Source organism: Nostoc sp. (assembly GCF_036919555.1).
Classification (GTDB): Bacteria; Cyanobacteriota; Cyanobacteriia; order Cyanobacteriales; family Nostocaceae; genus Nostoc.
The window spans coordinates 1-115343 of record NZ_JBALCS010000051.1 but is presented as its reverse complement, the minus strand read 5'-3'; the positions used below and the strand labels follow the sequence as shown (position 1 = coordinate 115343).

General features: G+C 41.7%; 88 protein-coding genes, 4 pseudogenes and 1 CRISPR repeat array (1 of these 93 running past the window's edge). Of the genes and pseudogenes, 50 read left to right on the top strand and 42 right to left on the bottom strand.

The window, feature by feature from the left end:
• The 3 genes from V7K36_RS15190 to V7K36_RS15180 form a co-directional block, all read left to right on the top strand.
• A protein-coding gene (locus tag V7K36_RS15190) for a PDGLE domain-containing protein (RefSeq protein WP_335117016.1) crosses the window boundary here: on the top strand, nt 1–143 show its 3' end. It extends 232 nt beyond the left edge of the window; 143 of the gene's 375 nt are visible here — the last part of the coding sequence; its start codon lies beyond the left edge, outside the window; its stop codon occupies nt 141–143.
• Nucleotides 144–463: 320 nt separating this feature from the next.
• Complete coding sequence (cbiQ, locus tag V7K36_RS15185; protein ID WP_335117014.1) at nt 464–1243, top strand: cobalt ECF transporter T component CbiQ; 780 nt, start codon at nt 464–466, stop codon at nt 1241–1243.
• Between the two features lie 20 nt (nt 1244–1263).
• Nucleotides 1264–2049, top strand: coding sequence for an energy-coupling factor ABC transporter ATP-binding protein (locus V7K36_RS15180; RefSeq protein WP_335117012.1), 786 nt, complete (start codon nt 1264–1266; stop codon nt 2047–2049).
• Nucleotides 2050–2446: 397 nt separating this feature from the next.
• Here V7K36_RS15180 and V7K36_RS15175 read toward each other — a convergent pair whose 3' ends face one another.
• Entirely contained in the window at nt 2447–3649 is a 1203-nt protein-coding gene (locus V7K36_RS15175; RefSeq protein WP_335117010.1) for a helix-turn-helix transcriptional regulator, read from the bottom strand.
• Between the two features lie 193 nt (nt 3650–3842).
• On the opposite strand from V7K36_RS15175, the gene csx18 reads away from it, so the two are divergent.
• The 10 genes from csx18 to V7K36_RS15125 all read left to right on the top strand — a co-directional run bounded on the left by csx18 (nt 3843) and on the right by V7K36_RS15125 (nt 16346).
• Nucleotides 3843–4118, top strand: a complete 276-nt coding sequence (gene csx18 / locus V7K36_RS15170; RefSeq protein ID WP_335117007.1) for a CRISPR-associated protein Csx18 — start codon at nt 3843–3845, stop codon at nt 4116–4118.
• Between the two features lie 694 nt (nt 4119–4812).
• Nucleotides 4813–5805 (top strand): CRISPR-associated endonuclease Cas1, encoded by a 993-nt coding sequence (gene cas1, locus V7K36_RS15165; protein WP_335117005.1) that lies wholly within the window; start codon nt 4813–4815, stop codon nt 5803–5805.
• A gap of 5 nt (nt 5806–5810) precedes the next feature.
• Complete coding sequence (cas2, locus tag V7K36_RS15160; protein WP_335117003.1) at nt 5811–6092, top strand: CRISPR-associated endonuclease Cas2; 282 nt, start codon at nt 5811–5813, stop codon at nt 6090–6092.
• A gap of 185 nt (nt 6093–6277) precedes the next feature.
• Nucleotides 6278–6843: direct repeats of the CRISPR family, unit length 36 nt; unit sequence GTCTCCACTCGCTGGAGAAACTAATTGAATGGAAAC.
• A 425-nt stretch (nt 6844–7268) separates the two neighbouring features.
• Nucleotides 7269–10238: a type III-B CRISPR-associated protein Cas10/Cmr2 gene (gene cas10 / locus V7K36_RS15155; RefSeq protein ID WP_335117000.1), complete on the top strand. Its 2970-nt coding sequence runs from the start codon at nt 7269–7271 to the stop codon at nt 10236–10238.
• Nucleotides 10238–11371, top strand: coding sequence for a type III-B CRISPR module-associated Cmr3 family protein (locus V7K36_RS15150; RefSeq protein WP_335116998.1), 1134 nt, complete (start codon nt 10238–10240; stop codon nt 11369–11371). Before cas10 ends, V7K36_RS15150 begins: the two co-directional genes overlap by 1 nt.
• A 12-nt stretch (nt 11372–11383) precedes the next feature.
• Nucleotides 11384–12262 (top strand): type III-B CRISPR module RAMP protein Cmr4, encoded by an 879-nt coding sequence (cmr4, locus tag V7K36_RS15145; RefSeq protein ID WP_335116996.1) that lies wholly within the window; start codon nt 11384–11386, stop codon nt 12260–12262.
• An 11-nt stretch (nt 12263–12273) separates the two neighbouring features.
• On the top strand, nt 12274–12819 hold the full coding sequence (locus tag V7K36_RS15140; protein ID WP_335116994.1) for a hypothetical protein: 546 nt from the start codon (nt 12274–12276) through the stop codon (nt 12817–12819).
• A complete protein-coding gene (locus tag V7K36_RS15135) occupies nt 12819–14534 on the top strand; it encodes an RAMP superfamily CRISPR-associated protein (protein ID WP_335116992.1) in 1716 nt (571 codons plus the stop codon). Before V7K36_RS15140 ends, V7K36_RS15135 begins: the two co-directional genes overlap by 1 nt.
• 47 nt (nt 14535–14581) lie before the next feature.
• Nucleotides 14582–16141 carry a hypothetical protein gene (locus V7K36_RS15130; protein WP_335116990.1) on the top strand — a complete coding sequence of 520 codons (1560 nt, stop codon included), beginning with the start codon at nt 14582–14584 and terminating at the stop codon, nt 16139–16141.
• 70 nt (nt 16142–16211) lie between these two features.
• On the top strand, nt 16212–16346 hold the full coding sequence (locus V7K36_RS15125) for a hypothetical protein (RefSeq protein ID WP_335116986.1): 135 nt from the start codon (nt 16212–16214) through the stop codon (nt 16344–16346).
• On the opposite strand, the gene V7K36_RS15120 is transcribed toward V7K36_RS15125, so the two are convergent.
• The 4 genes from V7K36_RS15120 to V7K36_RS15105 form a co-directional block, all read right to left on the bottom strand.
• On the bottom strand, nt 16318–17439 hold the full coding sequence (locus V7K36_RS15120) for an ABC transporter permease (protein ID WP_335116984.1): 1122 nt from the start codon (nt 17437–17439) through the stop codon (nt 16318–16320). The genes V7K36_RS15125 and V7K36_RS15120 overlap by 29 nt on opposite strands.
• A gap of 65 nt (nt 17440–17504) precedes the next feature.
• The gene (locus tag V7K36_RS15115; protein ID WP_335116982.1) at nt 17505–18611 is read right to left on the bottom strand and encodes an ABC transporter permease; all 1107 of its coding nucleotides are present in this window, start codon (nt 18609–18611) and stop codon (nt 17505–17507) included.
• Nucleotides 18612–18692: 81 nt separating this feature from the next.
• Complete coding sequence (locus V7K36_RS15110; RefSeq protein WP_335116980.1) at nt 18693–20648, bottom strand: ATP-binding cassette domain-containing protein; 1956 nt, start codon at nt 20646–20648, stop codon at nt 18693–18695.
• A gap of 200 nt (nt 20649–20848) precedes the next feature.
• A complete protein-coding gene (locus V7K36_RS15105; protein ID WP_335116978.1) occupies nt 20849–22219 on the bottom strand; it encodes an HlyD family secretion protein in 1371 nt (456 codons plus the stop codon).
• 108 nt (nt 22220–22327) lie between these two features.
• On the opposite strand from V7K36_RS15105, the gene V7K36_RS15100 reads away from it, so the two are divergent.
• Nucleotides 22328–22975: a TetR/AcrR family transcriptional regulator gene (locus tag V7K36_RS15100; RefSeq protein WP_335116976.1), complete on the top strand. Its 648-nt coding sequence runs from the start codon at nt 22328–22330 to the stop codon at nt 22973–22975.
• A gap of 57 nt (nt 22976–23032) precedes the next feature.
• Here V7K36_RS15100 and V7K36_RS15095 read toward each other — a convergent pair whose 3' ends face one another.
• Complete coding sequence (locus tag V7K36_RS15095; RefSeq protein WP_335116974.1) at nt 23033–24100, bottom strand: WD40 repeat domain-containing protein; 1068 nt, start codon at nt 24098–24100, stop codon at nt 23033–23035.
• Nucleotides 24101–24218: 118 nt separating this feature from the next.
• Here V7K36_RS15095 and V7K36_RS15090 point away from each other — a divergent pair, with 118 nt between their 5' ends.
• Together V7K36_RS15090 and V7K36_RS15085 are read left to right on the top strand one after the other, a co-directional pair.
• Complete coding sequence (locus V7K36_RS15090) at nt 24219–24683, top strand: CYTH domain-containing protein (protein ID WP_334943022.1); 465 nt, start codon at nt 24219–24221, stop codon at nt 24681–24683.
• 400 nt (nt 24684–25083) lie between these two features.
• Nucleotides 25084–26280, top strand: a complete 1197-nt coding sequence (locus V7K36_RS15085; RefSeq protein ID WP_335116972.1) for a PD-(D/E)XK nuclease family protein — start codon at nt 25084–25086, stop codon at nt 26278–26280.
• A gap of 463 nt (nt 26281–26743) precedes the next feature.
• On the opposite strand, the gene V7K36_RS15080 is transcribed toward V7K36_RS15085, so the two are convergent.
• The 4 genes from V7K36_RS15080 to V7K36_RS15065 form a co-directional block, all read right to left on the bottom strand.
• On the bottom strand, nt 26744–28492 hold the full coding sequence (locus V7K36_RS15080; RefSeq protein ID WP_335117232.1) for an NAD+ synthase: 1749 nt from the start codon (nt 28490–28492) through the stop codon (nt 26744–26746).
• 235 nt (nt 28493–28727) lie between these two features.
• Complete coding sequence (locus tag V7K36_RS15075) at nt 28728–29474, bottom strand: NUDIX hydrolase (RefSeq protein ID WP_335116970.1); 747 nt, start codon at nt 29472–29474, stop codon at nt 28728–28730.
• Complete coding sequence (locus tag V7K36_RS15070; RefSeq protein ID WP_335117230.1) at nt 29435–30034, bottom strand: nicotinate-nucleotide adenylyltransferase; 600 nt, start codon at nt 30032–30034, stop codon at nt 29435–29437. Before V7K36_RS15070 ends, V7K36_RS15075 begins: the two co-directional genes overlap by 40 nt.
• 4 nt (nt 30035–30038) lie before the next feature.
• Entirely contained in the window at nt 30039–31460 is a 1422-nt protein-coding gene (locus V7K36_RS15065; RefSeq protein WP_335116968.1) for a nicotinate phosphoribosyltransferase, read from the bottom strand.
• Between the two features lie 452 nt (nt 31461–31912).
• On the opposite strand from V7K36_RS15065, the gene V7K36_RS15060 reads away from it, so the two are divergent.
• A complete protein-coding gene (locus tag V7K36_RS15060) occupies nt 31913–32065 on the top strand; it encodes a hypothetical protein (RefSeq protein WP_334826257.1) in 153 nt (50 codons plus the stop codon).
• A gap of 459 nt (nt 32066–32524) precedes the next feature.
• Here V7K36_RS15060 and V7K36_RS15055 read toward each other — a convergent pair whose 3' ends face one another.
• The 7 genes and pseudogenes from V7K36_RS15055 to dnaK form a co-directional block, all read right to left on the bottom strand.
• A complete protein-coding gene (locus tag V7K36_RS15055) occupies nt 32525–33172 on the bottom strand; it encodes a DUF938 domain-containing protein (protein ID WP_335116967.1) in 648 nt (215 codons plus the stop codon).
• Nucleotides 33173–33180: 8 nt separating this feature from the next.
• Nucleotides 33181–33585: pseudogene (locus tag V7K36_RS15050) on the bottom strand (Uma2 family endonuclease); the annotation flags it as partial.
• A gap of 142 nt (nt 33586–33727) precedes the next feature.
• Nucleotides 33728–35263 (bottom strand): trehalase family glycosidase, encoded by a 1536-nt coding sequence (locus V7K36_RS15045; protein ID WP_335116965.1) that lies wholly within the window; start codon nt 35261–35263, stop codon nt 33728–33730.
• A 362-nt stretch (nt 35264–35625) separates the two neighbouring features.
• Nucleotides 35626–38418 carry a malto-oligosyltrehalose synthase gene (gene treY, locus V7K36_RS15040; protein ID WP_335116963.1) on the bottom strand — a complete coding sequence of 931 codons (2793 nt, stop codon included), beginning with the start codon at nt 38416–38418 and terminating at the stop codon, nt 35626–35628.
• Between the two features lie 399 nt (nt 38419–38817).
• Nucleotides 38818–40665, bottom strand: a complete 1848-nt coding sequence (gene treZ / locus V7K36_RS15035) for a malto-oligosyltrehalose trehalohydrolase (RefSeq protein WP_335117228.1) — start codon at nt 40663–40665, stop codon at nt 38818–38820.
• Between the two features lie 523 nt (nt 40666–41188).
• Entirely contained in the window at nt 41189–42181 is a 993-nt protein-coding gene (locus V7K36_RS15030; RefSeq protein ID WP_335116961.1) for a J domain-containing protein, read from the bottom strand.
• A gap of 157 nt (nt 42182–42338) precedes the next feature.
• Nucleotides 42339–44429 carry a molecular chaperone DnaK gene (dnaK, locus tag V7K36_RS15025; RefSeq protein WP_335116959.1) on the bottom strand — a complete coding sequence of 697 codons (2091 nt, stop codon included), beginning with the start codon at nt 44427–44429 and terminating at the stop codon, nt 42339–42341.
• A gap of 317 nt (nt 44430–44746) precedes the next feature.
• Between dnaK and V7K36_RS15020 the strand changes: the two genes are divergently transcribed.
• Together V7K36_RS15020 and V7K36_RS15015 are read left to right on the top strand one after the other, a co-directional pair.
• Nucleotides 44747–45595 carry a M28 family peptidase gene (locus V7K36_RS15020; protein WP_335116957.1) on the top strand — a complete coding sequence of 283 codons (849 nt, stop codon included), beginning with the start codon at nt 44747–44749 and terminating at the stop codon, nt 45593–45595.
• 108 nt (nt 45596–45703) lie between these two features.
• Nucleotides 45704–46132 carry a hypothetical protein gene (locus V7K36_RS15015; protein WP_335116955.1) on the top strand — a complete coding sequence of 143 codons (429 nt, stop codon included), beginning with the start codon at nt 45704–45706 and terminating at the stop codon, nt 46130–46132.
• 3 nt (nt 46133–46135) lie between these two features.
• Here the strand turns inward: V7K36_RS15015 and V7K36_RS15010 are convergent, their stop codons facing one another.
• Nucleotides 46136–46348, bottom strand: coding sequence for a hypothetical protein (locus V7K36_RS15010; RefSeq protein ID WP_335116953.1), 213 nt, complete (start codon nt 46346–46348; stop codon nt 46136–46138).
• A 244-nt stretch (nt 46349–46592) separates the two neighbouring features.
• Here V7K36_RS15010 and V7K36_RS15005 point away from each other — a divergent pair, with 244 nt between their 5' ends.
• Nucleotides 46593–47438: a sulfate ABC transporter substrate-binding protein gene (locus tag V7K36_RS15005; RefSeq protein WP_335116951.1), complete on the top strand. Its 846-nt coding sequence runs from the start codon at nt 46593–46595 to the stop codon at nt 47436–47438.
• 221 nt (nt 47439–47659) lie between these two features.
• Nucleotides 47660–48043, top strand: coding sequence for a hypothetical protein (locus V7K36_RS15000; RefSeq protein ID WP_335116949.1), 384 nt, complete (start codon nt 47660–47662; stop codon nt 48041–48043).
• Nucleotides 48044–48136: 93 nt separating this feature from the next.
• Here V7K36_RS15000 and V7K36_RS14995 read toward each other — a convergent pair whose 3' ends face one another.
• A complete protein-coding gene (locus tag V7K36_RS14995) occupies nt 48137–49543 on the bottom strand; it encodes a lysophospholipid acyltransferase family protein (RefSeq protein ID WP_335116947.1) in 1407 nt (468 codons plus the stop codon).
• A gap of 893 nt (nt 49544–50436) precedes the next feature.
• On the opposite strand from V7K36_RS14995, the gene ltrA reads away from it, so the two are divergent.
• On the top strand, nt 50437–52224 hold the full coding sequence (gene ltrA / locus V7K36_RS14990; protein WP_335116945.1) for a group II intron reverse transcriptase/maturase: 1788 nt from the start codon (nt 50437–50439) through the stop codon (nt 52222–52224).
• A gap of 281 nt (nt 52225–52505) precedes the next feature.
• Here the strand turns inward: ltrA and glsA are convergent, their stop codons facing one another.
• On the bottom strand, nt 52506–53447 hold the full coding sequence (gene glsA / locus V7K36_RS14985; protein ID WP_335116943.1) for a glutaminase A: 942 nt from the start codon (nt 53445–53447) through the stop codon (nt 52506–52508).
• A gap of 1213 nt (nt 53448–54660) precedes the next feature.
• Here glsA and V7K36_RS14980 point away from each other — a divergent pair.
• The 5 genes from V7K36_RS14980 (at nt 54661) to V7K36_RS14960 (ending at nt 59833) form a co-directional block, all read left to right on the top strand.
• Nucleotides 54661–55761, top strand: a complete 1101-nt coding sequence (locus tag V7K36_RS14980; protein WP_335116941.1) for a septal ring lytic transglycosylase RlpA family protein — start codon at nt 54661–54663, stop codon at nt 55759–55761.
• A gap of 269 nt (nt 55762–56030) precedes the next feature.
• Nucleotides 56031–57638: a bifunctional pantoate--beta-alanine ligase/(d)CMP kinase gene (locus V7K36_RS14975; RefSeq protein ID WP_335116939.1), complete on the top strand. Its 1608-nt coding sequence runs from the start codon at nt 56031–56033 to the stop codon at nt 57636–57638.
• 505 nt (nt 57639–58143) lie between these two features.
• Nucleotides 58144–58746: a superoxide dismutase gene (locus V7K36_RS14970; protein WP_335116936.1), complete on the top strand. Its 603-nt coding sequence runs from the start codon at nt 58144–58146 to the stop codon at nt 58744–58746.
• Between the two features lie 756 nt (nt 58747–59502).
• Nucleotides 59503–59652: a hypothetical protein gene (locus V7K36_RS14965; protein ID WP_335116934.1), complete on the top strand. Its 150-nt coding sequence runs from the start codon at nt 59503–59505 to the stop codon at nt 59650–59652.
• Nucleotides 59653–59662: 10 nt separating this feature from the next.
• A complete protein-coding gene (locus V7K36_RS14960; protein ID WP_335116932.1) occupies nt 59663–59833 on the top strand; it encodes a hypothetical protein in 171 nt (56 codons plus the stop codon).
• 40 nt (nt 59834–59873) lie between these two features.
• On the opposite strand, the gene V7K36_RS14955 is transcribed toward V7K36_RS14960, so the two are convergent.
• Nucleotides 59874–61370 carry a mechanosensitive ion channel family protein gene (locus tag V7K36_RS14955; protein WP_335116930.1) on the bottom strand — a complete coding sequence of 499 codons (1497 nt, stop codon included), beginning with the start codon at nt 61368–61370 and terminating at the stop codon, nt 59874–59876.
• Nucleotides 61367–62386 carry an adenylate/guanylate cyclase domain-containing protein gene (locus V7K36_RS14950; protein ID WP_335116928.1) on the bottom strand — a complete coding sequence of 340 codons (1020 nt, stop codon included), beginning with the start codon at nt 62384–62386 and terminating at the stop codon, nt 61367–61369. The genes V7K36_RS14955 and V7K36_RS14950 overlap by 4 nt, the downstream gene beginning before the upstream one ends.
• Before the next feature lie 73 nt (nt 62387–62459).
• Here V7K36_RS14950 and V7K36_RS14945 point away from each other — a divergent pair, with 73 nt between their 5' ends.
• From V7K36_RS14945 to V7K36_RS14910, 8 genes and pseudogenes are all read left to right on the top strand, one after another.
• Complete coding sequence (locus V7K36_RS14945) at nt 62460–62639, top strand: hypothetical protein (RefSeq protein WP_335116925.1); 180 nt, start codon at nt 62460–62462, stop codon at nt 62637–62639.
• A gap of 16 nt (nt 62640–62655) precedes the next feature.
• Nucleotides 62656–63057 (top strand): annotated as a pseudogene (locus V7K36_RS14940) (cytochrome C peroxidase); the annotation flags it as partial.
• Nucleotides 63058–63323: 266 nt separating this feature from the next.
• Nucleotides 63324–63530, top strand: a complete 207-nt coding sequence (locus tag V7K36_RS14935; protein WP_335116923.1) for a hypothetical protein — start codon at nt 63324–63326, stop codon at nt 63528–63530.
• 165 nt (nt 63531–63695) lie between these two features.
• On the top strand, nt 63696–64859 hold the full coding sequence (locus tag V7K36_RS14930; RefSeq protein WP_335116921.1) for an AIR synthase related protein: 1164 nt from the start codon (nt 63696–63698) through the stop codon (nt 64857–64859).
• Between the two features lie 497 nt (nt 64860–65356).
• Nucleotides 65357–66043 carry a PHP domain-containing protein gene (locus V7K36_RS14925; protein ID WP_335116919.1) on the top strand — a complete coding sequence of 229 codons (687 nt, stop codon included), beginning with the start codon at nt 65357–65359 and terminating at the stop codon, nt 66041–66043.
• A gap of 689 nt (nt 66044–66732) precedes the next feature.
• The gene (locus tag V7K36_RS14920) at nt 66733–67467 is read left to right on the top strand and encodes a hypothetical protein (protein WP_335116917.1); all 735 of its coding nucleotides are present in this window, start codon (nt 66733–66735) and stop codon (nt 67465–67467) included.
• A gap of 46 nt (nt 67468–67513) precedes the next feature.
• Nucleotides 67514–69154, top strand: coding sequence for a tryptophan halogenase family protein (locus tag V7K36_RS14915; protein ID WP_335116915.1), 1641 nt, complete (start codon nt 67514–67516; stop codon nt 69152–69154).
• Between the two features lie 16 nt (nt 69155–69170).
• The gene (locus V7K36_RS14910; RefSeq protein WP_335116912.1) at nt 69171–70721 is read left to right on the top strand and encodes a flavin-containing monooxygenase; all 1551 of its coding nucleotides are present in this window, start codon (nt 69171–69173) and stop codon (nt 70719–70721) included.
• A gap of 73 nt (nt 70722–70794) precedes the next feature.
• Here V7K36_RS14910 and V7K36_RS14905 read toward each other — a convergent pair whose 3' ends face one another.
• Together V7K36_RS14905 and V7K36_RS14900 are read right to left on the bottom strand one after the other, a co-directional pair.
• A complete protein-coding gene (locus V7K36_RS14905; RefSeq protein ID WP_335116910.1) occupies nt 70795–76437 on the bottom strand; it encodes an ATP-binding sensor histidine kinase in 5643 nt (1880 codons plus the stop codon).
• Nucleotides 76438–76734: 297 nt separating this feature from the next.
• Nucleotides 76735–78996: a DUF1796 family putative cysteine peptidase gene (locus V7K36_RS14900; RefSeq protein WP_335116908.1), complete on the bottom strand. Its 2262-nt coding sequence runs from the start codon at nt 78994–78996 to the stop codon at nt 76735–76737.
• Nucleotides 78997–79461: 465 nt separating this feature from the next.
• Here V7K36_RS14900 and V7K36_RS14895 point away from each other — a divergent pair.
• Nucleotides 79462–79716 (top strand): annotated as a pseudogene (locus V7K36_RS14895) (hypothetical protein); the annotation flags it as partial.
• A gap of 25 nt (nt 79717–79741) precedes the next feature.
• Here the strand turns inward: V7K36_RS14895 and V7K36_RS14890 are convergent.
• Complete coding sequence (locus V7K36_RS14890; protein WP_335116907.1) at nt 79742–80023, bottom strand: hypothetical protein; 282 nt, start codon at nt 80021–80023, stop codon at nt 79742–79744.
• 72 nt (nt 80024–80095) lie between these two features.
• Between V7K36_RS14890 and V7K36_RS14885 the strand changes: the two genes are divergently transcribed.
• Both V7K36_RS14885 and V7K36_RS14880 read left to right on the top strand, forming a co-directional pair.
• Complete coding sequence (locus tag V7K36_RS14885) at nt 80096–80365, top strand: hypothetical protein (protein ID WP_335116905.1); 270 nt, start codon at nt 80096–80098, stop codon at nt 80363–80365.
• A gap of 96 nt (nt 80366–80461) precedes the next feature.
• Nucleotides 80462–80911 (top strand): hypothetical protein, encoded by a 450-nt coding sequence (locus V7K36_RS14880; RefSeq protein WP_334830213.1) that lies wholly within the window; start codon nt 80462–80464, stop codon nt 80909–80911.
• A 139-nt stretch (nt 80912–81050) separates the two neighbouring features.
• On the opposite strand, the pseudogene V7K36_RS14875 reads toward V7K36_RS14880, so the two are convergent.
• The 4 genes and pseudogenes from V7K36_RS14875 to V7K36_RS14860 form a co-directional block, all read right to left on the bottom strand.
• A pseudogene (locus V7K36_RS14875) lies at nt 81051–81270 on the bottom strand (SAM-dependent methyltransferase); the annotation flags it as partial.
• A 28-nt stretch (nt 81271–81298) separates the two neighbouring features.
• Nucleotides 81299–82018 (bottom strand): B3/B4 domain-containing protein, encoded by a 720-nt coding sequence (locus V7K36_RS14870; RefSeq protein WP_335116903.1) that lies wholly within the window; start codon nt 82016–82018, stop codon nt 81299–81301.
• Nucleotides 82019–82097: 79 nt separating this feature from the next.
• The gene (locus tag V7K36_RS14865; RefSeq protein WP_335116901.1) at nt 82098–82688 is read right to left on the bottom strand and encodes a siderophore biosynthesis protein; all 591 of its coding nucleotides are present in this window, start codon (nt 82686–82688) and stop codon (nt 82098–82100) included.
• Between the two features lie 4 nt (nt 82689–82692).
• Nucleotides 82693–83148 carry a hypothetical protein gene (locus tag V7K36_RS14860; protein ID WP_335116900.1) on the bottom strand — a complete coding sequence of 152 codons (456 nt, stop codon included), beginning with the start codon at nt 83146–83148 and terminating at the stop codon, nt 82693–82695.
• A gap of 756 nt (nt 83149–83904) precedes the next feature.
• Here V7K36_RS14860 and dxs point away from each other — a divergent pair.
• A complete protein-coding gene (gene dxs / locus V7K36_RS14855; RefSeq protein WP_335116898.1) occupies nt 83905–85812 on the top strand; it encodes a 1-deoxy-D-xylulose-5-phosphate synthase in 1908 nt (635 codons plus the stop codon).
• 318 nt (nt 85813–86130) lie between these two features.
• Here the strand turns inward: dxs and V7K36_RS14850 are convergent, their stop codons facing one another.
• The 7 genes from V7K36_RS14850 to V7K36_RS14820 form a co-directional block, all read right to left on the bottom strand.
• Nucleotides 86131–86433, bottom strand: coding sequence for a hypothetical protein (locus V7K36_RS14850; protein ID WP_335116896.1), 303 nt, complete (start codon nt 86431–86433; stop codon nt 86131–86133).
• Between the two features lie 8 nt (nt 86434–86441).
• Nucleotides 86442–87623, bottom strand: a complete 1182-nt coding sequence (locus V7K36_RS14845) for a catalase (RefSeq protein ID WP_335116894.1) — start codon at nt 87621–87623, stop codon at nt 86442–86444.
• Between the two features lie 95 nt (nt 87624–87718).
• Entirely contained in the window at nt 87719–89359 is a 1641-nt protein-coding gene (locus V7K36_RS14840; protein WP_335116892.1) for a peroxidase family protein, read from the bottom strand.
• 150 nt (nt 89360–89509) lie between these two features.
• Nucleotides 89510–90517: a DUF2235 domain-containing protein gene (locus tag V7K36_RS14835; RefSeq protein WP_335116890.1), complete on the bottom strand. Its 1008-nt coding sequence runs from the start codon at nt 90515–90517 to the stop codon at nt 89510–89512.
• Between the two features lie 272 nt (nt 90518–90789).
• Entirely contained in the window at nt 90790–91899 is a 1110-nt protein-coding gene (locus tag V7K36_RS14830) for a nucleoside hydrolase (RefSeq protein WP_335116888.1), read from the bottom strand.
• Nucleotides 91900–92066: 167 nt separating this feature from the next.
• The gene (locus V7K36_RS14825) at nt 92067–92255 is read right to left on the bottom strand and encodes a hypothetical protein (protein WP_335116886.1); all 189 of its coding nucleotides are present in this window, start codon (nt 92253–92255) and stop codon (nt 92067–92069) included.
• A 247-nt stretch (nt 92256–92502) separates the two neighbouring features.
• Nucleotides 92503–96993, bottom strand: coding sequence for a hypothetical protein (locus V7K36_RS14820; protein WP_335116884.1), 4491 nt, complete (start codon nt 96991–96993; stop codon nt 92503–92505).
• Nucleotides 96994–97803: 810 nt separating this feature from the next.
• Between V7K36_RS14820 and mtnA the strand changes: the two genes are divergently transcribed.
• Nucleotides 97804–98865 carry an S-methyl-5-thioribose-1-phosphate isomerase gene (mtnA, locus tag V7K36_RS14815; protein WP_335116882.1) on the top strand — a complete coding sequence of 354 codons (1062 nt, stop codon included), beginning with the start codon at nt 97804–97806 and terminating at the stop codon, nt 98863–98865.
• A gap of 352 nt (nt 98866–99217) precedes the next feature.
• Here the strand turns inward: mtnA and V7K36_RS14810 are convergent, their stop codons facing one another.
• Both V7K36_RS14810 and V7K36_RS14805 read right to left on the bottom strand, forming a co-directional pair.
• Entirely contained in the window at nt 99218–100234 is a 1017-nt protein-coding gene (locus V7K36_RS14810) for an NAD(P)-dependent alcohol dehydrogenase (protein WP_335116880.1), read from the bottom strand.
• A gap of 442 nt (nt 100235–100676) precedes the next feature.
• The gene (locus V7K36_RS14805; protein ID WP_335116878.1) at nt 100677–102098 is read right to left on the bottom strand and encodes an NADP-dependent isocitrate dehydrogenase; all 1422 of its coding nucleotides are present in this window, start codon (nt 102096–102098) and stop codon (nt 100677–100679) included.
• A 277-nt stretch (nt 102099–102375) separates the two neighbouring features.
• On the opposite strand from V7K36_RS14805, the gene V7K36_RS14800 reads away from it, so the two are divergent.
• The 5 genes from V7K36_RS14800 (at nt 102376) to V7K36_RS14780 (ending at nt 105587) form a co-directional block, all read left to right on the top strand.
• Nucleotides 102376–103104 (top strand): GUN4 domain-containing protein, encoded by a 729-nt coding sequence (locus V7K36_RS14800; protein ID WP_335116876.1) that lies wholly within the window; start codon nt 102376–102378, stop codon nt 103102–103104.
• Nucleotides 103105–103129: 25 nt separating this feature from the next.
• On the top strand, nt 103130–103348 hold the full coding sequence (locus tag V7K36_RS14795; protein ID WP_334944000.1) for a type II toxin-antitoxin system HicB family antitoxin: 219 nt from the start codon (nt 103130–103132) through the stop codon (nt 103346–103348).
• A gap of 94 nt (nt 103349–103442) precedes the next feature.
• On the top strand, nt 103443–103574 hold the full coding sequence (locus V7K36_RS14790) for a type II toxin-antitoxin system HicA family toxin (protein WP_335116874.1): 132 nt from the start codon (nt 103443–103445) through the stop codon (nt 103572–103574).
• Nucleotides 103575–103626: 52 nt separating this feature from the next.
• Entirely contained in the window at nt 103627–104733 is a 1107-nt protein-coding gene (locus V7K36_RS14785) for an ABC transporter ATP-binding protein (protein ID WP_335116872.1), read from the top strand.
• A gap of 98 nt (nt 104734–104831) precedes the next feature.
• Nucleotides 104832–105587, top strand: coding sequence for a superoxide dismutase (locus tag V7K36_RS14780; RefSeq protein WP_335116870.1), 756 nt, complete (start codon nt 104832–104834; stop codon nt 105585–105587).
• Between the two features lie 270 nt (nt 105588–105857).
• Here the strand turns inward: V7K36_RS14780 and V7K36_RS14775 are convergent, their stop codons facing one another.
• The gene (locus V7K36_RS14775; RefSeq protein WP_335116868.1) at nt 105858–108518 is read right to left on the bottom strand and encodes a sensor histidine kinase; all 2661 of its coding nucleotides are present in this window, start codon (nt 108516–108518) and stop codon (nt 105858–105860) included.
• Between the two features lie 874 nt (nt 108519–109392).
• Between V7K36_RS14775 and V7K36_RS14770 the strand changes: the two genes are divergently transcribed.
• Both V7K36_RS14770 and V7K36_RS14765 read left to right on the top strand, forming a co-directional pair.
• Nucleotides 109393–109752 carry a Mo-dependent nitrogenase C-terminal domain-containing protein gene (locus V7K36_RS14770; protein ID WP_334830128.1) on the top strand — a complete coding sequence of 120 codons (360 nt, stop codon included), beginning with the start codon at nt 109393–109395 and terminating at the stop codon, nt 109750–109752.
• A 22-nt stretch (nt 109753–109774) separates the two neighbouring features.
• Nucleotides 109775–110047, top strand: a complete 273-nt coding sequence (locus V7K36_RS14765; RefSeq protein ID WP_335116866.1) for a cupin domain-containing protein — start codon at nt 109775–109777, stop codon at nt 110045–110047.
• Between the two features lie 845 nt (nt 110048–110892).
• On the opposite strand, the gene V7K36_RS14760 is transcribed toward V7K36_RS14765, so the two are convergent.
• Nucleotides 110893–111021, bottom strand: a complete 129-nt coding sequence (locus V7K36_RS14760) for a hypothetical protein (RefSeq protein ID WP_335116864.1) — start codon at nt 111019–111021, stop codon at nt 110893–110895.
• Nucleotides 111022–111302: 281 nt separating this feature from the next.
• Between V7K36_RS14760 and V7K36_RS14755 the strand changes: the two genes are divergently transcribed.
• Nucleotides 111303–111647, top strand: coding sequence for a site-specific integrase (locus V7K36_RS14755; RefSeq protein ID WP_335116862.1), 345 nt, complete (start codon nt 111303–111305; stop codon nt 111645–111647).
• A 185-nt stretch (nt 111648–111832) separates the two neighbouring features.
• On the opposite strand, the gene V7K36_RS14750 is transcribed toward V7K36_RS14755, so the two are convergent.
• The gene (locus V7K36_RS14750; RefSeq protein ID WP_335117226.1) at nt 111833–112168 is read right to left on the bottom strand and encodes a transposase; all 336 of its coding nucleotides are present in this window, start codon (nt 112166–112168) and stop codon (nt 111833–111835) included.
• A gap of 105 nt (nt 112169–112273) precedes the next feature.
• On the opposite strand from V7K36_RS14750, the gene V7K36_RS14745 reads away from it, so the two are divergent.
• Nucleotides 112274–113020: a creatininase family protein gene (locus V7K36_RS14745; RefSeq protein WP_335116860.1), complete on the top strand. Its 747-nt coding sequence runs from the start codon at nt 112274–112276 to the stop codon at nt 113018–113020.
• Nucleotides 113021–113265: 245 nt separating this feature from the next.
• On the opposite strand, the gene V7K36_RS14740 is transcribed toward V7K36_RS14745, so the two are convergent.
• Nucleotides 113266–113679, bottom strand: coding sequence for a hypothetical protein (locus tag V7K36_RS14740; protein WP_334943985.1), 414 nt, complete (start codon nt 113677–113679; stop codon nt 113266–113268).
• Between the two features lie 454 nt (nt 113680–114133).
• Between V7K36_RS14740 and V7K36_RS14735 the strand changes: the two genes are divergently transcribed.
• Nucleotides 114134–114700, top strand: coding sequence for a PadR family transcriptional regulator (locus V7K36_RS14735; RefSeq protein ID WP_335116858.1), 567 nt, complete (start codon nt 114134–114136; stop codon nt 114698–114700).
• The last annotated feature ends 643 nt before the right edge of the window (nt 114701–115343 follow it).

Genomic DNA, 115343 nt, shown 5'->3' with positions numbered 1-115343 from the left:
CGATCGCCACACCATTGGCAGGTCTAGTGGGAACATTAGTAACTTTTAGTTTAGCTTGGGGTATTGGGAAATTAGTTGTACGTGGTTCTACCTCACCTTCCACAGAGGATGATACTCATTCAGACTCAGATGTGCCAGATTAAAAAAGAATTCAGAACTGAGAATACAATCAGTCAGGGATTTAAACCCCTTGATTCAGACGCTCACGGAATTTTAGATTTTAAATTTTGGAAAATGGAATTGAAGATTCAAAATCCAAAATTTAATGCATGTTTGAGAGCAAGCGAATTTAAACGCGAGAATAATTCTATTATCTAAAATCCAAAATTAAATGACTTGCCCCTGACTTGATTGCTCTTTTCAATCTAAAATCCAAAATCCAAAATTGCTTGACCGACTCCAATTCATGCTGAATTCTGACTCCTGAATTCTGTTTGTTAAATACAGATAGGAACTTAACATCATGCTGCTGCACATTGGGGCATTTGTGCTGGATGTCGATAGTAAACAGGCTACTCCCTGGCACAAACTCGCTCCCCGTACCCGTATACTCTGTACATTGTTGTTCGTGTTTGCCATTGTCCTAACCCCAGATGGGCATTGGTGGACTTGGGCTATTTATGGATTAGCTCTCTTGAGTCTATTATTACTGAGTCAAATCACCCTATTAGTACTACTAAAACGATTGGCAGTTGAGCTAACATTTATTGGTGTCGTTCTCCTGGGTACGTTGTTCCGGGGTGGGGGCGAGGTGTTATGGTCTTGGGGGCCATTACAGATTACGACAGTCGGGCTAACTATCTTGGGTAGTGTGACGCTTAAGGCATTGCTATCACTGTTGATACTGAACTTACTGACTTTAACAACTTCGGTAACGGCACTGCTTCACGCTCTGCTGGAACTGAGAACTCCACCACTCTTAGTAGCAATTTTAGCATCTATGTATCGCTATATCAGCGTATTAATCGGCGAGTTTAACGCGATGCGTCGAGCAGCCGAGTCCCGAAACCTGATGAACAACAACCGCTCAATCCGGTTAATTTTTGGCAATATGATAGGAGCGCTGTTTATCCGCACTTATGACCGGGGAAATTTGGTTTATCAGGCAATGCTATCACGGGGTTATCAAGGAGTACCACCAATGATGGAAAAAGCTTCGTCAGGGGGACGATCTGACGTTGTGGCTTTGAGTTTAACTATAATTTTGGCACTGTTGGGTCAGGCCATTTACTGGCGGAAATAAAATTTTTTAACGTTGTATTAATGCATCATAATCCCATATCAATTCAAAACCTTAGCTATACTTACCCTGACGGAACTCAAGCTTTGAAGGACATTAATTTGTCTATCAAAGCAACTGAGCGAGTGGCTTTAATCGGAGCCAATGGTTCAGGAAAATCTACGTTACTGTTACATCTGAATGGAATTCTCATGCCTCAATCGGGACAGATGACGATTGGAAAATGGCCTTTAACTGTTGAGAATTTGCGAGACATTCGGAATTTTGTCGGGTTGGTATTCCAAAATCCAGATAATCAGTTGTTCATGCCAACCGTTTGGGAAGATATTGCTTTTGGCCCGATGAATCTGGGTTTCCGAGGCGAGAAATTAATCCAGCAAGTTGTTCAGGCAATGGCAGCAGTTGATATTGATCCCCAATGGTATGGGCAACGGTATACCGATAATTTATCTGGAGGTGAGAAAAAACGGATTGCGATCGCTGGAGTTTTGGCAATGAACCCACAGATACTAGTATTTGATGAACCCTCGGCTCAATTAGATCCGCGTTGTCGTCGTCAATTCATTGAACTGCTGCAAAGCTTACCTCTGACGCAACTGATTGCAACCCACGATTTAGATTTAGCTTTGGATTTGTGCGATCGCACAGTTGTTCTCAGTCAAGGTCAGATCGTCTATGATGGCAAAACTGAGAAGGTAATGAGCAATCCAGAGTTTTTGCTTGGGCACGCTTTAGAGTTACCACTAAGCTATAGTCGCCCCTATTGTCAGCTGGAACATGCACCTATCAGCCCATCTCGATCCAGTTAATTTACTTACAGCTGTTTTCAGGTAAATAGACCACGCGGTAGGGGCACAGAAAAAGCTCATTAGTGTCAACTTAAGTTCAAATACCTGATGCACAGGCGTTTTACCCCCCTTAATCCCCCCTTATAAAGGGGGGAAACAGGAAATTTAGTTCCCTCCCCTTTATAAGGGGAGGGTTAGGGTGGGGTAATGCGGATCGTGATCGGAAGCCAGAGAACTAAATATCACGTGTTGACAAGGGTTTCACGTTAAGTTGACACGCATGAGCATTGCTGTGCCCCTACGACAGATGTGGTTCAAATACATGAAAACTGCTGTCAGACAATCACATTTAATTGTTAGCTAAAAAGATATTGCGATCGCTAGTGATTAACCCATATTCCGCACCGGAGAGTGTCAATTAAGCATCCTGAAGAGGAGTTGCATATTGAGATAGTAAAGCATGAGCAGCTTGACGATGTTTTTCTACCAACTGGGCTGGGGAAATAACTCGTGCGCTGTGCATATAACGATAAACCCAGAGGCTAAACTCATCAACAGAGCGAGGCGGCAGAGTAATTATATAATCTATGTAGCTAGGATTACCAGTAGTTTCATTTTTTAAACCAGGGATAATTTTTTGCTTGAGGTGACGTAGTTCCCCTTCTTGAATGAAAGCTGTAACTGGAGGAAAAAAACGCACTTTTACTGTTAACAATTCTAACTGTCCTTGTAGTTCTAGCTGCTGCTCTGAAGGTTGACCTAAATACAAACCCCAGCCATTTTTTAGTAGTTGATAAGCCTTGTTAAGACTATTCTTTTGTGCTTCTAGACCTCTACCTAGTCCATCACTCAAGGGTTTGCAGTAATTTTTAAAGCGGTTTAGCCGTCCAATTGCTAAATGCCCATTTTCAGAGTTTTCATAAAGCAGATACCAAGCAATATCATGATAAATTAACTGCAAAGGAACTACCTGTAAGAGTCCAATACGACTATTGCCATAGGGGTCACTAGCACGAGAAATTTCTATTGTTTGTCCTTGGCTAATGGCTGTTTCTAGCAGTGGTAACTGGTGAAATAGTGTATTACGGTTCTCTCCCTGTGCAGCCATTTCTTCGGGATCTGTATAAACTATGGCGCGGTTCAGATGCTGTCTGACAGGGTAAAAAAACTTACCTTGTAGTTCCATATCCAATCCCCGCAGTCTTTTGCTAAGTATTTCACAAATTCGCCTTAACTGCGGATCTCCCTGGTATTTGGCTTGGGATGCCAAAGCATTAAAAGCTACTTTTAATTCTGCCTGAGACATAGCACCAGTACCCAGATAATATCCCCAACGATACATTCGGCGTTCTAGGATGCCATAGCGGCGCAAGGTTTCTAAGTCTTTTCGCAGAGTAGCGATCGCCGGATAATCTTCTGGTAATCTGATTTTACACTCGACTGCTAGTTGCTGTAGGAATGTTCGTACTTGAGTAAGTGCATCGTGTTGTTTATCATAATTAGTGTTGATTAAATCGGGACAACCTATACCTGGATTCTTCAGCAAAGTTGCAATTAGCAACATCAGGCGTTCAAAGGATAGGCGTTCCGCGTAGGGGTGAGATGTAGATTTTTTGGGCATGAGGAATTATGAATTAAAAAATATTACTACTGCAAGTAATAATATAGCGTCAATTCTTTATACACAATAGTTATAACTTGGTTATAGTGGCAGCATCAATTATTTTCTTTTACTGGTATTTTGGTGAGTTCGGGGATATCGTAGTTAGTAATGGTACGGGATATTCACCTTTAAATAAGTCATATTTATAACTATGTATATTTCTCGTCGCGGTGCTAAACTACGTAATACTTTGGTATCGTTTTTCAATGGAAGTGTGACTCTGGTGATTTTGCTGATTGCTCCTTTGGGTTTGATGGCAGTAATTATCAATACTCTCTTGGTGACTTTTGCTACTTATGTTGTTTCCAACGTGGCAGATAAAGTTATTGCTGGGCTGGAATCAGGACAGAATGCAGAGTTAACGGCTTCATCTCAGCCTAGAAATCGTAATTCACGGCAATCTTATCTCCAGCGATGGTGGCGGTAACAACCTGACTTTTCATGTGGAAAAGCCCACGAAAAATCTAAGCCTCTTGCCGACGCGGGAAGGGGGAAAATTCAAAGTTTTTCTCCTTTTAGGCTACGGTGTACACACAAGTTTTTCTCAAGGCAATTGATGGTTAAGTCTCATAACCTCACCCTGGTTCTGCTACGCAAAACCTGTCCCTCTCCTTATAAAGGCTACGGTGTACACACAAGTTTTTCTCAACGCAATTGATGGTTAAGTCTCATAACCTCACCCTGGTTCTGCTACGCAAAACCTGTCCCTCTCCTTATAAAGGAGAGGGATGTCCGATTAGGTCTTTGACGCTCACTTCCTCTGAATCATTGTCCTGTCCCTCTCCTTACTAAGGCTACGGTGTACACATAAGTCTGAAAATAGCTGAAGAAGACAGGTTTTACCCCACCCTAACCCTCCCCTTGTAAAGGGGAGGGAACCGGAAATCTCATTTCCCCCCTTTATAAGGGGGGATTAAGGGGGGTGATACGACTTGTGTGTACACCGTAGCCTTACTAAGGAGAGGGATGTCCGATAGGACAGGGTGAGGTTTTGAAGGACTTTTGGGTAATCGGATAACTTGTGTGTACGCCGTAGCCTTTTAGGAGAGAGATTTTCCAGATAACGCGAAAAGTCAGCGTAACAAAAAATTCATAATTCATAATTTATAATTCATAATTCTATGCGAACTCTCTACGTTTCTCAGCAAAATTGTTATGTGTGTTTGCAGCAGGAGACTTTGCTTGTTAAGCAAGGAGAGACTATTTGCGGTGAGGTGCAATTACCTTTATTGGAACAAGTTCTGATTTTTGGTAAGTCGCAAGTTAGCACCCAAGCAATTCGCGCTTGTCTATGGCGAGATATTCCGATTACTTATTTATCGCGTATGGGTTTCTGCTATGGCAGGATTTTACCGATCGCTAGAGGATATCGCCAATTATCCCGCTATCAGCAGCAACTGTCATCAGTGGAAAAGTTAATCTCTGCGCGTGCGATTGTACAGGCAAAGTTAAAAAATAGTCGGGTGTTGATGCGACGACAGCGAAAAAGACTAGAGTCTCAGATTCTAGAAAATGTGCTGCAAAGTCTTGATTATTTGGCTAATCAAGCGGCGGTGGCTGATTCAGTTGAGAGATTGATGGGGTTTGAAGGTGCTGCTGCTGCACAATATTTTTCTGCTTTTGCTGAGTGTTTGACTAATACAGATTTTGTGTTTACTGCGCGTAGCCGTCGTCCTCCGGGAAATCCTGTGAATGCAATGTTGAGTTTTGGCTATCAGGTTCTTTGGAACCATTTATTAGCATTGATTGAACTTCAAGGACTTGATCCTTATTATGCTTGTTTGCACCAAGCACATGATGGTCATCCAGCGCTAGCTTCTGATTTAATTGAAGAATTTCGCGCCCCAATTGTAGATTCTTTGGTGTTGTGGCTAGTTAATAGTAAGGTTGTGAATGCCCAAAAAGATTTTGATTATCGTGATGGAGGATGTTATTTAAACGATTCTGGACGGCGGAAGTATCTTCAAGCTTTTTTACAAAGGATGGAAGAAGAAATTCAAACTGATTCTGGAGAGAAACAACCGAAATGGGATTTGTTGACGCAGCAGGTTAAGGCGTATAAGCAGTTTGTCTATAAGCCTAGCTCACTTTATCAGCCTTATCAGATTCGTTAGTTTATATGTTTTTGTATGTGGTGGTTTATGATATTCCTTGTGACAAACGCCGCAAAAAAGTATCAGATTTATTAGAAGGCTATGGTCAACGAGTTCAATATTCGGTGTTTGAATGTCGGTTGTCTGCTGATAAATATAAGGAACTGCGTCGCCGACTCAATAAAATAGTTAAGTTGGCTGAAGATAGTCTGCGGTTTTACCCTCTGTCACGTCATACTTTAGAACAGGTGGAATGTTGGGGTGTGGGTCCACCTGTTACAGAACTTCCAGGTTCGCTAATTATTTAGCTTGGTTACGAGGGGGTCTGGAAATCGCTGAAATGCTGATTGTGTCGTTTACCCCCTCGCCGCCTTGTCTTGTAAGGGTTGCAAGGATTTTTTTCACCGATGTTTTTGATTTTGCTGTCTCAAATTCTGACCCCCTCGCAAACTGCCTCTGGACTCTTGGCTAGATAAGGGTTTAAAATCGAGGAGTCTCCACTCGCTGGAGAAACTAATTGAATGGAAACGTAACACCACTGATTTGTACCTTAGTCTCACGTTTGTAGAGTGTCTCCACTCGCTGGAGAAACTAATTGAATGGAAACTCGATTCACGACATAAGGATTACTATCTTGAAACTTGCGATGGTCTCCACTCGCTGGAGAAACTAATTGAATGGAAACTACAATTCTTGATTCTAATTCTCCTAATACATTAAAGGCAAGTCTCCACTCGCTGGAGAAACTAATTGAATGGAAACCTCTAGCCGATGCCATAGATATCAGTGTAGCCTTTAGTCTCCACTCGCTGGAGAAACTAATTGAATGGAAACTCCATAATGAGTTTCGTCGAAAAATATCAAATCAAGTCTCCACTCGCTGGAGAAACTAATTGAATGGAAACCAACCAAAACAGTTTGCCAGCATTTTCGCAGTCCTTCGACAGTCTCCACTCGCTGGAGAAACTAATTGAATGGAAACGCTACTTTATTTTTGGTGGAAGAACACCGATTATAGGAATTGTCTCCACTCGCTGGAGAAACTAATTGAATGGAAACCTCGCGCCGTAGTTGCGCTGGGAGGCGAAAGGCATTGTCTCCCTCCACTCGCTGAAGAAGATACAGCAGATTTCAAGGAAAGTAAAGTACACAACGATTCGCCTCAAAGCCAGATATAAAGCCTGTTTTACTTCTGTTAGCGCAGGGGGGCGTAGCCCATTCTGATTTTTGACTCCTGAATTCTGCTGTATATAAAGAACTTGCCCTCTCAGCAGGGCTTTTTTGTTATAAGAACTAAGTAGAAATAATTCAAATTGTCAATAAATAAATAAAAAATATTTAAATAACTGCAACCTAACTTGTTCAAAGCCTTACCAGGAATGGATTAAGCGAAAAAATGTTGATAATAATCCATATTAATTTTTACTGGACGATCGCTAATTTAGATTTATACAATAGCGGGCACTATCAAAGAAAGCAAACCTGTGTCGGAAGCATACTGGCAAGCAAAAATCTGGGGATTACTTCATGACCCTGTGCTAAAAGCGCTACATAATAATAGTGGACGTGGTGAAAATAGCTTCTGGCAAGAACTAGAAGTAATGCAGAACTGGCGTGAGAATAACTGGAACCCAGAGACATCTGGACGCAAAATTCTAGAACACATCCACCAAGCTGATTATATTGCCTCAGCAAGCGATCGGGGTGCTATTGGTAGCGTGACCGCAAGTATCAATTATGCTCCGAGTAATAACCGAGAACACGGTCTAGAAATATCTCACTTGCTATCTGGGGAAAAACGTCATTTTAAAATAAAGCAGCATTCCGAAATGCTAGCGACAAACCGCAAAGATTACTTAACTTCAAAAGAACAAAAGTTACTAGAAGCTATACCAGTAGAGTTGAGAACAAATCCTGAAAAAATTAAGGGTTTGTTTTGGTGGCTGTGGCGTTGTTTACCAGCAGCGACTTGTCGAGAATTTGATGATGATGAATCTTTGATGCTGATGCCAGCTGAAACCCGCTTACCAGATAGTTCTATTTGGAGTCATGGTAGTATTACAGCAGCCTTAGCTGGCGCTTTAGCAGGCTATGATCTGACAACCGCAGACATTGAACGCTGGCCAGCCAACAAAACTTTATCTCATCCTTATTTAGCCAGCTTCACTTTTACCCCCGTCCAAGAACTCATCAAAGCCAGCCGCAAAATGCGAGACTTTTGGGCAGGTTCTTGGCTATTGCACTATCTCTCGGCTAAAGTATGTTGGCAAGTTGCCCAAAAATACGGCCCTGATTGCTTTCTTTATCCCAGCCTCTACCAACAACCATTAATTGACCACTGGCTATTAAATGAATTTCCTAAGATGGGGTTTGAAAAATGGATAAAAGAACCTGAAGCTAATTCACTTTTAACGGCGGGATTTCCTAACGTATTGGTATTAGTGCTGCCAAAAGATAAAGTGCAAGCTGCCATGCAACTAGCCAAACAAACACTTTTACAAGAGTGGGCGCAAATTGGTGATTTGGTTTTTGACGAATTACAAACTCAGCGTCATTGGATGCCAGATTTACAAGCAAACAGCAGCACTTGGAAAGGTTGGTTACAATCTCAATGGCAATTTTATTGGACAGCTTTACCCATAGGCAAAGAGGGAGAACTTCTCAAAAATGCCGCTATTCCTAAAGAACGAGAGACAGAATTTTTAGATTGGTTAAACGCTCAAAATAAAGCTTATATAACTAACCAAAATAAAAACCTATTTCAAGATAATGAAATAAATTTTCTGCGGGAAGCATATCAACAACGTTGGGAAAAACAAAAACGAAAATTCAGCGTAAATGTTGGTTCTTGGTGGGCACCGATTTTTGACGCTAATCGATATGCTTTAGCAGCAGTAAAAAATGCTCGGAATTGGGAATTACCTACAGCTTTTGGCCCGCGTTCCACCATTTCTGGTATTGGCCCAGTGGTGCATCCTGGTGAGGATTGGATAACTGAAGGTGAAACTAAAAAATATTGGCAACAACGCATAGGTTTATTTGATGGCAGTGAACAACTAAATGCTACAGAGACAGTCAAACGATGTTTGCATAAAATCCTCCCGACATTACTGAATATCTCAAAAGATAAAATTGCTGTTTCTTATCCAGATTTGACATCAGGAGTCGCAGGTTATTTAAAAAATGCTGATTCTGAAAAATTAAAAATATTTAATCAAACTTGTGCAGCAGTGAAAAATTGGGTGGACGACCGAGGACAAAAACTAGATGTAATTCATGAAAAATGGGGTATACCTTGGATTGATCAACATGAAAATACTCAATTTAAACAATTTCATCCCCGATTACTAAATCTAGGGTGGCTAGTTGAAGATTTAGAAATATCAGCAAACTTAATCAATGATTATCGCCAAGATATTGCGAAAATTATTAATAAATCTTATCCCAGTAATAACCCTGCTGATTGGTATGTATTAGCGGCGGGTGATGGTGATGATATGAGTAAATGGTTGCAGGGTGAAAAACTAAAAGAATATCGAGATTATATTCCTTCAAAATTAACAGATAAGGAAGATAAATCAGTATCTTTAGAAAGCTTTCAGAAATTTTTAGAAGTCAAAAAACGCATGGGGCCATCAACACATAATGCCCTGAGTCGGGCTTTGTTAGATTTTTCTAATCAATTAGTACCTTATTTGACAGAACAGCGTTATGCTGGACGCTTGATTTATGCAGGTGGAGATGATGTTTTAGCCTACACCAATCTTTGGGAATGGGATAACTGGTTATGGGATATCCGCGAATGTTTTAAAGGAAATAAAGACCCTCAAGATGAATTTGACAGCAATGGCGATTATTGGACTGCTTTGGAGACACACCCAAAAGTAGCCAAAAGACCATTATTCACGATGGGGAAGAATGCAACTATTAGCTTTGGTATCGTTATTGTCCATCATTCAGTACCACTAGCGATCGCTTTAGAAAGTCTCTGGTCAGCAGAAGCAAAAGCCAAAGAACATTTTTATCTAAAAGAAGGTAAAAAAGACCAAAAAGACGCTGTACAAGTACGGGTATTATACGGTAACGGTAACACCTTAAAATCCACTGCTAAATTTGATGTTTTCCGTGAGTGGCAGAAATTAATTACAGACAAAGAATTAGACAGTGCGATATTTGAACAAGCCGCGAGTTTGTGGAGTCAACACCCAGCACCGAGTCGAGAGGCAATTTTACCTTGGACAAAAGCATTTTGCGATCGCCGTGACCAATTCCAAGGTGATGACACAGCCAAACAACAAGCCAAACAGCAATTTCAGAGAAATTTAGCTGATTTTCTCCAAGCCTTATTTCTCACTACCAAAGAAAAAGACCTAGACAATGAAATCCAAAACTGGTTAAAACTTGCAGCTTTTGTCAAACGCAACCGTGACATCAAACGAGGAAGTGATATTTAATGTATTGGTATAAACTCACACCATTAGATATATTAATGTTAAGAGATGCCAAACCATTTTCACCACAAGAAAGGGCTTGGGCGGGTAGTATATTTCCACCCAATGGTCATGCGATCGCAGGCGCATTGCGGGGAATATTAGAAGAGAAGAAAGACTTTAATATTGTTGGTCCGTTTCTCTGTTATGAAAACAAAGGAAATAGCTTATATCTTCCGCGTCCATTAGGGTTTGTGAAATCCATACCTCTTGTTCCTTTAGCATGGGAAAGTGAATCTCATTTACATAATGTTATTTTACGTGATCAGACTCAACCTTGTCCTTTAGTTAAACCTGTCAACCTACTAACAGAAGACGAGGAAGATGATTTTATAAAAAGCGACGGTTCAGAAGCTAAATTTAGACAATATCTTCCATACTCAGTTGTCAAGACATATCTCCAAACCGGAAAGATAGAAAAAGATCGTTGGCAAGTAATTTCTGGGAGTCATGAAGATCAACCTTGGACAATAGAAACGCGATCGCACAATACTATTGAACAAGGAACAAGACAAGTTAAAGATGCAGATGGTTACTTTGTCGAAAATGGAATTCGCCTTCATGATGGGTGGAGTTTAGCAGTTGGCATAGACGAAAATATCGATACTCCAACCACCTTACGATTAGGAGGAGAAGGACATCGGATAATTTTGCAACGTTGTGATGAATTAGACGAACAGTGGGCAAGTTTGCAACAACAATCACAAGCTAACTTTGCGCGTGGAGGTAAAGCGATCGCTTACTTGGTGACACCAGGTGCTTTTGAACGCAAAGATAAATCCCAAGGGACACAAAAGGCTATTTGCCGTGCTTATCCTTGGGAATGGAAATTAGCCCATACTGTTAACGGTAATCAAACATCAGGATATTTAGTCAGTGTAGCAACAGAGAAACTAGTACCTATTAGTTGCCGTTTTCGAGAAAAAGCAGAAGCGAGTAAAAGTATTCCGGCGCCGCAAGTTTTTGCTACACCTCCTGGTACTTTGTATTACCTTAATCAGCCGCAACTTTTATTTCAAGATAATCAACAAACCAAGGTAAACACTTGGAGAAAACTTGGTTATTCAGAATTATTGTGGATTAACTATTTAAATTAAGTGAGAACAAGAATGTCTGATTTTAGAGTTGGTTATATTTACAGTCTTGCTCCAATTCACTGCGGCGGTGAAGGTGACTTGGGCAACATCTTAGAAATTGCCCGTGAAGTGCATACAAATTTCCCTTATATTCCTGGCTCATCTTTACGAGGCACTCTCAGAGATGAAGTTAAACTAATGGATGAAACAGCAGTTAATACTTTGTTTGGTAAAGAGTTAGATAAAGAAGGTCAAATGGGAGTGCATCAGGTATGGTTTGGAGATGCACGATTGCTGTGGGTGCCAATGCGAACTATGTCGAACAATGGTAAAGATGTATTTAGCTGGGTTAGCTGTCATTCGTTGATTCGTGACCATGCAATAATTGCACAACAGAATGCTGTGATTTTCCCTAACGAAGCTGTTGGTAATTCTGCGGGTACATATCTTATCGCTGATGCTCAAATTCAGGTTGATCAGATGTCTGATGAGCAAAAAAAAGCAACAGCATTAGCTGGAACTTGGCCAAATTCTCTCATAACTGCTGTTAAACCCACTTGGGAAAAGAATCGCATTGTATTACCCGATGCTGATTTTCAGGTGTTGATGGAACATTCGTTATGGACTCAAATCCGTAACAAAATTCAAGATGAAACAAAGGGAGCTAATCAAGCAGGTTCGGCTGAAGTTTTTTGGACGGATGTGTGCATTCCTAGAGATACGATTTTCTATTTCTCTTGGGGTTACAGTCTCCTCAAAGAAAAACCTGTAACATTAGAACAACATCAGTTATTAATGAAGGTTTTACAAGGACTTTTTCAAGTTGGTGGTCAAGCGAATGTGGGGCGCGGTTGGGTTCAAGGTTGGACAAATAATGCCGTATCACCTTCTCAAATAAAAGTTGGAGTATAGAAGAGAAAATAATGTCTAAAAATAATAAACAATCCAATCCCCCAAAATCGGTAACAACAGTAAAGTCAATTACGCCAGCTACTCAACCAACCACGGTAACAACGGTAAATTTAATTACGCCACCTACTCGACCAGCTAATATTGATAGTGGTTTTAGCTCCACCCAAATATTACCAGAACAAATGAGTTTAGCTGCTCATAAACATATTCAGACTTACTTGAAAAATAAACACCAACAAAAGTTGGATAAAAACGACCTGACTGCCGTCTTGCGTTTGTCGCAACATCTCCGAGTATTTGGGTTGTTGTCTGCGGTTGGCTATGTCAACCAATTCAACGCTCAAGGTGGTGAAGTGCGAGAGCGTACTGTTCCAGTTTGGGAATCACTACTAGGTCAGATGGTAAATCAAGCCGAGCCTCCACAACGGCAACAACTGATGGAACAAGTAGTACAAATGACCAGAAACCAGCCACAACTATATATGGCTACTTGGCGGAGGTCTTTGATATTAGCCAATCACTGGAATTTCTGGGCAAGAGCCTATCAGGAGGATTAATGTATACTGGTACTCAATTGATTGAATTGTTGGAGTTACAACATCAACAGCGATCGCAATCTGGCTTATTTAAAAAAGGTAATTTTACCATTCAGTGGCGTGCTAAAGTTGGTTCTTTTCCTCATCCAGATGTAGAAACTATTGTCTCTGCTGGTGAACCTTGTGGCGCATGGAAACCTAGTCAAGGACGACCCGAAGATAAGCGTAATGTTAGTGAGAACTGGGAACGTCTGCGAGTTTTACCTCTCAATGGCTATATTCCTGGAGCTTCTATCAGAGGATTGGTGAGAGCCTGGGCAAAAAAACGCCCTGACATTTTACCCAGAATGTATGAACTTTTGGGGTATCAAAACAACGACACAATCACTGCTGGTAAGATTGAATTTCTGGATGCTTGGCCTGATAAAGCAACTAAACTAACTTTAGATATTGTCAATCCTCAGCAAAAATTTCAAGTTTATCATCAAGGGCAAAGTACGCCTTTATCCCTCTACACTATGGGCGATGGTAAAAATGATATTCCTGTAAAAGTAGCTATTCGCGGAATTCCTGGTCGTGTTACCGATGCTGAAGTTAGTGAAGTTTGGGAATGGGTGCAGCAAGCACTGAGTTTATATGGTGTTGGTAGTCGAACGGCTTCGGGATATGGAACGCTGAAGTTTTCCAATTCCTTCCAACCCACTTCTGACCCTAATTGTGCAGTCAAGCAATTTGACTTCAGTCTTTACAGCCAAGGTAATGCTGGGCCAAATATGCAAACAATGGAATTGCGCCCTTCCCATTGGCGAGGCTGGCTCAGGTCTTGGATTTTACGGTTTTTGCTGGGAGTAATGTCTCAGAAAGATGCTGAAAAAACAGTTGGTGAACTGCTAGGAACCTTGGAACCAGAAAGCCGTAAAGGTTGTGTGCGCTTGGAGATGTTGAAGAGTTCAACTTGGGGCGATCGCTCCACCGATAGACCAGATTTTTACACCTGGAAAGGCAAGATACAAATTAGCGCCCCCAATGACATCTTAAATAAAATCATTCTGCCGATTATCCGATTTGCAGTCATGGTTGGCGGCGTGGGACGTGGTTGGCGCAGACCATTGCATGTATTCTATATGAGCAATGGTAGAGCAGCTGCACGCGGAACGCTTTTGACTTTAACTCATAAAGTGAGAAATCAAAGCACACAGAAATTAGAAATCAAACCCTATGTTTTACCTCTAGATGTAGCAGCATGGACGAAAGCTTATGATAATTGGCTGTTAGCAGTTAAAAGCCAATGGTCTGATAGAGTTACAGCAGAAAACCATAACATCACCGCAGAGGTTTTTTCACCTAGTAGCTGTGCAATCTATGCTGTTCCTGGCCCAGATAAAGAACCTATAGAACGCGATGAACCTTGCTGGGAACAGATGAAAGACGCAGAAGCAACTCGCGGTAACGGCATGTATTTAATTTATCAAAAGAATTCACTACAAGATTATAAGCGTAATCCTCATATCGGCGGAAATGCAGGTGGAGGTAATGCTTATTGCTCTTGGGTGAGTATCAAGCGGGTAAATATTCGTAATATACACAAAGAAACAGACTGCCAAGAAATTGTTTGTCTATTTATGGGAGGGCAAACACCAAATTCTGATCATGTGCGATCGCATTTTCTTAGTGATTTAAACAAGATGAGTGGTGCTGTGCATCTATTTGGTGTCCAGTGTCCATCTGAAAATTAGTCGTGCGATCGCAATCATAGCCAAAACTAAGCTCAAATCTTCCCCCTATGACAATCATATCAACTGAATCTAATCGCGTAGATACGTTAATTATCACCGTGGGTACTCGCCAAGTTGGTTGGCGTTGTAAAGATGGAGTAATTCGTTCTTTTGGTGCTGATGGTATTATGAGTTCTAGCTATCCATGCCATGTTAACGAACTTTATCACGAATTAGGAATTGAACGTGGTACTCATGAAGAAAAGGACAAAACCTCTCCCTGGAGTGCCAGAGATTTAGGTAAGCGGTATTATGAATACTGTGTAGAATGGCTTGGTGGTGACTTTAGCCAAGTTGAACTGCTTTTAGACCAGAAAATTATTGAAACTGGGATTAAGCAGGGTCTTAAGCATATTATCTTGTGGGGAACTGACCAACCAGAAACAGTTTCTTGGTCTTATCGTCGGCTTGATACTCTTTGGTTAGCAAAATTAATCTCAGGGAAAATTAAAAGTATTTTTCCTGATGTCAGGGTAGATGTTCACGCACCAGTAATTAATGCAAATGATAGCAATGCTACTCGTCAAGAACTAGAAATTTTAGTATTGCAAGAAGCACGGGATTATTTTTCTCCCTCTGGCGACGAAGAATTTGTCTTATGGATACAAAATAAAGGATGTGCGCCTGCGATCGCATCCTGTGTAGAAATTTGTGCAGCAGCTTTGGTGCGTCAATGTCAAGTCTTTAACGCCAGTCCCGATGAACCAGAAGAATTCTTCCCCACGCTGCAAAATGGTGCTAGAACTGCTGCTCATTCCCAAACTTTTAAACTCATCCCGATGGGAGACTATTTCTGGTCTTTAGAACGCTTGCGGGTAGTTTCCGCATGGGAAAGGGGCGATTTTTCCGAAGCACAACTTTGGTTAAAAGTACATCAAATTCGTCACAAAATTCTATATAAATTGGCAGGAATTTTGGTAAGCTATACGAACTGGGAAATAGATAATTTTATAAAACTTATTGGTGATTGGCTAGATTCTAATGATGTTGCTAAAGCAGTAAATAGCGAAAAAATTCAAGCTTGGAAAGAACAATTAAATCAAATCAAAGCAGACGATATGACGAAAGCTTGGGAGTCTACTTTGTTAATTAAACTACCGCTTTACCGCCAAAATTACACTACAGCATTTATTCAATTTGCCCATATTTTAGAACGATTGCTATATATTCAATGCCAAGAAAAAAATTGGCTGGCTAAAGGATTTTTGACCATACCACCAGACCAAGCACATCGAATAGCCTATGAACCACGAATGGTTGATTTAATTCAAGCTTGGTGTAAATCTCGGAGTTTAAATCAAGATGATAAATGGTTTAAATTATTAGATCGCATCCGCATAAAACGCAATCAAGTAATTCATTCAGGTAAATCAGTGACACTGAGTCAAATTCGCTCTCTTTGGAATGAGGGTAATTTATTTTCAGTGAAAATCTCAGAAGATTCAGCAGTTGTAAATGATTTGATGTTAGAGCTGCTTAAACAAGTTAGCACTTCGCCAAACTTAGATAAATTGTTACTGCGATCGCTCTACAAGTGGGGATTGCAGGTACTACAAGAATCAATCTGAATATATTCCGATTCACTGGAAGACACATGATCGCCTAGAAAGTAAGTCCCCACAATTTGGGCGCTTGGCGATGTCAACGGTGGGCTACAGTTCACCCATATTTTCCTCGACGATTATCGGATCATTAAAGCAATGGTACTGGATGGCAAAAGCCGTAGTACCCGCGATCGCTAACTTTAGCTTAACTGACTGCGAAACTTACTAATACTAATAGTTAATAACACAACAGCAAAGGCGACTAAAACCAAAACATTCATCCACAGTACATCTAAGCCAACGCCTTTGAGCAAAATACCTCGAACAATCGCAATGTAATGGCGGAGGGGATTGAGTAAGGATAGGACTTGAAAGAAGGGAGGCATGGCTTCAATGGGTGCGATCGCGCCAGAAGTTTGTACCATTGGTAAATTAATAAAGAAAGATGTCAGAACTACCTGTTGTTGGGAACTACACACAGTCGCCAACATAATACCCAGGCTAATCCCGACAAATACATACATACCTGATAGTCCGAAAAATAGCAGAAAATTACCTCGAAATGGTACATGAAATACTATTGTTGCTAATGTGATAGCTAATAAAACATCTCCCATTAATAAAAAGGCTAAAGGGACTATTTTTGATAGTAATATTTGCCAGTTAGTAGCCGGAGTCATTAATAATTGTTCTAAAGTTCCCGTATCTTTTTCCCGGACAACAGTAATTGCTGATACTTGTGTGCCAATTAATGTTAAAACTAAACCCATAACTCCTGGTATAAAAAACCAACTACTCGTCAGTCCAGGATTGTAAAGAAATACAACTTCAGTTGAGATTGGGAGACTTGCTTGACCTTGAGTTAATTGCAGATTATATTGCTGGATAATTTGATTCATATAATTTACCGCAATCCCGGCTGTATTGGCATTTACAGCATCGATAAATACTTGAATTTCTGCGGATTTTTGTGCTAGTTGACGCGGAAAATCGGGAGGAATTATCACTCCCACATCTAGCTTTCCTTCTTCTACCTGACGACTCAATGCTTTTTCACTGTTTGGTACAGATTTTAAAGTGAAAATTTGATTTGATGTCATGGCTGAAACTAACTCTCGACTGGCGCTGATGTTGGCATAGTCAATGACACCTAATCGTAAGTTATGAACGTCGGGATTGAGGATAAAGCCATACAGTAATAATTGGACTGTCGGGGGGACAACTAACAAAACAATTAATTGTTTATTGCGGAGAATTTGATTAATTTCTTTCCGCACTAGTGCCCAAAATGGACTATCAAATAAACGCTGAATAAGTTTCATAATTTTACTGTTTAACGTAGACGCGGAGCGGCTTGCCGCAGGCTACCGCAGAGAACACAGAGAGATTAATTTGGTAATTGCATTCGACTTAAAACTCGGCGTGATACGTTGAAAAATACTAATCCTAAGACTGCAAGCATGAGTAAATCAAACCAAACTCCGGTGAATCCTGTACCACGCACGAAGGCATCACGAGTTATATCAATGTAATAACGCGCCGGAATTACGTTAGGTAGTAGTGATAAGGGGAAAGGAATATTGTTGAGGGGATAAATAAAACCTGAGAGTAATAAGGATGTCATAAAACCTACAAGGGAAACGCCTTGTACAGCAGCATTTTGGTTACTGCTACGTACTCCTAAAAGTAAGCCGAAAAGAACGCTATCTGTCAGAAATAGTAAAGTGCCAAGTAGTAATGTTATGGGGTTGCCAACTATGCCAACTTGGAAAATAATTGAGCCTAATACCATAACTATTAATGTCTCAACGATGGCAATTAATAAGTATGCTAATCCTTTACCAAGTAATAGTTCGGTGGCACTAATGCTAGAAGTGTAGACTTGTAAAATTGTCCCTTTTTCTTTTTCCCGTACCATTGCGATCGCTGACAGCAATGAAGGAAAAATCCACAGTACAACTCCGTACACTCCTGGTACAATATACAGCGATTCTAATCTACCAGGATTAAACCATAGACGCATTCGTGCTGTAATACTATTAGTGGCAGGTATCAGTCCATGCTCTTGCATAAAAAAGGTTGTGACTCTCTGAATACTATTTTTAATCACACGGGCATTGTTAACATCAGTTGCATCGATTAATACTTGCACATTTGTACTTCTACCCGCTTGAATATCGCGGCTAAATTCCGGCGGAATAATTACAGCAGCTTTGGCGATTCCCTTATCTATTGCATCGCGTGTGGGATTGCCACCAAACCATTGTTTAGGCACAAATTCATTAGTGCCATACAATCGTTCAATATAGCTGCTACTTAGGTTTGTGTGGTTGAAATCTTGCACAATTAAGGGAATATCTTTACTTTCTAATCTAATGGCAAAGCCAAAAATTACTAGGGTGATGAATGGTAATAAAAATGCTAGTGCCAACGTCAGGCGATCGCGGCGAAATTGGGCTATTTCTTTCACACATTGAGCAAAAATTCTTTTCATATATATTGAGCATTGAGGACTGAGCAATTCAATTTTGGATTGGAATTCAATCTAAAATCCAAAATCTAAAATCTAAAATTCCTATTTTTGCGCTCGTTGTACGATGCCAATAAAAGCATCTTCTAAAGAAAACGGAATGGGACGCAGAGAATTGATGGTAATTTGATTAGCTTCTAAAAGTTGAGTTACTTGATTTATTTCCTGTTCGGGATGATCAAGAACAACGTGTAAACTATCAGCAAAAATCGAGACGCGCCAAGACTCAAAGTGTTGTTTGAGTATCTGAGAAGCAGCTTGGTTTTGATTGACAATAATTTCTATTAGTTGTCCCGGTTGCGAGGCTTTGACAGAACTTGGCGAACCTTCGGTGACGGTTTCTCCTGCAACCATAAAACTCATGCGGTTGCACTGTTCAGCTTCTTCTAGATAGTGCGTTGTCACTAAAATCGCTGTGCCGTTGCGGGCGAAGTCGTTAATCAGCTTCCAAAACTGGCGACGTGCTAACGGATCTACCCCCGATGTTGGTTCGTCTAAAAATAAAATATCTGGTTCGTGCATCACGCAAGCACCGAAAGCGACTCGCTGTTTCCAACCTCCCGGTAGCTGCCCAGTAATCATATTTGCTTGTCCTTCTAAGCCACAGGTAGCAATTACCCAGTCAATTTTTTCCCGCCGGAGTTTGCGAGGTACACCGTAAACTCCGCTATAAAATTCTAGATTTTGCAGAATAGTTAAATCGTCGTAAAGGGTGAATTTTTGACTCATATAACCAATGCGTCGCCGTAAGTCTGCACTCCGTAGATTTCCTGTTTCACCACCCAAGGAAATTTCACCGCCGCTTGCTTCTAGTAATCCACACAGCATTTTAATTGTGGTGGTTTTGCCAGCACCGTTAGCACCTAATAACCCAAAGATTTCGCCGTAGCGGACTTCGACGTTGACATCTTTAACGGCTTGGAATTTGCCAAAGATCCGACTGAGGTTGTGGGCGTAGATGGCTACTCCTTTAGTCTGGCTCTGTCCTCTTTTGCGAGAACGAGGAAATGGGAAAAATTGCGGTACTGAACCTTGTTGTCGCAGGCGCGTCACAAAGACATTTTCTAATGTGGGTTCGCCATGCTCGATAGTGGGAGAAGGTAACTGATGTTGTTGCAGTAGTTCGCGGACTTGGATTTCGCCGGAATTTATATTTTTCACAAGGACGTCCAAGCGATCGCCAAAACTTTGCACATCTACTATATTTGTCTCAATATTCTGGGAGAGTATTTCTTCTGTGGCTTGCAGATTTGCTGTTCGCACTTCTAAACGATGCAAGCCTAAGTTAGCACGTAATTCTGCGGGTGTGCCAATTTCATGAATTTGCCCACCGTACATCAAAGCTACGCGGTGACAGCGTTCAGCTTCGTCTAGATATGGTGTCGCAACTACAATTGTCATCCCCTCGGCTGATAACTGGGCTAGCACATCCCAAAATTCTCGCCGGGAAACTGGATCAACACCCGTGGTAGGTTCATCTAATAACAATACTTCTGGTTGAGAAACCAAAGCACAACACAGCGCCAGCTTTTGTTTCATCCCACCAGAAAGTTGTCCCACTAAGCGATCGCCAAATCGCTCTAAATTCATTAATTTTAAATATTTATTGCGGCGTTTTTGTAATAAATCATCTGCTACTTGTCGCAACCCTGCTGCATAACGCAAGTTTTCATCAATACTCAAATCCAAATACAGCGAAAACTGTTGGGTGAGATAACCTGTGATTAATCGGGCATCTCGTGCAGGCTGATTAAATATTTGCACCTCTCCCGCCGTTGCTTCCATCACACCGCCCAAAATGTGAAAGGTGCTGGTTTTCCCCGCACCGTCAGGACCAATTAATCCAAACATTTCACCTTTGTTGACACTGAAATCAATTCCCCTTACAGCAGCTAAGTTTCCATAGTGTTTGTGTAACCCATGAACTTTAATTGCTGTGGTGGGAAGACTAGATGATGGCGGTAAGTTTGGAGTAATAACTGTTCTTTGCTGTTGCATCATTTAGCCTCCTAGCTTGGAAAAGTGGTATAAAATGGTGGCGAATTGAGGGGGGAAATTTAAACGCAAAGGGAAGGCAGCGCAGTCTTGGGGGTTTCCCCCATGAGCGACTGCCGTCGCCAAGGGAAGCGCAGAGGTACGCAGAGAATTCGCTATGAATTAATGAAATGTTGTAGTAAGTAAATATTTGCTCTCTTGTTTTTTTATCTGGCTTCTGTCTTCAGCTTGATTTCGGCATCTGCTGGCATCCCCATTTTGGCGCAGGGTAAATCTGATTTGGTATAAGGATTTTCGGGGTTAAAGCAGTTATCAGGGTTTTGAAGTTTTATCCGAATTCCTACTACTTGTCTGACTCGATCTTTTTGAAAGTAAATATTCTCTGGTGTAAATGAAGCTTGCGGATCGATGGCAATTACTTTACCTTCTAGTGGTTTATCTGGCGCAGAATCAATCAAGATTTTCGTTGTTTGTCCTAGACGCACTCTGCCAATATCACCTTCGGGAATAAAACCTCTAAAATATAGTGTCTTGGGGTCAACAATTGTCAAAATATTAGTCTGACTGCTAACTACTGCACCCGGTTCGACACTACGGGCTGTCACTACTCCATCTAAGGGACTAACTACATTTAAATCTTTTTTGGAGTCTGCAATCTGGGTGAGGATTTGCTGATTTGATGCTTGGGCATCTTTCACTTTGGCATGGGCAGAGTTGACTTTTGCCTGTGCAGATTTAAGTTGAGCATCACTTTGCTGCTGCTTTCTGACTAATGCTGTTAACTGGGCGTTGCGAATGTCAGGATTGAAACCTGTAGTTTGAACTTGAGTTAACGCCCCTGATGTCGCGCTTAACTGTTGGCGTTCGGCATTAACTGCTGCAACTCGTGCTTCTAGGGTTGCGATCGCAGTATCAAGAGTGGTTTGTGCTTGATCGAATTGTTGTTGATTGATCGCCCCTTCTTTGACTAATTGGGCATAGCGATCGCGGTTGATTTTTGCTAAATTAACTTCTGCTGCTGCCTGCTTAACTTGCGCTTGTGCTTGTACTAATGTGGCTCTGGCTGCTGCTACATTTGCTCGTGCCTGCTCAATTCTGCCTTTGGTATCCCCTTGGGACTGCCGCAAATTCAGTTTGCCTTCGTTAATTTGGCTGTTAATTTCTTGAATTTCTCTGGCGACTTGCTCGACATCTGAAATTGCCTGCTGTTCATCATACTTAGCAGATGTTACTCTCGCTTGAGTACCAAGCAGTTGTCCTTGCAACAATTGATCTTCTGTGTCGTCTAACTTAATTAACTGTTGCCCCTTTTTAACTGCTGCCCCTTCCCGCACTGCAATTGACTCAATTCTTCCAGAACGCTTGATCCCAATCTCGGTTTCATAACCCTCAATCCGTCCGCTAACTTGCAGTACATTCACTGATCCTTGCGGTTGACTGTGCCACACAGCGTAGCCAATGCCAACCACCACCAGCACCCCCCCGATCAGTAAAGGAATCGGTTTCTTGCGGCGCTGCTGCTTCGATACTGGGGCATCTTTAAGATTTTCCGGGGATGTCGGGATAGTCTGAGTCATGGTAGCACCCTGGATTGGGAAAAATATTTTGTAGACGGAAATTCTTTGTCATAATACTAGACTGTCTAGTATTATGACACAAGAGATACGTCAAAAAATTTACTCTTCATGTCCAAAAATCCTACTTCCGAAATAGAAAATCCTTTACCTGCGATCAATCCCAAGCAGGAGCAAATCTTGCAAGGAGCTATCCGGGTATTTTTGAAGGAGGGTTACGCTAGAACAAGTATGGATCGTGTCAGCGCGTCAGCTGGAGTGTCGAAGCAAACGATATACAGTCACTTTCAAGATAAAGAAGGGCTGTTTAAAGCGTTGATAGAACGGTTGACGTTGGCTTGTTTTCAAAGCATTTTTTGCACAGAAAAATTGCAGGGCGAACCAGAGATTTTGTTGCGTCAACTTGCGGAAATTTATTTAACCAAAGTCGCTGATAATCCCGATTATTTGGCCTTGTTGCGTTTGATTATCACTGAGTCACAAAACTTTCCGGAACTAGCAAAACTTTATACCCAAACCGTTGTGCAGCGCAGTCGGCAAATGCTGAGTCAGTATTTTGCATCTCATCCAGAATTAGGAATCACCGATCCAGAAGCAATGGCTCAGATTTTTTTTGGTTCGCTGGTATCCTACGTGATTTTACAAGACCTTTTGTATGGGAAAGAACTCATGTTTTTGTCACGCGATCGCTTGGTAGACAGCTTAATCAACATGGTCATCAGCCAGTCCCTAAATACGGAAATATACCTTTCTAGGTGATTGTAAAATCTGTTTTTTGGTGTTTAAATTTCCATCTGTAGGTAATAGCTAATGCAGTTAGTTGATTTGCCAAATATGTATAGTGCTATCCTCATTGCTACTAGCAAGAGTTTTACCATCTGGGCTAAGAGCAAGCCCTAAAACAGAACTGGAACCATCTTCAAAGGTCTGCAACAGCTTCAAAGTCTCTAAGCTCCACAGTTTAATAGTGCCATCAAAATTGCCGCAGATCAGAATTTTTCCATCGGGGCTGATCACAAGAGATTCAACTGAACTAAAATTGTCAGGAAACTCATGCAACAGTTTTCCAGTTTGGAGATTCCATAACTTCAGGGTGCTAATTGCCCGATTTCCAGAAACTAGCTGACCAAAACTGCCAGTGACGAGCTTTTTGCTATCTGAAGTAATGCCAATAGCATCAACTCCGGTTTTGTGCCCTTTGAGAATATGGCGTGTTTTTTTAGTTTGCAGTGAAATGAGCTTAATTGTATTGTCATCACCACCCCCACTACTTACAAGGGTTTGCATATCAGGGCTAAATGCAACCTTACTCACAAATTGTGAATGTGCAGTAATGGTATCAAGCAACTTAAGCCTATGTAAATCCCAAAGCTTGATTGTGTGATCATCACTGCCACTAGCAATCAATCTACCATCTGAACTAATCGCAACGGTTTCTACTGGCTGGGTATGTCCACTTTCGATGTTAAGCATTAATTGAGTGCGTAAATCCCAAACCTTCATTGTTGGGGTGGTTATTCCACCACTTACAATCCGCTTGCCATCTGGACTAATTGCAATTGAAGTAACACCATCTGAGTGAGCATCTAAACTACGCAACAATTTTCCAGTACGTAGATTCCAGACTTTAATTGTATCATCTCTACCTCCACTAATCAGGGTTTTCCCATCCGGGCTAATTACAACTGCTGAAACACCAAAAGTCACTTTTTTATGCGCTGTGAGTGTGTGAACAAGTTGAATATGTGATTGGGGCTGAGTAATTGTACTCTTACCAATGGGAGGATTTGAATTGGAAGAATGTACATCAATGACAATGATGTTTACTGCAATTGCTAAGGCTATAATAGCTGGTTTGGATTTGAGGAAATTCAATAATTTCATGGTGCTGAGGAACGCAATTATATAATATGATTCCCATTTGATGGGGCGCGATGCACCCTATGTGATAAACTACAGCCACTTGATAGTGTAAATTATTACATCAAAGCAAATAAATAGAATGGCGAAAGAAATAGAGCGGAAATATTTAGTGAGAGGAGATAGCTGGAGAGGATTAGCTGAAGGTAGTGTATATCGTCAAGGATACATTGCCACACAAGACAAAGCGACTGTACGTATACGTATAGTCGGGGAAAAAAGTTATTTGACCATTAAAGGCCCGAATATCAAATATTCAAGATTAGAGTTTGAGTATCCGATTCCTGTTGAAGATGCTCAAGAAATACTTGAGACATTGTGTGAACGTCCCTTTATAGAAAAAATCAGATATAAAATAGAGTCGGGTGGTTTGATTTGGGAAATAGATGAGTTTGATGGTGTTAATAAAGGACTAATATTAGCAGAAGTTGAACTCAGTGATGAAAACCAACAAATTGAACTACCAACCTGGATTGGAGAAGAAGTTTCTGATGACTCCAGATATTTCAACAGCAATTTAGTAAAACACCCTTTTTCACAATGGTAATGGCTGAAATATTGCTGATACCAATTCTGTATGAAGATGCGCTAAACCATATTTAAGTACAAAAAAGAAAAACGAACCGCAAAGGAGAGGCAGCGCGTTGCGGGGGTTCCCCCCGTTGTAGCGACTGCCGTCACAAAGAAAGAAGTTAACGGGACTTAAACATTTTTGAGTGAGAAACAAGGCTCAAACCCATGCAGGGTAAGGGAAATACACTAAATGCTCAGGAAATGACCCAAACCCAGATATATCAAGAAATCAAGCAAAACCATGTCAAAGTCTCTCTGTATATACATTTAAGGTCATTTTATCGCTGTTTTTTGTCTAAATCCCACTAATCAAGGCAATCAAAATTGTTGAGTGTAGCGCGATCGCATAAGGACAATACCTTTGTCTATATGCTATGTTGAAGGCTTTAAAAACTATGGAGAATATAGGCTTGTCAGATAGCTTGTTTAGCGCACTACGTAAATATCCCAAAAGCCAAGAGCTTGATCCAATTGAGAATTTTCTGACTGAAGGTTTTGCTTGGTTGCTGAGAAATAAAGAGATGCTTGCTCGTGAATTTGTAGATTATCTCAGTTTAAAATTACCAGAACCTCTTCCTTTAACTCATAAACTACCAGAGTGGAAAACACAATACACCTTCCCTGGTGGACAAATAGATATGTTGGCAGATTGGGAACAATTTGCCTTGATATTTGAACACAAGGTATGGTCAAATCTTAGTCCAGGGCAACTAGATAGATATCGTAACTATGCAAACTTAAAGTGGTCACAAGGATATAAATTAATTCTTATTACTGGATTAACTCGGCAACATGAACAAAATCCTGACTTAGCTCTGACTTGGAGTGATATATATAAATTTTTGAAGCATTGGTTAGAAACAAAATCAGATGATAGTCTGGTTCGTGATTTTATAGATATGCTTGCTGAGGAAAATTTAGGGCCAACAGCACCAGTTTCTTATGAAAGTATAGTTTCTTATTTCCCTGCTAAATCACTACAGCCTAACCTGAAGAACATAACCTTACGTGCTGCTGAAGTAGATTGGCGTTGGGTATTAGAAAGAATTGGATTTAACAAAGATGCACCTATTCCCTCTATGCCAGCGAAATATCAATATCAGTTTGGGCGATTAGGGCCAGAAATTTTAGATGTTTCCTTTCCGAGTATATTCGTTGGTACTCTTCTAGATGGCTCCGATTTTAAAGTGCAACCTTCCAATTTATATATCGGGCCAGATTTTTGTTTAATTTTAGGTTTTAATATAAAGAGATGGAATTCATTTGAAGGCGATTTTTTTTATTCTGATGAATATACTAAATTGCGCTCAAGATTAAAAGAGAATTCAAGGACATGGGATTTTCACGATCACAAATTTGACGTAGCCAGACCAAACCCTTGGCATCCTCTTCATTTAAGAAAACCTCTAGTTGAGGTCTTCCGAGGTACTATAACGTTTGAACAGCAAGTTGACAGATTTATTTTGTATGGCCGTGAAGTTATTGAATTGCTGCTTGCTGGTGGTGAGTTAGAAGCTTTAACAAACCGCCTTCATCCTATTGCCAAAAATAGTATTTTTCCTGTTGAATGAGTTGTTTTGAGGTATAGAGTGCTTTAGTTGTGGGGAACTGCGATCGCACGGCTATTTGTTGCATATTTAATTCGTAAATAAGTGTTGAGAAGTGAAAAATAATCTCAGGTGGTGCAGAGTTAATAATTCCTGTTCCGCTAAAACGCTTATATACAGGGCGTATACAAGTTACCGCGACCTACAATAATTCTTCGGGAGCAATGCGATTTTGTGAGGTTTGGGAAAAAAGGTGCGATGCCTTCGGCGGGCGCAGCCATCGCTAAATCCTTTTCTCAGTAATTAAAATATATTTTCTTTAATTTCAGTGCGTTTTAACGCACTTTAGCTATTAGCCCGCAATTTATTGCAGGGCGGGAAAGCAATGCTCTCACTGAGGTTTTAGGGATGGGGATTTAAATAATTTGTAATTGAATTAGTTGGTGTATAAATCCCCAACTAATTCAACTGTGGTTAGCATAACTAATTACTTAATTTGCTGATGGGTATTTTGTCCATCCCAATAGACTAAGGTAGGTGTAGCTATGGTTTTAGTCTGGTAAGCGTTTTTGACACCAACCCAATTACTAGCAATTGGCATTCGCCAACCAGTTCCGAAGGCGCGATCGGTGATTTTCAAGCCTGGGGGTGCTTGTCGCCGTTTAAATTCAGCCCGCGCCACCATTTGGATTACTCGGTTTACAATCACGGGATCGTGACCAGCTAGGACAATTTGTGCTGCTGATTGGTGGTTGTGAATCAGGCGTTGCAAAATATCGTCCAAAATTTCGTAGGGCGGTAGAGAGTCTTGATCCACTTGACCTGGTTTGAGTTCGGCGCTGGGTGGTTTAATCAAGATGTTTTGCGGGATGATTTCATGATTGCGATTTAACCAGTGGCAAAGTGAATAAACACAGGTTTTAGGAACATCTGCAATTACCGCTAACCCGCCATTCATATCGCCGTAGAGGGTACAGTAACCAACCGCCATTTCTGATTTGTTACCGGTAGATAAAAGCAGATAGCCAAATTTATTAGCGATCGCCATTAATAAATTACCCCGAATTCGGGATTGGATATTCTCTTCTGCCAATCCAAACTCAGTACCCGCAAACAAATCGCCTAATGTTTGATCAAAGGCTTGCATTAACTCGCCAATCGGTAAAAGATTAGTCTTAATCCCCAGATTTTCGGCTAATGCCACAGCATCGCTAATAGAATGCTCGGAACTGTAAGGGGAAGGCATGAGAACACCGAGGACATTTTCTTTACCAAGTGCAGCAGTTGCGATCGCTGCTACTATTGCAGAGTCAATCCCGCCACTTAAACCCAACACTACTTTAGAAAAGCGACACTTGCGAGCATAATCTCGCACTCCCAAAACCAAAGCTTGCCAAATTTCTTCATCTTCCGATTCATCCACAGGTGCTACATAACCCAACTGCAAATCCCGTTGCGCCTCGTCAAATTCGACCACCACTAAATCGGTGTCAAAACCACGGGCGCGACACATAATTTCACCTTGACGATTCAAGGCAAAACTCCGCCCATCAAAAATTAGGTCATCATTTCCCCCAACCTGATTAGCGTAAATAATCGGTTGTTGAAAACGTACTGCACTATGCCTGAGTATTGTTTCTCGAAACTGGTGTTTCCCGACTGTGTAGGGGGAAGCAGACAAATTTACAATCAAATCTACACCGAGAATTGCTAAGTCAGCAATCGGATTCACTGCATAACTACGTTTGCCCCAAAATTCTTCATCGTTCCATAAATCTTCGCAAATAGTTACGCCAATATGGATATTATCTAGAGTGAAATAATTAGCCTGCAATCCTGGTTCAAAATAGCGCCGTTCATCGAATACATCGTAAGTAGGCAAAAGTCGCTTGTGAAAAAGTTGCTTGACCTTGCCATTCTCTAATAAAGCTATACTATTAAATAAAGTTTTACCGCCACTAATAGACGCTTTCAGGTTCTGTTCAACAGTTCCTACCAACACAGCTAAATTTGGTGGTAAATCCCGCGCTAAGTTTTGTAAAGTCATGCCCATTGCTTCCACAAAACTAGGATTTAGTAATAAATCTCTTGGTGGATAGCCACACAAAGAAAGTTCTGGTGTCACCAACAAACGCGCACCGCTAGATGCTGCTTGCTGTGACGCCTCCAGGATTTTTTGGGCATTCAAAAGTAAATCACCAATTGTCGGATTAATTTGAGCGATCGCAATTTTCATTTTGTTTGTCATTTGTCATTTGTCATTGGTCATTGGGTATTGCTTATTCTGACTTTTCACAGTATTTGGAAAACCTCACTTCTATTTCTCTCTCCTAAAAGGAAAGAGACTTTGAATTTTCCCCCTTCCCGCGTCGGGAAGGGGGTTAGGGGTTAGGTTTAATGCGAGCTTTTCCACATGACGTTAAAAGTCAGATTGGTTATTCCCTTTATCTCTCATCTCACGTAGCGGTTGGTTAAATAAACACCAAAGGTTTATCTTTTAAGGGAGCAAAAGCTTCGGCGTCAAACTTATACAAACTAGCCGGGCGACCAGCACCCCGCGATACCTTAATTCCGGTATCGCATAAAAAACCTAACTTGAGTAGACGCGCCCGAAAATTAGAATAATCGGAAAAGTTGTCCCCTAAAACTGTTGCGTATAACTGATATAAATCATTCAGGGTAAACATTTCTGGCAACACTTCAAAAGCCACCGGGCTATACTCTAATTTATTTCGCAACCGCCTGTGTCCATAAGCCAGAATTTCATTATGATCAAAAGCTAATTGCGGCACTTCTTTTACTGGATACCAAGCTATACCAGTCATGCGATCGGCAATCAATTCGGCTTCCTCAAATCGCACTAAAGCAAAGTAACTAACTGATAGATAACGCACATTATAACTATCGGTTGCTTCCCGTGGATCGCGATTCGGCCCGCCAAATGTATACAGTTGTTCTAAATAGAGATTGTTGACCTTAATTTTCTCTGCCATAATGCGATAGGCAGCATCTTCTAAAGACTCTCCTGGACGCACCAAAGTACCGGGAAGACTCCAATGATTTAAAAATGGTTCTTGCTGTCGCATTACTAATAGAACTAACAGCCGGTTTTGGGCAGTATCTACAGAAAAAATTACATTATCAACACCAACCTTGAAATCGGCCAAAGGTTGTTGGTTTAGCGGAGTTGGTATCTTTTTTTGGGAATGTCCTGGCATTTGTACAAATGCTCTCGATTAATATAGGCAACTACAGGGGCTGTGAGGGCTTCAGAATCTCCATGTTCGCGGTACGCTGTTGAGGAAACATCTAGACCAGTAAAAGAGGCGATCGCAATCTTCCCTCCCAGCTTTTGTACTACCTCTGAACTAGACTCATCTATTGCATATCCCGGTCGCGGCACGATCAGTAGTTGCACTTCCTGTAACAAATCTTCAATGTGATACCAACGTGGTAGCTGACTCAGTAAATCTGAACCAATAATCAACGTCAATTCAGCGTCCTCACCCCAAATAAGCTTCGCTTTTTCCACTGTTTCCAGTGTTCTAAAGCTACTCAATTCTTGTTCCAAAGCAATATTATGCCGTGGCGCGTCTATATCCGCAATCAACAGTTGCAGCATTGCCGCCCGATGCTCTAAGGGTGTTTGATCGGACTTAAATGGATTATCTGCTGCCCAAACCGCTACCCAATCATAACGCTCAGACAACCAACTCAGAATCGCCTGATGTCCAGCAGTTGGTGGATCGGCACTAGTACCAAACAAAGCAATTTTCATCATCTTACTTTGCGTCCTTCTCTACGAGACGCTGCGCGAATGCGTTTTGTTTCTTAGTTTTCTCTGTCAACTCTTGCAGTGCAGCAGAAATCTCCACTTCTACAGCTACAGGATGATCCAAACGCCTTGTCTGTTCTGGCAAACTGGCAACTGAGGCGACGGTACGCTGACGAATTGTTGCCAATGACTCCAGTGGTTGCACCCGTTGACCCTCCTGCATTACCAATTGCAACAAAGGTTCTTCTTCCAGAGTATTTTCACCTAAAAGTCCTAACCTGTCTGCTTTTACCTTACCTCCGGTAAACGAGCGAAAAATCTGCTTGCGCCCTGGATAAGTAACCTTACCACTCGACTGTTTCATCACTGGGATGCCATCAATGTCTACAAGTTTATAAACTCCATTTACGGGCGAACCTGTAACTAGTCGCGTTCCCAGTCCGTAACCATCAATTTCGGCCCCAGCAGCTTTTAATCTGGCAATTTCCCACTCGTCCAAGTCGCCACTGGCAAAAATTGGCACACCGGGAAGGAGCGATCGCACCTGTTTTGATAAGGTAACTAAATCTCCTGAGTCCAATCTCACTCCTGTTAATTGCATTTCCCCGGAATTTACTTTTTCGGCCAAGCGCTGGGCAGCAGCAACGGTATCGTAAGTATCAATCAACAATGGCGCACCCGGAAAATATCGATGAAATGCACTAAAAGCTTGTTCTTCAGTGCCTTCTATTGCTGACAACGCCATCACCAGGGCGTGTGCCATCGTACCACTTGGCTTTTGTCCCAGTTGTAGCGCTGCTAACACATTGGAAGTGGAATCTAACCCACCTGCCAATGCCGCCCGCGCTGCCCACAAAGCAGCCTGGGGACTAAATGCTCGTCTTGTCCCAAATTCTAAAAGTGTAGCTTCCTCCCCCGCTACATCCCGCAACCGTGCTGCTTTTGTGGCAATCAAAGTCTGGTAATTAATCGTATTCAGCAGGTAAGTTTCCACTAGTTGGGCTTGCCAAAGGGGTGCTTCCACGCGCAACAGTGGTTGATTGGCAAAGACGGCTGTCCCTTCCGGTACTGCCCAAACATCACCCGTAAACTTTCCCTCAGCTAAAAGTGACCAAAAGCGATCGTCAGCGTGAGCAAAAATTCCCGTTGCCTGTAATGCCGCAATTTGCGACGGACTAAAGCGGAATTTGGCTAAATATTCCAATGCCTGCGTCAGCCCCATTGCAATTAAATAGCCAAAACCCTCTGGCAATCGCCTGACGGACAACTCAAAGCTTGCCCGTCGTTGTTCTATACCTTCGCCTGTGTAACAAGCTGCCATCGTCAACTGGTAAAGGTCGGTCAGCAAGCTGTAGTCATCCGCAGAGAGGTTTAGTTCCTGGTTCTGCTGTTTATGTACATAGTCCAAATCTGGCAAAAAAATTGTCATCCAAGAGCTTCCTTACAAGACGCTTCTGCTATTTATGGTAATATCTACCATAAATAATGTCAACTCCCGGCGAATATATTTCAGAGATTGCCGTAGAACAGTAGATTTATAGGCAAATTAATACTAACTTCATAAAATACTTAATATTTTTTAATAGTAATAGTTAGCAATAATGTTAATTTCACAAGGCGGCTAATGAAAGCAAACAATATCCTGTCAGAGAAAGTTTGTTTACCAGCCTTTTTGCCAAACTAGGGTTGGAGAAATAACTATGTTACGATTAGAATTAGTGAGAAAAGTTTGGCTTTCTGACAAACTAAAGTATTGCGAAGTTATCTGAATAAACATTGCGTATAATCTCAATGTGTTGAGAATTAGAGCCAGTCAAAAATCTCAGCATTAGAGTATAGATATCACAATTAAAGCGACTCAAAAATAAGGAGTCCAATATTATGGCTATTTCCAAAATCATTGCGAACATAACCAAGTATATTTCTGAAGCTGCAATGCGGATTTTTGGGCCTAATGATGATGCTTATCCTAATATTGGCGTACAACCTTTTAAAGGTGAGCCTTATGATAAGCATAAAGATGATAATGATTAGGTACTGAATATAAGAATCCAACTTGAATAATTATAAGCACACTGAGACTGAAATCTTTGTCAGGCAAGGCTTTTATCTGAAAAAGTTTTCATTAATCAAACTCGAGTCCTAAGTAAGTGAGCGTGAATGATTAAAGGTTTGTTTTAAGCGGGTAGAGCCGTTTAAAACAAGCGGACTAACATCTGTCAAGATAAAATTGATGGTGTGAATAGTTACTTAACGCCATCTGCAACTTTCTCTCAAACCTAACCCCCAACCCCAACCCTTGTAGGGTTGGGGAGGAAAAATCAAAGCCTCTGATGCGACTTGCTTGATTTTTTTCAACATAATATATACAACAAATTGCAATAAGCGCCTCTGTACAGATTATTGTCAGGGCACAACATTGTTATGCCCCTACCTGTGTACCTCATTTACCTACCTGAAAAATGCTGTATTAGTGGACTGGCTCCCTAGAAATTATTCATTAGCAGAATGTTCAAACACTACTGAAAGATTATTTGCTGGCATTTGGTAAGTCTGTTTCAAGATCAGGTTTTGGGCGCTAGCTACTGCTACAACATCATCCAAGTTACGTACACCCCACTCTGGATTTTGGGCGCGTAAAGATTCGTCAAAAGCTGCATTACTCGCTGCTGTATGTTCTCCACCTTGTTTAAAAGGCCCATATAAATAGAGGATACCTCCTGCTGGTAAGATCCGATCTGCCCCTGCCATTAGTCCTAGACAGGCTGACCACGGTGAAATGTGAATCATATTGATGTTGACGATGGCGACAATTGGCTCCCTATTAAGCCAATCAAATGCACGATTCTCCACTGGCCAAACTGGTTCTCTGACATCAAGCTCAAGCGGTGGATAAAGATTATAACAGCCAAAGTGTTCAGCCCATGCAGTAATGCTGGCTCGTAATTGTGGATTTGCATCTGTTGGCAACCACGAACGAGGACTGAGCTTGGTGGCAAAAAATACTGCATGTTCGCCAGTACCACTTGCTATTTCCAATATCGTGCCACTCTTTGGCAACACTTGTAAAAGTACTTCTATAATTGGTTCGCTATTGCGCTGGGTTGCTGGTGCATATTGTCGTGCGTCTTGTGGTGTCATCCGTATCGTCCTAACAGGGCGTAATCTTCAACCTTGCGGGCGTAATCGTTCTGCCAGTTTGTGCTAACAACTTCAGCAATCAGTTTGATTGAGTTTCCTGATGTAATTACAGGTTGTTGTTGCCACAATGGTTCATTAATTAATTGAGTTTGGTCTAACACGATCGCATCGGGACGAAAAGCTGTTTCTGTTCCTAATAGTTTGATTAGACAGCGATGGGGAATAAAGTAGCTTAGATCCTGACGATCAATTTCTACATTCAGTTTTCGCCCAATCAAAGCAGATACTTGCTCATGTGGCCCGGTTGGTTCCATCTCAATTAATTCACCATCAATTAATTCATAGCGATCGCACTCACCGTAATGGCTAATAAATTCATCAACGGTCAGAACTTTTGAGGCTGATTGAACCATTGCGATTATTCCTGATGATGTGGTGCAAGCCAGTTATGAAGTAATGCTTTGATTGTAGGGTGTGTTACGGCTGACGCAGGGCACCGAAAACCGGGAATGATGCGTTACGCTAACGCGATAACACACCCTACAGGGGTTTTATTTAAACTTTTTTCCCACAGCCTGCTAAGAGTTCCAAAACGACTCCATTTGTCCAGCCGAAGCCAATTTCGTTAGAACTATATCCAAAGGAAATTTCGTCGGAAACGTTGGCAGAACAGCGTTCAACATCATATTTCTCAACTAGGGTGTTGTGACGCTCAAATTCTTTAATTACCATAGCCAGGAATTTATTGGCAATGCGATCGCCCTCTGCATGAAACCCATATCGATGAAGTCCAAGAACGGCAATTAACGTCAATGGTGCCCAACCGAAGGGAGCATCCCACTGGTTTCCGGTGACATGAGTACTGGTAAGAATTCCGCCTGGGGCTTCAAATAAAGAGAGGTTTTTCACGACGCGTTTGGCTTGGGTTGGCGAAGCAATTCCCAGCCACAGGGGATAAAAGGCGGTAGCAAATTCGTAGCGGCGGCGTTTTCCACTCTGGAAATGATAGTCCAGATAAAGTCCTTGTTCTTCATCCCAGAGAAACCGATCGATGCGATCGCGGCGGATATCTGCGCGATCGGACCATTGTTGTTGCAGTTGTTCGTTCCCCAGAATATCGTTAATTTGCGCTAAGTCTTGTTCTACCTGATACAGCAAACTGTTGAGACACACAGGAGCGTAGTGGAGGATATCAGCACTGAAAGGGCCAAATCGGTTGGTGATATCAAAACCAGACTCGCGCATGGTGCGATCGGCTTTGTAAAATAGGTTGGTCAGTTCGTCAGTTTCTTGATTGTAATAAAGACTAACGTCATAATCCTCAATTTCAAAAGTTTTATAGTACTCCTTGACGCGATCGTAGTGGCTTTTTCCCTCCTCATCCCGCTCGGAGAACAAAACTTCTGGTGCGGGGCCTTCCCCAAGAGCATAGAATCTAGATAAGCCTGTTCCGGGATTCAGGTGGGGCGGTACTACCCAGTAATAGTAAAATTGCTCTAGCAGAGGTACGGTTGACTTTAACCACTCTTGATCTTGGGTGTGCTGGAATAATGCCAAAACCATCATGCTGAGGACGGGGGGTTGCGATCGCGACAGCATATAAGTCCGGTTGGAATTGAGGATAATGCCGTAATTCTCCACCTGGTACAGCAGTTGGTCTACTTGGCTTTGCGCTAGCTCTAATTCCCCATCGTGCAAAAGTCCCAGTAATATAAAGTAGCTATCCCAGCCATACATTTCATTAAAGCGACCACCTGGTACTACATAAGGCCCTGGTAGGTATAGTAACCCATGCTCTTTAATCGCCTCGACTTCAGGTGGCAAAGTGCGAATTTCAATTCTTTGCATATCCTTTGGAGATAGCGATCGCTCCAAGACAGTTTGAATATTGGGACAATCTTCTAAGGGGGAAATGTAGACAATCCAAGGAGTGTCTGTTTTGTGGTCTAGCTTGGTATCCTTCGCAGATTGCAACAAATGTTCGTGCGATCGCGTTAAGATTTTCCAGGTTTTTTTGATATGCGATCGCACGGCGTCAATCTGCGCGGTGGTGAGTGCTGGTGGAGTGTCGGTGTAAGCTGGAGTAGTCATAATTCATCTCAAGATTCAAAATGGGGGCTGGGGAATAGAGACTAAGAACTAGGAATAGTGAATAGCGCTGTCAAGGTGAGTCTGGATGAGACTGCAATTTCTATTTCATTACTAGCTCAGAACTCGGAACTTCGAGATCAGTACTCGGAACTTCGAGAGCAGTACTTGGAACTTCGAGAGCAGTACTCGGAATTTTCAGAATTCTAAAAGAAAAAGTGAAGATTTGAGTTGAACAAATATGAAATTCAATCTATATGTCACCTTCACACGGCTAGATCGGGGAGCAAGGTAGAAGAAAGAGTTTTCCCCTCTGCCCTCTGCCCTCTCCACTCTTTCCCTCTGCCTCTTTTGCCCCATGCCCGTTAATCACTGACTAACAGAGCAACTGGAAAATGAGCTAGGGCTGCTGCGATCGATAGGGTTTCTTTTGCCTGTAATGGTTGCTGAGTCAGGACGTTTTTCCAGGTGAGGGGAGTTCCAGGGGGTAATAGCAGATGCGTATCTTGCCAAACTGATTCGCCCAAGGGATTGTCTCCAGGCTGGATGAGGCTAGTTAAAAAGCGAGGCGCGATCGCGATCGCTGTTTGATTCCCCTCCCGCCGCGCAAAGGCGATAATGTGATTGGCATAAGTTCCCTGAACTTCTAACGGCAGATAGTCGCCATCCTGGAATAATGAGACATAGTTTGTTCTAGTTTGAAGTAATTGAGCCGTTAAAAACAGTTTGATTTTGCCGTCTGTTTTGTCGTTCAGCAACTCCTGAATTAGTCCGAGAATATCTGTTTTTACCTGTTCGCGGATGGAGCTTAAGTAAGTACGTCGCTGTTCAAAATCCACGGGACGGCGATTGTCTGGATCGACTAGGCTTAGTTCCCAAAGTTCTGTTCCTTGATAAAAGTCGGGTACACCTGGCGTGGTAATCTTCAATAGAGTTTGGGAAAGGGAATTGAATATCCCATAGTCGGCAATTCGCTGTTGAAAGGGACGAAAGGCTTCTAGAAATTCCCCGGAGATGGAAGGATCGAGTACCTTCTCAATAAAGGAGGTACAAGCTTCTTCATACTCGCTATCAGGTCGCAACCAAGCTGTATGGACTTTTGCTTCTCGAATTGCCTTAATTATATAGTCTTTCACCCGTTCCACGAAGGATGCATGTTCATGTTCGGCAAAGGGAAACGCCCCAACTAGGGTTTGATAGAGAAAATACTCATCGTTGCGATCGGGCATAGCAAAGCCGTGGCGATGGCTACGATTTCCCCGATTAATGGCGCTCCAAGTATTTACCTGCTGTTCCCACTCATCGGGGATTTCTGAGAGGACATTCAACCTAGCCCGCACATCTTCGCCGCGTTTAGTGTCGTGGGTGGCTGTGGTGTTCATTGTGTGAGGCCAAGTTGCTTGGTGCTGTTGGTTAAAGGCATGAAATTTGGTTACTGAAATCCCAAAATGACCGGGATTACCCCCCACTTCATTCAGCGACAGTAACCGATTGTAAACATATAATGTAGTGTCTTCAACGCCTTTCGCCATTAGCGGCCCGCTGTATTGCTGCATTCGCAAGACAAAATATATCCACTGTTCGCGTTCTGTTTGAGTCAGAGAATTATCAAACTCTAGCAGCATTAACTTTTCAATAAAGGTCAGTTCGTGCTGCAACAGGGGCGCTTGTTCTTTGGCTTGGTCAATTACTTTTTCAATGGTAGCGCGATCGCTGTTCCCAATTCCATCTGGCGTAATATAGGTGCGGTAAATCGGGAACAATGTCAAAACTTCCGCGATCGCTCTTTTTAGTCCATTCAGTGTAAAATCATTAGCATAGCGATATTTGCTGGAAACATTCTTTAACAAAAGAGCCAGATTGTCAATATCACCGGCTAAATTCTTTTCTAATATTAGGTGCTTTTTATCCTTCACTACCGATGAATAATCTACTCGTGAGCCGATAAAGTTATGATAGATTTTATCGAAGGATGATTCATTTTCAGTTTGACAAAATACACCATTTACATAGTTGAGAAAGTCATATCCCGATGTACCTTCAATTTCCCAGTTTTCCGGCAATTCTTCGGTGAGTTCCAAAATCTTCTCAACGGTGATATAAACATCACCCGTCTTTTCGCGCAGCCTTTCTAGATATTGGATTGGGTTATAAAGTCCATCAATGTGGTCAATGCGTAAACCTGTAAATATACCCTCGTCAACCAGCTTTTGAATTAGGCTGTGGGTATTATTAAAAACCCGCAGTTCTTCAACTTTAACGGAAATCAGTTCATTGACAGTAAAGAAACGCCGGTAGTTCATTTCCTCTGCCCCCACTTTCCAGAAGGCGAGACGGTAAAACTGGTCATTCAGTAACTCATCTAGGAGGTTAAAGCTATCTGAATTTCCTGGTTCTCCGTTGAAGGTTTGGATATTTTCGTCAATGAACTCGCGGATGGCATCATTGGTGGTGTAGAGTTCCCAAACCAATCCTTTAATAAAGGCAATTTGGTCTTGTCGCTGTTTTCCCGCAACTTCTGAAGGCACATTTTTGAGAATATACAGAATCCCCAATAGTTTAATAAAATCGGGGTGATTGCGTCCGAGTGTGCGCGTGAGTTTGCCCAAATTATGGGTGATAAATTTTGTGTAAGATTCTAACCGCAGTGGCAGTTTTAAGCTGTAATAGTTTACAGTTAAACCGTTTTGTTCATATTGTAGTTGAATGTGTCCGTTTTCTAGGGATGCACCATAGAAATCTCCCAGTAGCGGCGCTAGGATTCGCTGTTGGCGATCGCCAAAGGGAGCATTCCAAGAAAGGTCGAAGTAGTCGGTATAACTGGAATCTGGGCCGTGTTCCAATATATCCATTAAGTAAAGGTTTTCGCTGGTATAGGCCATGTGGTTGGGCACAATATCTTGTAACCAGCCCATACCAAGGGATTGAACTTCGCCAACTAATGCATCAAACGATTCATTCGTTCCTAATTCTGGGTTTAGTTGAGTGGCATCTACTATATCGTAGCCGTGTGTACTCCCGGATCGTGCCTTGAAAATGGGGGAAGCATACAAATCGGAAATACCTAAATCTGCTAGATAAGCTGCGATCGCTTTAGCGTTATCAAAGCCAAACTGAGGTGTAAACTGAATTCGATAAGTTGCGGTAGGAATTCGCATGAGTTTGTTCTAATTAGAGATGAGGGAGTAGGTAGTGAGGCGGACGAGGGACTTATATTATGTCCGTTTGATTGCTCATTAAACCCGAAGAACCCCACCCCGCCAAAGCTGTGCTTTGTCTCCCCTCCCTGCTTGCGGGGAGGGGTTGGGGGTGGGGTTCTTTTATTATGGGTAATTTGGCGGACACGATATTACTATTACTTGGGGAATTTGAGCCTTTTAGCTTGAATGTTCAGCCTTTTAGCTTGAACGTTCAGCCTTTTAGCTCGAACGTTCAGCCTTTTAGCTCGAATGTTGAGCCATTTAGCTTGAACGTTCAGCCTTTTAACTTAAAACTTGAGGTTATGAGGCTGAAACTTGAGGTTATGAGGATGAAACTTTAAGTTCTAACTCTCCTCCTCATCCTTTTTCATAGAGTACTAAACTAGTAGGTTGCAATTTTACTTGTTGGCCTACAGACAGATGTTCAGTAGCTTCAGAACCAGTCCCAGACCATGAGGTATCTGCTGAGTCTAATAGTTTCTCAGCATTTTGCTCAAACGGCAGAGTCACTGTCACTGGAGACGAATTGAAATTCATCACAAATATTAGTTCACTTGATTCGCACCAACGACGCACAATGACCACCTCCTTGTCTCCATCGCTAGTCGCTTGGATGAAATTGCGGTCTTGATTTAAAAGTGCTGGATGCGTCTTGCGTAAATTAATTAACTGGCGATACCAATTCCACAGAACTTTGTGCTTACCATTATTGCGTAATTCCCAATTGAGTTTAGACTTTAGGAAAGTTTCTGCCGATTCGGGATCTGGGGGATCATCTGCGTAATGAAATGCTTCAAATTCTTGTTTACGTCCGGCTCGAACTGCTTCAATTAAATCTGGATCGGAGTGGCTGACAAAGTAAATGAAGGGTGCTGTTTCGGCGTATTCTTCTCCCATGAATAACAGGGGTAAGTAGGGCGACAGCAACACAGCGCCAGCAGCTAACTTTAATCCTTCAAAAGAGATCCTCTGGGTGAGGCGTTCTCCTTTCATTTGATTGCCGATTTGATCGTGATTCTGGATGCAGACTGTAAACTGTGATAAAGAGCGATCGCGGCAAGATATGCCATGAAATCGTTTGCGATCCGGCGAGTATTTCCAATCGTAGACAAAACTATCTTCATAAGCTTTTGCCAGATCAGCACATCGCCCAAAATCTTGATAATATCCTTGGCGATCGCCTGTCAAGAGTGTATGCAATGCATGGTGAAAATCATCACTCCATTGAGCATCGATTCCGTATCCACCCAATTCCGAGGGACGAATTATTTGCGGATTATTTAAATCACTTTCGGCGATTAAATGGCGTTTCCATTTTTGCCCTTGTTGGGAAAAATGATGAACCGCTTCTGCCAATTCCCACAAAAAATGCTTGGCTCCCAAGTCGTAAATTGCTTGAATAGCATCAAGTCGCAATGCATCAATGTGAAATTCACCCAACCAGTAAAGTGCATTTTCGATGAAATAGTTTCGTACACCCTGACTATGGGCATCATCGAAATTCAGCGCATCGCCCCACGGCGTTTTATAGGTTTTAGTAAAGTAGGGCGCGAACTGCCCCATATAATTACCTTCTGGCCCAAAGTGGTTATACACCACATCCAACACTACGGCGATATTATGTTGGTGGCAAGCATTTACCAGTTGCTTGAGTTCGGCTGGGCTACCGTAGGAATTTTGGACAGCAAAAGGGTAAACGCCGTCATAACCCCAGTTGCGGTATGTCAGAGAAGCCTCAATATGGGTGTCTCCCGGAAACTGAGCGATGGGCATGATTTCAATGGCGTTAATTCCCAGTTCCCTCAGTTCAGGTAGGCGGGAAATGATCGCGGTGAAAGTTCCTTCGGGTGTGAATGTGCCAACGTGAAGTTCATAGAAAATCATCGACTCCACAGGAATGCCAGCCCATCCTTCATCAGTCCACTCAAACTGTTGATCGACAACTTGAGAAGCCCCATGCACCCCTTCAGGTTGATACTGCGACGCCGGATCAGGAAAAGTGTCTTGGCCATTTAAGACATACCGATAAAACGCACCTGGATACACATCGTTGACTTTCGTGTGCCAGTATCCCTCAGACTGAGGCTTGAGGGGAATTAACTGCTGTTCTGGCGTTAAAATTTGTACCGTCACGCTATGTAATAGCGGCGACCAAACTGTAAATTCACACTCTCCGTTACCCAAGTAGTTAGCACCAATTCTCACGCAGTATTCTCCCATCAGATTCTATGTTGTGCCGAATTGTGGCATGACTGTAAATGTCATTGATTGCACAATGTTTACAAACACGCCAGATAGCATAATGGTTGGTCTACCAGACTTGTTACTAGCACCTGGAGGCGGATTTTTTACCAGAACAAATTCTGTCTAATGATGATGAAGAATACATTCGTCAGAATTCAGAAGTCAGAATTTAGGAGCAAAGCAAGGAAAGCTCCGCCTCACCACTCGCAATACTGTTCGGTTAAGGCACCAGACGCGATAAATCGCCGTCTTTACAATAATCAGTCCTTCGTAGACACGGCGATTTATCGCGTCTTTGGGATCTATTAGCGTAAATATTGAAACCTCTAGAGAGGTTTTACTACGCAAAACCGTCCCTCTCCGAGTCGGAGAGGGACAGACTTGAACTTTAGTTTAAGTCAGGAAGAGGTTTATCGGACTCACGTAGAATTAATGCTGAATTCTGACCACTGACACCTTTATTCTGTTTTGGTCAATAGCTTTCCTAACCCAATAAATCAGTGCGGGGTTTAAAAGTTTCAATTTGACGCAACTTTTCGTAAAGTTCTCGTTCTTCTGGAGTAATATTTTTCGGGGTAACGATCTGAATTTCCACCAATTGATCACCACGTTTACCGTCATCGCTGGGGTAGCCTTTATTTCCTAGTCGGAATTTTTGACCAGACCTAACTCCTGTGGGAATTGTCATTTTCACTGGGCCGTCCAAAGTTGGTGCTTCTACCTGTCCTCCTAAAACTGCCTCAGTGGGAGTAACGGGAATCTGGCAAACTATATTTAAACCTTCTAGCTTAAATAATGGATGAGGCTCAACGGTAATTTTTAAGTAGAGGTCACCACCACCAACGCCTTGGTTCCGCAAACGGATGGTTTGACCTGTTACCATACCTGGAGGCATATTAACTTCTAGCGATCGCCCATCTTCCAAACGAATGCGTTCATTGCCACCTTGATAAGCTTTTTCTAGTGGAAGCGTTAATCTGGCTTCTATATCCCGACGGGTGGTGCGAGGTGGGGTATTAGGGGTGTATGCAACTTTTGTTCTGGGGGAACGAAACGGATCGCTAGTACCATTAGTGGAGTTATTTGCCGCACTCTTATTTTTGACGCCGATAACTTGATTAATAAAGCTTTCAAAATCAGAGAATTGGCTTGGATCTACATCCTGATTACTGTTGCGCTCGGCTTGACTACTCTGCCAAGTTTTAGCCTTTGGCGTTTGTTTGTTGCCTGCAAAGCCTTTTTGCTTCCAATAGCGGCTAAACTGGTCGTACTGCGATCGCTTGGCTGGATCTGAAAGAACTTCATAAGCCTCACCGATATCCTTAAATTTTTCCTCAGATTCTTTGTTACCCGGATTCAGATCGGGGTGATATTGCCTTGCTAACCGCCGATAAACCTTTTTAATTTCCTCACTAGAAGCCTCTTTAGTTATTCCCAAAATCTCGTAGTAATCGCGGAAGTTCGGCAAATTTTGCATAGTTCAGTTATTTAAATTTTAGATTTTAGATTTTTGATTAATTATGAGTAGAGACGCGATTAATCGCGTCTGTACAGGAGTTAGGAGTTGAAAGATTTAATTTTTAACTTCTCACTCCTAACTTCTCACTTCTCACTTCTAACTTTTATTAAAAGTACTACAACCAATCATTGTCTTGTTCATCATCCCAGTTATCTTGGTAAGTGGGGCGGGATTTGCGTGGAGGACGGTTTTCATAGGAGGAAGAACGACTGTCTCGGTTGTCTCGGCTATAGTCTCTGTCATAGTCTTTACCGTAATCTCTGCCATAGTCCTTACCGTATGAGTCGCGTTCTCGATATGTTTCTCGCACAGGTTCGCGTTCTTTATCTTTATCACCGCCAGTAAAGATGTCCCGGATAGTACCAAATAAGTCGTCGTCTTCGTCTTCAGCATAAGTCTGGCGAACTTCCCGGTTTAGCTCATAGAGAGCATCTTGCAAGTCGGCGTAGGATTGGTCAATACCGCGATCGCTATTTTCCTTGAGACTCTCTTTTAAGTCTCGACAAATATTATCAATTCTTTGGCGGCGGCTGCGGGCAAACTGCATACCAAATTCTAAAGCTACTTCTCTAAGTTGTCGTTCTGCTTGGAAAATCAACGCCTCAGAACGAGTCCGCTTTTCTACTCTTTCTTTACGTTCGCGATCGACATCGGCGTATTTCTGAGCATCCTGAATCATCCGATTCACTTCCGACTCGTTCAAGGTAGAAGCGCCCTGAATGGTAATACTCTGCTCTCGCCCAGTGGTTCTATCTAGGGCTGTTACCTGTAAGATGCCGTTAGCATCAATATCAAATGACACCTGAACTTGGGGGATTCCTCGTGGTGCTGGCGGGATGCCATACAGCTTGAACCGTCCTAAAGACTTGTTGTTTGCTGCCATTTCCCGTTCGCCCTGGACTACGTGAATTTCCACAGTATTTTGGTTATTTTCGGACGTGGAAAAAATGTCAGAACGGCGGACTGGGATGGTGGTGTTGCGGGGAATGAGTTTTTTCATCACGCCGCCAATGGTTTCCAATCCCATAGAAAGGGGTGTAACATCCAAAAGCAGCACATCTTTGAGTTCGCCAGCGAGAATTCCGGCTTGAATTGCTGCACCCACTCCCACGACTTCATCGGGGTTGACGTTTTCGTTGGGTTCTGTGCCAATCAAGTCCCGCACAAGCTGCTTCACCATTGGCATCCGTGTAGAACCGCCAACTAACACCACTTCTTCAATATCTCTAGGTGAGAGTCCGGCATCTTTGAGGGCACGTTTCACTGGTATCCGCAAGCGCCCCACCAAATCGCCACACAAACCTTCAAACTGGGAACGAGTTAGACGAGTTTCTAGATGTTTGGGGCCATCTTCAGTGGCGGTGATGAAGGGTAAGTTAATATCGGTAACGCTGACAGCAGAAAGTTCAATTTTGGCTTTTTCCGCCGCTTCCATCAAACGTTGCAAAGCTTGGCGATCGCGTCTTAAGTCTACCTCTTCTGTTTCCAGAAATTGCTCTGCTAACCAATCTACGATTTTTTTGTCAAAGTCATTACCACCAAGTTGCGTATCTCCACTGGTAGACTTAACTTCAAATATCCCATCACCAACGTCTAAAATCGACACGTCAAAAGTGCCACCACCCAAGTCAAATACTAAGATAGTTTCCGTGTCACCCCGATCTAATCCATAAGCCAAAGATGCAGCAGTTGGTTCATTCAGAATCCGCAGCACTTCTAAACCAGCAATTCTGCCAGCATCGCGGGTTGCCTGCCGTTGAGAATCGTTAAAATAAGCGGGTACTGTAATCACTGCCCCAGTTACTGGTTCACCCAAATAGCGACTTGCATCGTCTGCCAATTTCTTCAGCACCATTGCCGAAATTTCTTCTGGGGCGAAATCTTTATTCAGACGGGGACAGGCAATTTTAATATTACCTACTTCGTCTTTGCGGATGGTGTACGGTACACGCTTGGAATCTGGGTTAAGTTCGCCATACTTCCGCCCAATGAAGCGTTTCACTGCAAAAAAGGTATTTTGGGGATTGAGTACCGTTTGTCGCCGTGCCATTTGCCCAACCACCTTTTCACCATCTTTGCTGAAGCCAACTACGGAGGGGGTTGTTCGCATTCCTTCTGCATTGGCAATCACCACCGGCTTGCCACCCTCCATAACGGCGACTACTGAGTTGGTTGTACCCAAGTCGATGCCGACTACCTTGCCCATGCGTTACTCTTCTCCTAAAGTGTCTTATATATTTATTATGATTGGGCGGAACTACCTCTAGCTTTGTGCCACAGGAGAAAAGCACCCCTATGGTATAATATTGATCATTACAGGTAGTAAGCTAAGATGTGCAGCTAGAGGAGATAGTTGCAAGACTAGGATAGCATTGAGATGGTTGGTGTGCCTAAGCAGCCTTAATTCTTGTTATCCGCCTACTTCTGTTTACGGGATCTGCAAGTTGGTAAATAGACCTTAAGAATACTTGCTCTGCTTCTTTGATTGCCTGAAAACCTTAATATTGCGACTATTTTAAAAATTTGAATTTAATAGAGCGATTACAAACTTCCCTGAGTGCGATCGCGCGAGAACGCGATCCTTATATGGCAACGGCGGGGCATTTTTTTGTCCAAGAATACATCCGCCAGGAATTTTCCCAGTGGGGGAGTGTGGAAATCCACACCTTTGAAGTCAGAGGCAAAGCTTGTGATAACTTGATTTTAAATTTACCCTCCCAAGCGAGAGGGCAAAAAAAGGATTTGCCACCTATTTTAATTGGCGCTCATTATGATGGCGTTCCGGGAACACCTGCGGCTGATGATAATGCTACAGGTGTGGCGGTGTTGCTGGAATTAGCCAGAAAGTTTGCTGCTGAATCTCTCAGATATCCCTTAAGGCTAGTTGCTTTCGATATGGAAGAATACGGCTTATTGGGTAGTGCTGACTATGCAGCCCTGTTGCACCAACAAAAGCAACAGCTACGTTTAATGATCTCCCTAGAAATGCTGGGTTACAAGGATTCTACACCCGGTTCCCAAAGTTACCCTTCTCCTCTGGAACGCTTCTACCCAGACAGAGGCGATTTTATTGCTTTAATTGGTAATTTGCGGACATTGCCTGACTTAATTGGCATGAGCCGTAATATTCGCAAAGCTGGCGTATCTAGTCAATGGCTACCCGTGCCGAATAGAGGTTTAATAGTTCCCCAAACCAGACTTAGCGATCATGCACCTTTTTGGGATTTGGGTTATCCGGCAATGATGGTGACAGATACGGCATTCTTGCGAAATCCACATTATCACAAACCTAGTGATGCGATCGCTACTTTGGATTTAGATTTTCTGAGCGGTGTATGTGAAGGGTTGGAAATTGCGATTCGGGGGTTGTGAAAAATATTGATTATTCTCTTCCCAGAGTTATTAAATAACATTAAAATCTTTGACACAATTTTTTTAGTTTGACAGACTTTTAATTGATATCTATTTTGGAAACTCTTCATGCTAAAAACAACTTCTAAAACAGTACAAGATTCTTTTTTTATTAGCTTTGATGAGAATTTATTATCGGAATTAAGCTCCGATGAAGCCTCTGAAATTACTGGAGGTTTTACAGTTACCAATAGGTCAGGAAGTCCGATAGATTTTTATATTTTGGAACAGACCGTATCGACATCAACAATACTATCACCAATACTAGCTCAATCGAGATTGTCACCTACAGAGGTATTTTTACAACCTGGACAAAGCGGTACTTATGATTATGCAGAATATATTTTATATAATTCTTCAAGAACGCAACTTAAGCCAGCATTATCAGGGAAACTCGGTTCAACAAACAGAGTAGCTTTTAGTCTGGAAGGAGATACAGTACTTCTTTCTAACGATTTTGCAAGTAGAATTCTTGACCCTCGAATCTTAGCCCTCTAATCTTTAAAAACCCACCACGATTGACCGGAGATTGATTTTTTTTACCTCTGCTAGCCAACACAAACGCTCATGGACAGCTAAACAGCTTAAATCTCTGGCTGAATTTAGTTCTGGGTAACTGCGTTCAGTGGAATTTCTGCGATCGCTAGTCAATGAAATAGCAATAGTATCCTGGGTGTTTATTGTGATATTTTGGTTAGTTCGTTGGTAAGGCATTGCAGATGCACAACCAGACGCTGGTCAAAAATCCACATTGCCCGTTGTAGCGTTAATTACACCGCGGAATTTCGTGTGGGACGTAAACTTGATGATATATTTGCCGATTAGTCAAAAGCCGTACAGGCGAGTTCTAGTTTAAATTTAGGTTAATAAAAAGTTATTTATCCTTAACCATTGTTTTATAATGCCCCTTAACTACAAAATCTAGCTCAAGTTACCGCAGATTCAGGGGAAAAATTTGATGAACCAGGGGCAACGTACTCCTAAATCAAGGAGATATTTGACTGAATTAGTTCAGACTTATATTGTTAAAGCTTTACACGCTGCAAGACAGTGGCGCGTACAATTAATACGAAATTGGTTGTACAAGTATTCTTCGTGGGGCGTTGTGTCTCTATTTTTGGTCGGAGTTAGTTTGAGTGTAGTGATGGCTGCCTGCTCTTCACCTAATGTCGATAATACTGGTAATGCTGGCGCGGCTTCCCAACGTGATGTAACCCTAACATTTGTTTCTTACTCGGTTACTAGTGCAGCATACCAGCAGATCATTCCCAAATTTATCGAACAGTGGAAGAAAGAACATAACCAAAACGTTACTTTCAATCAAAGCTATGATGGGTCAGGTTCCCAGACTCTTGCCGTGATTGACGGTAAGGAAGCTGATGTGGTACACCTGTCACTTGCCATTGACATTAATAAATTGGTTGAGGTGGGTTTTATTCAACCGGGTTGGGAAAAAGAAGCCCCTAATGATGCAATTGTTACCAAATCTGTAAATGCGATCGCTATTCGTGAAGGTAATCCCAAAAATATCAAAACTTGGGCAGATTTGGCACGAGACGGCGTAAATGTGGTTACACCTGACCCTAGAACCTCTGGCGGTGCTCGCTGGAACTTCCTTAGTCTTTGGGGTTCTGTGACAAAAACTGGCGGAAATGAAAATCAAGCAATAGACTTTACCTCCAAAGTCTATAACAATGCACCTTTGTTGCTTAAAACGGCTCGAAATGCCACTGAACTGTTCTTCAACGATAATAAAGGTGATGTTCTACTCAACTACGAAAACGAGATGATTTGCCACAGGTAAGCCGATTCGGGATTTGCCAATTACACCACATAAGTTACTGTGAGTGAATAGGTTTGTAGTTTGCGCTTGAGCGCATTTAGATAAACCCAAAAAGGAAGGGAGTTAGGGGTTAGGTTTCGCCTTAATTATTCTCTTTCCAGAGTTATAAAAAAGTATTAAAATGCTTGACAAAAATACTATAATTTGGCTTAATCTTAATAGAATTATTTTGGAGATCCCTCATGCTGAAAACAACTTATAAAACAGGAAAAGATGTTTTTTCTATTAGGTTTGATGACCTTGATCAGAATTGTTTATCTGAATTAAGCTCCAATGAAGCCTCTGAAATTATTGGAGGTTTTACAATTAACAATGATTCTGGAAGTACGAGAAGTTTTTATACTTTTGGAGAGTTCGTATCGCCGAAACGCCACGTTTTACAACCTGAACAAAGTGGTACTTATAATGGAGAATATATTTTATATAGTTCTTCAAGCAGCACATTTGAACCAACATTATCAGACGAGCTCGCTCCAACAGACATAGTAAGTTTTGGTCTGCAAGGAGATGGAGATACAGTATATATTGGTAGTGGAGCTATCCTTGCCGCCCCTTCGGGAAGCTAAAAACTAAAACTGGTGTAGGTTGGGGAGCCACTGGTGGAGTGGCTTTCCCAACTTGTTTGTACCCCTGCGGGGAAGCAAGCTAGGTGCAGATAATCAAGCAATCATCTTCTCTAAAGCAACCTGCAAATCTTTTGTCAAATCGCTCACAGCTTGTCTAGCTGCATGGCGATCGCCCTGACAATTATCAGAGCGTTCCGTAATTGAAATTGGCTCTCCCACGGTGATTTGTGCCTGTCGCAAACCTAACCGAGGTCGTCCCGGAAGTGTTGTATCCTGAATCCTAGAAAGCATATCGAATACAAGCAAAGCTGTTTCCGCAAACCGTTCCGCCGTCGGTTGTTCCTGAATATAAGTAGCTGTGACGGCAACAAAACTTTCTACTATCCGCATATGTCGCATTTGTAAGTCTGCTTCCTTTGCAACCCAGTCTGCTAAACCGCGTTTAAAGGATGGTAAAGCATTGATATCTGGCAAATCTTCCCGATAAATGTAATTCCAGCCAGCCTCTTCTAAACGGCGACATCGGTCAATGAAATTACCCTGCGCTTGAACTCCAAAATACTGTTCGGCAACTTGTAAAGCTTTATCCAGTAAGCGATGAAGTCGGGCAATCAACACCTGATTAGGATTAGCAGATTCATCGCTTGAGATGGTTTTTGGAATGTCTTGATGATAGAAGCGACGATAAAATTCTTCCATCTCGGTAATCAGATATTCAGCTAACCGATAGATACGTTGATAGTAAATCTCTTCGCCATCGCCCTGATTAATTTCTATTACTGGCAAGCCACTATCAGCTTCCAACTTACCTAGCAGCCAATCCAGTTTAGACCAAGGTGGCTGAACGTAGCGATATTGGATAGCGATCGGCACAATGATTACAGTCTCAGTCCGGTTAGCTTTTTGCAAGTCTTCTACACACCAGAACCCCATTTGAGCAACACCGGGTTCTAGTGGGCTAACAATACCACTATGACCATTAGTACCTCCTTCTGGTGCCACTGCGATCGGTAGTTCGCCATTAGCAAACAACTCCCGTGCAGCTTGAATCGCTTGGCGATCTAGTCGCCTACCGCGATGAACCGGTACACCTCCGATTCTAGAGAACAACCAACCCAGCCAGTCTCCAGCCCAAACCGTCATACCCCGGTCATAAAGAAAATAGCTGTGAACAAGAGATTGCAGTGTAATACCTTCCTGACGAGCAACCTGTGGCACAATACGGGAAAGCAAATATAGCATACACAGAGGATCTTCTACCTCTGGGTGGCGAAATGCTAACAAAAAGCGAATTTTTCCAGCCTGAAATTGTTGATAAAGTTCAGCTAATACCTCAACATTTTTGGCTTCAATCTTGACAATACCAGCTGTCAGCCAAGGTCGAGTGCGAAACCGTAGTGCGATCGGTAGTAACCACCGAACAATCTGGAGTATCAGGCGGTTAAACCGTTGAGTAATAAATTTCAGTGGTGGTTGAGTAGACTGAATCGATCTAGGCAAGTCGCTCTCCAGATTGTATTTCTAGCGATTGTACAACGTGGGGTCTTGGTTTTGCCTAAACCACAGCCTCCTGTCGTCAAACATTTCAATCTCCACGTTTCGCCCCCTTGGTTACTCAGCACGGGCTAAACCATAGCTATCCGCTAACGGGACTGTTTCGGTGATAGATACAAACCTGGAAAGCGAGATTAAGCTATTTTCAGGTAAATAGACCACGCAGTAAGGGCACAGCATTGCTCATTGGTAGACTAGGGTTGGGCATTTTCATGCGATTCGTTCTAACGAAACCTAGTAATAGGGGGATGTTAGACATTAGTTAAGTAACCCGAAAGGGTAGAGTTCGCACTTTAATCCTTAACTAATGATAACTAAATCATCTTAATAGTGAGGGTTAGTATCCTAGAAATCCCAAGTCTATTCCCACAGGTGCAGTGGTGACAGCATTATCCCTACTCAGGCGAATGGTTATCAAGTGAGTAAAGCGGGATAAAAAAGCGGGTAACTTTGAACCGTACAAAGAATCCCTGCTAGCACGAGTCTATGAGTAAAGCATAAGCCTGAAGTCATGTCTGAACCATCATCACCAACAATGGACAACGACGGTTAGCCCAAGCCAAAAGGCAAGGATAACGGGGTAATAGCAGTTGAAAATCTGACTATTAAGCACTACCCCAAAACCCGGTGGAGAGTGACACTCTAAAGACTCAAACAAAGGTGCTTTGGAACGAAGTAACCCTTTGTTTTTTCTTAGTTAGGTCGATGACTAAGTAGGAAACCATCCACAAGGAAACAGAGGGAGGGATTGTCTAAGAAGCAAAAGCCTGAAGTAATGCTCAGGATACGCTGACGTAGACACGATGGTTTGGATTATGGAGTTGGTATTAGCAATATATATGTCTAAAGCCGAACAATCGTTCAGGATGGAATGGGAACACGATATACCTATCTTCAAAGGGATATATTCCAACTATCAATGGAAAGAATTGCCCTGGAAAGATGTAGAAAAACGTGTTTACAAGTTGCAAAAACGAATCTATAAAGCCAGTAGTCGTGGTGATGTCAAAGTCGTCCGCAAACTTCAGAAAACCTTAATGAGGTCTTGGTCTTCTAAATGTCTAGCAGTCAGACGGGTAACACAAGAAAATCAAGGTAAGAAAACAGCAGGAGTGGATGGAGTCAAATCACTATCCCCAGAAGCCAGGTTAAACCTTGCAAGGCAATTAAAACTCACAGGGAAAAGTAAGCCAACTCGCAGAGTATGGATACCAAAACCTAACGGAGAGAAACGCCCTTTAGGAATACCCACTATGTCTGATAGAGCCTTACAATCTCTAGTAAAACTAGCATTAGAACCAGAATGGGAAGCTCACTTTGAGTCCAACTCGTTCGGTTTTAGACCGGGACGTTCTGCCCATGATGCAATCGAAGCAATATTTAATGCAATTAGGCAAAAGCCAAAATATGTGTTAGATGCCGACATTGCCAAATGCTTTGATAAAATCAACCACGAAGCATTGCTGTCAAAAATAAATACCTTCCCAATATTGCGCCGTCAATTAAAGGCATGGCTAAAATCAGGTGTAATTGACAGCAGTAAACTTTGTCAAACATCAGAAGGTACACCGCAAGGTGGAGTTATATCCCCCCTGTTAGCTAATATAGCGCTACACGGGATAGAAGAAAAGTTAAACGAGTTTGCTAAAACTTTAGACATTCGTAATGCTAAAGGACATCAAACGAATTGGAAAAACAAAGTTAGTTCGCTCTCATTCATTAGATATGCGGATGATTTTGTGGTTCTTCATGAAGATATAACCGTTATCCAAAAATGCCAGCAAAGTATAAGTGAGTGGCTAAAAGACATGGGATTAGAACTAAAACCAAGTAAAACAAAAATTTCTTACACCCTAGAAAAGTATGAGAATAATGTTGGGTTTAACTTCTTGGGGTTCCATATACGGCAATACCGAACAGGAATGTTCCATAGTGCTAGGAATGTCAAAGGAGAACCGCTTGGCTTTAAGACACTCATAATGCCCAGTAATGAGAGTCGCCAAAAACATAAACAGGACATAAAAAAGGTAATAGACACCCATAAACACTCCAAACAGATTAAGTTAATACAAGAACTTAATCCCATAATCACGGGATGGGGAAACTATTACTCAACAGTAGTCAGTAAAGAAATATTTGGCAAGATGGATAATGATATCTATCTAAAACTCAGAGCTTGGGCAAGACATCGCTGCCCTAATAGTAGTGCTAAAGAAACATCCAATAAATACTGGCATAAAGTCGGCAAAGATAATTGGAGCTTTTGTACCAATGAAGGGTATATGCTGAAAAAACATTGTGAGACAAAAATAAAAACTCACGTCAAAGTGCAAAGCAGCAGAAGTCCCTACGATGGCGATTGGGTTTACTGGAGTTCCAGAATGGGTAAACATCCAGAAGTTTCTACAAAATTGGCTACATTGTTGAAGAAGCAGAAAGGCAGATGTAACCAATGTGGATTGACTTTCAAATATGGAGATTTGATAGAGATTGACCATATCAATCCCAAATCAAAAGGAGGCAAAAACCACTATGACAATCTCCAAGCTCTCCATAGACACTGCCACGATATAAAAACTGCCAACGATGGTAGTAATGGTACTCATGACAAAGAGCCAAATCATTGAGGAGCCGGATGACGCGAAAGTGTCAAGTCCGGTTTTGGAAGAGAGGGTGAGGAAGTGATTCCTCGCTCGACTCTACCCCTAGTATAAAACGCCGTAGTGGGAAACTGGACATAGTTGGAACTATGGACCATACTACCACGAAGGAAATCCTTCATACCCTTCATCGGGCTGCTGGAGGCCTATACTGTAAACGTTTCGGTTCAGTGTAGGAGATGTCACATTGTTCAATCCAAAATCTAAAATCTAAAATTCTCCTGTCTCCTTCAATCAAATTTCGTCTCTTAACCTGAGCAATCAAAAAGATGTAAACCTAATCGTTGAGAAAGTTCTTCACACACCTTCACCCCCCGTACACTATTACCACGCACATCCAGAAGCGGCGAAAAAACTCCAATGCCCATCTTATTGGGTACAACGGCGATAATCCCACCACAAATTCCGCTTTTCGCCGGAATCCCAATTTTGTAAGCCCACTCACCTGCAAAGTTGTACATCCCACAGGTATACATAACACTCAGAATATCTTTGATGTAACGCTTATCTACCGCCCGTTCTTTGGTAATCGGGTTAATACCTCTGTTAGCAAGGGTAGCCGCCATCACCGCTAAGTCTTGGCAATTCACCATCACAGCACATTGCTGGAAATAAAGATCCAGCGACTCTTCAATATTCCGGTCAATCATGCCAAAGTTGAGCATCAGATGCGCCATTGCACGGTTGCGATGCCCTGTACTCCGTTCCGAGGTAAAAACGGAAATGTCAACGAACACGTCGCGGCCAATATATCGCTGGAACATATCTAGCATTCGGTTGAGGCGTTCGGTTGGCCCGGAACCTCTGATTAAGCTGGTGGTAGCGATCGCTCCAGCATTTACCATTGGATTATAAGGTCGCTTCGATTGCTCATCCAAAATAATCGCGTTGAATGCATCCCCCGTCGGTTCCACGCCAACTCTAGTCAAAACATAATCCAGCCCATGATCTTCTAAGGCAAGTCCATAAGCAAACACCTTGGAAATTGACTGAATGGTAAAGAGTTGTTCCCAGTTCCCAACTTTGTAAACCTGACCATCTACTGTCACAATACAAATGCTGAACAAGTCCGGGTTTACCTTTGCCAGTTCGGGAATGTATTTCGCTACTGCACCCTCCTGCACTAACTTATACTGTGAATGCAACTCGTTGAGAACAGCTAATAATGGCGATGAATCTTGGTTTGTCATCAGGCTGATAGCATTTCCCGAAATACCCACTATATATCAATACGCTTGGGTTAAAGCCAAAAACCAAAACCAGCGGAGGTTGGGGAGCCACTACGCCCTTGCGGTTTCGCGACTTGTCCCTTGTGCGTCTGTTCGCAGGAGTTGCAAGTGGCGTTTGAGGGACGAAACCCAACATTTTCCGGACTTTGTTGGGTTTCACTACTAGAACTTACGCAAAACTACACGCGCTCAGGGGCAATTCATGAATTGCCCCTACGGGAAATCAAGGCTTTCACTGCCTTTTTGCGTAAGTCGTGACTACCTTCAACCCAACCTACAATTATCCTTAACTCAAGCGTATTGCACTATATATAGTAGCGGTCTACAGCCGCACATCCTTACAGTTGCAAAGATTTTTGAAAAGACAGCTTGCTCTAAAAAATCATCCTTGAGTAATTACTTAGGCTACAAAATAACGCTTGTAATTTTTAATACATTTAAATTTTATCTCCAAGCGATCGCGAAGATTTCCTAATTTTTTCATTATTAATCACAAAAAATATCAAGTTGAGTATTGTTCTTTTTGTATACTCAGTAATACTGTTGCCGTAAGTTACATTCATCACCAATTCAAGTCTAGTTATGGAGAACAAAAGTCATGATTAATCTAAGTAGAAAAAACTTGGAAAAAAGATATTATGCTCAAACTAATTTGGATAATTATCTCAGATATAACTCCGATGACGACTTATTCATAGGTAAATCAAAATATTTCATTAAATAAGGTATTTTAAGTATTTATGCCGATGATATTTAATTAAGGTTATATTATGTCTTTAGAGGAAATACCAAAATAGATGTTATCTATAATACACGAGTAGGTGCAAACCTTTAGAACTGACATCAATAGGGTATCGTCACTTTGGTGTGCAATCAGTGTAACGTTTTTTTAAGAAATTTTTGACTTGCCGAAAAAAGCGTTACATAGCCAAAGTCCCCATTTGAAAAAGGTTTCGCCCTTAAAATTGGAATTATAATTTCAGGAGGTGGCCTAAAATTACGCTAAAACCCTGATCCCCAAGCCAAAAGGTTCATGTTAGTCTGTTGCAGTTATAAATAACAAAAGTGAAAGCGGAACGAGTTCGAGTTTTTCAGAAGGGAAATCACTTTCACAAAGTGACAAATCCCACAAATCATAAAACTTAAGTTCTACAGTCGCTTTAAAAACGAACGCATGAATCAAAGACATTTGTGGACTATTGTTGCCCTGTTTATGACTGTTTTGGGAATACCCACAGTCGGTTGCACTCAAACGACCAAGGGAAATCCGCTAGCTTCCCAAAAATCACCTGCACCTGATGTAGTGAAGGTGGGAGAGTATCAATCAACAGCAGGGAAACAAACCTTGGATGCTGTGATTACAGAAATTCACTCTCACAACATCGGAGGACGTAAGGCAGCAACCCTTTTTATCAAAAATATTCCTGTTCTCACCTTTTTGAGTTCCGTATCAAATGCGAGTCCTGAAACTAAAAAAGTTGGTACAATTGGAAATTCTGGGGGCATACAATCGTATGCCCTTATTGCTAGCAATTCACTAAAGGTAGTGAGTACTGGGAACGTCACAGATGTGAGTAACCAGATTAGCTCTGTTGACAATGACCCAGTTCAGATAGCTGGTGTAATAGCAGCTAAGATCAACCAGTTGAATCGGGAAAATGTGGACGGGACTAAGATTACCGTAAGTTGGAAAGCAGGTGAAAAATCTACTGCCAATCAAGCGCAAAACAAAAGCGCCCCCCTCCAGCAAAATGGCGATCGCTATATAATCAAAATTAATGGCGAAGAATTGGTCGAAATCAACGAAGATACGCGATTAGCAGGTACCACCAACAATCTGGCGCAAGATGCATTGCAAGCAACCAATCGTCTGCGAAGACTACTAGGCAATGCATCTCCATTAAAAGAAATTGCGAATTTACCAGTTCGTCTGCCAATATCAATACCAAAACTACCCCAACAGATTGCCGTTGGAGTAGTGCGAATCTCTTTCGGAGGCATAGCTTCCTATTACGGGTATGATGGTTCTGGTAATAGTACTGCTAGCGGTCAGAGGTTCAATCCAGAAGGCATGACTGCCGCCCATCGTAGCTTACCCTTTGGTACACAAGTTCGTGTAACCAACACCCGCAATGGTCGTTCTGTAGTGGTGCGGATTAATGACCGGGGTCCATACGTTCGGGGTCGAGTCATAGACCTGTCTGCTGGCGCGGCTCGGATTTTGGGAATGATGGGCAGTGGAGTGGCACCAGTACAGATTGAAGTCTTAAAATAGTTATTAGTGAGTAGGGAATAGGGAGTAAGAATTTTAGATTTTAGATTTTGGATTTTAGATTGAAATTTAATCCAAAAGACACTCGCGGACTCGCTTTTCGCGTCGCTATCGTCAATCCAAAATCCAAAATTGAATTGCCCTGTTTGGCCAATGCCCAATGCCCAGTTCGCAGTTCCGTATCACTTAATTCCCCTAGATCAATCATCTCTTCCCTCTATTTCAGATATAAACTAACGGGGGAGGGATCGATAAGAACTAGGGGTATTTTTGTGCGCCTGCTGACAACAGTCGCAGCTTTACGCTGCTATTTAACTAAACGCTGCTCAGAAAACAAGCTGATTGCAGTTACTGAGGATCAGAGACTAGATGAGATGACTGGCTGGTATCAGACGGCAGTCGGTCTGGTGCCAACGATGGGAAATTTGCATCAAGGTCATTTAAGCATGATTCAACGGGCGCGGCAAGAAAATTCTACGGTGATTGTGAGTATTTTCGTCAATCCCCTGCAATTCGCTCCCAATGAGGATTATCAACGCTACCCCCGCACTTTAGAGCAAGACCAACAACTTTGCGAACAAGCTGGGGTAGATGCCATTTTTGCACCGACTCCTGAAGAAATGGCAGTTCCCCAGAAAAGTATCCAAGAATCAAGGGTTACACAAGTTATCCCCCCATCTGCTATGATAACAGGCTTGTGTGGTCGTTCTCGGCTAGGTCACTTTCAGGGTGTAACTACGATTGTTACCAAACTTTTCAACTTGGTACAGCCTGATCGTGCCTACTTTGGTCAAAAGGATGGTCAGCAACTAGCAATTATTAAAAGGCTGGTAGCTGACTTAAATTTGCCAGTAGAAATTGTTGTTTGTCCAACAGTGCGGGAAGCATCGGGTCTTGCCTTCAGTTCTCGTAATCAATATTTGACGGTGACGGCAAAAGAGCAAGCAGAGGTATTATATCGCGGCTTGCGACGAGCTGAAGCTGCGTTTCGGGCTGGCGATCGCAATAGCAACAAGTTGATAGCAGTTGTACAGCAAGAAGTGGCAATGGTCAGCACGGTTTTAGTGGAATATATTGAATTGGTTGAACCGACTACGTTGATGTCTTTAGAAAAAGTTGAGGAGGAAGGAATGTTGGCGATCGCAGCTCGTCTTGGTGCTACACGTTTGATTGACAATACCATATTGCGCGATCGTCAACCCATTATCGCCATTGATGGTCCAGCTGGTGCTGGAAAATCTACAGTGGCGCGTCAAGTGGCAGCAGACCTGGGTTTAGTGTATTTAGATACAGGAGCGATGTACCGTGCTGTCACTTGGTTAGTAGTGGAAAAGGGGATTACGATTGATGATGAGTGTGCGATCGCGGAATTAACTAACCAGTGTAAAATTGAACTTACTCCTAACCCCGATTTACAATCTACCGTGCGGGTTTGGATTAACGGTACTGATGTTACCCAGGTAATTCGCACCATTGAGGTAACATCGCAAGTATCGGCGATCGCGGCACAAAGCGCTGTACGTCAAGCACTGGTTAAACAACAGCAAAACTGGGGTAAAAGAGGTGGTTTAGTCGCTGAAGGACGGGATATCGGTACTCATGTATTCCCCGATGCCGAAGTGAAAATCTTCTTAACCGCTTCTGTGAGTGAACGCGCCCGTCGCCGCCAGCAAGACTTTAACAAACAAGGTCAACCCAAAGTTAGTTTAGAGCAGCTGGAACGGGACATTGCCGAACGTGACTGGAAAGATAGTACACGCAAAGTTTCGCCTTTACAAAAAGCAGCAGATGCGATCGAAGTTCAAACCGATGGTTTAGAGGTGTCTGAAGTCACGGCACAAATCGTTAACTATTACCAGCAGCGTTTATCTCAGTGGTAATCACCACTATTTGCTGTTAGTTTTTTAGTTTCAAAGGGTGGTGGGTGAGTGATTATTCACTTACCATCCTCAAAACTGCATTTAAAAACAAAATAGATAATTTGACGATTGGCTATCTTGATTGAAAATCAAGCCTTGTACTAGAAATATTAAATTATTTAAGTATTAAATCATCTCGCTTTCGAGTGATTTATCATATCGCAATTAATCCTACTAAAGATAGAAGTATCAAAACTCTAATTGCTAAATGCTAGTTAAATATTGGTCTTTCACTATGAGATATTAGCCATTTCTATTTAGATTCATTAATGACTAGCGATTTGACTGATCACAAAAGTATTTTGTTTTCATCTTCACTTGATCTTCACTTTGGTAGTAGAATAACGATGTTAAGTTTTATGTTTGATCATCAAAGACATAAAACTGTCAAAAACAAAAGCTGTTAATTTCCTAAGCTTCTGGAATAGTTTAAGACTGGAAACCGATAAAGAGAGGATTTCACACAATGGTATTTGTACAAGAACCACTACCCTTTGACAAGAATGCTCTAGAGCCATATGGCATGAAAGCTGAGACTTTCGAGTATCACTATGGCAAGCATCACAAAGCTTATGTAGACAACCTTAACAAGCTCACTGAAGGTACTGAACTTGCCGATAAGTCTCTGGAAGAGGTAATCAAAATTTCCTTCAAAGACTCCTCTAAGACGGGAATCTTTAACAACGCTGCTCAAGTTTGGAACCACACCTTCTTTTGGAATTCCTTGAAACCCGCAGGTGGCGGCGCACCCACTGGTGAACTTGCAGCCAAGATTAATAAAGATTTTGGTAGCTTAGACAAATTCAACGAAGAGTTCTCTAACGCCGCCACAACTCAATTCGGTAGCGGATGGTCTTGGTTGATTGATGATGGTGGTACGCTGAAGGTGATTAAGACACCAAATGCAGAGAACCCTCTAGCTCATGGTAAGAAGGCACTCTTAACTTTGGATGTTTGGGAACACGCCTACTACATTGACTACAAAAATGCCCGTCCAGCGTTCATCAAGAATTTCCTAGAAAAGTTGGTGAACTGGGACTTTGTTGCTGAAAATTTGGCCAAAGCTTAATTAATTGACCTGATCTGCAACTTAATTTTCTTACCTGACTTCCATTTCTCTCTGATTGCACCAGAGAGGCTTTGAATTCCCTTCATTCCCTAGTAGGAAAGGGGGCTGAGGGGCTAGGTTTGAGTAAAAAGTTGTACAGGGCGTTAATCGCCACTTTTGAAGTGATTATGACAGGAGTTTTTGCTAGCTATGTGAAGCAGAAACAGTAAGTCAATTTATTAATATTATTGACAGTCACGACTAGTGTCGTGGCTGTTTTTGATTAGCTAGAAAGGATTGCGGAAATGGGAAGATGAAAGACATGAGGGAGCAAAGGAGCTTCAACAGTTATCAGTTATCAGTTCATAATGATGTATTTATCCCATTCCTCAGAGTCCCCCACTTCAACAGTTATCAGAGACTGAAACTGTGATAACTGTTTACTGATAACTATTCACTGATTTAAATCCCCGACTGAAACTGTGATAACTGTTTACTGATTTAAGTGCAGGGGGAAAATTACAGCAAGTCTTTCCCCTCTGCACCGCATCTTTGGGCCTTCTTCTGGCTATGGTTGAAGTAACACTGAGCTATAGCAATCCTAAATTATTCGTGAGATTTGTGAACTAAGTAAGTCGGCGGGAAAATTTTTAAGTATGTAACGAAAATTTAACCAATTGGATTAGAGTTAAATTTAATACGTTTTCACGCCGTTTTACTTACGCAACTGGCACAGTCTGATCGCTATCTAATAGTACAAAAGTATTATTACAAGCTATGGTTCACAATTTTGGTCGCAAGATAGTTCAAATCACAGAAATCTTGACTGCGATCGCGCAGTTGGCTGACTCTGATGAGAATAAGGTTCAGTGCCAACAGTTGGCAGCAGCATTGCGTGACCAGTGGATTGAATCATTCGCTGTATGAGGCTCCCTTTATGGCAAGTGCTCAAACCAGATCCCGTAGTATCGAGTCAGGCGGTATCGATAAAGCTGTTGTCGATCAGATTATCCAGTTGCTGGCAGCCCTTCTGGAGCGTTCTGAAACAGCAACGACACTGGCTTATCTAGACAGGCATCGTCCGCCTGTTGAGCCAGTCTTCAAATAGGCGATCGCAAAGACGTTAACCTGTAGGGGCATCCAATTATTCATGAAATGGTTCCAGTCACTCGATAAGGTGGGCTGGCTACGATCAAAGAATGCTGACTTCCCTCGGCAATGGTAATCAGCTTCTTGCGTTCGTCAATGTACTGACTCATTTCCAAGGCAAATTTGGCATGGTGTTGAGTCACGTAAGCGATCGCGGCGGGTGGCAGCCTGAGTACCGTTGCAGTATCAGTGACTGTGGCAGAAACAGGGCTGGGTTCTCCTGGTAAAAACACCGTTTCACCTAAAAAGTCACCCTTCGATAAATGAGCAACCTCCTGCTGATCAACTTGCTCATCCACTGAAAGCAAAACCTGACCCCTTAGCAGGACATAAAATGCCTGAGCCAATGCCCCCGCGCAAATAATCTGTTCTCCAATGCCAAAGAGTTCTACGGTAGCATGGTGGGTTAGATATTGAATCGTGGTGGGGTCTAACCGGGCAAACAGGGGCAGCGATCGGATAATCTCGTTCAGTCCTTCCGGTGTATTGTCAGAGTCAATGGGCAGATGATTCAATTTGTATTCGATTTTGTCAGCAAAGGGAACATGCAAACGATTACGGCGAATTGCATAATAGGCGCGAGTCCAAAATTCGTCTTCGATTTTCTCCACCTGACCGTAGTGGGTAATGAAGAAGCGAATTTCATACTCAATGTAGGTATTTTTATAGACTAGAGGACGAATCTGGGGCAATGGTTGGGGTTGAATGCCCTCTACCGAAAGAGCAGCCGCACGTAAGGTTTTGCGAACCAGATCGGGATGATCCTCGTAGGAAAACGGTATCTTTAAGCGCACGGCATGGAGTGGGTCGAGCAACGTGTAATTGCAGATGTCTTTTTTGCCCAGGTTGCCATTAGGAATAATGATAATGTCGCGATCAAGGGTTTTAATCCGCACGGCTCGCCAATTGATTTCAATGACCTCGCCCTCTAATTCCTCCACTTGAATCCAGTCGCCGATCCTAAAGGGGCTTTCGACAATCAGCAAAAAGCCGGATACTAAGTTGCTTAGAGTATCCTGCAACGCCAAGGCAATCACCAAAGAACCAATCCCCAGTGTACCCACCACCTTAGTTAAGTCAACCTTCCAGACCGCTGCCAGCATATAAGCGAGAATGCCCAATACTACTAAAGCACGCAGAAATTGAAATACCAGGTTGGGGAGATGGATTTGTCCAAAGCGTTGCTTGTTTCCCGTTCCCAGGACGATATTGAGCAGCAGTAGCGTCGTGTAGATGCAGGCGATCCAAAACAGACTGCCAATCATGCGGAGGGCGATCGCGTCTTCAGCCACCTGAAAAAACTGACGCATCACCAGCCACAAGGCTAAAAGGGGTAAAAGCAGATTGCGCGTGGCATTCAACACGGATGCCAGAGGGTTTTTATGGCGCCGGCATCGCTCAATCAGTTCCCCCAGTCCAACCACCAGCAGCGGCAATCCCAAAATCAACACCAGTCCCTGGAGGAGGGTAAATTGATCGCTTGATAAGTTGCTCATCCGTTGTCCTTTTTGGTGTGGGTATTAGGACTATCCTGATTATCGAAACTGAGTCCGAAGCTGGGTTCGCCGATCGAGTCGCGCATTCCGGCTTGCCCAAGCACCCAGGTTGGCAGGATGCGCTTGTCTTCTAGGATGATGGATTTGTCTGGTTCAAAGGAAAATAGGTCTTGCACCCGATCGCAAACGGCTTGGGTGACCCGAATCGTGTTTATCTGTGCCTGTTGCTCTAACTGACTGGCGATGTTGAGCGGTTCTCCCCAGAGGTCATAGCGGAATTTTTTCTGCCCAATCAGGGCGGTAGTTACAGCCCCTGTGTGAATGCCAATCCGCAAATTTAAGCCAAGATTGTATTTTTGATTGACCCCTTTGGCCAGGTTCAACGCTTGTTGGGCAAAGTCTACCGCCCGTTTGACATGATCGAGCCGGGGTTGGGTCAAGCCACAGGCGGCGATATAGCGATTGCCAAAACAATCCAATCGTTCAACATCCCATTTTTCGCCCGTATCGTCTAATTGGGCGATGAATTCATTGAAACCGTTGGCAACCGTTTGATACCCCTGCTGTTCAGTCGATTTTGCCAACCCCACAATCTGAATCACGACGACGGTTACCTGTTGTGCCTGCTCGACAATGCGAGTTTCTCCTTGCCGCCACCGTTCCATGACTGGACGCGGCAGGATGTTGAGCAACAGCATTTCGTTTTCCTGGGCTTTCTGGGCGATCGTTGCTGTTTTCTGGCGCAGTTGAGATGCCATGTCATTGAAAATTTGTGCTAGTTCACCGAGTTCATCCTGGGCTATGGTTTCCAGTTCAGGATTTAAATCACCCGATCCTACCTCTGATTCTCCTTCAAAGACCAAGCGCGATCGCTCAATCATCACATCGATCGGTCGCATCAACCGTTGAGCGGCGATCGCGGCAAACAAGGTCATCAGTAAGATGAGTACGACCGTCAAAAGCAGGAGATAGCTTTGTAAGGCATTAATCGGTGCGTATGCCTCAGATAATGCCATTTCTGAAATAATCCCCCAGTTGACACCATGAATGTTCAGCGGTGCATAGGAACTGAGGACATCAGAGCCACGAGTGTTGCGTGAGATTAGTAGCGCCCCATTGCCGGGTCAATCCTTAGTCGTGCTTGACCCAAGTTTAATACTGGCGGTGGATGTATTTCCTTGCGAAGATGGCCATGCTCAGGAGCGTTCTTTATTTGATGAGGTACTACCAACTGTTGAAGAAGATGATGAATGGAAGAGCAGACCGTAATTTTTGCACACTCAAGTTTAAGACACCCGGACTCCGCAATGTGGAACTCACTGCTCCCTACTTCCAGAATGGGGGGCAATTGACCCTCAAGCAAGTGGTTGAGTTTTACAATCGGGGCGGGGACTTCCATGAGCAGAATATTGCCAATTTGGATGCAGATATCCAGAACCTTAACCTGAGCGATCAGAATAAAGAAGACCTGGTGACATTCCTGAAGGCACTTACTGACGAGCGAGTCCGTTACGAAAAAGCGCCCTTTGACCATCCACAACTATTCATCCCTAATGGACATCCAGGAGACGAAACCTCCCTTACCAACGACGGTACTGGGAAAGCCAAAGATAACTTAGTGGAAATTCCATCTGTTGGTCGTAATGGTAGCAGTGGTGGTACTCCTAACTTCCTTGGAACTCCGTGATCTACTCTCGATGCTGACCGCTTAGGTGGTACAGCGCAAAGCTTCACCCGAAGAAGCTAAATTCCTTTTGGTAAATTATGTAACTAACTTTTATCCCGCTTTCTGAAGAGGCTGGGATAAAAGCATTTTGAGAGAGGGTTAGAGTAGTAACATTACAGCAATTTTCAGGTAAATAGACCACGCAGTAGGGGCGCAAGGTCTTGCGCCCCTACGACATATGTGGTTCCAATGCATAAAAACTGCTGTAAAATCAAAAATAAAAATATATGGATAGCAAAGAACTAGCGCAATATATAGAAGCAACTAATGGCATCACCAAACCTTGGCTATTGGTACAACTGCGCCTCAAGAAATTACAAGAGCGTCGAGCCACCCTTACAAACGATGTCTACACCAAAGAATTAGAAGACATTTACCGAGACTTGATGAATTTGGGGGAATGGTGGCGCGGTATTGAAGATGAGGTATTTTAAAGTTAGGAGTTAGAAGTTAGGAGTTATGAGTTATGAGTTTTCCTAACTTTTAACTCCTATAGGAATCCGATTTGATTTCTGAAAACATACTGAGACTGAAAATCCCGTTTGATCAGGGTTTTATCCGAAATCTTGTTCAAAAATCAGATATGAGTCCTATAACTTGTGACTATTAACTTTAAACGCAACCTGATGGCTCAAGCTCTCGATCAAGTCGATTACGATACTCTCGATGCCGCAAAACGATGCTTCATCGATGCCGCAAAACGCACGCTTGGCTTTGCAAGCGCTTATGGCATCGTGCCCGCGTCGGGTCTGGGAGCAAGCGCTAACGCTTTTAGCTTCAACCTCGCTCCGTTTCTAGAGGCGGGGGCTAGAGAACTTTCTATGACACTTGTCCCCGAAGGACTGGGCACCGCAGACGATACCCGCCCTGACGACCTTTCCGAAGAAGAACTTCGACGATTCTGGTGGAACATTGGTATCAAGATTATCTCGTGTCTTACGAACGATGCCGCAACCTCAGGTATGCAGACTATACTTCTCGGTTTATATCTGCCGTCGAGTACTCCTGAAACGATTTTTACTCCCGCCTTCCTTGATGGGTTTCTGGATGGAGTAGTTGAGGGGTGCAAACGAGTCGGGTGTGTGTATCTCTCCGGGGAAACTCCTCAACTAAAAACTAAGATGATTCCAGGCCGGCTTGATATCGCCGGCTCGGTTTTCGGGGTCATGCCGGCTGGTGTCCCTCCCATTGATAGCTCGCATCTGGATGCCGGAAATACCATTGTTCTTGTCGAAAGTTCGGGGCCCCATGAGAACGGCTTTACCCCACTGCGAAAGCTTGCCGAGTCGCTCCCTGATGGCTACAGAACAAAACTTCCAAGTGGGCAGGAGTTCTGGGAAGCGATGAATGCTGCGTCGTATCTTTACACGCCCCTTGTACAGGCGGTGCTTGGTCAGGGAATTTATCCCACGGCGATGGAAAATATCACTGGCCATGGATGGCAAAAGCTGATGCGGTCGGTGAAGCCACTCCGGTACGTCATCGAAACGATGCTCCCAGTGCCGGAGATATTTACGTTTGTCGAAGGTCATCTTGAGGGCGGGGCAACGATGATGCTTTCCGTGTTCAATTACGGTGCAGGATTTGCATTCTATACTGAGTCGGAGCAGGATGCAGAGAGGATCGTTCTGCTGGCAAGAGAACATCAGCTAACGGCCGTGATTGCAGGAAGGGTTGAAGCGTCCCTTAGCCGAGAGGTAGTGGTAAAACCGCTTGAAGTCACCTTGAAGGGAGATTCTTTTGGGATTGCACGAGGAGTATAATCAGCCGCAAGCGTCGGCATAGCCCGTCGTAGACATCGCCACTTTTCTGGGAACTATTGTAGACTCACAGGATTTTCTTACTTTTGCGATGCCTGGGTTGGGCTACACCTACGCACAATTTATTACTGGTTAGATAAAATCAGTGTAACTATTGAGATAAATAAGGATTTTTACACACAAAATAAAATTGCATTTCCGGCTTATTAGAGATAATTACTCTAGTAAGCCTTTAGTATATAAGTAATTCAACACAGATACTATAGGCATATTTATGAAACTTTGGATGCAATATTGATTACTACTTAAAATCGAAGTAGTTCAAAATACCCATGGCCACTTAGATTAAGATTTGCTAACGTAGTCTTAACATATTGAAAAATTTGCTGACAAAGCTGAGAAAGTAGCAGCCAATACTAATTTTTATTGTTGGGTCTTTCTTATCTGTAGATGTAGCGTTTTAGTGTGTTAAGAATATACATTTTTGTTCCGAGGGGGTTATGGTTGTAAATTTGGCCCAAACTACTGCTTCTGCAAAACTTTTGAAGCAAGTATTCCATAACATTGATGCACATAGTTGTCCAAGGTTATTCAACTTTCATATGCACACTGTCTACTCGGATGGGAGGTTGCAGCCGAGTGCATTGATGGAGCAGGCGATCGCGATTGGACTAAAAGGTTTAGCCATCACGGATCATCATGGTATTATCGGCTATCAAGCATCACTTGCTTGGTTAGAAGACTGGAAGTGGAGTAATCCTGGTGCAAGCACTCCTCACCTGTGGAGTGGCGTGGAAATCAATGCCAAGCTTTTGGATATAGAAGTTCACATTTTGGCTTACGCTTTTGAAACAGAACATCCTAGTATAAAACCCTATCTGCAAAGAAGGGCGACTACAGGGCAAGAATATCAGGCAAGTAACGTGATTGCCGCTATTCATGAAGCTGGGGGATTGGCAATTTTGGCTCATCCAGCTCGTTACAAGCGATCGCATTTCGACTTAATTCCAGCTGCGTCCCAAAAGGGTATTGATGGCGTGGAAACTTTCTACGCCTACAATAATCCTAACCCCTGGCAACCCAGCATAGTGGAATCAGAACAAGTCCAAAAGTTGGCTGATGAATACTTTCTTTTCAATACCTGTGGTACTGATACCCACGGTTTGAGCCTGCTACAACGCTTGTAAAGCAATACCTTCGCCAATTTACCAGGCTTGGGAATAGGGTTTAAGCCCATCTTAAAGGTCAAACAAGAAAAATCCCTTCGCTAAATTAATTGGCCACAGGTGGAGCGTCTCCGGCTCCGCAAAATTCTTCTGTCCAGTAATACTTGCGGCTAATATCAGCTTGTCTATTAGTAAATGCCACGCCCATCAACTGCTATGCGATCGCGTTGTGCCATTACTAGACGTAAAATCAAACTTACACAATTGACGTTTCCTCAGTAGGTAATAACCACCTCTCTGTAATTATAAAGTTATTTTTATTACAATGTATATAATTCTCTTCCTAGTAGAAAGACAGATTAAACCCTTGTCTATATTAGTAAATAACAAAAAACCTAACTCTAATCTGCAAAAATTACGTAGATATTGTATATTTATAGTAAAAAAATAACAGTATATTAGCTGGTTACAATCTAGCATTAGCCTCAATATAATGTAGTAAATTAGACACAATTTACTACTTAGGTAGTAGGTTTTGAGCTAATGATTATCAATACAATTACCCTCGCTCCTCTTACCTTCCCTGATCCGAATCAGTTGGTTGCGAGTTGGCAATTGAATGTGTGCTTTTAATACTTTGATATTCCTGCAACAAAGTGGGAAAGTTCCTTTCGCTCTAATATTAAACATTGAAATTGAGTGTAATAAATATGCAAGAAGTACTAGCGTTGATTGAACAAAAAAAACAAGAATATGCTCAACTGCCCTTGTTTAATTTTATGCAAAACAAAACTATAAATCCCAGACAAAGGTTAGCTTGGGCACCATGTGCTGCTCATTTTATTATGAATTTTGGAGAACTGAATAAGTATTTTTTGCGAGTAGAACCAACTAGTGATCCAATTCAGACACTAATTAACAGGCATACTTATGAAGATGACCATCATTGGCTGTGGTTTTTGGAAGATTTGAAAAACCTAGAACTTGACAAATCATTGAAATTTAGTGACGCATTAAAATTTCTTTGGAGTGAAGAAACTAAGAATGCTCGCTGGTTAAACTATCAACTCTATCGATATAGTTCAGAAGCTACTCCTATTCAGAAAATTATAATTATTGAAGTTACCGAAGCGACGGGTAACATAATGTTTTCAACGGCAGCAGAGATTGGCAAAGAAATTAAAGCAATTACCCAAAAACCATGCAGATATTTTGCAGATTTTCATCTGGATGTTGAAAGTGGTCACACGACAGGTGCATCTGGAATAGAAGGAATTTTACAACATATTCAACTATCAGAAGTAACTCGACAAGAAGCTTTTGAATTGGTTGAGAACTTATTTACAGCTTTCACGCAATTTACAAATGACCTTTTGGTATATGCTGAAACCCATAAAATCGAGCAACAATTGAAAGCCGCAGAAATTCTGGAACAAGCTTTTTGAAATTGACTTCCATACTTAACTTTAGACTAAAAGAGGAACTTTAGATATGTCACAAGATGTACAAAATGTTGTAATTGTTGGTGGTGGATCAGCAGGTTGGATGACGGCAGCTTATTTGAGTAAAGCACTAAATAAAAATATTCAGATTACTCTGGTGGAATCATCTAACATCACAAAACTTGGAGTTGGAGAAGCAACTTTTAGTACCATCAAACTATTCTTTGATTTTCTGGGGCTACAAGAATATGAATGGATGCCAAAGTGTAATGCCACATATAAAATGGCAATTAAGTTTGTCAACTGGAATGCGAAGGGGCAAGATTTCTATCATCCTTTCCAGAGATATGAGGTGATTGACGGCTTTGATATCTCTGAATGGTGGCTGAAAATGAAGAAAGATCAAGAAGCATTTGATTATGCATGTTTTCTAATTCCCTGGCTGTGTGACCATCAAAGTTCTCCTAGATATCTTGATGGTAAAGTCTTTGATAAGAAAGTTCAAAATGAATTTTCTCAGGAGCATATTTTCAAGAAAAACATCCTAGATAATTTAAAGATTCAGTACCCCTATGCCTATCATTTTGATGCGAATCTACTCGCCAGATTCATGAAAGATTATGGAATGGAAAGGGGAGTGAAGCAAATTGTTGATGATGTGGTGGATATCAAGTTAACTGAAGATGGAAGCATAGATAGCCTGACAACCAAAGAGCATGGCATTCTCAGTGGCGATCTTTTCATTGATTGTACTGGTTTTAGTGGTCTTTTAATCAACAAAGCGCTTGGTGAGCCATTCATTTCTTATTCAGAGTCGCTGTTGTGCGATCGCGCCATCGCAATGCAGATACCAACTGATCTAAAAAAAGATGGCATCAACCCTTACACCACAGCAACTGCGCTTTCGTCTGGTTGGGTCTGGAATATACCTTTGTATGGCAGAAATGGTACAGGGTATGTTTATTCGAGCGCATTCATTTCTCCTGAGGAAGCAGAACAGGAATTTCGCCAGCATTTGGGAGCCGTTGCTGATAATTGTAAGGCATCTCATATCAAGATGCGGATTGGACGTAACAGAAACTCATGGGTGAAGAACTGTGTAGCAATTGGCCTTTCCAGTGGATTTGTGGAACCACTAGAATCTACTGGCATCTTTTTTATTCAACATGGAATTGAAGAATTAGTTAGCCACTTTCCGAGCAAATCTTTCAATGAAGAGCTAATTCATAGCTATAACAAAGTTATCGCTAACTGCATAGATGGTGTGCAAGAATTTTTGACACTTCATTACTATGCTAGCGATCGCACTGACACAGAGTTCTGGAAAGCAACTAAGAACAATATGAAAATCTCAGAAGAACTACAAGAAAAATTAAGATTATGGAAAAATAGACTGCCAAGCAATAAGAGTATCAACCCGAAATACCACGGCTTCGAGTCTTACTCTTATTCGGTAATGTTGATGGGGTTAAACTATATGCCTGAAAGCAGTCTTCCCATTTTAGAGCATATCGAAAATCACAATGCCCAAGCTGCATTTGTGGAAATTAAGGAAAGAGCCAATTACCTAAGTTTAACCTTGCCGTCTCAGTATGAATACTTAACTCATATAATTAAGTCACAAGAACAGTCGGAGTATCTGAGCCTGGTTAGCGACCGGCCACAGCAGATTCCTGCACTAATTTCATAATTTAGGAGAACCCAAGATGACGGTCAAAAAAGTATGCGTGATTGGATCTGGAGTTAGCGGATTAGTCTCAGCAAAGACATTTATTGAGGAAGGTTATGAAGTTACATTGTTCGAGAAACGGCAGGGACTTGGTGGTGTGTGGGAAAAATCGAGGATTTACCCAGAACTTTCGCTCCAAAATCCCAGAGACACATATGCTTTCTCAGACTATCCGATGCCAGCCTCTTATCCAGAATGGCCTTCAGGAGAGCAAATATCCGCTTACCTTGAATCCTATGCTCAATACTTTGGCGTAGCAGAAAAAATTCAGTTCGGTGCGAAAGTAACTAAAGTAGAGCGCAAATCAGAAAATACTAATGGATGGATGGTTAGTGTTAGCTTTCAAGAAGATGGTAAGGAAATAAGAAAACAAAATTACGAGTTCGACTTTGTTATTGTGTGCAATGGCACTTTTGATATTCCCTACATTCCGAACTTGCCGGGAATGGAAGAGTTCATTGCAGCCGGAGGTCAGATAATACATAGTAACGAGTTTAATAACATCTCTGTAATTGAGGGCAAGCGAGTGGTTGTTGTCGGTTTTGGCAAGTCAGCCACCGATATTGCGAATCTCGCAGCTAGCAAGGCTAAGGAATGTACCCTTGTGTTCCGTCAAGTGCTGTGGAAAGTTCCCAACTTCTTTCTCGGTCTGTTCAACATCAAATATATTTTCCTGACTCGGTTTGCAGAAACTTGGATGCCCTATCATAAACTTCAAGGATGGGAAAAGTGGCTGCATAGTTTTGGGAAGCCACTGGTGTGGGCATTCTGGCGGCTAAATGAGACTATGCTGCGCTTACAGTTTCCCCTTGATGCTTGTGGGATGGTGCCTAAACAACCTATGAACAAATTGATCGGCTGTAGTATCGGCTTGGTGCCTAAAGGCTTTTTTGAGTATGTACGCGCAGGCAAAATTCGTGCTGTTAAGACAAAGATCAACAAGTTTTTTGCTAGTGGCGTAGAATTGGATAACGGTGAGCAAGTACAGGCAGATATTGTTGTCTTTGGCACAGGATTTCTTCAGGATATCCCCTTTTTAGAAGAAAAGTACCACAGGCAAGTATTTGATCAGCAAGGCACTATCCATCTTTATCGCCATCTGATTCACCCTCATGTTCCACAGATGGGTTTTGTTGGTTATAACTATACTTTCTGTGCCCAATTATCAGCAGAAATTGGTGCTAGGTGGTTATCAGAGTATATCAAAGGAACTATACCTTTACCGTCTCAGCAACAGATGCTAGAGAATGTAAAGGTAGAGTTGGAATGGAGGAAGAAAGATCGGCCATATGCTTTCGTTAGTGGAGCATGTGTAACTCCTTTTACATTCCATTACATTGATGAGTTGCTTGGGGATATGGGTCTGAATAGCCGCCGTCAAGGAGGGAACTTGCTTGGGGAGTTGCTGATGCCAATAGATCCATCTGCCTACAAGAATCTCCGCCAGGAATTACAGCTAAAACAACATCCATCTCTCAATGATTCGGCGATCGCGGCGGCAAGTGTAGAGGTGAGAAGCGTTGGTTGATATCTTCTTAATACGGTTCGGTGAAGTTCTCAACTGAACCGGATTGTAAATTTTCCAGTATCGGCAGCTTGTCTCACTGTTGCATTGGAATCTCAATCACAAACTCAGTCCCCTTTCCAGGAGTGGAATCACAGCTTAACTGACCCTTGTGTTTGTCCACTACTTGATAGCTAATCGACAACCCCAACCCCGTACCACTTCCTACTGGCTTAGTGGTAAAAAAAGGATTAAATATTTTCTGCTGTACCTGTGCAGTCATGCCGTGACCGTTATCAGCAATCCGAATCTTCAGCGTGTTTAGTTCTCCTAGTTCAGTACGAATCCGAATCTGAGGATTTTTGCTTGGAGAATCTCCTTCATTCTTGTACTCATCTAAAGCATCGATCGCATTACTTAAAATATTCATAAACACTTGGTTGAGTTGACCCGCATAGCAAATAACATCCGGCAGATGCGCGTATTCTTTAAAGACCTCAATTTCCGGGCGATATCTATCGACAGGCCGCTTTGCGTCTACGCTCTTTTCCTTGAGTCGGTGCTGCAAAATCATTAGGGTACTGTCGATGCCTTCATGAATATTTACAGGCTTCATTTGCGATTCATCTAGACGAGAAAAGTTACGTAAGCTCAGAATAATATCTCGGATACGGGAACTTCCCACCTTCATAGAATCGAAAACCCTTGGTAGGTCTTCTATCAGGAATTCTACATCCATTTTCTGAATTTTTTGCTCCACTATTGCTGAAGGATGGGGATATTGTTGCTGATAAAGATTAATCAAATCTAGCAATTCTTCAACATAGTCACTTGCGTGAGTAATATTACCGTGAATAAAATTGATCGGGTTATTAATTTCATGGGCAATTCCCGCTACCATTTGGCCTAACGAAGACATTTTTTCACTTTGAATTAATTGACTTTGGGTACTTTGTAATTCTTCTAGTGCTTCTTGCAGATGTTGATTTTTTTCGTTAATTTCTGCTGTTCTTACTACCACCTTTTCCTCTAGTATATGACTGTATTCCTCCAAGCGCTCATTAGCTTCAGTCAAATTGTTGTAGAGAATAGCATTTTCTAAAGAGATTGCGGCTTGGGTAGTTAAGAGTTTGATAACTTCTAGACGATCGCGTGTAAATGCTCCTGTAGTTAAATTATTTTCTAGATAAATAAGCCCCACAAATTTGCCTTTATTAAGCATTGGAATACATAATATGCTCTTTGGTTCATCATGGTTAATATAGTTATCTACTGCAAAATTAGCTTGAGCTTTGATGTCATCAATTACTAATATTTCTTGGATTCGTTTGACATAATTAATCAAAGAAATCGGAACATGATCGCTGAACTCTAAAGGAATAGATAAAAACTCCGTGTGAGTAGCTCCAAAACTGGAACCAGAACTAATTGCGGTAACAGTTAAGTCTAAGTTATTAGCTTCACTCAATATCAGCACACATTTAGAAGCTCCTGCATTCTCCATTACAACTTCCATTAAAGTAGAAAGTAGTGCCTCCAGTTCAATCTCTCCAGACACTGCTTGAGAAGCTTTAATGACAGTTGCCAAATCTAACATATCTGAAATATTAGTGTTCAAGCCAACGGCAGTTTCATTCGTAAGCAGAGTAGATGTATTGCTAAGTGTAGATAGGTGTATGCTCAGTTCAGATAGGTTTTTTTCATTGTAAGAATGGCTAAGTTTTTCTTGCTGAATAATGGGTACAAGTAATTGAGGATAGCGTTTTTGCAAGTCATCAACTTTGGCTAATGCTCCCCAGCGAACATAGCAATTGTAGGCATCAGTCAGATAGAGTTGGGCGATTCTTTGTTTACCCCATTTGAGATAAAATTTAGCCGCTAATTCGTAAGCAAGAGCTTCTTCGTTAATGTACTCATTTTCTTTGCTAAGGGAAATAGCGGACTCGTAATTATCTATTGCTTCAAGATATTGACCAAGAACTTGATGTCTTTCCGCCTCTACTAAATGAAATTTATGCAAGTGATTCATGGGAGCCTGAACTGCCCAATTTTGCATTTTTTTCTGATTTGCTGCTACTCTATCGAGGATTTGTTTTTGCTCAAATTCCTCGAAATCAGAATATACTGCTAGATGCGTCAATGAATCGTAGAAATAGAATTGAGCAGTAACGAACATACCTACACCAGCATATAAGTACTTTTCTGCCATTACTGTGTTTTTAAGAGCTTGAGAGTAATCAGCCAGCAGATAACATAGATGAAGTTTGCAGAAATATAGGAAAAAAAGTGCTGATCCATCTTTAGCTTTAAGATGAAATGGTAGCATTTTATCCTCATCATACGCTTCACCAATTAAACTCTGCGGATTTTTAACATTTCCTAGAACATTCAAGATTGTCTGCCGAAATATTTCATTCCAATAAAATACTCTTTCTTGCTTTAGTTGCCTAATAGTATGGCTATATGTTTTTATATCTTGTTCAAGTTTTACTAGTTCTTGTCCTATAAAATATGCATGTTGGCAGTAACCATAAAGAGCATAAGCTGCAAATTCTATATCTCCTATTTCGAGATTAGTAGTATAAGAATCAAGTAAAGATTTCAATGTTTGCTTTAGATGCTCTTTCCAATGTCTGATAAGATGATTAAATGTTTCCATAACCTTGCCAGTTACTTCTCTTGTTTGGAAATTAAGCAACAAACTCTCAGCTAGTTTCCCAAATTTATATCCAGAATCAATGTCCCCTATTACACCACACAACATTACTCCATACATCACATATGCAAAAGCAGACAAAGGAGAATTACCAAATTTGATAGATAAATTGATCTGTTTCAGAATAATCAACACTAATAATTCCGGCGCAACTGTATAAGCAAGAGCAATTCCACTAGATAGAATCCGCATGATTATCAGTGGTTGGGATTCTGTATTTTCCGGTAGTTCAATTAAGTCTTGAATGGGTCTATTGGCCAATTTTGCAGATGTTGTCTCTATTTCTATCTGAATATCTAATTGGCTGGGATTTGTCGGAAACTCTACTCCCAAAATTTTCAAAAAGCTTTTTGCAATATTGACAGCTTCCAGTTCTTTTCTTTGTGCACCATAAGACTGTATTTTGACTTCATAAGCTTTAACTTTATCCAGTGGAGTTTTTGCTTTTACCAACACAACCTGGACAAATTTTTCTGTATATTCAAAGTCACCACTGAGATATGCCGCTTCTGCTGCCATATCATACAAAGCTAAGGTGATATCGTATTTAGTATCCCAACTATCATCTGCTAGTAGCTCAATTCCAATAATTAAATACTTAAGTGCGGATGAATAAGCTGTTGATACCAAAGCTTTGCGTCCAGCAATAAGACTCATTTCAGCTAGCTCATTACGTTTATCTTGATCGGTGATGAATTCAACTGCAATATTGAAATGATTGACAAGCTCAAAAATATTTTCTTCCCGTTCAGCAACTGGGGTATTTTTCAAGAGAAGTAGCCCAATTTTTAAGTGTATTTGCTTGATTTGGTCTTTAGGAATTAGAGAATAAGCTGCTTGTTGAACTCTATCATGTACGAATTTATATTTGGATAATTGGGAATTAGTAAATGATAAATTTTCCGATTCTCTAGTTGAAAAGCTTAATAGTTGTCTATCATTTTCTGGTGCAAGATTATAACCATCTTTCTGAGGTACAATCAGTCCTTCAAGCAATGCTTGCCATAAATCTGATGCAGTATCTATTACAGACTTTTCATTAACAATTGACAATGTTCTTAAGTCAAACTCATTACCAATACAAGCAGATATTTTTAATACATTTTGGACATTTATGGGTAATTTTTCTATTTGGATTCCCATAAATTCTACTACATCCTCTGTAAGAGATAAGGTTTTAATTTTGGTAAGGTCGTACTGCCAATGACCAGTGTCAAAATTTAATTTGATTAGTTCCTCATCATACAATAACTTGAGAAATTGAGATGCAAAGAAGGGGTTCCCTTTAGTTTTGATAAACACCATTTGAGTCAGAGGCACAGCAATGGCTTCTCCACAACGCAGCGTATCAGCAATCAGATGGTTTAAATCAATCTGACTTAAAGGTGAGACTTTAATTGTCTTAATTAATGCTCCTGTTTCAGCCATTTCTTGTAGTGTCAAATATAGCGGATGTAGATTTGAAACTTCATTATCTCTATAGGCGCTAATTAGTAGCAAATTGCCTTTACTCTCATATATATTCTCTGTAGCATTAGTAAACCGAGAAGAAGCTCGATCCATTAATAATTGAATAAACTTCAAGGAAGCCGTATCTGCCCATTGCAAATCATCCAGAAAGATTACCAGAGGATGCTCTTTTGTAGTGAAAACCTGGATAAATCTTTGAAACAATAAATTGAAGCGATTTTGAGCAGCACTACCAGTAAGTTCAGAAGATGGAGGTTGTTTGCCAATAATTATTTCAAGTTCAGGAATTACATTAATGATTACCTGAGATTGCGTACTCAATGCCGATAAGATTTTGGTTTTCCACTGTTGAATTTGGGCATCTGTTTCGGAGAGTATTTGCCCAATTAAATCCCGCAAAGCTTGCACCAATCCTGACAACGGGATGTCACGTTGGAATTGGTCAAATTTCCCTTTGATAAAGTAACTACGCTGTCTTGCAATGGGTTTGTGGACTTCGTTGACTACAGCAGTTTTACCAACACCTGAGTAACCAGAGACTAAGATCATTTCCGTGCTTCCGGTTGTCACCCGGTCAAAAGTAGTGAGTAGAATTTCAATCTCTCTTTGACGACCATAAAGTTTTTCAGGAATAGCAAAATGGTTTGAGATATCCCGAATCCCTAATTCAAAGACTGTAATATTTCCTTTCTCTTGCCATTGGTTTTGACATCTCTCCAAGTCATACCTGAGTCCATGAGCGCTCTGATATCGGTCTTCGGCATTTTTTGCCATCAGCTTGCTGATAATATCAGATAAGATTGTGGGAATATTGGAGTTAATCTTGCTGGCTTTTGGCGGTTCTTTGGCAATGTGAGAATAGATTAATTCCATTGGTTCAGTGGTGCTAAAGGGTAACTGCCCAGTCAGAAGTTCAAAGAAGGTGATACCCAAGGAATAAAAGTCGGTACGGTAGTCTATACCCCGATTCATGCGTCCTGTTTGTTCAGGAGAAATATAAGCTAGAGTACCTTCTAAGACATTGGGATTTGTGAGAGATTGAATTTCTTTTGGTAATAAAGTAGCAAGACTAAAATCGATGATTCTGGTCTTACCTGTTATCGGATGAATCAAAATGTTGGCAGGTTTGATATCTTTGTGAATGATGCGATGGCGATGTAGCCCTTCCAAGGTTGCACTAATTTCAATAGCAATATCGAAAAACTCACTCAATGAAACAGAAATTTTTCCTTTTTCCTGCTGTTCTTGCTGCCAGAGATTAAGGGCAATACTGCCAAAGTCTTCCATTACTAGAAGATATCTATTGTGATTTTTTTCTAGGCTTATTGGTTTGACTATGCCCGGAATTTCAAGATTTTGGGTAATGGTGTATTGATTGCAAAACTGATTAATTTCAGCGAAGTTAGGATCTTCATTACGCATCAATTTTAAAATAAATGATTGCTGATCTTTTTCTCTGATAGCTCGATAAACTAAGGTTTTCTTGCCTGAGTATAATTGCTTAGTAATGCGATAGCCAAGTATAGGAAATACTGTATCTGATACTACTAACATTGGATCTGGTTCTCATAGATTTTCTTTCTATCGTTTAGTGTACCCAGAACATAGTTGCTACTATCATTGGATACTGACTTTTGCTGTTAAGTATCTCTAGCAAACTGGCAACCCTCTCTACGAGACACTACGCGAACATAAAGGTCGTGTAATTTTAACCAGCCTCGCCACAAGACCTGGATGCCAATCTGACTTTTCCCGTTAAGTCTCAAAAAGCTGACTCACAAAAATTTAGGAAACAACACAGCATATACCAACTTTTGTTAATAAATTAATCAAAGTTAGTGAAATATATGGTTAATAAAACACATCCTTCGGAGGTTTGGATGGACACCAGAAAAGGTTTTTGCTAGATACCCGAAGGGATTCTAAAATCCCTCGTATCACCTCTGTGCAGTACATCCAGTGTCCCAAATCTTCATACATGCGATCAGGATTAAACTCGACATTATAGTGCAACACATTGGGAAGGTCTAAAAACTGATCATCGCTTTGGGGAGAAAGAAGCAAGAGATGAAATGGCTTCCCCTGGCATTGTTTTTGCAGCTTGTTGAGTAAATCTATCACACCACCGCGATCGCTAATTCCTGTGCGGACGAAAAGCACTTTGTCGCAGCGCCGCAGTGCGTACCAAAACCTTTCAGAGCGTGCTGTGTACCGAAGGCGCATCCGTTCATGGACGGGAGACATATCACCCGTCGGGTCGTCTGTCTCCTCGATTTCATGGGCAAAGGATAGACCTGACCACTTACTGTGGTAGATTCTGCCTGCATCGGGACTGTAGTGCAGGAAGGCAGGGTTCCACATATCATCAAAACCATTTTCGATCGCATCGGCAACATCTGCAATATTAGTAGTGCGCGTTAAATCAAACGGGAAGGCGGGACCATCATATTCCATCTTATACAGCATCATGCGGACGGCACAGCGATCGCCAAGGGGAAGAATGGCCACACGGCTGATATCCGATAACTTGCATTTGTATTGGAAAAACACCGCAGACTTAGGTGGTGCTTTCACCCGGCTTTCTAGCCCATCCTTACCAATCATCATGGTGCGAAAGGGGGCATCGGGATGAAGCGGATCTTCATAGACACCCGATGGTATGGCTTTAAGTGCGTTGCAAACCTCATGCCACATTGGCTGAATGTTGTACTCGTTGTCTGATTCGTTGATCACCCAGAGGTGGTGTTCGTCCGCTTGCAAAATCCCCAGATGCCCGTCATAGAACAAAACCTTGTTCGGCGAAAAGAGATTGAAGGCGGCGCTATATTCTAGGTCGGCATCAGGCGGGATGTTTACTGTGGTTGCGATCGCGCCATCCTCCTGCACGGCAAAGAAGGGGAGCGTCCCTGGCTGGGTATCCTTCGCAATGTAAATACCTGGAATCAATCCGGCCTGACTTTGCAGTGCAGTTTGTAGTTCCTGCCAATAGGGAGCGATCGTGTAGCTGTATTGTGATGGATTAATGATCCGTAAACGCTTTTCTTCGATACATACAGAGACATGAAAGCCCCCATTGTCAAAGTAGATAGGAAATTCATTCGGTTGCCGGAAGCGTTGTTTTTCTTTTGCCAATTCGTCTTTGTCGATGTCGAAAAGATGCAGGTCGATCTGCTGATACATGAGGCTGTTACCGATAGTGTTCGGGTGAGCCGGGTCGAAAAATGTTCCTGCTTTCCATCGTCCTTGCCCATCATCCACGGCTGCCAACCAGTCCAGTACAGTCACGCCCCAACTTAGCATCCGGTTGTGTGTGTTTCGGATCAGCCAGTAATGTTCCAGGGAATAGTCGCCATTGGGATAGACTGCGCCCAGCATCGGAATTGCTCCAATGTCGCGCGTCATTTTCACCAGATGCTGCAAGCCACTTTCAAACCGCCTCTGTACTACCCGGCGTTGGTGAGGGGGACACTGGGCTAACCCTTCGTTGCCCAGAGACAGGGCAATGATCACGATATCCGGTTGTTCTGGAGTGACAACTGAGGGAAATCGAGCGATCGTTGTGCCGACATTCGCCCCCACTTCCGACACATTCACGAGTTTATGCCCATATTTTTGCTCTAAAGCCTGTGCCAACAACCAGACCCAACCTCTCAAAAACCAGGCTTTATGACCTAATGCGACGGAACTGCCAATGACCACGATTTTGAGTCTCTGTGCCCCTTCTTCCACGGGCATCCTGACAGCCGGCTCCTCTATGTATCCAAAGGGGTAAGGCTGTAAATAACCGAATGCGCCATCATCCACAATAATCGTGCTGAAATGATCGTTAGGGTCAATCGGAATCCAGCGATTTGTACTTAGTAAGCTTTCCCATCGCAGGTTGCCGTTTGCATCGAGACGTACGTATTTATACTTAATTATTTGGCGATCGCCTGACTCCAAAGATCGCTGAATGTCAATTTCTATATCTGTCCACCATAAAGGATAGCGATCGCCACTTGTACGCAGGTGGATACATTTCCTAATGTCCCACAGTCCTAACTCTGGAGTAGAACCGACAAGACCGATGGATTCGCCCGTTTGAGTGTATGCACTGATCTGGAATCGATACATAAAGTTTATCCTGATTTAGTGAGTACGATACCAAACACTCAGGCTGAATCCTTAAACCTGTTTTGATAATATCACATAGAACTCTTAACAATCCGGTATGAATCTTGCTAAGTATACTGAAGCTCTGATTTACATCACCCAAAGCTACATCGGTCAAGCTTTTCAAAAATTAAATCGGATTTTTAGAGAATATTTAATACTGATTAAGTAAAATATATTGCATCAAAAGTCTTGGCACAACTAAGAAAAAATCAAGAAAAGGATAAGATTAAGTTAATAATTTCACTAAAATACGCAAGTATTTGGTAGCAAAGGCTATTTATTCCAGTTAACCAACATTTATAGGTGTTGATACTCTCCGGGCTATAAGCCCGAAGATTCTTGGGTCGCGGGGATTCCAACGAATTTACCCTCACCAAGCATCTTCACCAAATCTTTGATAACCAAGACCTTGAATAAAACCTAGCTACAGTAGCGATTACAGTTAGTGCTGTTGAAATTCCAGAGTTGACGGAGGAAGAACAGAGCGATCGCTTGCACTTGGAACGCAAAGTGGAGAGAGCGTTTTTTGAGGCAGGCAAGGCTTTAATGGAATTGCGCGATCGTAGATTATATCGGTCTACACATAAAACCTTCGAGGAATACTGCCGTGAACGCTTTGGTTACAGCCGACGACAGCCTTACCTTTTGATGGATGCGGCTGTTGTTTTTGATAATCTCTGTGATCTATTCTGCCATTACACAGTTACCAATTAGTGCAACACTTGGATGCCCAATTATCTTGATTAGCATATTCAGCAGTAATTGTACAATTTGCTCCCCAGTCTATTCCTACAACTACGTGAGTTGCTTCTACACAATCAATTGCATTTAAATCTATAGTCTCTTTTAATTTTTCGTTGCAAATATTGATTGAATCTGATTTCGTTGTAATCGAATACAGCAGTGTCACTCTTCCAGCTCTCGCACTTGTTTTCTCTTCACGCAGGTAATTTCCAGAACCCTGTAAATTTACTAATCCCGCCAAAACACTTAACTTTAGTTCCGCATGAACGCCTAATTTATTGAATTTGTCAGATAGACGATCAGTTATTTCATCATGGTTGTAACAGATCCCCCCGTTGGTTGGTCTAATGCCCAAGATCAGCTAAAGTGGGTCTGGAAAATCCTTGCTTCCAGCTACGTCCACGATACAGAAGCTTGGATTGAAATTAGCCGCAGCAATGACTTCTTCATCCAATCGCAACAGCCATTAACTCAACAGCGATCGCTCATGCCCAAAAGCTCTAAACTGTTTAATTCGCTCCTTGATTACCAGAAAAAAATCTTTACTCAAAATTCAATCTATCAAAATAGTGAATTTCTATAACAACTTCTGACGCAAAAACCTCTATCTAAGGATCGATATGGCTAATAAGCAAAATGAAGTAAAAATAGTATACTAAATCACATGAGATTGTATTCTATGAAACTGAATTATTTTACAAAACAGTTTTCCACGGTAAAACGCTGGATGGCTACAACACTGTTTTGTATGTTAGCGATCGCTTTTGTTTGGCAAGGTGCATTTTTCTCGAACACCTCAGCAATGGCTGATCCCACTGCAACCTTGATTGCATCCAAAGACGCGGGCGATCAAGTTCAAGAAAAAGCCAGTGAAGATGCTGGACGAGCCAAAAATTTCATCCAAGATACGGCAGATAAAGTCAAGCAAACTGCCAAGAACAATGCCAATAAAGTTGACCAAGCAACGGATGACAATGGTAGTTTTGCTGAGCGCAAAGCCAAGAGAGATGCGGCTACAATTCAGAAAAGAGCAGACGAAGATTCGGCTCGGACTAAAAAAGCAGTAGACAAGACAAAGAATGCTGTTGAACGCACTGTTGATAGCATCAAGGATGCTTTTAGCAAGTAGAGAAAACATCTACTGAAAATGAGGTAGGCACAATTCATGAATTGTGCCTACCAAAGACTTAGCGCAACGCAAAATTAATTTCTGGAGATGGCTATTGCTAACACCAGAAAATTTCCTTTTGGTCAACAAACAGTAGGGTTTAACTACGCTTCCGAATTAAAGTTAGCCCATCCGCGATCGGTAGAACGCTGATGTCAATCCGTTCATCTTTGTAGAGAGAGTTTTTCATTCAGTAATCGAAGGGCTACGGTTTCAGTGTCTTGAAATTCTTGATCAATTACCTTCCCAGACCAAAGCACATTATCAATGATAATTAATCCGCCAGCACGTATTAACTGTAGTGCCCGTTCATAATATGAGAATGAAATAGCCCTAATATGCAATCGCTTAGTTTTCCAATTGATAAGACGGGTTTTCGGGCGATAGAAGCGTCGTTTGGACGTGAGCCTGACAGAATTGTTCTAACATTTCAGCTACCGAATTTCGGGTTGTAATCGCTCTGTCTTCACTGTTTTCTCCGAGAGCATCAATATTCATTACAATCACTTGAGTTGTTTCTGTAATCCGGGTTTTATGTCCATTGCGCCAATTCCAGCGACGACACATCACTTCTTTTGACTCAGCAGCAACATAAATGACTTCCCCGACATCAGGATTTTCAATGGTTTCTGGTAGTCCTATCGGCGTAAAACGTTCATTGCCATTGCTATAACGCAGTTCTAAGAGAGTTCCTATACTTGTTAAGTCATCCCCTCCTACAGGAATGACATCTCGGATAGAGTTGATATTCATAATTGCAACCACCTTATTGATAAAAGGAATAGATGTGCCTGGTTTTTGAACTCGTTTCAGCAAATTCCGATGAGCCGGGATGAATTTATTGAAATTTGAGCCAAATTGACGATGAGCTTCATCCCAATCAGTAATTCGAGGATCTGTTTTTAAATCAATGGGATGCAGAGATGCTTGACTAATGACTTCATTGAGTGTATTTTCTAAGTTCTCCGAATGTCCTTGGTTTTGCAGTTGTGTTGCAATGACGATTCCTCGACGAAAGGTGGGATAGTTATTGAAGATCGCTTCATCAATACGGATGGTTGCATTCATTGTGATTTTCTTGATGAGTTTAGAATCCGCTTAATTTTGCTAGGGATAACTTCAAAAGATTGCTCCTAGCGAAGCGAAATTAAGCGGATTGATGATCGAACCGATAACCTGACATTACCCGATGTTGGGGATCGAGTAACCGTTCACGATTTTTCTCAAATAGCTCTAAAGTCTGAACCGCAGTCTTTTTGGCAGAAATTCCGACTGAATTTGAACGTATACTACCTGTTTCGCCACCCCCAAACTTAGAACAAACTCCCTTATGGGCGTGAGCTAAACTTCTGTAGGCTAAAACAAACCGTTCATGGCTCGATTCCAGTTCAGGGGGGAGATTTTCAAAAATTGGCTTCAATCGCATCCAAATTGCTACCAAGAAAAAATGATCCCATAACATTAAACCACTAAAGTCATGAGACTCAACATGAGGAGGGATCATTGTGGGACGAATCTGCTGGTCATAGTCTACTGGATTAAAACTTGCTGCCAGTTCCATCGCTGCACCAGAGGCTAACATTAGAGTGGCAGCAGATTCTAATTCTGCTTGAGCTAAAGCGAGATTTTCGTTAATCATTGCTTGCTCAAACCTCTGTAACCCAATATTTAAGGCTTGAATCATCGAAAAAAACGACCAGTGAAGTTTTTTCCAAATCTCTAATGATTGTGGTGACATTTAGCTATTCTTCTGAAAATACAGTAAACACTCTTGTAAGTAACTTTACATACTCCTGATAGCCCTTCTTTAAATCCACGACTTTGCTAGAGTTAAAGTCCTTCGACAGAGAGAGCAAGAAAAATTCTCGAAGGGCAAGAATGATACTAGACACAAGAACAATAGCAGTATCCTCAGCTTGAACGTGGACTATTTGAAAGTAGCGATCAAAGTCGTCGATTCTTTCTAAACTTAAGAAGCCACTATGAGTTAATGGATCATTAACTGGCGATCGCTTTGTTTCCCCTAAAATGATTAAGGCTTGATTCAGCTTATCTCCTGCTAGGTCAGCAGAGGAATGGTTAACCGCTTCTAATATCAACTTGAGTGCCTCAGACACTCGCTCATCCGTCTCATAACTCAGGGTTAACTGAGTCGGTAATTGCTGAGGAGTTAGCAAATTAAGATATTCAGATTCCATCGTCGATTTTATGATGTAATTCGAGTAAATATTTAATTGCTGGCAACATATTTGTTAAGTAACCATAAAGTTTTTTCATTGCGCAGTGAATATTTTTACATTAGCTTCATAAAGCATAAGACCTTAGTTTCCAACTATCCAAATCACCCTGACGGGCTTTTGGGTTTACTCTATCAGTAAAATACTCAGAAATTTTACATCAAGGGAGGGATAAAATTTACTAATTGATTTATGAATATTAATTTACTAAACAAATACTGAAAATTAGATAAAATAACTAATGTACTTATACATACATATTTATCGCCTCCAAATGAACTAGCGATCGCTGATAAAATTAGCTGGTGTTACCGAAGAATAAAAGAAATAATTGCTAAATATTTACCAGCAATTATGCTGAAAATATAGTTAGAAATGAGATATTTAATTTTCTTTTGTACTAACTTTAAAAGGCAAAACTGAGTAATCTGCTTAGGGAACTTCCGCAAATTGCTCCTGAAAAACTTGTTTTTATATACGGGCTATAGGCTAGATTCAGGTATTGTTACTTATTGACAAATGTGTTATATGTTTAACTGATTGTAACTTCATTTGACGAAGTGTTAATGGGTAACAAATTTTTCACCATTATTAATTACGAAGTTATACTTTCCACTACAACTTAGTAACAATGTAAGAGTTTGAATCTGTGGACAACCCGACCGTGGGAAAATCAAAATACCGAAAGCGTGAAATTAGAGAGGAAAACCTTATAATATGCATTTGAGCGAAATCACCCATCCTAATCAGTTGCACGGTTTATCTGTTCGCCAACTGCAACAGATTGCCCGTCAGATTCGAGATAAGCATCTCCAAACGGTAGCAGTTAACGGTGGACACTTGGGGCCAGGGTTGGGTGTTGTGGAATTAACACTAGGACTTTACCAGACACTGGACTTAGATCGGGATAAAGTGATTTGGGATGTGGGACACCAGGCTTATCCCCACAAACTGCTGACAGGACGCTACGATCGCTTCCACACCCTCAGACAAAAGGACGGAGTTGCGGGTTATCTTAAACGCGGTGAAAATAAGTTCGACCACTTTGGGGCTGGACATGCTTCTACAAGTATTTCAGCCGCATTGGGCATGGCTTTAGCGCGAGACTTAAAAGGAGAAAAATTTAAAGCCGTTGCTGTGATTGGCGATGGGGCGCTGACTGGGGGTATGGCTTTAGAAGCCATCAACCATGCTGGACATATGCCAAAAACCAACGTGTTGGTTGTTCTCAACGACAACGATATGTCTATATCTCGCAACGTCGGCGCGATTCCCCGCTATCTCAACAAAATGCGCCTCAGCCAACCGGTGCAATTTATTAAAGATAATCTTGAGGAACAGTTTAAGCAAATTCCCTTCGTTGGCGAATCTTTATCTCCCGAACTCGGGCGCATCAAAGAAGGTATGAAGCGCTTGGCTGTTCCCAAGGTAGGTGCAGTTTTTGAAGAACTCGGCTTTACCTACATTGGGCCAGTGGATGGGCATAATCTCGAAGAATTAATTGCCACTTTCCAACAGGCACATCAGATAGCAGGCCCAGTTTTGGTACACGTAGCAACAGTCAAGGGCAAAGGCTATGAAATTGCCGAACTAGATCAAGTTGGCTACCACGCCCAAAGCCCTTTTAACGTAGCAACTGGCAAAGCTATTCCTTCCAGTAAACCCAAACCCCCGGCTTATGCCAAAGTCTTTTCTCACACTCTGGTAAAACTTGCCGAACAAAACCCAAAAATCATCGGGATCACTGCGGCGATGGCAACCGGGACAGGTTTAGATAAACTGCAAGCAAAATTGCCCAATCAATATATTGATGTCGGCATTGCTGAACAACACGCGATTACGCTAGCTGCGGGACTTGCAACTCAGGGTATGCGTCCGATCGCCGTTATTTATTCTACCTTCCTGCAACGCGCCTATGACCAGATAATTCATGATGTCTGCATCCAAAACCTGCCAGTATTCTTCTGCTTGGATCGGGCAGGAATTGTCGGTGCTGATGGCCCCACCCACCAAGGTATGTATGACATTGCCTATCTGCGTTGCATTCCCAACATGGTAATGATGGCACCCAAGGACGAAGCAGAACTGCAAAGCATGATCGTAACTGGTGTTAACCATACCAGTGGACCGATCGCAATGCGTTATCCTCGTGGCAATGGTTACGGTGTCCCTCTGATGGAAGAAGGTTGGGAACCTTTGGAAATCGGCAAAGGCGAAATTCTCCGTACTGGCGATGATGTGTTAATCATTGGTTATGGCACAATGGTTTATCCAGGAATGCAAGCTGCTGAAATTCTCAGTGAACACGGCATTGAAGCAACTGTAATTAATGCCCGTTTCGTTAAGCCTTTGGATACCGAGTTGATTTTGCCTTTGGCTAAAAAAATCGGTCGCGTCATCACCTTGGAGGAAGGTTGTATCATGGGTGGCTTTGGTAGTGCGATCGCTGAAGCTTTACTAGATGCAGATATTCTTGTTCCTGTCAAGCGATTTGGTGTACCAGATGTGTTAGTAGATCATGCTGAACCCAATGAATCTAAGACAGAACTAGGTTTAACTAGTCATCAAATAGCAGAGAGAGTTTTAGAAGCTTTCTTTAAACGGCAACTATCTACTGTTGTTTAGCTAATTCTTTGTAGAATAAATCGTCCACACTTGTGATTCAGGTGTGGGCGATCGCTACATCAAATTTAGCAAAATTTTCCTACTTAACTACCTTCACCAATCGCAATAAAATTAAAAGCGGAATTTTCTTTCGTAACTGCCTTGCAATCACAGCATTTTGTCATTGCTTCACTTCAAAAAATACACAATATTTTCAGCCAAGATTTATCCTCATACAAATTTTCCCAGTACCCAATACAATCAACGTTGCTGATTAAAAATATGAATTAGCCTCACACAAAGGCGCAAAGGTACAAAGAAAAAGAAGCCTATTTATAGTTAATAATTTGTGTGAAAAGTCAGAGGATGTTTGAAAAAGATTAGGCGAATAGAATTCGCTACTACACAAGCTCTCGTCCACCTCCGTGGACTAATACAAAATGAAAGGTTTTTAACCCAGGTCGGTGGGTAAAGTCTCGTATAGCCAAGCCAGTGCGGTCTTCTCCCAAAGGGAGAGGCTGGTGCCAAGGGGGTTTCCACGCCACTTGCTTTATGCAGGTGTTCCCGTCCACCTGGCTCCCCATGAGCAACTGGCGTGCGACTTCTAGTCGCCAGGACTAGTAATAAATTAGACTTGTTCATTCATCCTCTCAGACAGTTGGTTCTTGGTATTTGACTCCTCGTTTTTTGTGACGGTCATCAGCAACAATAGGATAAACAATGCTGCGTAATCGATTGATCGCACCGACAGGACGATGCACTGCTAGACCATTCGCAGGAGAAAAACTGAGATTTTCCCCAAAGTCATTTTCCTTGGGAGAATTAACCTTCTGATGCTTAACTGTTAGGCGACCAACTGTAAAGAAGGGTGATTCCTCTTCATTCCAAACAATGGTGGTATCATCAATGGACATTTCTGGACTAGTTTGAAATTGGATTTGAAAGTTCCAATGATATTCAGCATCAGGCTTTGCTAAAGCTTGAATAATATCCTCTCGGTAGTAGTTGTCCTCTGAACCTGAGGCTTTGGCACGCTGAAGCTCACTTTCTGGTCTGGAATCCAGAGGAAGTTGTTGATGAGGTGATTGACTGGAAACTGGAGTGAATCCATATTTAATCACAACCGGATATTCCACAGGAAATCGACCTGTTTTGTAGGGATCAAAATCAGATTTGAGTCCCACAGAAAATGCTGAAGCACTCCAATAGCGTTCTGTGAGCAAACTTTTGGGAAACCGTTTGAAACTGTTTTTTAAAAGAGTGGATTCATAGGGATGTAACTTTAGCCAAAAAAGCACCAACAGCTTAAAAAGCGGAAACAGCCCTGCTCGATAAACCGTCAAAAAAAAGCTGTGGAAGTCTTTGATGGTTCTAACAAAAAAGAATTCGGTATTGTGGGTAATAATATCTTGGGTTTTTAACTCGTGACTTTGCGGTAGTCGTTCTCCTTCTACGCCTATCACTTTTACGGACATGGAGCGCGTATCGCCTTCATAATCATTCTTTACTGAAAACGCACCATTTGCAAATCGTAGCCAAACTGGATATTGTTTCGGGGTGGCAAATAATCCTTGTTTCAGGGAAATGGCAGAAAGTTCAGCTTTAGATAATGAGGTGCGTTTGCTCAATTCCTGCTTAATTGCTGTTTCATCAAAGTCAAAGATTTCTAGAGTTCCTTGAACAGCAGCGTGGGTTTTAGAATGGGTATCTCTCTTTGCAGTTTTTTTCTTCTCACCTCCGTAAAGATTTTCCATATTCTTTTTGACTAGCTCACTCATGAGAGCGCAATATTTGGCTTCGTCTTTTTCTGGGTATTCGGTAAATAGTTTCATTTTTTTTAGGTAGGATTAATTAGAAAATACTTGATGTGTCTTTAACAATTAGGGTGTGTTTTATCATTCGTAACACACCCTAATTCATTCGGTAATTAAACTGGCTGCCAATCATGGCGATAAAAAGAAATTCTATAGTTTTTACCTTGAGGAATATTGCGATGCACTACTTGGGAGAGGGTTTTTGTATTCTGAATTTCCTCCCAACCTACTTGTGAAAAAGTTTCTGGATTGAAGATATTTTCCGCTAGTAGAGGATTGGTAAATGCTTGAGAAAAAGCATCAATTCCTATCAGTCGTCCGACTAAAGGTGGTAAGGCTGAATTTGGACGCAAATCTTCTGCATAGAGTCCGACGTACAGCTCAATGTTATCTACATGACCGTACAATCGTTGCAGTTCTTTTTGGACTTTTTCATTGCTACTAATCTGATCGAAGTCGGTGACGCGGGGATAGCTGCATAAGTCACGGTAGTCGTTATAGCTTCTTAATTTTGCCGTCCGACCTAAATGAATACTAGCTATTTCGGTGGGAATTAGAAATTCAGGTGTATTGAATAAACTCAGTTGCGCTGCGGGTTGGGAACAGCTTTCCTCAAAGATGGCTCCTAATCCCTTCTTGATAATCATGTCGTTGTTCCACATCGAGGCAGGCATGGGAAGCTTTTGCCCGTTATACATTAAAGTATCGGGTAGCATACTATGCCAACGATAAACTAAACTAAATTCCACCGACATCCAATTATGGCGATACCACTTTTCATTAGTGAACGCGAGGGGATCGGTGAAAAATTGAAAGTGATAGGGAGTTATGTGGTTGATGTAATCTTCTAAAACAATCTTGAGAAATTCAGCCATGACAATATTTCTTGCCGTTTGGAAAAGGCGTTCATCGTCCCAAGTTGGATAATTTTTTGTCAAGAGATCGCACACACGATTATGTTCCCTTAAGGAAAGTACATTCAGCATGACATAGCCGATTTGCACATTTGCTCGTTCTATTTCCAACCCCATCGCAAACAACTTCTGTTTCTTTTCTGGAGCGAACATTTCTGCTTTTGGGGTAGACTCGTCGGTGTAAAGATGGGGCAACCCTCTAAATTCTTCTTTGGGTTTTCCATCTTCGTCATAATAAAAGGGAGGATATTCTTCCCCATTAATAATTTGGCTTTTTAGCTTCCCGCCTTTATACGATCGCAGCAGGTGCGTAATCTTTGGATTTAACCCATAGACATTGCACATATCGATATGGTGGTTAGAACTATTTCTGCGTGGATCGTGGCGGTCGGTTCGGAGAAAGCTATCTGTAAACCATTGAACAAAATAGGGGAAAATTAGAGAGGATTTAGGTGAATATTTCGTTTCCCCAGTTTTGCGATACAAAATCTCTAAATCTTGAATCGGCGGCAGATTTTTCTCAAATTTTTCAGCAGGCGTTAAATTAATGCCGATATAGTTTTCATTAGTCAAGGGTTTCCAATCTAACGGTGGTAGTTGGAGTCCCGAATATGTTCGATCGATCAACGAATCCCAAGATGTATAGGGAGACATTGTACTAAACGGATATGGACGAGTCGGAATTTTTAATATTGCATTGCTGGTGAGAGTTTTGTTAACTTTTTTGGCGAGACCTGGGTTGCTTTGAATAAAGTTCCAAATTGGTTTAAAACCGGTTAAAACAGCCGTCTCAAGTTTGTTTCTAAACCCATCTCTTGATGTATCTCTTTTTGCAGTCATAATTGTTTCTCCTTTAGAATCGCTTGTTAACTTAATCGCTTGCTTATGTTTGAAAATAACGCTCATTACTGCTGATGGTTTTGGGAAGGCAAAAACATCAGTAGTAGGGCTAAGGCAGCAGGCACTCCTTGAAACAAGATTATTAAGAGATTAATTCAGTTTATCGATAATGTTTTGTAGATTCTTGGGTCGATAGTCCTTGCGACTTTTCAAACGGTTGATCGTGCTTTCATGAATATCTTCAATGACATCGCCGACCTCACGAAACTTGATTCCTGCCAATTTAAAGAATCCAACATCGTTATTAAAGTCACATTCATAATTGGGGTTAATGCCTGTGGGGATCACACTTGGATCTAAATCAAGCCCCAATCCTAAGACACCGACTGAATCAATCATCCACTGTAAGGCAGCATCTGATAACCCGCTGTATTCTTCGGTTCCACCGCCAACGCAACCATGCTGACCTGGAAACCACTTTTGAATCACCCGCTGCTTTTCAGCCTCAGGATGCTTTTTCATAGGAGTTACATCAAAGATTTCGCGGATTTCGTCGATCGCCACAGCGTGCAATGCATTCTCAATACATTTGTTTAAAGTAGTGTCATGAAATCTGTACCGCTTATTCAGCTGCTCGCTCAACTTGCTGAAGGCGGGTATCCCAGGAATACCAAGGGCACCGACGGTATCAAAACAACCGATCAAGGTGATAGGGACTCGCTCTCCGTAGTCTTTACGGTATTCTACTGCTGTCTTATCCTTGGGTTTAATACCTCGGTTACGGTAAAGGTCGTAAGCTTCATGTGCTTTGGTGACATGGGGGCGGTCTAGAAGACCGGAGCAATAGATCATCCCTGCGAGACTTCTAACTGTGTAAGCACCGCGACTGAAGCCGAACAAATAGATTTCGTCACCAGTAACATAATTGAGACTAAGAAATCGGTAGCAATCTTCTATATTTCTATCGATTCCTTGTCCGGTAGCTCCCCCTAAAACTTTTTGACTCTCGGTTCCAATGCCCGCGTCATAAAATATGATCTGTGTAACCCCGTCACTGGCGATCGGTTTCACGGATTGAGCTAACTTAACCACATTGCTTGGGTAAGGACTTATTAATTGTTGCCAGGTTCCATCACAGCATATAACAAGACGTTTCATAGTTCTATTCCAAAGCTTTTTAGTAATTAGATCAACGATGTTGTTGGTTTGTTAGACCACTTCTTACTAACTAAGTAAAAGAAGATTTTATGAGAGCGATCGCAATATAAAGTGAAGATAAATTAAGGCGCTCGCACTTTATTAAGAATTCTTTAAAAGAAATAATTCCCGAATGAAAACGCTTCCGAAATTTCTAGGCAGTTTGCCTAGATGAACGCTTTCGCAACAAAACACCACTTACCGCAGCAGCAGCCAACAACCCTAGCCCAGAATTAGCTTCTAGCACTTGAGTGGGGTTTAGTCTTATCCGAGAATAACTCTTGGCTGGTAAATGGCAAGTTAGCTAAACTAGGATTTAAGCAAACATTAGTATTCGCTGGTTGATTGGGAATAGCAACAGTTTGACCTTGGTTGACCTCCGGTTTTCCATCTGTATTCACCTCTATATGCAGAGGTGTTTCTGGACAAAATGATGGCTCACTCAAGTTAATAGCTGCAACCAAATCCCAAGCTGGGTTAGGAATCAACGGGTCATTTCCAGAAATATTTGTCAGAGCATAGTCCAATAATTTTGATGCCAGAATGCTCTCAGGAGTACCAGTTGCTTTCCATGCAGCTTGATCTGCTCGAGTAAACCCAATTTTGTTAGTTGCATCCAATGGAGTTAGATATATTGGCAATCCTGCGGAAAATACCTTTTGTGCTGCTACTGGATCAATCCAGATATTAAACTCAGAAAGTCGGTTTTGTTTCAATATAGGGTCAAGATGTTCCCTAAGATTTCCTGGAATAAAGACTGCACCACCCATAATTTGCAGGCGATAAATCTTTTTAGCGATGCTTGGGTCGATCGTCAGTGCTTCTGCTATGTTTGTCGCAGAACCAGTCATTAAAATCTCCACTGGTTCTGGCGACTGGTTTATTGTATCTACAATTAATTGAGCAGCACTTCTTTGATCAACAGTTTCAAGGGCTTGATCTGGCAGGTTGGTAAAAGGAGTCCAAAATGTATCCGTATCCGCTCGAAATGCATCGGGAAAAGCATTATTCCCTGACAAGGGCGTTTCCCTACCAACAGCAACAGGTATCCCAGTTATTCCAAGTTCTGCCAGCATCCGCATGACATTATTGCCAAATATTTGAGGGTGGGCTAATCCCTGACTTATGGTCATAGCCTTGACCTCGAACTTAGGATTTTGCAATATGTACGCCCAAGCAGTCATGCCATCCTGACTACCATCATCATCCAAAATTACTGGTGTACGATTCAAGGTACTACCAAAAGCAGATTGACTCACAAAAGCAATTGGCAACGTTAGTAACAGTATTAGAGAAGAGAGAAGTAAATAACAAAGATGGCTTTTTAATAAAGACTTTTTCATGAAACTTTACTTCTGGTTTGATTGAAATTTGAGTTTGGGAATTGACCCAAAAAAGTTTGCTCATCTAATAACGTTCTAATGTTATTAGTTTGTTAGACAACTTCTCATTAAGTAAAAAAGATTGTAGTAGAGCGATCGCGGCATCAATTTTAGGGAAATGTTCCCACTTAACTGCCTTCACCAATGGCAATAAAATTAAAAGCTGATTTTTCTTTCGTCACTGCGAGTTCTGGAGAACCTGTACCAGATTGTTGTTTAATTCCTAAATCCCAGATAGCAACTTCCGCCTTGTTTGGAGTTATATCTTTAACAATAATTTGATTATCAGCACCCCAATCTTTCAAAGTAGCTACCACGCTGGGAGGTTCAACAAAAGGTTGTAAAAAAGTAATTACATAGGTTCCTGTTTCCGGTGATTTTACTTCAAACCTTTATCCAGTTTGTTTTGTTCCGTCTTCACTAACTGTTCCGTAAATAATTTGTTGTGTCATTTTTTTCACTCTTAAATTTTTTCTGGAAGTAGAGTGCGTTATTGCATTGCTTTAACGCAATCTCTACGTCATCGAATTTCAGTCAACTTAGCTTTTAGCGGCTCAAGTCTAGTTATTTGTTTCCTGGTAACTGCTGCGGTTGTACAGGATTTCCTGAGATAGGTTTGAATGGCTTGAATGTGTTGATATCTACACAAGCGGTACTATCCAGCTTGACTCTGAGTTCAGCGCTGAAAGTAACTAGCTGCTCAACAAGAGCCTGGCGATCGGTTAAGCAGCCTTTGATTGCCATGAGTTCTCCCAAAGTCCACTCATAGAGATGTCTGTCTGCATTGTTAATGATCACAGTCAGTTCGTTTCTGATTCTCAAGATTTGGTTGAGAAGCTCGTCCACCTTGATGTTGATTACATTCGCTACCTGGATGTTGAATGATTCTCTATCGCCTATGATGTTGATCACTTCATCCACATACTGTGTAACCAGAGTTATGAATGTCTGATTCCACTCGTTGCGGACGTTCTCAATCTTGATGTCAATATCTCTGTAGACGTTATTAATCTTGTTGTTAATTTCACTACTGTTGACAACGAAATTCAGAATCCTGTTGTTAATTTCACTACTATTGATAACAACGTTCTCAATCTTCTGATGAATTTGAGAATTATCGTTCAAGATATTCTGAATCTTCTGGGTTAATTGAGCGTTATCAAAAATTTGGTTAATGACGATGTTGTTGTTGGTTACATTGTGCTGTAAGCGCCGATCAACGTACTGATTCAATACGTCATTCTCATTGACAATATTCTGAGTAATTAACTTGACGTAATTTTGTACCTTTTGCTCGTAAGTGTCATCGATTTGCTTGCTGACATACTGATTAATATCGCTATTGTTATTGACGATGTTCTGAGTAATTAACCTAATAAATGTCTCTCTGCCACCTATTATGTTGATCAGTTCATCGACTTGCTGTGTAACCAAACTGATAAATGTCTGATTCCACTCGTTGCGGACATTCTCAATCTTGCTGTTAATTTCAGTGCTGTTAGTAACAAGGTTCACAATACTGTCGTTAAGTTCAGTGTTGTTGGTTACGTTTTGCTGTAAGCGTTGGTCAACGTAGTGGTTTAATGCATCATTATCATTGATAATGTTCTGGGTAATCACTTGCATGTGATTTTGGATCTTTTGCTCGAAGGTGTTGTCGATTTCCTGGTTGAAGTACTGGTTCAGTTCAGTATTATTGACAAGGTTCTGAGCAATTACGCTGATGTTATTGCGTATTTTTTGCTCAAAGCTTTGGTCAATTCCCTGATCAACATGCAGGTCAATGTACTGGTTGAGTTCCGGCTTATTGACGATGTTGTTGATAATTAATTCGATGTTGTCACGTATTTTTTGTTCAAAGCTTTGGTCGATTTCCTGGTTAAAGTACTGTTTAATTTCAGTATTATCATTGATGATATTCTGAGTAATTAAGCTAATGTTGTTGCGTATCTTTTGCTCAAAGCTTTGGTCGATTTGCTGATCAACATGCTGGTCAATGTACTGATTGAGTTCCGGCTTATTGACGATGTTATTGATAATTAATTCGACGTTGCTACGTAATTTTTGCTCAAAGTTTTGGTCGATTTGCTGATCAACATGCCGATCAATGTATTGATTGAGTTCGGGCTTATTGACAATATTGTTGATAATTAATCCAACATTGTTACGTAATTTTTGCTCAAAGTTTTGGTCGATTTGCTGATCAACATGCCGATCAATGTACTGATTGAGTTCCTGCTTATTGACAATGTTGTTGATAATTAATCCGACATTATTACGTATCCTTTGCTCAAAAGTCTGGTCTACATACTGGTTGATCTGCTGATTAATTCTCTTTGATATCTCAACGTTAATCTTATCTTCTACAAGCTTGTCTAAATAGCCAGACCAGCCTTGCAGGTGCTGGTTAAGACTAAACTCCATCTGCTGTATATAAGCATCCATTGAGAATCTGACCTTTGCCACTTCTACAGCCAAATTCTTAAAGTGCTTCTCGTAGTTCTTCAGCAGCCAAGTTTCAAGCTGATCCCAATACTTAGCCTCCAGCGTCACATCAGCTTCATCTATCACGTTGATAGATGCATTAATCTGTTGTAACTGCTCCTCCCACTTCTTCTTAAACTCGTCTTCGTTAAAACGGAAGGTAAACTCTACCGAGCTGTTCGCACCCACTGCTTCACGACTCACAGATCCACCTGAGCCTTGAATATTTGTAACAGTCTCGGTTGTACTATTTGTAACAGATCCCGTTGTAGCAGTTTTGGTTGTACTATTTGTGACAGAACCCGTTGCAACAGTTACGTTATTATTCTCCTGCTTTTTATAGTTTTCAGTCAGTTCAGTTGCGCTTACTGGCTCTATTGCCAGAATAATTTGACCTTCGTTATCATCTTTGTAGGTGTCAATAAATAAACCTAATAAGGTAGTTTTTTCTTTGACCTCTAAAATTATTTCGTCTTTTAGACCATTCAATGAAATCCAACTTTTTTCAACTTCTATGGCAGTCAGTTTGGTAATAAATTTTCCACCTTGAACCAAAATTAAAGCCCAAGGTTCTATATCAAACTTCTTACTATCCGACCAATAGGTGGCATTACCTTCACGAATTTTTATCTTATAATTTCCAGGTGTTAATTCAACAAAATTGGAACCAGATTGTTTCAACTTAGACAGATTTATTTCATCCAGCACATAACAATTACGTTTGCTGTCTACTTTTAAAGTCTGAGGGTTGAAAAATGGTTTATTACTGGTAATAGAAAGATTAATTGCTCCACTGTTATCGGCATTATTGACATCAAAAAACAAGGCGTTGAGAACTGCTTTCTTTTTTACTTCTAACTTCAGAGTATCATTATATCCATTTAAGGTTGTCCAGGTTGCGCCTACTTCAAAACCTGTGCTTTTATTGATAAATGTACTACCATCAGCCCCATATATCCAGAGTAAGACAAAAGGTTCTCCTTCTGTTTTACTCTGGGCATAGCTGTAGCGACCATCAGTAATTTTGATATCAAAAGTACCTTTCTCGAAAGTAAAAGAAGTTGCAACATTTTGTTGCAGGTTGTTCATTTGATCGCGGTCGATAACGTAACAATTGTTTTTGGTATCGATGGTTAAAATACTCATATTTTCTTCCTTAATCACTTTAATTTCTTGAGATTTTGTCTCTTCCAATTTTTCCTTTGAGTTTACTTCGGGAGCGATTTCTGTTATTAGTGCCGTAGCTGGTTCATAAATAGTGATACCTGCCCAACGACCGATAGGATCGGTTATGGCAACTAAACTTCCAATACCCGTGGTAGTATCAATACGGATTAATTGACCATCTTTACCTAACTTAAAGAAGTTGCCAGTCACGCCATAGAGAACATCACCAACAAATTCTATACTGGCAAGATCAGCAAAGCCAATATCGCCGATAGTTTTGACTTCACCTGTATCGAGGTTGGAGGTTGCTAATAATTTCTTCTTGTCGTAACCAATTAAGGTAATATAAGCTTTGCCATCAGCATCAAAGGCAACTTCGCCACAGTTGTAGTCTTTATCTGCTACCGTTACTACTGGCGTACCTTTTCCTGTTTCCAAATCAATCGCAATCAGTTGTTTAGCAGTTGTGGCGTAGAGAGTATGACGCTGGCGATTATATGCCAAACCAGCTGTAGCAAATCCAATATCACCAACTACAGTAGCATCACCTGAATTAAGGTCAATTTTAACTAGTCTGGTCTTATCTCCCTCTTGATCGAGTCCATATAGTTGGGAACCGACAAAAGCAATGTCAGAAACCTCTGTAACTATCTCGCCAATAAAGGTAGCTTTACCTGTGACTAAATCTAGAGTATAAAGTTTGCTTAATTCATTAGAAACACAATCTTGGATATAAACTGCTCCTGGTTTGAGCTTAATTGTTTTAGCTGTGCGACTACCACAGATAACTTTTTCTAAAACTGCACTAAAACCGCTGATAGCGTCTTTATCTGTAAAAGATTGTCCACCTGTTGAGGTTGCAATTCTGGCGTATTCGGTTTTGATACCTTCTTGATGTTTGCTTTTAGAAGTTCCAAAATATGTGTGAACCGTAACTCCTGCTGTTTGGGCTTTTTGGATAGCCAAATTAGCAGCTGTAATATCCTTTTGCTCTGTTTTATCTCCACCTCCTTCGAGCGCTTCATCGCCGAGATAAAAGATAGCTCGTGCTGCACCTTCGCGCCAATCAAAGTATTCTGAGATATCTTCAATGGCACGAGCCGCATCTTCTTGCGCTCCTGCGGACTTTAATTCTCCTCTTTTTCTACCCCGGAGTTTTGATTCAGTCACTTTAGACTTTTGAGTCAGATAAGCTCTGATAGTTTGGTCGAAGTTTGTCCCTTTCCAAGTACCTTCTATGCCTAACCAAACTACTTTTAAATCTGAAGGACAACTAGATTTAGCTTTGGCGATCGCACTAGCAGCAGCATCACTCAAACTCTGGGCTTCATCTTTCATCGAAGGACTAGTATCGATAACGATCACTAAATCAACGGCAGGTATAGAACTTGCTTCTTTGTTCATACTTCGTTCCTTTTTTTTATTTTGAAATAAACTAAATAATTTCATACTTGAAGAGGTTAATGAGTTTCAATTTTGAAACGTAATGAAAATCCAAGTGTTAGACATGTTTTTGGATAGATTAACTTTTGTAAACACTCAGCTTGGCAATTTTTTAAAGTGCCTTCATTCTATCCAAATATCCAAAGCTGGGAATACTCACACCCTTGTTCAAATCTGCAATGAGCTTGCTGTATCCTAATGTAAGTACTAGTTCCTGTTATCACCTAAGATAGATATCAAACCTGTATTTGAACTACTTAGCCCCCCTTTAAAAATATAAATGACTATACTCTTTCCGAGTACCTTTATTCAAATTTACAGGTATCTTTGTATATCCGTAATCAACGTCTGGGATTGGTAAATACTAAAAATTCAAATTTTGTAGTTAAATTATAGCGCTTTTTGATAACTAGCAACTTGAGTTAAGAGAAAAACTGATTTCGCTTAACTCTTGAAATCTTATACCACTGATCTCAGAATCAATGCAATATTAATGTCACAAAAAAAAACATTGGAATATTAAGAATTATTTAAAATAACTGGAGTTCAGTTGTACATAAACTTATGAAGGTGTGAATAAACATAAGTATATTAGAGTTAATGTAGTATAATAAAATTATTCTAATCATCAGACTCGATAATTACTTGACTTAACTTCCAACTACGCATAATATTTTTAACCAGCTACTTATTCCAGTTTTATTGCTTTCGTCAGAGTAAAATATACAAACTCTGATTTTGATGAATTTTATTTTGAATTTTGAATTATTTATGACACTTTCCACAAATCAGGTTTATCCCGTTATTTGGCACAATGACTCAGTGTCGCTAATTGACCAAACTCGCTTACCAAACGAATATACATTTGTGGAAATTCACCGGAGTGAAGATATGGCACGGGCGATTAAGACGATGATTGTCCGAGGTGCGCCGGCAATTGGTGTGGCTGCGGGGTATGGAATGTATCTTGGTGCAAGGGAAATTGAAACAAGCGATCGCCACGAATTTTTAGATAACTTAGATAAAGTAGCGCAGTTGTTGCGTTCTACTCGGCCGACGGCGGTGAATTTATTTTGGGCAATTAGCCGGATGATGACAGCCGCCTACGAAACGTTGGGAACAGTAGAAGAGATTAAGCAAACCCTTTTACAAACAGCCCAAGCAATCAATACTGAAGATTTGCAAACCTGTCGGGCGATCGGCGACAATGGTTTGGCAGTTTTGCCCACTACCCCAGAAAAGCTGACGATTCTTACCCACTGTAATGCTGGGGCGCTAGCTACTGCTGGTTATGGCACTGCTTTGGGTGTTGTGCGTTCTGCTTGGAGGGAAGGACGTTTAGAGCGTTTATTTGCCGACGAAACCCGTCCCCGTTTGCAAGGGGCAAAACTCACCACTTGGGAATGTGTGCAAGAAGGCATTCCAGTGACATTAATTACTGATAATATGGCAGCCCATTGCATGAAACAGGGTTTGATTCATGCTGTAGTTGTGGGTGCTGATCGAATTGCTGCTAATGGCGACACTGCTAATAAGATTGGTACATATAGTGTAGCGATCGCAGCTAAAGCCCATAATATACCCTTGTTTGTGGCTGCACCCCTTTCCACAGTTGATTTTGAATTAGCCGATGGCAGCAAAATTCCCATTGAAGAACGCGAACCAACAGAAATCTATCAAGTTGGTGATACCATTCTCACACCTGGGGGTGTAGATTTTTACAACCCAGCTTTTGATGTGACTCCGGCTGAGTTGATTACAGCGATCATTACAGAGAATGGAGCATTTTCTCCAGGGGAATTGGTGAAATCTCAGCCACAACAAGTAGCCTAAGATCAATCCTGTATGAAGATGCACATAACAAGATCCCCTCTGTAGTCCCACTCCACTTACTAAGCTGATGCGCGTCTAAATTGTACATTTTGGTGTTAAGACTGTCCAAAGTCATTGCTCATCTGTCCTTTTAAATACAAATGACTAATGACTAATGACAACCCTCTCCTGAAGGAGACGTTGCGCGTAGCAAGATCTCTGGAGGGGTACACCATTAAATATACAACTTAAATGCGTAACAGCTTACAACTCTGTTGACCAGAGCATCGCATGGGTATAGGTGCGATCGCTTTCCTGATGAATGGAGAAGTAGACCCACTGGAGTATGAGTATGATTTCATGGCTAATTTTCTTACACTAGCACAATTCGATAACGGGCTTTATTTGCGGCAATTTTATCCATCGCTGCATTAATATCAGACAACGGCATTGTTTCAATCATAGGTTTGATTTGATTTATTGCTGCAAAATCAAGCATCTCCCTCATAAATCTTCGTCCTCCTACTATACTACCGGTAATAACTTTTTGACCAAAAATTAAGGGAAGAAGAGGGATATTAAGGGTGGATACAGGAAGACCTACTAAACAAAAAACTCCATTATTAACCAGTAAATTGAAAGCTTTGTCCCAATCAATTGCTGATGAACTAGTACTAATGATTAAATCCTGTGTTCCACTAGCTTGTTTTAAATCTTCAGGAGTATTCCAGTGTCGGAAGTGATGCGCTCCAAATTCTTTTGCTTGATTTTCTTTGTCAATAGAGGTAGAAAAAGCTGTGACTTCTGCTCCCATTGCTCTGGCAAACTTGATGGCTAGATGTCCTAGTCCACCAATACCAATAACTCCAACTTTCATGCCAGGATGTTTGAGATAAGTCCTCAGAGGAGTATAAACCGTAATTCCAGCACATAATAGGGGAGCAGCACTGGCAGAATCTAAAGCATCGGGAATTTTATAGGCAAAATCAGCTGGAGCGCGTAACTTATTGGCAAATCCCCCATGATGACGAACAATTAGTCCTGTATAACCTTGCCGACAAACGTTTTCTTCTCCTCGTAAACAAGCTTCACAAGTTCTACAGGAGTTACGAATCCAGCCAAAACCAACGCGATCGCCAATCTGAAATGAAGTAACATTTTCTCCTATCTGAGTTATTTTACCCACTACCTCATGACCTGCAACCAGGGGGAAAGTACTCAGGTTCCAGTCATTATCCCGCATATGAATATCGGTATGACACAAACCATTATGAGTTACTTGGATTTCAATATCAAGGCGGCCTAATGTTGCAGGTTCATAGTCCCATTTCTGTAGTTTTTCTCCTGCTTCTAAAGCTGCATAGCCTTGGAATGTCTGAGTTTGTGACATAAAGTTGCTCCTAGATACAGCGTTGCTGATTAAAATATGAATGGGTTTCGCGCATACAGCTAAAGCAGAACTCGCAGAGTAGGCGCAAAGAATCAAAGTTTTAGATAATATAATTTCTGCAAGCCGATTATTTTATCACGAATGATATCATGTCCCGGTAATTAGTTGCGACGATTTTGTATATTTAAAACAAGCTCTAATGCAATACGCTTGGGTTAAGCATTTTTTCCTTCTCTTTGCGTCCTTTGCGTCCTTCTCTACGAGACGCTACGCGAAGGCGGTTCGTTAAAAAAATTGACTTTACAGTAGAATTCAAGTATTTGAACCACATCTGTCGTAGTAGCACAGCATTGCTGTGCCCTTACTGCGTGGTTTATTTACCTGAAAATAGCTCTAACAAAGAGTTTTGGCCTTAACCCAAGCGTATTGATATCTAATGGACTTAACCAAAATGCTGAATAATTGCCTCGGCAAATTCAGAACATTTTAAGGGTTCAACTGGTGGTTCTAGCAACCGGGCTAAATCGTAGGTGACTTGACTATTTGCGATCGCAGCACTTAAACCTTTCTTAATTAAGTCTGCGGCTTCTTGCCAACCCAGAAACTCCAGCATCATCACACCAGACAAAATTAGTGAACCAGGATTAATCCGATCTAATCTGGCGTGTTTGGGTGCTGTGCCGTGGGTAGCCTCAAATATGGCGCTAGCATCGCCAATATTTGCTCCAGGACCCATACCCAATCCCCCAACAATGGCCGCAGCCGCATCAGACAAGTAATCGCCGTTCAAGTTCATCGTCGCCAGAATCGAATACTCATCTGGTCTGGTTTGGATTTGTTGAAAAATACTGTCAGCAATCCGGTCATTCACCAAAACTTTCTCTTTCCATTTGCCATCGCCGTGGGTTGCCCAAATTGAGTTAAGAACAGTTTCAACTTCCTTGACAATTTCCGCTTTCTTCTCTTCGGTGAGACTATCAAACCCAGGATCAATCTGGCGGGCGTTTTCTTCCAATAAAATATTGGGATTTTTTTCCTTGTTACTCAAAATCCAAGATTCCCGTTCAGTGACAGTTTCTGGGCGAAATTCGCTGATTGCTAGTTCATAACCCCAATCGCGGAAAGCCCCTTCGGTGTACTTCATGATGTTGCCCTTATGCACCAAAGTCACCTGTTGCTTGTGTTTGGGTAATAGCAAAGCGTGTTTGATGGCACGTCTAACTAGACGCTGAGAACCAGTTTTGCTGATCGGTTTAATGCCAATGCCAGAATCAAGAGGAATGCGTTTTTTCCCATGTTCTGGGGTGGCGGGGATCAGTTCTTCATTGATAATTTTAATTAAGCGATCGCCGATTTCGCTACCTTGTCGCCACTCAATACCTAAATAAATATCTTCCGTATTCTCCCGATAAACAATTACATCCAGCTTTTCGGGATTTTTGTGGGGTGAGGGCGTACCTGCATAGTAACGGCAAGGACGCACGCAGGTATACAAGTCAAAAATTTGCCGCAGTGCCACATTTAAAGAGCGAATTCCCCCCCCAATGGGAGTAGTCAAAGGACCTTTAATTGCTACACCATATTCTTCAATTGCCGTGAGAGTATCTTGAGGTAAATATTGATAAATACCGTATAAATCGCAGGCTTCATCGCCAGCGTAAACCTTGAACCAACTAATTTGACGCTGACCCTTATATGCTTTGGCTACCGCAGCATCTAGTACTTTTTGAGTAGCAGGCCAGATGTCTATACCTGTGCCGTCGCCCCGAATAAAAGGGATAATTGGATTGTCCGGTACGATTGGTTCACCATTTTTAAAGGTGATTTTTGCTCCGATTCCGGGGGGGGTAATCTTGTCGTACATAGTTCACACACTCCTAATGGATACGCTGCTAGTCAAAAAATCCTTATGTGGCAAGGCTTGCATATTTTACTATGTCTTTTGTTTACCAAGTCATAAGGCGCAGATTTTCCCCCTATTCCCCTTGTACATTATTTGGGGATTAAGTGTGGGATTTCAGTGAAGCGATCGCAATTTTGTACGATCAAAAATAGTAAACTACTTTTCGCTATCAGTGCTTTACCTTGGAAGATACCGGATAGCTTACCGCTCTTTCACTGACCGCTAACACGAGAATGGCATGACAGACCCAATGATTTTATCAAGCCCTGCTAATGACATCGACTCCCTCCGACGACCGTTAATCGCTGGGTCTGAAAAAGTCCAACAACAGATAATCCCACAGTTAGCTGAGTTGGGTAATGAGGGATTAGACGTGTTGATGGAATTTTTATTGAAACGACATGAGAACCCAGCGACTTGGGTTGATGGCAAAGCTTACGAAGTCCTTTATAACTCTGATGCACCTCAAGTCAAAGAATTTCTGCGCTCCTGTTTTCCTGAGGGAATTGTACCTCTAAAATCAGAGTGCGGCATTAACTATAATTCTTTGCAACAGCTATTGGCTGTTCAAGACTTCCAAGCAGCCGATCGCGTCACCATAGAAAAAATGTGTGAACTATCAGGGACAACGGCTGTACAACGAAAATGGTTGTATTTTAGTGAGGTAGAAAATTCCCCGGCTGTTGACTTGCAAACCATTAACAACCTCTGGTTAGTCCACTCCGAAGGTAAGTTTGGCTTTTCAGTGCAGCGAGAAATCTGGTTAAGTTTGGGTAAAAATTGGGAGAATTTCTGGCCGAAAATTGGCTGGAAAGCAGGTAACATCTGGACGCGATACCCTAACGAGTTTACCTGGGATTTGAGTGCGCCTAGAGGTCACTTACCCCTCTCTAATCAACTTCGCGGGGTACGAGTCTTTGCTTCTTTACTCTCCCACGCAGCTTGGTCGAAGAATTCAGAAAAATGATTTTGAGCCTACCTACAAATAGATTATGATCAATCCCACCAACCGAGAATTCTACGTGATCATTGAACGGGATGAAGATGGCTACTATGTCGGAGAAGTCCCTCAGTTACAAGCCTGTTACAGTCAGGGAGAAACAATTGATGAGTTGATGGCTAACATGAAAGAAGTAATTGAACTTTGTTTAGAAACAAAAAGTTATGAAAAAATACCAGAATTTATCGGGATTCAAAAGCTAGTAATTTAATGCCAAAACTACTAGTTTGAACAGGTCAAACAGTTATTAACGCCCTTGATAAAATAGGATTTCAGGCGGTGCGTCAAAAGGCTCTCATGTACAAATGGAACGTGAGGATGGACGCTTAGTAACTATTCCTGTTCATACTGGTAAAACAATAGGTAAAGGATTACTACGCAAAATGCTACGCGATGCTGAACTGACCAGAGAAGAGTTTATAGCATTGCTGGAATAATAAAGTTGGGAAGTTTTCTACCAATTCCAAATGCACAATCTCAAAATGGATAATGGCAAACGTTCGTCTAGAAGATATTAAACGTAGATTCAATAATGTCACCGCTATCGAGGACATTACCTTTGAAATTCCTGATGGCGAGTTTTGGGTTTTAGTCGGGCCATCGGGTTGTGGTAAGTCGACAATTTTGCGAACGATCGCGGGTTTAGAAACCGCAACATCAGGTAAACTATTTATTGGCGATCGCTTGGTGAATAATATCCCAGCCAGACAACGGGATGTGGCCATGGTCTTCCAAAACTACGCTCTCTATCCTCACATGAGTGTGGCGCAAAACATCGGCTTTGGCTTGCAAATGCGTCAGGTTGACCGGAGAATCATTCAAGAACGAGTGATGAATGTGGCGCGATCGCTTTCTCTGGATCACCTGCTGGATCGTAAACCCAAACAACTCTCTGGGGGACAGCAACAACGGGTAGCATTAGGGAGAGCGATCGCTCGTGAACCACAAGTGTTTTTACTTGATGAACCTTTATCTAATTTAGATGCCCAATTGCGCGATGATACAAGGGCAGAATTGAAACAGCTACATCAAGAATTAGGTATTACAACAATCTACGTCACCCACGATCAGGTTGAAGCGATGACTTTGGCTGATAAGATAGTCGTGCTAAATCGAGGGCGGATTCAACAAATCGGCGATCCCCAAACTATTTATACAAGTCCTGCTAATCAGATGGTGGCAAGTTTTTTAGGCAGTCCGCCAATGAATATTTTGCCTGCAATCTATGAAAATAACGGTTTTGATGTAAGTGGACAGTTATTAACGATTCCAGCAGTTGTGAAGGAAAAATTCCAGTTGCGTCAGGGATACAGTTTTGATTTGGGGATTCGTCCAGAGCATATAAAAATTAACACTGACTCAGTACTCAGTACTCAGTACTCAGGATTGTTATCAGTTGAAGTTAAAGTCGTGGAACCTTTAGGAAGGGAAACTTTGATTCGGGCTGGTTTACCTGGTTCGGCGGTGGTGTTAAATATTCAGGTGGGCGGGGGTGTGCGTTTGCGTCCAGGCGATCGCCTTTCTCTACAACTGGATTTAAATCATTTGTTTGTGTTTGATCCCAAAACTGGCGACAGAATCTTACCTCATGATTAAACTGCCAAAAATAATCGCCAATTCCCAATTTTTTGTAGCCAGAATCTAAGAAAATAAAACTGCAATACATATTTAATGGATTCGCTGTAAAACCTTATATGACTATTAATCGACGCCATTTCTTGTTCTTACTCACAGCAGGTGCGGGTACTTTTGCATTAGATGCTTGTGCATTGGCAGAGAAATCTTCTAATGGAAACACTGTAACTGCCGACACAACAGCAAATACAACAGGGGCTATCCAACTACCGCCTTTAGCTTACGCCTACGAAGCACTGGAACCACACATCGATGCTAAAACGATGCGGTTTCACCATGATAAACACCATGCAACTTATGTGAAAAACCTGAATGCAGCCTTAGACAAACACCCAGAACTCAAAGGCAAAAGTGTTGAAGAACTGTTGCAAAAACTTGACAATGTACCACAAGATATTCGTAAAGTAGTACGCAATAATGGCGGTGGTCATGTCAACCACTCAATGTTCTGGAAAATTATGAAGCCGAAAGGTGGGGGAGAACCAACAGGAGGTATAGCCGCCGCGATTAATCAAAATTTTGGCTCTTTTGCTGCTTTCAAAAAACAGTTTAACGAAGCTGGTGCTGGTCGTTTTGGTAGTGGTTGGGTTTGGCTAGTGCGTAACAATGGTGGCAAGTTGGAAGTGGCAACTACAGCTAACCAAGATAGTCCCTTAAGTGAAGGCAAATATCCCATCTTGGGTAATGACGTATGGGAACATGCATATTATCTCAATTACCAGAATCGCCGTGCCGATTATTTAGATGCTTGGTGGAATGTGGTTAATTGGGATGAGATTAACAACCGATTTGCAACAGCAAGTAAATTTGCCTGAAACCAGACAACAATTTAGAGTTATAGGCGCTTAAAAACTGGTAACAGAAACAACATTCTGCTGCCAGTTTTTTGATGTGATCCCAAATATTGTTTGACCAAACATGAAAACTGCTACAATAATTAATTCTAATCTCATGTCCATCAAATTACCCATAATAAAAGAACCCCTCCCCGCTTGCGGGGAGGGGAGACAAAGTACAGCTTTGGCGGGGTGGGGTTCTTCGGGTTTAATGAGCAATCAAACGGACATAATATAACTCCCCACTCCCTACTCCCCAGGCTTTTTCCAAGGAAGTTTGACTGTAAATCGACTGCCTTTGCCTAACTGACTTTCGGCATGGACAGTCCCACCGTGTAACTCGACAATTTTTTGCACCATCACTAATCCTAAACCACTGCCTCCAGAACGTCGGGTAGAGGAATTTTCAACCTGCATAAAAGGTTGAAATAATTTGAAAAGGTCATCGGAAAGCATACCAATACCCGTATCTACCACGCTGAAAAAGATATATTTATTTGTGGAATTTGGCTGGACTTCAATCCAGACTTTGCCTCCTTCTTTAGTAAACTTGATAGCGTTAGTCAACAAGTTGATAAATACTTGGCGGATGCGGCGTTCATCGACTTGGATGGGTTCGAGTTCTTCCGGTATTTGTAGACTCAGGTGGATATTTTTCTGGAACGCCAGATGTTTGACAAAACTTAGGCTGGAGTCACATAATCCGCGAATCGAAGTAGTAGCTAGTTGCAGTTCTATTTTGCTGGATTCGATATCGGTAAGGTCAAGGATCTGGTTAATCAATTCTAGTAGGTTCTTACCACTGGATTCGAGGATATTTAGGGACTGGCGCTGTTCTTCACTCACAGAGCCGTACACTTCATTTTGGAGTGATTCTGAGATTTCTAGAATGGAGTTTAAGGGAGTCTTCAGTTCATAGCTGATGTTTTTTAAAAAGGTGCTTTTGGCATGATTTGCCATTTCGGCAACTTCTTTAGCCTCACGCAGAGCGGATTCTGCCTGTTTGCGATCACATACTTCTAGAGTTAGGGCGACAAATTCCGCAATTGAACTAACGAAGTTTTGCTCACTCAGTTGCCATGTCCGGGGAATACCAATGTGCTCATACAATACTGTTCCCACCACTTCGCCCCCAACCCAAAGCTTGGTATCAATTAGGGATAAGATGTTATTTGGTTCTAGCAGTTCATTCCATAATTCTTGTACCCGGGGATCGGTGCGAGTATCGGTGACGGTGATGGTATGGGCAGCCGCCAGAGCTTTAAAGTAGATCGGATAATCTGCAAGGTTGCGTTCTATATCTGTCGAATGTCTCTGGTTGCTACGTTCATAGAGATTTATACATTGTAGTTTGGTGCGTTGGCGCAGCCCGCCGTAGGCATCGCTATTAAATAACCACACACCCACTCGCTCTACTTCTAAGGCATTCGCTGCTTTCTCTGTGATCACTTTAAATGCTGTTTCCAGATTTCCTTCAAAAACCGCTTTGTGATCTGCCAGTTCTGCCAGTACTTGACTATGCTGGCCTAGTTTTTGCTCACTGTTGATACGTTCTTGAATCTCTTGCTGTAATTCTTGAGTTCGCTGCTTAACTTGCAATTCTAACTCTTGATTTTTGGTAGTCAGTGCAGTAAAGGTTTTGCGTAACTGCTGCGCCATCTCGTTGAAAGATTCACCCAGCACCTCTAGTTCTTTAATGCCCTGTACTTTCACCACTGAGTCTTCGCCATTGGTAAAATCGGCTAAATCTTTTGTCGCCGTGCTGAAGTCCAGAATTGGCTGAGTTATCCAACGGGCGATGACAATCCCCAATATAGTAGCTAGTCCCAATGCTCCCAGACAGACAAAGATTGTAGTTTGAGTGTTGCGATAAATCTGCCCCATAAAGTCTGCTTCTGGGACAGCTACCACAATCAACCAGTTAACATTTGGTTCGCCTTGTAACGGTCTAATTTCTAAAAATTGTCGTTTGCCCTCAAAGGAGAAATCTAGTTGCTGTAAACTTTGAATCTGGTCAAAGTTACTAAATTTAGTTGCTAAATATTTAGCGGTTGCTTGAGTAAAGGAATTCCCGCTCTGGGAAGCTAGCAATCTAATCGGTTTACCATTTTGTAAGCGGAATGGTTCTTCCGTTGTCGAACTTGCTACTAATAGCCCCGATCGCTCGATAATAAAAATTTGCCCAGACTTACCAACTTTGATATTTTGCAGCAAATCCCCAATTTCTGATAAGTGAGTTAGAGTGCTGTTGACTCCGAGTAACTCACCTTGCGAATTATAGATGGGTTGAGATGCACTAATGAAGAGTGTTGGTTCAGTCAGGGGTGTAAAAATCTGACTAAAGCTGAATTTTTTAGCGGTAACTGCTGTTTGATAATTAGGACGCGATCGCGCATCATAGTTTTTGATCACCTCTGGTAGTTGGGTACGTTGACCTTGAGAGTCAATTCTGTAAGTGTAGAGATCGTACCCAGTTGACTTAGAGGCATATCTTAGCAAAAATTGGCGATCGTTGAGCTTCTCGACAGCTAAGTATTCTTGCTGTTCATTGCTTGCCGTTAAGGCCAACGCATCGGGAAAAATCTTTAACTGCTCTATTAAATATGGCTCCCAGGTTGCAAGATTCTCTATCCTCAGCAACCCCATATCAATAATATTTTGATTACTACGTAGTACTTGACGCGGGGTTGACAGATAAGTTTGTAAATTCTGCTCGACTCCATTGGCAACTTCACGGCGCAATTCGCTAGCTACCTCATTGACTGCTTTTTGCCCGTTGTGGATTGATAAATATGCAGTCAATCCCACAGCTAGGAAGATTTGCAGCACGAACAACGCTAGCAGGATGCAACTGAGGGGTACGCCTTTAAACAGGGAAAAAAGACCACCTTGCCCAGTATTTTTGTTCATCTGCCCACTCTCCCTGCTACCCCTGCCTGTCCTCTAGTATTGAGTACAACACCTCGACTTCGCTGTTCTGTGGGCTTATGCATAGTTTATACTCGGTCGGGTCAAGTGCCAATATACCACTTCTGGTAAAAGAACAAAACGTTAGTTAACTGCACCTGTAGATTTCACCAGCCAAATATTGCAATCTTCAAAGGGACTAAATACAACATTTCATTAATTCGTAGCGGATTCTCTGCGTGCCTCTGCGCTTCCCTCAGCGACGGCAGTCGCTCATGGGGAGCCACTGCGGTGGACGGGTTCCCCGGCATAAAGCAAGTGGCGTGGAAACCCCCATCGCTTTTAGCGTCTCCCCTTGGGAGAAGACTGCGCTGTCTTCCCTTTGCGTTTAAACTTCAACCATCAATCCGCAACAGTTAATTTGCGTAGTATATCAGACAAATTTATGGATATTCAATACCCTAAAATGGAGAGATATTAGGGGCTAATCTTAGCGAAATGTATATGGGGTCATAAAAAAACTGTGTTTGTCTGCCATAAACTACATCTCTAGATACTAGGCAGTTTCAGAACCAGGCATTTATATAATATATAAGATGACTAGCTTCTTAATTAGAAATCCATAAGTTAAAGAAATGCCATTTTTATATTTTCTTTGTTATTTTGTATTTAACGGGACAGTTCTTGATCATTTGGTGGGGTTAAATAACAATTAGTTAAGCCATTTCTCTCCCCAAAGATCCATGTAAATTATTTGCATTCTGCTTACTTCACTTCTGAATTTACAAGCACAATGCAAATTGGCCAGAAAGATTACATGGTAAGATTCCTAATCGGCAAATAGTTCATCTACAGAAGCAAAAACTTGCCTAAAACTATGCTTAAAACAATTAATCAGCGTATTTTTCTGCCTGCTTTTATTCACCCTTTTGAAGAAAAGAATCAAACAGGTAGTAAAAAGCAATTTGCTCAACCTAAATTAGATTTACTGCAACCATTACGTCAACGGCTGGACAAAATTGAGATTCAGAATCGGAAATTAGCCAAATTTATTGCTAAACTGATTCCTGCCCAGTGTCCATTCGAGCGTGATCTCATGCTTTTTGGTCGCAAAATAGGCCACATTCCGCCAATGTGTAAACTCAATCCGCTTTATAATGAACTTGTGTACTTGCGTTTTCGCGCTTTGTGTTATCTAGTAGATCAGTGTGGAGAGGATATTCAATCCTACTGCTAAACATAACTAGAGAAAACACAATATGGAAATTAAAATTGAGCATCAACCCAGTCAAGAATATCTCAATGAATTGGGCGTTTATAAATGGGAAATTTGGCAAAAGGAAGTTTCAAAATTTCCTTGGACTTATGATTCTCAAGAAACCTGCTACTTTTTGGAAGGTGATGTAGTTGTTACTCCTGATGGTGGACAGCCAGTGCAAATGGGTAAAGGCGATTTAGTTATTTTTCCCGCTGGTATGTCTTGTATATGGGAAATTACAATTAACGTCAAAAAGCATTATTACTTTGATTAGTCAAGATTCAACATTGATCCCCTTTGTTTTCTTGATGATCCAGAAGACCAACATCTCATAACTTAATTTGGATTTCTACTATCGGGGGGTTCGCAGCGAGTGTCATAGGATAAAGTGGCAGAATCGGTAAATTGCTTATATCCATATCTGTCGAAACTCGTTGCAACTCCATCCCCTAAACAGTATTCATAGAAATAGATAGTCTCATTTCCCCCAAATTTGGCAGAAAGTTCTTGCCAGATTGGTGGTTGATAACTAAAAATATAGTTGTAAAATTTTACTGCTTCAGCTTGATCGTAATTATAATTTCCTGAGTATTGATAAAAATCACTGTTGAAATTTAAGTGTTTATTCTTTGACTTTCTTATCACTTCGAGGGTTTGCGCCTTGTCCTACCCCTTTTAGCCACCGCTAAATCAACGTGGCGTCTGGTGTGGGAAAAGTAAAAACCCCTGAAACTACTTTCGGCATAGAGAAGGTGGATTAAACAGTCTGCTTGAACTTCATAAGAGTCCAGGACGACCAACAACCATCCCACAACTATGATGCCAAAGATATAACCTAATTGCTGAAAGTATTGATAGAGGCTGCTTTTAGCTTACAACAATTGGCGGTGACACCCGGTGGTAGCCCGTTGTATCTTTGTCCACTTTTTTACAAAATCTCACTACTACCCCCTACATTTGTTATATTTGGGACAGCATTTCAAATTAAACCTTCCTGTAGTATTGACTACTCTTCTTCCTCCGTTGCCAGGAACATTTACTCGTTTATCATTAGCGTTAGCTATATCAACTTTTATAGTAACTGTATAAGGACAGCGATTAGTTATAATAGCTCCATTATCAACAAACATAATCTGCCTGAACACATACTGGCAACGGAACTCGGTCAGCTACTGAACAATCATCAGCTAAAGCAGGTAATGCGGTAAATGTCAAAAATAAAAATACTAAACGTGTCGAAAAACTCATAACACCTTCCTCAATTCTAGAACTTACGCGTTGACAAATTTTTGATTGTGTGGAGGTTGTCATAGCAGACATAAATCACCTCAATAAAGTCGTAGTTTTGAACTAGCGAATATCTAATCTCCCCAAGGTGAGTTTGTCATATGCTAATAGCACTTTACAATACACTTATTTGATATCAAATAAGTGTATTGTTAATAATTTTACATATACCTCACTATTGAGAATCAACACTTTTCCTGTGATCGTTATAGGCTGTTAATTACAGGTTCTACAGTTTCCCAGTGAAAACAACTCGTCATGGTCGTGCCAAGGTTCTTACTCAGCAAGAGATACAGCTAATCTTCAGTGATGGCTTAGACAATAACCGCGATCGCACATTGTTTGCCGTGTGCTTGTTTTCTGCCTGTAGAATTCGTGAATGCTGTACCCTGTTCACCCAAGACATTTACACACCCAAGGGCAACGTTAGACCTCGGCTGATTATTAGGAAGTCAAACACCAAAGGGAAACTTGCAACTAGGTCAATCCCAGTGATTGAAGACTTACGGCGGTTATTAAACGAATACTACCCACTGGCAGGGGATGATTATAGCTATCCCGACATCACACAAATTGTTTCTAAGTAAGTCGAGTAGAAAATTTATAAGTATGTAACAAACAGTTAAGCAGAAGAATTAGAGTTAAATTTTACACGCCGTGTACTGTAGTTTCCTTTTTCTCCTCTTGTTTGAACTCCATCAATGACAGCATAGCCAAGGTCTAACTCATCCTCAAAAGTTTTCGAGGCAAGTTCATCTTTTTTGAGGTGTTGCTACTCCAATTCAATTGGATTCATCTCAGAACAATATTTGGGTAAAAAGAAGATGTACAAACCCATGTCTTCCCACTTTGACCATAACTGCTGTACCTCTTTGCACCGATGTATTGGGCCGTTATCCTGCACTATGACTCTGATGTGTCCAGACTTTTCAGCTTCCGCTGCTTCAAGTTCCATCATCTGAATATAAGATTTGCGTGAAACGCCTCCAATCACCAGACCGTAAACAAAACTAATTAAAGGCTGAAGAAAACCAATAATACTTAACCTTCGTCCCCGACGCTGACTTTGTTCTAAACGTTTTTGTTTGCCTCGGAAGTAATAGAAAATCCAGAGAGTTCATAATCATGTTAGTGGGAGTTTAATTATAGAAGATACTGTTTAGCAGAAAAAGGTTTCGTCCCACCGCAATTTTATTGAGGAAAATTATCAAAAATGTTACTGCATTTAAGTACTTGGCAAGAAGTCGAAGCCTATTTACAGCAGTCAAAGGGGATTATTTTCCCTATTGGTTCCACAGAACAACACGGGCCAACGGGGTTAATTGGTACTGATGCTATTTGTGCAGAAGCGATCGCTCGTGGTGTAGGTGATGCAACCCAAGCGATCGTTGGGCCTACAATCAATGTGGGGATGGCACTACACCATACTTCCTTTCCGGGCACAATCAGTCTGCGTCCTAGCACTTTAATTCAAGTAGTGCGAGATTATGTAACTTGTTTAGCCAAAGCTGGTTTTAACAAGTTCTACTTTATTAACGGACACGGCGGTAACATCGCTACCCTGAAAGCGGCTTTCTCAGAAACTTATGCTCATTTAGAAGATTTGCAGATTGCCAATGCTCAACAGCTGCAATGTCAAGTGGCAAACTGGTTTATGTGCGGTTCTGTATATAAACTAGCCAAAGAATTATATGGGGATCAAGAAGGTTCTCATGCAACCCCAAGTGAAGTAGCCCTTACCCAATACGTTTATCCAGAGGCGATTAAGCAAGCACCCCTTTCAGTAGAAGTTGCAAGCGGACACAGGATTTATAGTGCAGCTGACTTTCGAGTGCGTTATCCAGATGGACGCATGGGATCAAATCCGGCTTTAGCAACGCCTGAACACGGTAAGCAATTTTATGACTTGGCGGTGAAAGAACTTAGCAATGGGTATTTGGAATTTGTGAACGCAGATTGACATTCTCCCCACCAAACTTGTTGAAGGTGGGGATTCTAAAGATCGCTCTTTAGGCTTTCTCTTTGGGCGAGTTGATTTGCTTGAAGGAGTTTCTTCATCCAAGTATTGATCAAGTCTCTCCAGAGAGACTACAGCCAATAGTTCGTTATTGTCGGGTGGACATTGCAATGCCCACCCTACTTACTGTGGCCGATTCAGATAAAATCTGCTGTATGGCTATTGAAAATCGCTCTAAGTTACCACCCTTAAACCTTAGACGTGAGAAATCTTGATATCTCCGCATGTGCCAACACAGCACCAGGTTCGCGCTGGAGAGCGTTGTAATATTTTCGCTCGAAGGTATTGCCCGTCTCTAACGGTACAATCAGCGTGCGGACATCAGCAATCAACTTTTGGAAATCGTCCAGCGCTATCGGTTCATCTGCTTCGAGCATTTGATCAACCTGCACAACCACCTCAGAAATGCGATGTAGCCAAGCAAATTGTTCATGAGCGATAACGAGCTGAAGAAGTTCTCCACTTGATACTCGTCCACTAACCTGTTCGTAGGCAATGCGTTCTGTCTCCAGCAACATCTTGTGAAGGTGGAGTAATTTGTTTCGTAAATCACGCAGATATTGATGTTGACGTATTCTTTCTGAAAGTATGTTAGAAGTCAATGTTACCCATCCTCTCGTTATAATAGTGTTCGATGCCTTAAATAAATTCTGCGTCGGTATTCATCACGATAGACCGTAGCGAACAACTGGTTTGTTGAGTGATCCGCTAGCGATGAATAGCATAACAAATGGTGGCGTAGACCCTCGCTAAAAGGCTGGCCGCTCTTGTCAGAACTTCTCCTTCTCTTTTTATTCAAGACTCTCCACATAGCTTGCTTCCCCATAGGAGTAAGGGAGCGGCACTTCTTCACTGTCTTCTACAAATAGCACCATTAGCCATCTGCCCAACCTCAGTTCATGTATTTGGTTTCCTTGCTAAGAAGCATTATAATCAACATATCTTTTTATAACCGTTATATCTTATATTGGATTAATCATATATTAGCATAAACTTAGAAGAAGTACATGGTGGAGAACCGATCAAGAAAATGTTAATTATGGAAAAACAGTCTTCATGTCCCTAGCATATGTAATTCTAGGTCTTCTTCAGCAGCAAGAAATGACAGGCTACGACCTCAAAACGAGCTGCTTTGATCAATGCATTGCCCATTTGTGGCCAGCAGACCAGGCACAAATTTACAGAACTCTTGATAAGCTAGTACAGCTTGGCTGGATTACCTGTACGATTGAGATTCAGCGCGATCGCCCCAACCGTAAAGTCTACAGTGTGACGGAGCCAGGAAAAGCCGAATTCGCCCGATGGCTTGGGACTCATCAGCCCTTACCGACTATCCGAGAACCTTTGCTCCTCCAGTTGCATTTTGCAGATCAGTTGTCGAATGAAACCATTATTTACCTACTGGAGCAACAAGTTGCGGCTCGAAGCAAAAAGCTTGCTGAATGTGAAACCATCTATTTGCCATCACTCGCTGATGAGTCTGCCAATCGTGAGCAGGTGATGCAAAGGCTCGTGCTGGAGTTAGTGATCCGAAGAGAACAGACTTATCTTGATTGGTTGAAGATAGCGATCAATGTGATCAATCATCAAAAGCCATCTGTATCACATTACCAGATTCTTTGATACTCCCTAGCATTAATCCCCACTTGTAGCAACTCGTCCCACCTCTGACAGCAGTTTTCATCTATTTGAACCACATCTGTCGTAGGGAACATTGCTATGCCGTTACTGAGTGGTCTATTTACCTGAAAATAGCTGTAATATCATGTCCGCTTGATTGCTTATTAAACCCGAAGAACCCCAAAGAGCCAAAGCTATGCTTTGTCTCCCCTCCCGAAGAGCCTATCCATTACCCGGATCTTTCTTAACATTTGCGAGAGCGATCGCTCACGTTTTTTCTAAGCCTTATTCGTTCGTTGTTCATTCTCAATAAAAACCTAATTTTAGCGAGAAGACAAATAGCTAATTTGTCAAGTATGCCTGACACCTCAGTGTTCAAGATACTTGTAAAACAAGCGTTTCAAGATTGTGAAGAAAGATGTGACTAATGGATAGCGAAGAGCGGGGAGGGGATTAAGGGGAGCCAGCGCTCAGAGGGGTCTCCCCAAGTGGAGCATCTGGCGTGTGGGGTTCTTTTATTATGGGTAATCTGGCGGACATGATATAAGGACTTGACACTGGTAGGGTCGAGAGAAGTTATTACTAACCTCTCCCTCCCATCCGAAACCGTGCTTGCGACTTTCACCGCACACGGCTACTCCGGTGT

What these genes read in the sequence shown, in the direction of transcription:
- V7K36_RS14950 (WP_335116928.1), bottom strand. Translation starts at nt 62,386, where the DNA reads ATGGCATTATCTGAGGCATACGCACCGATTAATGCCTTACAAAGCTAT.
- cas2 (WP_335117003.1), top strand. Translation starts at nt 5,811, where the DNA reads ATGTTTTTGTATGTGGTGGTTTATGATATTCCTTGTGACAAACGCCGC.
- mtnA (WP_335116882.1), top strand. Translation starts at nt 97,804, where the DNA reads ATGACACTTTCCACAAATCAGGTTTATCCCGTTATTTGGCACAATGAC.
- cas1 (WP_335117005.1), top strand. Translation starts at nt 4,813, where the DNA reads ATGCGAACTCTCTACGTTTCTCAGCAAAATTGTTATGTGTGTTTGCAG.
- V7K36_RS14900 (WP_335116908.1), bottom strand. Translation starts at nt 78,996, where the DNA reads ATGTATCGATTCCAGATCAGTGCATACACTCAAACGGGCGAATCCATC.
- cmr4 (WP_335116996.1), top strand. Translation starts at nt 11,384, where the DNA reads ATGTCTGATTTTAGAGTTGGTTATATTTACAGTCTTGCTCCAATTCAC.
- cbiQ (WP_335117014.1), top strand. Translation starts at nt 464, where the DNA reads ATGCTGCTGCACATTGGGGCATTTGTGCTGGATGTCGATAGTAAACAG.
- V7K36_RS15140 (WP_335116994.1), top strand. Translation starts at nt 12,274, where the DNA reads ATGTCTAAAAATAATAAACAATCCAATCCCCCAAAATCGGTAACAACA.
- V7K36_RS15150 (WP_335116998.1), top strand. Translation starts at nt 10,238, where the DNA reads ATGTATTGGTATAAACTCACACCATTAGATATATTAATGTTAAGAGAT.
- V7K36_RS15045 (WP_335116965.1), bottom strand. Translation starts at nt 35,263, where the DNA reads ATGACTACTCCAGCTTACACCGACACTCCACCAGCACTCACCACCGCG.
- V7K36_RS15000 (WP_335116949.1), top strand. Translation starts at nt 47,660, where the DNA reads ATGCTGAAAACAACTTATAAAACAGGAAAAGATGTTTTTTCTATTAGG.
- V7K36_RS15090 (WP_334943022.1), top strand. Translation starts at nt 24,219, where the DNA reads ATGGCGAAAGAAATAGAGCGGAAATATTTAGTGAGAGGAGATAGCTGG.
- csx18 (WP_335117007.1), top strand. Translation starts at nt 3,843, where the DNA reads ATGTATATTTCTCGTCGCGGTGCTAAACTACGTAATACTTTGGTATCG.
- V7K36_RS14760 (WP_335116864.1), bottom strand. Translation starts at nt 111,021, where the DNA reads ATGAGTTTTTCGACACGTTTAGTATTTTTATTTTTGACATTTACCGCA.
- V7K36_RS14800 (WP_335116876.1), top strand. Translation starts at nt 102,376, where the DNA reads ATGACAGACCCAATGATTTTATCAAGCCCTGCTAATGACATCGACTCC.
- V7K36_RS15100 (WP_335116976.1), top strand. Translation starts at nt 22,328, where the DNA reads ATGTCCAAAAATCCTACTTCCGAAATAGAAAATCCTTTACCTGCGATC.
- glsA (WP_335116943.1), bottom strand. Translation starts at nt 53,447, where the DNA reads ATGACAAACCAAGATTCATCGCCATTATTAGCTGTTCTCAACGAGTTG.
- V7K36_RS15005 (WP_335116951.1), top strand. Translation starts at nt 46,593, where the DNA reads ATGAACCAGGGGCAACGTACTCCTAAATCAAGGAGATATTTGACTGAA.
- V7K36_RS14810 (WP_335116880.1), bottom strand. Translation starts at nt 100,234, where the DNA reads ATGTCACAAACTCAGACATTCCAAGGCTATGCAGCTTTAGAAGCAGGA.
- V7K36_RS15015 (WP_335116955.1), top strand. Translation starts at nt 45,704, where the DNA reads ATGCTAAAAACAACTTCTAAAACAGTACAAGATTCTTTTTTTATTAGC.
- V7K36_RS14830 (WP_335116888.1), bottom strand. Translation starts at nt 91,899, where the DNA reads ATGAAAAAGTCTTTATTAAAAAGCCATCTTTGTTATTTACTTCTCTCT.
- V7K36_RS15075 (WP_335116970.1), bottom strand. Translation starts at nt 29,474, where the DNA reads ATGCCAGGACATTCCCAAAAAAAGATACCAACTCCGCTAAACCAACAA.
- V7K36_RS14870 (WP_335116903.1), bottom strand. Translation starts at nt 82,018, where the DNA reads ATGAATGCAACCATCCGTATTGATGAAGCGATCTTCAATAACTATCCC.
- V7K36_RS15125 (WP_335116986.1), top strand. Translation starts at nt 16,212, where the DNA reads ATGTCAACGGTGGGCTACAGTTCACCCATATTTTCCTCGACGATTATC.
- V7K36_RS14845 (WP_335116894.1), bottom strand. Translation starts at nt 87,623, where the DNA reads ATGAAACTATTTACCGAATACCCAGAAAAAGACGAAGCCAAATATTGC.
- V7K36_RS14970 (WP_335116936.1), top strand. Translation starts at nt 58,144, where the DNA reads ATGGTATTTGTACAAGAACCACTACCCTTTGACAAGAATGCTCTAGAG.
- V7K36_RS14965 (WP_335116934.1), top strand. Translation starts at nt 59,503, where the DNA reads ATGGTTCACAATTTTGGTCGCAAGATAGTTCAAATCACAGAAATCTTG.
- dxs (WP_335116898.1), top strand. Translation starts at nt 83,905, where the DNA reads ATGCATTTGAGCGAAATCACCCATCCTAATCAGTTGCACGGTTTATCT.
- V7K36_RS15070 (WP_335117230.1), bottom strand. Translation starts at nt 30,034, where the DNA reads ATGAAAATTGCTTTGTTTGGTACTAGTGCCGATCCACCAACTGCTGGA.
- V7K36_RS15055 (WP_335116967.1), bottom strand. Translation starts at nt 33,172, where the DNA reads ATGACACCACAAGACGCACGACAATATGCACCAGCAACCCAGCGCAAT.
- V7K36_RS15060 (WP_334826257.1), top strand. Translation starts at nt 31,913, where the DNA reads ATGGCTATTTCCAAAATCATTGCGAACATAACCAAGTATATTTCTGAA.
- V7K36_RS14960 (WP_335116932.1), top strand. Translation starts at nt 59,663, where the DNA reads ATGGCAAGTGCTCAAACCAGATCCCGTAGTATCGAGTCAGGCGGTATC.
- V7K36_RS15110 (WP_335116980.1), bottom strand. Translation starts at nt 20,648, where the DNA reads ATGATGCAACAGCAAAGAACAGTTATTACTCCAAACTTACCGCCATCA.
- V7K36_RS14980 (WP_335116941.1), top strand. Translation starts at nt 54,661, where the DNA reads ATGAATCAAAGACATTTGTGGACTATTGTTGCCCTGTTTATGACTGTT.
- V7K36_RS14820 (WP_335116884.1), bottom strand. Translation starts at nt 96,993, where the DNA reads ATGAACAAAGAAGCAAGTTCTATACCTGCCGTTGATTTAGTGATCGTT.
- V7K36_RS15115 (WP_335116982.1), bottom strand. Translation starts at nt 18,611, where the DNA reads ATGAAAAGAATTTTTGCTCAATGTGTGAAAGAAATAGCCCAATTTCGC.
- V7K36_RS14770 (WP_334830128.1), top strand. Translation starts at nt 109,393, where the DNA reads ATGCTTAAAACAATTAATCAGCGTATTTTTCTGCCTGCTTTTATTCAC.
- V7K36_RS14775 (WP_335116868.1), bottom strand. Translation starts at nt 108,518, where the DNA reads ATGAACAAAAATACTGGGCAAGGTGGTCTTTTTTCCCTGTTTAAAGGC.
- V7K36_RS14840 (WP_335116892.1), bottom strand. Translation starts at nt 89,359, where the DNA reads ATGACTGCAAAAAGAGATACATCAAGAGATGGGTTTAGAAACAAACTT.
- V7K36_RS15030 (WP_335116961.1), bottom strand. Translation starts at nt 42,181, where the DNA reads ATGCAAAATTTGCCGAACTTCCGCGATTACTACGAGATTTTGGGAATA.
- V7K36_RS15085 (WP_335116972.1), top strand. Translation starts at nt 25,084, where the DNA reads ATGTTGAAGGCTTTAAAAACTATGGAGAATATAGGCTTGTCAGATAGC.
- V7K36_RS14915 (WP_335116915.1), top strand. Translation starts at nt 67,514, where the DNA reads ATGTCACAAGATGTACAAAATGTTGTAATTGTTGGTGGTGGATCAGCA.
- V7K36_RS14920 (WP_335116917.1), top strand. Translation starts at nt 66,733, where the DNA reads ATGCAAGAAGTACTAGCGTTGATTGAACAAAAAAAACAAGAATATGCT.
- V7K36_RS14785 (WP_335116872.1), top strand. Translation starts at nt 103,627, where the DNA reads ATGGCAAACGTTCGTCTAGAAGATATTAAACGTAGATTCAATAATGTC.
- V7K36_RS15105 (WP_335116978.1), bottom strand. Translation starts at nt 22,219, where the DNA reads ATGACTCAGACTATCCCGACATCCCCGGAAAATCTTAAAGATGCCCCA.
- V7K36_RS14905 (WP_335116910.1), bottom strand. Translation starts at nt 76,437, where the DNA reads ATGTTAGTAGTATCAGATACAGTATTTCCTATACTTGGCTATCGCATT.
- treY (WP_335116963.1), bottom strand. Translation starts at nt 38,418, where the DNA reads ATGCGAATTCCTACCGCAACTTATCGAATTCAGTTTACACCTCAGTTT.
- V7K36_RS14795 (WP_334944000.1), top strand. Translation starts at nt 103,130, where the DNA reads ATGATCAATCCCACCAACCGAGAATTCTACGTGATCATTGAACGGGAT.
- V7K36_RS14935 (WP_335116923.1), top strand. Translation starts at nt 63,324, where the DNA reads ATGGATAGCAAAGAACTAGCGCAATATATAGAAGCAACTAATGGCATC.
- V7K36_RS14880 (WP_334830213.1), top strand. Translation starts at nt 80,462, where the DNA reads ATGAAACTGAATTATTTTACAAAACAGTTTTCCACGGTAAAACGCTGG.
- V7K36_RS14885 (WP_335116905.1), top strand. Translation starts at nt 80,096, where the DNA reads ATGGTTGTAACAGATCCCCCCGTTGGTTGGTCTAATGCCCAAGATCAG.
- V7K36_RS14860 (WP_335116900.1), bottom strand. Translation starts at nt 83,148, where the DNA reads ATGGAATCTGAATATCTTAATTTGCTAACTCCTCAGCAATTACCGACT.
- V7K36_RS14910 (WP_335116912.1), top strand. Translation starts at nt 69,171, where the DNA reads ATGACGGTCAAAAAAGTATGCGTGATTGGATCTGGAGTTAGCGGATTA.
- V7K36_RS14735 (WP_335116858.1), top strand. Translation starts at nt 114,134, where the DNA reads ATGTCCCTAGCATATGTAATTCTAGGTCTTCTTCAGCAGCAAGAAATG.
- V7K36_RS15010 (WP_335116953.1), bottom strand. Translation starts at nt 46,348, where the DNA reads ATGCCTTACCAACGAACTAACCAAAATATCACAATAAACACCCAGGAT.
- V7K36_RS15065 (WP_335116968.1), bottom strand. Translation starts at nt 31,460, where the DNA reads ATGACAATTTTTTTGCCAGATTTGGACTATGTACATAAACAGCAGAAC.
- V7K36_RS14780 (WP_335116870.1), top strand. Translation starts at nt 104,832, where the DNA reads ATGACTATTAATCGACGCCATTTCTTGTTCTTACTCACAGCAGGTGCG.
- V7K36_RS14850 (WP_335116896.1), bottom strand. Translation starts at nt 86,433, where the DNA reads ATGAACAAGTCTAATTTATTACTAGTCCTGGCGACTAGAAGTCGCACG.
- V7K36_RS14955 (WP_335116930.1), bottom strand. Translation starts at nt 61,370, where the DNA reads ATGAGCAACTTATCAAGCGATCAATTTACCCTCCTCCAGGGACTGGTG.
- V7K36_RS14865 (WP_335116901.1), bottom strand. Translation starts at nt 82,688, where the DNA reads ATGTCACCACAATCATTAGAGATTTGGAAAAAACTTCACTGGTCGTTT.
- V7K36_RS15080 (WP_335117232.1), bottom strand. Translation starts at nt 28,492, where the DNA reads ATGAAAATTGCGATCGCTCAAATTAATCCGACAATTGGTGATTTACTT.
- V7K36_RS14745 (WP_335116860.1), top strand. Translation starts at nt 112,274, where the DNA reads ATGTTACTGCATTTAAGTACTTGGCAAGAAGTCGAAGCCTATTTACAG.
- V7K36_RS14805 (WP_335116878.1), bottom strand. Translation starts at nt 102,098, where the DNA reads ATGTACGACAAGATTACCCCCCCCGGAATCGGAGCAAAAATCACCTTT.
- V7K36_RS15175 (WP_335117010.1), bottom strand. Translation starts at nt 3,649, where the DNA reads ATGCCCAAAAAATCTACATCTCACCCCTACGCGGAACGCCTATCCTTT.
- V7K36_RS14790 (WP_335116874.1), top strand. Translation starts at nt 103,443, where the DNA reads ATGGAACGTGAGGATGGACGCTTAGTAACTATTCCTGTTCATACTGGT.
- V7K36_RS15120 (WP_335116984.1), bottom strand. Translation starts at nt 17,439, where the DNA reads ATGAAACTTATTCAGCGTTTATTTGATAGTCCATTTTGGGCACTAGTG.
- V7K36_RS15095 (WP_335116974.1), bottom strand. Translation starts at nt 24,100, where the DNA reads ATGAAATTATTGAATTTCCTCAAATCCAAACCAGCTATTATAGCCTTA.
- V7K36_RS15130 (WP_335116990.1), top strand. Translation starts at nt 14,582, where the DNA reads ATGACAATCATATCAACTGAATCTAATCGCGTAGATACGTTAATTATC.
- V7K36_RS15180 (WP_335117012.1), top strand. Translation starts at nt 1,264, where the DNA reads ATGCATCATAATCCCATATCAATTCAAAACCTTAGCTATACTTACCCT.
- V7K36_RS14925 (WP_335116919.1), top strand. Translation starts at nt 65,357, where the DNA reads ATGGTTGTAAATTTGGCCCAAACTACTGCTTCTGCAAAACTTTTGAAG.
- dnaK (WP_335116959.1), bottom strand. Translation starts at nt 44,429, where the DNA reads ATGGGCAAGGTAGTCGGCATCGACTTGGGTACAACCAACTCAGTAGTC.
- V7K36_RS15135 (WP_335116992.1), top strand. Translation starts at nt 12,819, where the DNA reads ATGTATACTGGTACTCAATTGATTGAATTGTTGGAGTTACAACATCAA.
- V7K36_RS14765 (WP_335116866.1), top strand. Translation starts at nt 109,775, where the DNA reads ATGGAAATTAAAATTGAGCATCAACCCAGTCAAGAATATCTCAATGAA.
- V7K36_RS14835 (WP_335116890.1), bottom strand. Translation starts at nt 90,517, where the DNA reads ATGAAACGTCTTGTTATATGCTGTGATGGAACCTGGCAACAATTAATA.
- ltrA (WP_335116945.1), top strand. Translation starts at nt 50,437, where the DNA reads ATGTCTAAAGCCGAACAATCGTTCAGGATGGAATGGGAACACGATATA.